Genomic DNA, 86,570 nt, shown 5'->3' with positions numbered 1-86,570 from the left:
CAGCAAACCGTCCCGCCTGTCCCAGTGGTATCCTGACCACAGGCGATGCGGCCTGCCCGCAGACAGCCGGTACCCACACATCCCGTGACGCCGCATCTCCGGCGTCCACCGCATCCCGCCCCGCAATCGTGACGATCGCGATCGCCCCTCTCGATGGGGCAGGACGATGGGGAAAATAATCAAGATGGGGATGTTGTCAATACGAATAGGAAAAAATGTTTGACATCTTCCAGACCCACACGCGTCATTCCGGGGCGGCGTATCGCGAACCCGGAATGACGAGCTTGCCAAGCGAAGTGGCTGGGAATGACAGCGGGCGTGACGCGGGTAGGCGCCCTATTCCACGCCCGCTTCCTGCGGTGTGAACTCGTAGACCGACGAACAGAATTCGCAGGTCACGACGACCTTGTCGTCCTTGACCATGTCGGCGCGGTCCTGCGGCTCGAAGCTCTTGAGCATGCCGGACACGGCATCGCGCGAGCAGGAACACTCCGCGCGCAGCGGCGAGGGCGCGAACACGCGAACTCCGCGCTCGTGAAACAGGCGATACAGCAGCCGTTCGCCGGACAGATCGGGATCGATCAGTTCCACATCCTCGACCGTCCCGATCAGCGACTGACCTTCGACCCAGGCGTCATCTTCCGGCACGGCATCGGCGCTCACGCCGTCCGGCACGTCGCCGGCATGGAGATCGCGCTGCACGCGCTCCGGCGCCTTGGGCAGGAACTGCAGCAGCATGCCGCCGGCGCGCCAGCGATGTTTCGGGCCACCCTCCTCACCGCTGCGCCACTCCTCGCCCACGGCGAGACGCACCTTGGTGGGGATCTGCTCGGAACGCAGGAAGTATTCATGCGCGGCATCTTCCAGCGTACCGCCGTCCAGCGCGACCATACCCTGATAACGGCTCATGTCAGGGCCCTGATCGACGGTCATCGCCAGATGGCCCTTGCCGAGCAGTGCCGCGGTGCCGAGACCGGGCAGCAGGCGCTCGGCATCGAACCGCGCATAGGCGCGCATTTTATCCGGGGCGCGGAAGTCGACGATCATCAGCGACACCGGACCGTCGGTCTGGGTCTGCAGGATGAAACGGCCGTCGAATTTCAGCGCCGAGCCAAGCAGTGTCGTGAGCACGATCGCCTCGCCGAGCAGCTTGGCCACCGGCGCGGGATAATCATGCTTGGCGAGCAGCTCATCGAGCGCGGGGCCAAGCCGGGTCAGCCGCCCGCGCAGATCGAGCGGCGCGACCTCGAAAGGCAGCACTGCGTCATCGACCGGAACGGAAGACGGCGCGCGAATGGGGGCGTCGGGCTCAAGATTTGGATCTGATGGGGTCATGGCGCTCTATTTGGGGTCGGAGGGCCGCAAGTGAAAGGTGCAGGGAACCGGGAAATAGCTGCTCGTCTTGGCCGGGCCTGTCCCGGCCATCCACGCCTTTGCAAGGTACCAAGACGGGGATGCCCGGCACAGGGCCGGGCATGACGGAGGTATTGGGCGATAAATTCGATACGCCTCACGCCACCGCGCGCAGGCACCAGGCCAGAATTCCCTTCTGCGCATGCAGACGGTTTTCGGCCTCGTCGAACACCACCGATTGCGGTCCGTCGATCACCTCGTCGGTGACTTCGTCGCCGCGATGGGCGGGCAGGCAATGCATGAACAGTGCATCGGGTTTGGCCAGCGACATCAGGCGCGCATTGACCTGATAGGGTTTCAGCAGGTTGTGGCGGGTCTCGCCGTCCTTGTCGCCCATCGACACCCAGGTGTCGGTGACGACGCAATCGACACCCTTCACCATCGCATCGGGATCGTCGCTGAACGTGATCGGCGCATTGGTCGCCTTGACCCAGTCCTTGAACGGCTTCTTCGGCGACAGTTGCGGCGGCGTCGCGATGTTGAGCTTGAACTGGAAGCGCTCGGCCGCATGGGCCCACGACATCAGCACATTGTTGTCATCGCCGGTCCAGGCCACGGTGCGCCCCTTGATCGGGCCGCGATGCTCCTCATAGGTCATCACATCCGCCATCACCTGGCAGGGATGCGAGAAGCGCGTCAGGCCGTTGATGACCGGCACCGTCGCATTTTCCGCGAGTTCCATCAGCGAGTCATGATTGAGAATGCGGATCATGATGATGTCGACGAAGCGCGACAGCACGCGCGCGGTATCGGCAATGGTCTCGCCGCGACCGAGCTGCATTTCGGCGCCGGTGAGCATCACGACCTCGCCGCCGAGCTGACGCATGCCCACTTCGAACGATACGCGGGTGCGCGTCGAGGGCTTCTCGAAGATCATCGCCAGCGTCTTGTTCTTGAGCGGACGATCGGGCTCGGCATTGGAGCCGTCCCGGCCCTTCAGCCTCGCCTTCATGGCGGCTGCTGCATTCATGATGTTGCGCAACTCGGCGGCCGGTACGGCCGTGAGATCGAGGAAATGCCGCGGTGACGTGCTCATCACACGGCTCCCTGCGTCTTTGCAGATGTCCTGGCGGATGAGCCGAGGGCCACGCAGGCCTGCTCCAGCCGCTGCACGGCCTGCTCGATCTCGGACTCGCTGACGATCAGCGGCGGCAGGAAGCGCACGACATTGTCGCCGGCGCCGACGGTCAGCAGCTTCGCATCGCGCAATGCGGCCACGAGATCGCCCGCCGGCACCACCGCCTTGAGGCCGATCAGCAGACCTTCGCCGCGCACTTCGCTGAGCACGTCCGGATGGCTGTCGACCACGCCCGCGAGTTTCTGTTTCAGCAGCAACGACATCTTCTTCACATGGTCGAAGAAGCCGGGCTTCAGCATGATATCGAGCACGGAATTCGCCGCGGCCACCGCCAGCGGATTGCCGCCAAAGGTCGAACCATGGGAGCCGGGCGCCATGCCTTCAGCCGCTTCCGCCGTGACGAGGCACGCGCCGATCGGGAAACCGCCGCCGAGCGCTTTTGCGAGCGACATGACATCCGGCGTCACACCGATACGCTGATAGGCGAACAGTTCGCCGGTGCGGCCCATGCCGGTCTGCACTTCGTCGAAGATCAGCAGGATGCCGTTCTTGTCGCAGAGTTCGCGCAGCGCGCCGAAGAACGCGTTGCTCGGCGCACGCACGCCGCCCTCGCCCTGCAGCGGCTCGATAAGAATGCCGGCGGTGTTCGGACCGATCGCCTTCTTCACCGCTTCGATATCGCCAAGCGGCACCTGGTCGAAACCGTCGAGCGGCGCACCATAGCCTTCGAGATATTTGGCGGCGCCAGTCGCAGCCAGCGTGCCAAGCGTCCGGCCATGGAACGCGCCTTCAAAGGTGATGATGCGGGTGCGCTCGGGATGGCCCTTGGAGAAATGATAGTGCCGGGTCACCTTGATCGCGCATTCCATCGCTTCCGCGCCCGAATTGGCGAAGAACACGAAGTCGGCAAAGCTTTGTTCGCACAGCCTGGCGGCGAGGCGTTCACCGTCCGGGCTCTTGAACAGGTTCGACATGTGCCAGAGCTTGGTGGCCTGCTCCTGCAACGCGGCAACCATATGCGGATGGGCATGACCGAGAGCGTTGACAGCAACGCCGCTGGTAAAATCGAGATAGCGCTCGCCATCGGTTCCAATCAGCCAGGCGCCTTCACCGCGCTCGAAAGCGACATCCGCACGCGCGAAAACAGGCAGCAAGTGAGCCTGAGAGAGGGGCGAGGACGTTGCGTTGTTGGTCATAACCGATCCGATCGAAAAGACTGCGTCCGCGTCGATGACAACTGTGCGAAATCGAACAACGGACCCTAGAAACGAAACGTGCCGCCCTTCTCGGGCGGCACGTGGGCATTATTCTAGGTGTGCTGCGAGGACTGTCAACCGCGCACTGCGGCTTTCGAGTCACACGGAGTCGCAGAAAAAGCCGATTTTGCTGCTTTGTTTGCAGAAGCATGTGGACGCGGCATGCCCGACTCTTGCGCGTGAGTCACGGCATATTGTAGCTTTTGCCTCGTCGGATACGACATCTCGTGCGGCGGTAGATCCTTTTGACACATCCAGTGCGGCGTAAAAGCCGGACGCGAAATTCGCGCCCGGTGAGCGCTAAAGGATTCTGACCGCAGGGATTTTTGAAGTCTCAACTCGCAGCGCTGCCCGGTCAGGCTGGCGCTCACGAAGGGAAAATGGCGATGACGGTAATGACATGGACCGACGATCGCGTCGAACAGTTGAAGAAACTCTGGGAAGGCGGCCTCTCCGCCAGCCAGATTGCTGCGGAACTCGGTAACGTGACCCGCAACGCTGTCATCGGCAAGGTTCACCGCCTCGGCCTGTCCGGCCGCGCCAAGAGCCCCTCCTCGGCAGCTCCGCGGCAGCGCAAGGCGCGCCCGGCACAGCAGATGGTGCGTGTCGCCCGCCCGATGGCCCGCGGCAACACGGCATTGGCCCATAATTACGAAGTCGAGGCCGAGCCCGACCCGATCGCCTATGACAATATCGTGCCGATCAGCCAGCGCCTGTCGCTGGTCGAACTCAACGAAGCCACCTGCCATTGGCCGATCGGCGATCCGTCGAGCCCCGAATTCTACTTCTGCGGCGGCAAGGCGCTGGCCGGCGCTCCCTATTGCGCACATCACTCGCGCATCGCCTATCAGCCGGCCAGTGACCGCCGTCGCGCCGTGCCGAAGCCGACGCGCTGAACCGGACGTATCAAGCCAAATGAAAATGCCCGGCAGCGATGCCGGGCATTTTTCGTTGGCACTTGCTTGCCTCACCCCGCCTAGCGAAGCCTCGCTTCGCCGGGCGGGGAGAAGGAAGAGAGACCTACTCCGCCGCCTTGTCGAAGCGGTCATCCAGTGCGTAGCCGGCACCGCGCACGGTTCGGATCGGATCCGGCTCACCGGCGGGATTGAGCAGCTTGCGCAGGCGACCGATATGCACGTCGACAGTGCGCTCATCGATATAGATGTCACGGCCCCAGACGCTGTCGAGCAACTGCTCTCGGCTGAATACGCGACCCGGATGTTCCAGGAAGAACTCCAGCAGGCGATATTCGGTCGGACCGAGATCGATCGGACGGCTGGACCGCACGACGCGGCGCTTGTCGCGGTCGAGTTCGATATCGCCGAAAGCGAGCACGGTGGCGAGACGCTCCGGCGCGGCACGCCGCAGCAGACCCTTCACACGCGCCAGGAGTTCCGGCACCGAGAATGGCTTGACGATGTAGTCGTCGGCACCGGTGGCAAGACCGCGAACACGCTCGCTCTCCTCGCCACGCGCCGTCAGCATGATGATCGGCAGTGCCTTGGTTTCGGGCCGCGCACGCAAGCGGCGGCACAGTTCGATGCCGGACAGACCCGGCAGCATCCAGTCGAGCACCACGAGATCCGGTACACGCTCCTTCAAGCGGGTGTCGGCATCGTCGCCGCGAGCTACGGTTTCAACGTCGTAGCCCTCGGCATCGAGGTTGTAGCGCAGGAGCGTCGTGAGTGCTTCCTCGTCTTCAACCACTAAAATGCGCGCGTTCATTGCCATATTGATCAATACCCTCAGTGACGTCCGACAAGCCTCAGATCATGAACCCGGCGGAAGACCGGCTTCCCCTTTTCCGGATCATGCGTCAGGCCGTCGGCGTATTCGCGAAGTTGGTCATGTCGCCCTTCGGGCGCTTGTCGACCATCTGCTGACCCTCGATCATGTAGAACACGGTTTCCGCGATATTGGTGGCGTGGTCACCGATCCGCTCGATGTTCTTGGCGCAGAACATCAGGTGGATACAGAACGAGATGTTGCGCGGATCTTCCATCATGTAAGTGAGGAGTTCGCGGAACAGCGAGGTGCAGATGGCGTCGATTTCCTCGTCGCCCTTCCACACCGTCATGGCTGCCGGCAGATCGTGCGCGGCATAGGCGTCGAGCACCGACTTGACCTGGGTGGTCACGAGGTCGGTCATGTGCTCGAGACCGCGGATCAGCTTCAGCGGGTGGAAGTCGCTGTCGAGTGCATTGACGCGCTTGCCGATGTTCTTGGAGAGATCGCCGATCCGCTCCAGATCGGTGGCGACGCGCAGCGCGCCGACGATCTCGCGCAGGTCGACAGCCATGGGCTGGCGCTTGGCGATGGTCAGCACGGCACGTTCCTCGATCGTGCGCTGCAACTGGTCGATCTCGGCATCGGCGGCGACGACGCGGGCGCCGAGTGCGACGTCCCGGCGGATCAGCGCATCGACGGATTCGACGATCTGCCGTTCAGCGAGGCCGCCCATCTCGGCAACGAGACGGGTCAGCTCCTGCAGATCGTCGTCGAATGCCTTGGTGGTGTGTTCAAAAGCCATCTCTAAATCCTCCCGCGAACATGTCGCGTCAGCCGAAGCGGCCGGTGATGTAATCCTGGGTACGGCGATCGGTCGGCGACGTGAAGATCTTGTTGGTCTGATCGAACTCGATCAGTTCGCCGAGATACATGAAGGCCGTGGTATCGGAGACGCGGGCGGCTTGCTGCATGTTATGGGTCACGATCGCGATCGTGTACTGATCCTTCAACTCGTCGATCAGCTCCTCGATCTTCGCGGTCGAGATGGGATCCAGCGCCGAGCACGGCTCGTCGAACAGGATCACTTCCGGCCGAACCGCGATGGTGCGCGCGATGCACAGACGCTGTTGCTGACCACCCGACAGGCTGAGGCCCGACGCGTTGAGCTTGTCCTTGACTTCGTTCCAGAGCGCACCGCCACGAAGCGCCTTCTCGACGCGGATGTCCATCTCCGACTTGGAGATCTTTTCATAGAGGCGGATACCGAAGGCGATGTTTTCGTAAATCGTCATCGGGAACGGGGTCGGCTTCTGAAATACCATGCCGACGCGGGCACGCAGCAGGTTGAGGTCGAGCTTCGGATCCAGAATGTTCTGGTTATCGAGCATGAGCTGACCTTCGGCGCGCTGGCCGGGATACAGATCATACATGCGGTTGAAAATGCGCAGCAGCGTGGACTTGCCGCAGCCCGACGGGCCGATGAACGCGGTCACGCGGTTCGCCATCAGCGTCAGGTTGATCTTCTTCAGGGCATGGTGTTCGCCGTAATAGAAGTTCAGGTCGCGCACGGTGACCTTGGGACGGGTCTCGCCCTGCAGGACCGGCGGCGGCATCGAGACGGAGGGAACGCCAGACGACACAGAAAGCTCACTCATTTTGCTGTCCTCTCGGCGCCGAGAATGCGTGCGCCAATGTTAAGGGCAAGTACGGTCAAGGTGATGATCAGGGCACCGCTCCAGGCGAGCTGCTTCCAATATTCGTAGGGGCTCTGCACGAAGTTGTTGATGGTCACCGGCAGGTTGGCCATCGTCTTGGTGAGATCGAGGCTGAAGAACTGGTTGCTCAGCGCGGTGAACAGCAGCGGCGCCGTTTCACCGGCGACCCGCGCCGTCGCCAGCAGCACGCCGGTGATCAGACCGGCCCGGGCTGCACGATAGGCGATCCGCTTGATGACCAGGGAGCGCGGCAGGCCGAGCGCCGATGCCGCTTCACGCAGCGGGTTGGGTACGAGGCCGAGCATGTCTTCGGTGGTACGGACCACGACAGGGATGACGATCACGGCGAGGGCCAGCGAACCGGCGAGAGCCGAGAAGCCACCCATCGGAACCACCACCGCGCCATAGACGAAAAGGCCGATGATGATGGACGGGGCCGACAACAACACGTCGTTGATGAAGCGGATCACCGAGGTCAGCTTGTCGTGCTTGCCATATTCAGCGAGGTAGGTGCCAGCAAACAGGCCGAGCGGCGCTCCGATGCCGACGCCGATCACAGTCATGATGACCGAACCGACGATGGCATTGAGCAGGCCGCCTTCCATGGAGCCGGGCGGCGGCGTGTTCTGGGTGAAGATCTGCAGGCTGATGCCGGCGAGACCGTTATAGAACAGCGTGAACAGGATCAGCGCGAGCCAGGTGACGCCGAACAGGGCGGCACCCATGCAGAGGCCGCGGACAATCGTGTCGTTGCGACGGCGGGATGCGTAAATCGGGTTCATGACTTAGTTCCCCGCCTTCTTTTCAAGCCGCATCAGCATCAGACGCGCGGCCGAAAGCACCATGAAGGTGAGCACGAACAGCAGCAGGCCGAGCAGGATGAGGCCGGACTGATGCAACCCGTCGCTCTCCGCGAATTCCGAGGCGATCGCCGCCGAGATCGTGGTGCCTGGACCGAACAGTGAACCGGTGATGCGGAACGAGTTGCCGATGATGAAGGTCACCGCCATCGTCTCACCGAGTGCGCGGCCGAGCGCCAGCATGATGCCGCCGATCACACCAACGCGGGTGTAGGGGATGACGACGTTCCGAACGACTTCCCAGGTGGTGCAGCCGACGCCGTAGGCCGCTTCCTTGAGCACCGGTGGCACCGTCTTGAACACATCGACCGAGATCGAGGTGATGAAGGGCAGCACCATGATGGCGAGGATCAGCGCGGCGTTGAACAGCGAGAGATAGGACGGCGGACCGGCGAAAATGGTGCCGAGCACAGGCACGCCTTCGAAGGTCGAGATCAGGAACGGCTGGAAATGGTTGGCCAGGAACGGGCCGAGCACGAAGAAGCCCCACATGCCGTAGATGATCGACGGAATGCCCGCGAGCAGTTCGACCGCCATGCCGATGGGACGACGCAGCCATTGCGGGCACAGTTCGGTGAGGAAGATCGCGATGCCGAGACCGACCGGAATCGCGATCGCCATGGCAATTACCGACGTGATCAGGGTGCCGTAGATCGGGCCCAGCGCACCAAGGACCGGCGGATCAGCCGACGGAGCCCAGCGCTGCGTGGTCAGGAACGAGAAGCCGAATTCGTGGAGCGCTGGCCATGCGCCGGCGATGAGCGAGAGGATGATGCCGCCGAGAATGAACAGAACGGACAGCGCCGAGATGCGCGTGATCCAATAGAACGCCTGATCTCCGGCCTTGAAGGCGCTCAGCGCCTTTGCGCGGTCATAAGGTCCAGTGGCGTCCATCGGTGAGCTCTGTACGGCCATGTCTGCCACGCCAGTCCCCTGTATTGTTATATTACCCAAAACGCACTGCCCTGGATGGGCCTGTCAGGGCGCGAAGTCCGAACAGCGAAGAGAAATCCAGCTCGGTAAAAAAATAGGCGGAGGAGAGATGCCCCTCTCCTCCGCCCGTACCAGATCAGCTCTTGATGTCAGCCGACCAGGTCTTTTCGATCAGCTTGACGACGGGTTCCGGCATCGGAATGTAGTCGAGCTCTTCAGCCATCTTGGCGCCCTTTTCGAACGACCACTTGAAGAACTTCACGGCTTCAGCCGATGCAGCCTTATCGACCGGGGTCTTGTGCATCAGGATGAAGGTCGCGGCAGTGATCGGCCAGGAAGCGTCGCCCGGCTGGTCGGTGAGGATCACGTAGTAGCCGGGAGCCTTGGCCCAATCGGCGTTCGACGCAGCGGCCTGGAAGGCTGCAACGGTCGGCTGCACGGTCTTGCCGGCCTTATTGATCATGCCGGTATAGGTCAGCTTGTTCTGCTTGGCGTAAGCATATTCCACGTAACCGATGGCATTCTTGGTCTGGCCGACGTTGCCAGCAACGCCTTCGTTGCCCTTGGCGCCAACGCCAACCGGCCACTCGACGGCGGTACCGGTGCCGACCTTGGTCTTCCACTCAGCCGAAGCCTTCGACAGATAGTCGGTGAAGTTGAAGGTGGTGCCCGAACCGTCCGAACGACGAACAACGGTGATGGCGGCCGACGGCAGCTTCAGCTTCGGGTTCAGCTTGGCGATGGCAGCGTCGTCCCACTTGGTGACTTTGCCGAGATAGATGTCGCCGAGCACTTCGCCGGAGAGAACCAGCTCGCCCGATGCGATGCCTTCGAGATTCACGACAGGAACGATCGCGCCCATCACCATCGGCCACTGAACCAGGCCGTCTTTCTCGAGCTGCTCAGCCTTGAGCGGCGCGTCGGTGGCGCCGAAGGTCACGGTCTTGGCCTGGATCTGCTTGATGCCAGCGCCCGAACCGATGGACTGGTAGTTGAGACCATTGCCGGTCTCTTTCTTGTAGGCGTCGGCCCACTTCGAATAGACCGGGAACGGGAAGGTCGCTCCAGCGCCCGTGATGTCGGCGGCAAATGCCGAGGTCGAGGCGGCCACCAGGCCGGCGACGACGATCGTTTTCAGGAATTTCATGGTTATCTCCATCTGGTGAGCGATAACGCCGAATGCGCCAAGTGGTGCTCACGCCGCCCGTTTAGGGGTGGTCGATTGTGCTTTTATGATAGTTCCGTGACACTTGGATGACGGCGATAAGCATTTGTAAATGCTCGGTTTTTATGTCCTTGCCGATAGTTTTACCGTGCAAATGACACCAAAAATGCCGTGCCTTATGGGCCATGCGATACCGTCAAAAATCGACCGTCACAGGGGTTAACAATATGTTTCAGCAGGCGGAATTCGGTCCCGCCAGCATGCGCGCATCTGACAGTCGCGGGCACGGTATCGAGGTTGGATCGGACGCTATGACGCACCGCGTGCCAGGGCTTTTTTGACGGTCCGGGCAAAGCGCAGCCATACGAAACCGCTCGAGGGCGGCTCGTAACGGGGGACACAGCAACCAGGACGACGGGAGCTTGAGCGTCAGGACGCGGCGGAGGGGGGAGGCGCCGGCGGCGTCTTCACCTGCGGAAAGGCGGCGGTGAAGGTCGCGCCGTTCTTCGGCACGCTTTCGATCAGCAGCCGGCCGCGGTGCCGGTTCAGGATGTGCTTCACCAGCGAGAGGCCGAGGCCCGTACCGCCCTGCGCGCGGCTGTCGCCCACGTCGACCCGGTAGAAACGTTCGGTGAGGCGCGGCAGATGCTCGGGAGCGATGCCCGGGCCATAGTCCCGCACGGCAACGCGGATTTCCGGCACGCCTTCCGCCGTCGATGCCGTGACCAGCGACACGTCGACCTTGCCGCCGGACGCGCCGTATTTCAGCGCGTTCTCGATCAGGTTCTCGAACAGCCTCAGCAATTCCTCGCGATCGCCGGCGATGGACACCGGCGTCTCCGGCAGCTCCATCTCGATCTTGACGTTGCGCTCATTGGCGAGCGGCTCCAGGCCGTCGCCGACCTGGCGGATGATGGGGAGAATATCGACCAGCGTATCCGGCCGCACATGCGCTGACAGTTCGACGCGCGACAGCGACAGCAGATCGTCGATCAGCCGTGCCATGCGGGTCGCCTGCGCATGCATGATGCCGAGAAAGCGCTCGCGCGCCTTGGCGTCGTCCTTGGCCGGTCCCTGCAGCGTGTCAATGAAGCCGGACAGCGCCGCCAGCGGCGTGCGCAGCTCGTGGCTGGCATTGGCGACGAAATCGGCACGCATTTCCTCGACACGGCGCAGCGGCGTCTGGTCGTGGAAGGTCATCAGCATGCAGGTGTCAGTGCCGCCAAAGGCCGTCGGGACCGGCACCGGCGTGATCATCAACTCCATCCAGCGATCGACAGGCACGTGATCGAGATAGGTCGCGCGGCGCGGCTCGGTGGTGGCGATGGCCTCGCGCAGGGCGGTGATGATCTCCGGCGAGCGCAGCGCGAATTGCGCGAGTTCGTTCTTGCGCAAGGCGGGCGCGAGCTGCGCGGCAGCGGCATTGAGATGGATGACGCGACCGGCGCGGTCGAGCAGCACGGCGGGATCGGGAATGCCGGCAATGATAGCCCGCACCGCGGGCGCCTCGACAGGATTGGCCGCCAAAGCCTCGTCGCGCGCCGTCACCACGTCGTGCAGCCGCCACGGCACCAGCGCCGCGCCGGCGATGCAGACGAACACGATACCTGCGCGCAGCGGCGACAATTCGCCGAAAAACACCAGTGCGGCCAGCGCCAGGCCAGCGGCCAGCAGAATGATCGCCGAATGCCGCAGCCGATCAGGCCACGGCGAGAACATGGTCGATGGGGAAGCTTCAATGGCCATCTGAACCGGATCTTCCTGCTGCGAATGCGAATGTGTGTCAGGCGCCGGAGCGACCGTGTTCCTTCAGCGGATGGCCGACATCGGGCTTGGCCTCCGCTGCGACCGCCTGCAGCTTTTTCGATCGCGAACCAACAATAAGCTCGCGAAGCGTCAGTAACATGACTGATATAAAGAATGGCGCGAGGTAATAAAGCACCCTGAACAGCAACATGCCAGCCAGCAGCTTTTCCTGATCCATCATTTCGAGGCCGACCAGCATCGCGGCGTCGAACACCCCAAGTCCGCCCGGCGAATGGCTGGCGAACCCCAGCAAGGTAGCCGAGACGAACACCACCGCGACCACGACGAAGCCGACATCGGGCTCGGCGGGCACCAGCATATACATCGCCAGCGCACAGAAGCTGAGATCGATGATACCGATGGTGATCTGCAGCAAGGTCAGCGGGCCGCCGGGCAGCACCACCGACCATGGGCCACGGCCAACGCTGCGCGGCTTCATCCAGACCCAAACCACATAGCCGACGAGGCCGGCGAGGATGACAAAGGCCAGGATGCGGTTCAGCCAGGGCGGCACCTGGTTGATCGCGCTGGCGGCTTCCGGATGATAGGCGATGCCCATGCCGAGCACCGCGAGATTGCCGAGCCAGAAAGTCAGTCCGGCCAGAAACACGATCTTGGCGACATCGACCGCGCTGAGGTCCCAGGCCGAATAGATCCGGTACCGCACCGCACCACCGGTGAAGACGCTGGCGCCGACATTGTGGCCGATGGAATAGCTGGTGAAAGCCGCCAGCGCATTGATCCGGTACGGCACGTCGCGGCGGCCGATCGTGCGCACCGCGAACCAGTCATAGAATGTCAGCGTGAAATAGCCGGCCGCGACCGACAGCGCGGACAGCATGATCAGCCGGGGCTCGGTCTCCGTCATCGCCCGGAAGACGGCGGCGGCGTCGATGTTGCGAAGCTTGTGATACAGCATGTAGCAAGCGACGCCGATCACCGCGACGCTAATCAAGACACCGAGTTTGTGCAGGATTTGCTTCTCGCGCAGAAACGAAATCGCCCTGCGTATTGCTTCCAGCATCTCAACCTCGAATGCGATCCTTTGACCAGGGAGATCTGGACCAGGGAAGTCTGACTAACCTTGGCGGAACCGCCACATCACGTTGTCTTCGGCACAACCGTCGTAGCGCGTTTTTCGGCAAAGTGAAATTCGCCGGCTGTGAATAAAAACAAGCCACATCAGTATATTAGGTCACCCCGAACAAACCACCAGCGTCACGGGCACATTCGCTGCGGCAAAATGCCGACATCCTGACGCGTCTCACGTCACAATGAGGCTTTCGTGACCCCATGCCGCCGATTTGGCGGCGAGACGTTGATAAAACAGACGGCGGCGGCATGCACCACCGACCTCACGTCGAGCGGGCCTGCTGCCTGACCACCACAATATCGCGCAGCCACGAGCCGATGGCGCAGCCGACGAGATAGAACGCCAACAATGCGAGGCCGAGATCGAGCCAGTAGCCGAAGCGGCCGGGCACGACTTTGGCAATCGCGATGCCGACGACGACCACGGCGATCACCGACAGGCGCTGGATCCATGCGCGCGACACCGGACGCCCGCGATAGACCACGGCGATCCAGCCCGTGCAGAAGCCGATCAGGAACGCCCCAAGCAGCCAGCCCCAGTGAAACATGGCAAGATAGGTCATGGCGCTTGCCTCACGATGAACTCGATCCGGCGATTCTGCAGCTTGCCTTCGTCGGTCTCGTTGGTGGCGATCGGCTGTGTGCTGCCGTAGCCGACGGTCGAGAAACGGTCCGCCGGCAGGCCGGCCTTCACCAGATAATCCTCGACCGCAGCCGCGCGCTTCTCCGACAGCGACTGGTTAAACGCCGCGTCGCCATCGCCGTCGGTGTGACCGGCGATCTCGACCTTCACATTGGGGCAGCGCATGGCGATTTCCACGAGGCGGTCGAGCAACCCCGCGGAATCCACATTGATGCTGGCGCTGGACGTCTCGAACCGGATGCGGCCCTTGGTCAGATTCTGCGCGAACAGCTGCTGGCACACGCTGGCATCGACCGGTGCCGCGGCGGGCTTCACCGAGACTTCGGCCTTGGCCTGCCAGCCCTGCGGAAGCTCCCGCGCCAGACTTGCGCGGATCTGGTCGGCGGCGACCTCATAGAGTGCGTCGCCCGACAGTTTCACCTCGCGGTCAGACACCACCAGCGCGCCGGTCGACAGCCGCGACAACGCGCCGAGCGCCGTTGTCACCGCCGCGGCAAAACCACCGGGCGCGCCGATGCTGGCCTTCAGGTTGTCGACGATCTTCTCATTGCCGAACTTGCGTCCGGCAGCCGACGCAAGCGCGGCGTGGATGTTGTTGTCCGGGACATAGCCGCTCAGCGTCAGCGTGTTCGTCACCGGATCCTTGTTGGCCTGGAACACATAGGGCGGCGCCTTGATGTCGTTGGCCGCCACGGTGAAGCCTTCCGGCAGGTTCTTCAGCGCCGCCGCGACGGCTTCGCGACCGCCGAGATCGCGCGCCATGCCGGAGAGGCTGACATTGGTATCCGAAATGACCGCCTTGCCTTCCTTCAACTTGGCGACCTGATCAAGCAACAGCACAGCTGCGGCATCAAACCGCGGCGGCGCGCCGCGCTTCAGGCCCATGCGGTCGGAGACCTCGGTTCCGCTGAGTGCGGCGCGGGCCGCTTCCACAATTCGCGCCTTGCTGGCGGGCAATGGCGCGGTTCCCCACAGCGTGACACGGACATTGTCGCGCTCCGCGACCCAGACGAACGGCTTGGCCTCGGCGACGAGACGGGTTTCGTCATTGACCAGGCGCACGCCCGGCGACGCCTCGACCGACGAGACCGCGCTGCGCCGGCCCTCTTCGGAGAAGGCTTCCGCGGAAAAGGTGACGTCACGGCCGGCAACCGTGATCTGGCTTTTGTCGAGGATGGTGTTTTTCAGCGCCGCAGTGCTGCGCGCCGTTAAATCCGTTTCAAGCGGAATCGTGCTAACCCAGGCAGCAACCGCCCAAAGGATGGCAAGCGGGATGAGCCCCGGCCACCATTTGGCACTCCACCTGTAAAATCCGTGCATTCGACGTCCTGCGGGTCTGGAAACAGAGAGAAAACAAACCCTTGCGGGACTGTCAAACTGAAATCAAGGCAAACCTCTGGCGCCGCCGCGGGTATTCGAATAACGCTTTGTTCAATCGTTTCTGATCATTTCCGTGGGTAGCATCAATTGCTGGGTCATACGATGAAGCAGATTCGCAACACGATTATTCGTGCTGGCCTGGATGCGCTGTATTTCAGCGGGGCCCACCGGGTGTTGCGACCGATCTTCGGCGGCGTGGGCACCATTTTCATGCTGCACCATGTGCGTCCTGCCCATGCCGGCCCGTTCCAGCCCAACCGCCACCTCGAGATCACGCCCGATTTCCTGCGCGCCACCCTCGCTTATCTGCGCGCAACCGACGTGGATATCGTGACCCCCGATGAAGTGCGGCGGCGGCTGACCGAGCAGGATTTCTCGCGCCGCTTCGCCTGTTTCACCTGCGATGACGGCTATCGCGACAACCGCGACCATGCCCTGCCCGCGATGCAGGATTTCGACGCGCCCTTCACGGTCTATGTCACCAGCGACTTCGCCTCCGGTACCGGCCGGCTGTGGTGGGTGACGCTGGAGCGCATCGTCGCCAAAGCCGATGTGATCGAGGCCCCGATCGACGGACAGATGGTGCGCCTGGATACATCGACCCTCGCCGGCAAGGATATGGCGTTCGACCGCCTGCATGGCTGGCTGCGCGGCTTGCCGGAAGAAGCGGATATCCGCCGCGAGGTCAGCGCGCTCTGCGCCGCGCATGGCATCGACGAAGACGCGGTCAGCCGTGAGCTGTGCATGTCGTGGGACGAACTCAAACCTTTCGCAGCCGATCCGCTGGTGACGATCGGCGCGCATACCGTGAGCCACTGCAATCTCGCCAAACAGACCGAGGCGATGGCCGCGCATGAGCTGTCAGCCAGCCGCACCGATATCGAAAACGTTCTGCAGCGCCGGGCCGTGCATCTGGCCTATCCCTATGGCGACCGCTGTTCCGCCGGCACACGGGAATTCGCACTGGCGAAAAGCGCCGGCTTCGAGACAGCCGTGACAACCCGCCCCGGCGTGATCGCCTCGGACAACTTCTCGCAGCTCACAGCGCTGCCGAGGGTCTCCCTGAACGGCAACTATCAGGACACCCGCTATCTGCCGGTGCTGACCTCCGGCGCAGCCACCGCGATGTGGAACGGCTTCCAGCGCCGCGGCGTCGGCTAGTCTGATCGTGTGCTGCAGGCGAACTGCAGCCTCGCGTCCCACACCGGATCAGACCGCCCTTCGCGGCAGATCGGTGTCCGGCGGAAAATACACGCCCGACATCGGATCGACCCAGCACAGATGCTCGTTGACGCGGGTTACGCCAGCCACATTTTCAGCGGCCACAACGATCGCCCGACGGACATTCTCGTCCGTGATGACGCCGTCGATGTCCACGACGCCATCCTTCACCCGGACGCCGAGGCCGACGGGTGTCCATTCGTTATGCCTGAGCACAGCGACGATGCGGCGGCGGATCAACGCATCACTCGACCCGACATCGGAGACGTCGTGCAGGACATCGGCGATGGCCTCGACGAAATTCTGCCGGCTGACGATGCCGACGAGCGCCCCACCCTGCAGCACCGGGACACGCTTGACGTGATACTTCTCCATCACCTCAACGATATCCGACAGCTCCATGTCCGGGGTGACCGTGCATACATCACGCGTCATGATCTCGTGCACCTTGCGGCCGGCTTCGCGGACATAGTCGACGGCCTGCCGGCTGGGGCCACGTACGAATTCCAGCCAGCGCGGACGTTTGCGCTGCGTGCCGACCTCATGCCGACGCAGGAAATCCCGCTCGGTCACAATGCCGACCAGCTTGCCGGCCGCATCCACCACGGGCAATCCGCTGACGTGGTAGTCGATCATCAACCTCGCAGCTTCGCTGATCGACGCGTCTGGCGAGACGGTGACGAGCTTGCGGGTCATAATTTGATGAGCTCTCATGGCTCTCTCCCGTTGGGTTGAGGTCCGCTTGCTGGACGAACCAATGCGAGAAGCCTACGCCGGCCGCCGGTTCCGGCCTTGATCTCGCTCAACTGCGGCAGCGCTTGTTGACTCGCCTTGTTGACTCCCCTTGCCCGCCGCCGCACACAATCGCCCCAACGACAAAACAAACGGGAGGCATCATGTTCACCAATCTGTTTTCGCTCGATGGCCGCATTGCACTCGTCACCGGCGGCTCGCGCGGCATCGGCAAGATGATCGCAGCGGGATTTCTCAGCCAGGGCGCAGCCAAGGTCTACATCACCGCGCGCAAGGCCGGGCCGTGCGAAGCCACCGCGAAAGAACTCTCCGCGCAATATGCCGGTGAATGCATCGCACTGCCGATCGACATCTCGACCATGGCCGGCATCGAGATGCTGGCTGCCGAAATCAAGAAGCGCGAACCCAAGCTCGACATTCTCGTCAACAATGCGGGCGCCGCCTGGGGCGCGGACTTCGACGAATTTCCGGAGAGCGGCTGGGACAAGGTGATGACGCTGAACGTCAAGACGCCGTTCTTTCTGACCAAGGCGCTGGCCGGACCGCTGCGTGCAGCAGCCAGCGCGGACAAGCCCGCCAAGGTGATCAATATCGCGTCCATCGACGGCATCTTCGTCAATCCGATGGAGACCTATTCCTATGCGGCGAGCAAATCCGGCCTGATCCACCTGACACGCCGCATGGCCGTGAGACTGATCCAGGATCACGTCGTCGTCACAGCCATCGCGCCGGGTCCGTTCCAGTCGGACATGAACAAGGCCGCGCGCGACAATGCCGATGAAGTGGCGACCCGCGTGCCCGCCGGCCGTATCGGCACTGACGAGGACATGGCAGGCACCGCGATCTATCTCGCCTCGCGCGCCGGCGACTATGTGGTCGGCGCAACTATCGCGGTCGATGGCGGCATCGTTTATGCGAATCCGGGCATCAAGGGCGACGGCTGGGATTGAAGACATTCGCGCGGCGCGTCATTGCGGGCCTTCATGGGCTGCAATGACGCGCTGCCGATCTATCAGCCTCGGCTATGAATTAGGCAATTAACCAGTTCGTGGCCCGAGGACGAAATTTAAGCCGCAAAGCTATTTTTAAATAACTATCTGATTCCTATAAATATAATTTCCGACACGGTCCGCCCGTTGTCGTTGTACACAATGGCACGCCGCTTGCTTCGTTAACTTCCGAGACATCCATGCCTCGGGGAGTAAACGGCGATGGCGGACTCACTGCATACAACGATGGTCCTTGCCGAACCCGGCCCGATCGCGGTCGACTGGGGCACGACAGCACTCGTCATCATCGACATGCAACGCGACTTCATGGAGCCCGGCGGCTTCGGTGAGACGCTCGGCAACGACGTGTCGCAACTCGCCCGCGCCGTCGCTCCCATCGCTGCGGTACTGAAAGCCGCGCGCGAGACGGGGATGATGGTGGTGCACACCCGCGAGGGACACCTGCCCGATCTGTCCGACGCGCCGCCCGCCAAGATCGAACGGGGCGCGCCCTCCTTGCGGATCGGCGATCCCGGCCCGATGGGACGTATCCTCATTCGCGGCGAGGCCGGCCACGACATCATTCCCGCGCTCTATCCGGTCGAAGGCGAGATCGTCATCGACAAGCCCGGCAAGGGCGCGTTCTACGCCACGACGCTCGGTGCCGACCTCAAGGCGCGCGACATCGACACGCTGCTGGTCTGCGGCGTCACCACGGAAGTCTGCGTCAACACCACCGTGCGCGAAGCCAACGACCGCGGTTATCGCTGCATCGTCATCGCGGATGGATGCGCGTCGTACTTCCCCGAATTTCACGAGATGGGCCTGAAGATGATCAAGGCCCAGGGCGGCATCTTCGGCTGGGTCGCCGACTCCGCCGCCATTCTCGATGCCATCGCACGTTCTGAAACGACACTTTCTGAGAACACACCGGAGACTTCCAACAAACTTGCAGCAGGAGCATCACGATGAGCACGACCGCAGGGACGTTTTCTAAAGATTCTGCCGGCAAATCCGACTTCAAGCCCGCTCTATGGACGCCGGGCGACTGGAACGCATTTTTCGGCTTCGGCACCAACATCCTCGTCAACATGCTGGTGCTGACCGGCCTGCTGCGTTTCGTCCTGAAAATGCCTGACAACATCGTGTTCGGCCGCATCCTGCCGGCGATGGGCCTGATGATGTGCCTGTCGACGATGTATTACGCCTGGCTCGCCTACAAACTGGCGCAGAAGACCGGCCGCACGGATGTCTGCGCGCTGCCCTCGGGCATCAGCGTGCCGCATATGTTCATCGTTACTTTCGTGATCATGCTGCCGATCTCGATCACGACAGGCGATCCCATCAAGGGCTGGGAGGCGGGCCTCGTCTGGGTGTTCTTCCAGAGCTTCATCCTGATGATCGGCGGCTTCATCGCCCCCTGGATCCGCAAGGTGACGCCGCGCGCCGCGCTGCTCGGTACGCTGGCCGGTGTCTCCATCGCCTTCATCGCGATGCGCCCGGCGCTGGAAATGTTCATGACGCCGGTGATCGGCCTCACATGTTTTGCCATCATCATGCTGAGCTGGTTCGGCGGCTATAAATATCCCAAGGGCGTCCCGGCAGGCCTTGTCGCAATTGGTGTCGGCATGGTGATCGCCTGGGGTTCGAACCTGCTCGGCATCGGCATCGGCGGCGTCAGCGTCGCCGGTGTCACCGCGGCCTTCAGCAATTTCGGTTTCTCGGTGCCGATCCCCGCGTTCGATCACGTGTTCTCCGGCTTCCAGTTCCTCGGCGTCATCCTGGTCACCGCCATTCCCTATGGCATCTACGACCTGGTGGAAGCGATGGACAATGTGGAGTCCGCGGAAGCAGCCGGCGACGAATATCCGACCACGCGCGTACTGACCGCGGACGGCGTCGTCTCGCTGATCGGCTGCCTGATGGGCAACCCTTTCATCAATGCGGTCTATATCGGCCACCCCGGCTGGAAAGCGATGGGCGGCCGGATCGGCTATTCGGCAGCGACCGGACTGATGGTGATCGTGCTGTCGTGGTTCGGCGTCATTGCCCTGATGCTGGCGATCATTCCTGTGGTCGCGATCTCGCCGATCCTGCTCTATATCGGCATGCTGATCTGCGCGCAGGCCTTCGAGACCACACCACGCGAACACGCCCCCGCTATCGCCCTCGCACTGACGCCGCATCTTGCGGCCTGGGCCACGGTGCTGCTGTCAGGCGCACTCGGCGCCGCGGGGATGAATTTCGGCGCGATCCATTCGCCCGAATTCATCGCCAAGATGGGGCAGAACGGCGTGCTGTTCCACGGCCTCGAAGTCATGGGCGGCGGCTCGATCCTGGTCGGCCTCGTGCTCGGCGCCATTGCGGTGTTCGTCATCGAGCGCAAATTCATCAACGCATCAGCCTTCGCTCTGGCCGGTGCCGTGCTGACCTATTTCGGCTTCATGCACGGCGAGGCCATCGGCATCGGCGGCGGATTGGGGGTGACGCCCGGCGTCGCTCTCGCTTATGCTCTTGTTGCAGCCGGGCTCTTTGCCGCGGACAAGTTCGGTGCAACCAGCCTGTCTTCTGTCCCGCAATCGGAGCCGCCACTTGCCGTGCCTGCTGAATAATATCGTCTCAACCTGCGGGTGGCACACCCGTGCCATCCGCAGCAGGTCCGCATCGTGCAGTCTTGCATCGTGAGTGAGTCCGTTCCCGAAACCATTGCCGCCATCGTTGCCGCGCATCGCGCCGGCACCTTGACGCCCGCACAGACCGTTGCGCGCAGCTATCAGCGCATCCGCGAGCGCGGCGATCCTGCCATCTTCATCACGCTGCGCGTTGAGGCCGAGGCCATCGCCGAGGCCGAGGCGCTCGCTGCGAAGGATCCCGCCACGCTGCCGCTCTATGGCGTGCCGGTGGGCGTGAAAGACAATATCGACGTGGCCGGCCTGCCGACCACCGCGGCCTGTCCCGCATTCGCCTATAACGCCACGCGCGATGCCAGTGCCGTGGCGCGGCTGCGCGCAGCGGGCGCGATCATCATCGGCAAGACTAATCTCGACCAGTTCGCGACTGGCCTCGTCGGCGTGCGCTCGCCCTATGGCATTCCGAAGAATGCGATCCGCGACGATCTCGTGCCGGGCGGATCGAGCTCAGGTTCTGCCGTTGCGGTCTCCGCAGGCCTCGTGCCACTGACGCTGGGGACAGACACTGCGGGCTCCGGCCGCGTGCCGGCGATGCTCAATAACATTGTGGGCCTCAAGCCGAGCCTCGGCCTGATCCCGACCGCTGGCGTGGTGCCGGCCTGCCGCACGCTGGACTGCGTCTCGATCTTCACGCTCACGGTGGACGATGCGATGGCTGCGCTCGATGTGATGGGCGGCTATGACGCGCATGACCCCTATTCGCGCAAGCGGGTGCCGGGTTCGCTCACCGCCTTTCCGAAGGGTCTCAAGCTCGGCGTACCGCGCAACGGCCAGCTGATCTTCTTCGGCGACAAGGCCTCGGAGAAAGCCTATGAGGACGCGCTGAAGCGCTGGACCTCGCTCGGCGCGACGCTGGTCGAGTTCGACCTCGAGCCGTTCTATGAGACCGCGCGGCTGCTTTACGATGGCCCGTGGGTGGCCGAGCGCCTGCTGGTGATCCGCGATCTGCTGGCATCGGCACCGGATGCGATCCATCCCGTGACGCGCGAGATCACCATCGCCGGTGCACGCCAGAGCGCGACCGATACGTTTGCGGCCCTCTACAAGCTGCAGGATCTCAAGCGTGTCGCAGAACAGGCTTTCACGGCTCTCGACGCGCTGGTGCTGCCGACGGCGCCGACCGCCTATACGACGGCGCAGGTGCTGGCCAATCCCATCGAGCTCAATTCCCGGCTCGGCACCTATACCAACTTCGTCAATCTGCTCGACCTCTGCGGCCTCGCCATTCCCGCCGCCATGCGCGCAGACGGAATCCCGTTCGGCATCACGCTATTGGCGCCGGGCGGCGATGACGCGCTGCTGGCCAGTATCGGCCGGGTGTTTCACGCCGACACCAAACTGCCCGTCGGCGCCAGGGCCCTGCCGCAGCCGGCGCTCGCGCCGCTCTCGGACAAGCTCGCTGATGGCGAGATCGGCCTCGCGGTGGTCGGCGCGCATCTGTCGGGGATGGCGCTGAATGGCGAATTGCAGGCGCTGAATGCGCGCCTGCTGAAAGCCACGACGACGGCGCCCGACTACAGGTTCTATGCGCTGAACGGCACCACGCCGCCGAAGCCCGGCCTGCTGCGCGTCGCGCCCGGCTCGGGCACGGAAATCGCCGTCGAAGTCTGGGCGCTGTCGGCAGAGGCCTTCGGCAAATTCGTTGCATCGCTTCCGCAGCCGATGTCGATCGGCACGCTGACACTGTCCGACGGATCGAGCGTCAAGGGCTTCCTGGTGGAAGCCAAGGCAACGGAAGATGCGCGCGATATTTCGTCGTTTGGCGGATGGCGGGCCTATATGGCGCAAGCCAAATAACGCACGGCGCGTGCGCTCCCTCGCCCCGCGCTTTTGCTGGGAGAGGGCTGGAGTGAGGGGCTCTCGCTCCACTTGCTGACGCGCATGCGGCGGCTGCCCCTCAGCCGACCGGCTTCGCCGGTCGGGTCTCCCCGCGAGCCGGGAGAGGCAAGAGAACTAGGCCGCCCGGATATTGCCCATGAAGCGATCGAGTTCGGCGCGCAGGCGCGCGCTTTCGCTCGACAGGGTCTGCGCCGAATTCAGCACCTGAGCTGACGCCGCGCCGGTTTCGGTCGCGCCGCGATTGACGTCGACGATGTCGCCGGCAACCTGCTGGGTACCATGCGCAACACGCTGGACGTTCTGCGCGATCTCGCGCGTGGCTGCGCCTTGCTGCTCGACGGCGCTGGCGATCTCCGAGGCGATGCCCGAAATTTCGCCGATGGTGCTGCCGATCTGCTTGATCGCCGCCACCGACTCCTGCGTCGCGTTCTGCATGCCCGCAATCTGGGTCGAGATTTCCTCGGTCGCCTTTGCGGTCTGGCTGGCCAGCGACTTCACTTCGGACGCGACAACCGCGAAGCCGCGGCCGGCATCTCCTGCACGCGCAGCCTCGATGGTCGCATTGAGGGCCAGAAGATTGGTCTGTTCCGCGATCGCGGTGATGAGATCGACGACGTCGCCGATGCGCTGCGCGGCGCGCGACAATTCGCCGATGCGTGCATCGGTCTGCTGTGCCTGCACCACGGCGCTGTCAGCGATCTTGCTGGAGGTCTGGACCTGGCGGCCGATTTCATTGACCGAGAGGGAAAGCTCCTCTGTCGCGGTCGCCACCGACTGCATGTTGGACGAGGCTTCATCCGAAGCGCCGGCGACACGGCTCGACAATCCTTCGGTGGTCTCGGCGGTGCGCGTCAGCGTGCCCGCTGCGACTTCCAGTTGACCTGCCGATGCCGACACGTTCGAAACGATCGCCCCCACGGCGGACTCGAAATCGTCGGCAAAGCGAATGAGTTCGGCACGGCGCGCCGCACCGGCCTCGCGGCTTTGCTCTTCCTGTGCGGCGGCATCCCGCTCGGCCTTCGCGATGGCCTGTACCTTGAACTCTTCCACGGCGGACGCCATGTCGCCGAGTTCGTCGCGGCGGCCGAGACCCGGCAGCACGACTTCGAAATCACCGGCCGCAAGCTTGCGCATCGCCGCGCACATGGCGATCATCGGGCCGGCAATGCTGCGCCCCAAGAGCAGCGCAAGGATGGCACCGACGATGAAGCCGCCAACACCCAGCACCATCACCTGACGTTCGGTGTCGTGGATCGTGGCGTCGGACTCGTTTTCAAGTCGCTGCTGATCGGACAGCAGGTCCGCCTTCATTCCTGACGACAGCTTGGTGATCGCTGCCGCTGTCTCCGACATTTCCTGAACGAGACCGTCGACCTTCTTGGTGTTCTCAACGAACTTGACGAAGGCCTCGGCGTAGAGCTTCGTGTCCGCGGTGATTTCCTTCACCTTGTTGTTGATCTTGTCGTCATTGGCATAGATCGTCGCGAACGAGTTCTGCAGGAACTTGATGCGGGCCGTCGCGGCATTCGAGGTCTTGTCCTCGGCCTTGCCGATATAGGTATTCACGAGCGAGGTCGCAGTGATGAACTGGGTCGTGATCTCCTTGACCTGATCCTGCACGGAAGCAAGGCCGGCCATGGTCGCGGTGTCGCCGAGATCGTCGATCTTGTTGCGCAGCATCAGGCTGGTACGCGACAACTGGGTCGATGCGATCGTGTCGTTCTGCCCCTTCAAGGCGAGGATGTCCGCGAATACCTTGGTGAAGGTGGTGAATTCGCGGGACAGTTTGGTGATCTTGTCGAGCCGCGCAGAATCCCTGGTCGCCTTCATCGACTGATCGATGGCGTCTTTCAGGCTCGCTTCCGCAGCCTTCGCAGCCTTCGCGTCCTCTTCACGGCTGGTGAGCACGTAATAGCGCGTCAGCGCCTGATAGGAGGTCAGTTCGCGGTCGATATTGCGGGCCAGACCGGACTCCGCAACGCTGGTGCGATACGACACCACGCCGGACGAGATGCGCTCGAAGCCGACATAAGCCAGCACCATGCTGAGCGCGGAGATGGCGAGCACGGCCGCAAAGCCCAGCGTCACCTTGGCGCGAAACCTGAGGGCAGGAAACTTAAAAGAAGCCGGCTTCTTCCGGACAAGCGTCGTCGTTGCCACCTGGGGCCCCCGTTCATCACTCCCAACATCCCGGTCATCGCGCGCAAGCGCGCGCAAAGCCGATGCCCAAACCTACGGCACATTGGCTAAGGACGAGTAAACGGATACCGGAACTTCTGGAGGTTGCGCGGCAGGCGAACGAGATCGCCGTCATTCCGGGGCGGGGCCGACGCCGTAGGCGGCGGGACCGAACCTGGAATCCCGACATGGGAATCTTCGGAGAGCCAAGCCACCCCGAGAATCCCCGCCACTCCAGTTGGAGTGGCTGAGGTCCGTGCGGCTTCGCCGCGCGCCCCGGAATGACCGCGTTTGGACTACGCCGCCATCGCCGGCGGGGTCAGCGACTGCCAGTTGTTGGCGAGCTGCAGCTTCGGCTCGGTGAGCGCCTGCAACTGCTCCAGCGTCATGCCCTCGACCATCTCGCGCACGAACAGGCCCTGCTCCGTAACGTCGATGACCGCCAGATTGGTGTAGATGCGCTTGACGCAGCCCGGTGCCGTCAACGGCAGGCTACACGTCTTGAGGATGCGCGGTTTCCCCTTCTTGTCGGTGTGATCCATGATGACCCGGATCTCCTTGGCGCCGACTGCCAGATCCATCGCGCCGCCGACGCCGGGCGGGAAGCTTGGGTCTTCCGTGGTCCAGTTGGCGAGATCGCCGGCTTCCGAGACTTCGAAGGCGCCGAGCAGGCTGACATCGAGATGCTTGCCGCGGATCATCAGGAAGGCGTCGGCATGGTGCATGAACACACCGCCCTTGATCAGCGTCGTGTAGCTCTTGCCGGCGTCGATCAGGTTCTCGTCTTCCATGCCGGGCTCCGGCTTCGGCCCGAGGCCGAGAATGCCGTTCTCGCTGTGGAAGATCACCTCGCGACCACCCGGCACATAGCTCGCCGCCAGCGTCGGCATGCCGATACCGAGATTGACATAGGCACCTTCCTGCAGGTCCTGCGCGGCGCGCCAGGCCATCTGGTCACGATTCAGCGGCTTGTAAGTCGACGTCATGCCTTTGCTCCTACGACCACGATACGATCGATGAAAATGCTCGGCGTCACCACCGCTTCGGGATCCATGCTGCCGAGTTCGACCATCTCGTCCACCTGCACGACGCTGAGATCGGCGGCCATGGCCATGATCGGATTAAAATTTCGGGCCGACTGGTTGTAGACGAGATTGCCCCAGCGATCCGCCTTCCTGGCGCGCAGCAGCGCGACATCGCCCTTCAGCGGTTGTTCGAGCACGTGCAGCACGCCGTTGATCTCGCGGGTTTCCTTGCCCTCGGCGAGCTTCGTGTGCGCGGTGACCGGCGAGAAGAAACCGCCGAGCCCCGCCGCATGGCAATGCATGCGCTCGCTGATGATGCCCTGCGGCACCAGTTCCAGTTCGAGCGTCTTGTTGCGATAGGCATTGAGAAACGCGCTGTAATCGCCCGAGCGCGGATAGGAGCAGATCACCTTGCTGACGCGGCCGGAATTGATCAGGCGGGCCAGGCCGGTATCGCCATTGCCGGCATTGTTATGGACGATGGTGAGATTGGTCGCGCCCTGTTCGTGCAGCGCCTCCAGGAGATCATCGGCAATGCCGACAGTACCGAACCCTGCCACCAGGACGACTGCCCCGTCCTTCACCCCAGCCACGGCCTCGGCCGGGCTGGCTACACGCTTATCGATCACTCCCCAAAACTCCTCGTCGCGGAATTGCTATTGGCCGCAATCGCTTGCGGCATTTATTGCGCGGCGACTAGAGCATTGCGGGCATGGAAGTTGAAGGCCCAAATTTGCAGGAGGGATACGCGCCTACCCTCGCCTGAAGGGGAGGGTGAAGCACCCCACCAAAATGCTAGTTGCAAACTCCCCGGCCCGCGCTTCTAATTAGACCAATTAAAAAATATCGGGAGGTCTGCGTGTCCACAGTGAAACTGACGGTCAATGGCAAATCGGTCTCTGCCACGGTCGAAGACAGAACCCTTCTCGTCCATTTGCTCCGCGAAAATCTCAATCTGACCGGAACCCATGTAGGCTGCGATACCAGCCAGTGCGGCGCCTGCATCGTGCATATCGACGGCAAGGCCGTGAAGTCCTGCACCACTTTGGTCGGCCAGATCGACGGTGCCAATGTCACCACCATCGAGGGTATCGCCAAAGGCGACCAGCTACATCCCATGCAGGCGGCGTTCCGCGACAATCACGGCCTGCAATGCGGCTACTGCACGCCGGGTATGATCATGTCGGCGATCGATATCGTGAACCGGCATGCGGGCGATCTCGACGAGGAGACGGTCCGCCAGGAGCTCGAAGGCAATATCTGCCGCTGCACCGGCTACCACAATATCGTCAAATCGGTGCTCGACGCCGCCGGACGCATGAAGGTTGCGCAAGCGGCTGAATGAGCCGCAGCGCATTGATCTGAGCTGAGCCAACCGCGCCTTTCGATGGAAAGCGCGGACAATCAAAAACTCCGGCAGGGAGACCCATGAGATGGGCGTTGAAGGCATCGGCGCACGCGTTGCGCGCAAGGAAGACAAGCGTTTCATCACCGGCCGCGGCCGCTATGTCGACGACGTCAAGATCGTCGGCCTCACCCACGCGCATTTCATCCGCAGTCCGCATGCCCATGCGAAAGTGAAGGGCATCGACGCTTCCGCGGCGAAGGATATGCCGGGCGTGGTGGACGTGCTCACCGCGCAGCAACTGGTGGACGACAAGATCGGCAACCTGATCTGCGGCTGGGCGGTGTCCTCGAAAGACGGCACGCCGATGAAGATGGGCGCATGGCCGGCGATGGCGCCGGACACGGTGCGCTTCGTCGGTCAGGCAGTCGCCGTGGTGATCGCCGAGACCAAGAACCAGGCGAAAGATGCGGCCGAAGCCGTCGTCGTCGAGTACGAAGAGTTGCCCGCCGTCAGCAGCATGACCGCAGCACTCGCCTCGGGCGCGCCGCAACTGCATCCGGAAGCGCCGGGCAATGTGGTCTATGACTGGGCGATCGGCGACGAGAAGGCGACCAATGACGCCTTCAGCAAGGCCGCGAATGTGGTCTCGCTGGACCTGACCAACAACCGGCTGGTGCCGAATGCGATGGAGCCTCGCGCGGCCGTCGCGGAATATGACGAGGCGGAAGAGCACTTCACGCTGCATACGACCTCGCAGAATCCGCATGTGGCGCGGCTCGTGCTGTCGGCGTTCTACAATGTGGCACAAGAACACAAGCTGCGCGTCATCGCCCCCGACGTCGGCGGCGGCTTCGGCTCCAAGATCTTCATCTATCCCGAGGAAATGGTCGCACTCTGGGCCTCGAAGAAAGTGCGCCGCCCGGTGAAATGGACCGGTGACCGCACCGAGGCCTTCCTCACCGACGCCCATGGCCGCGATCACATGTCGCATGCGGAGATGGCGTTCGACGCCAACAACAGGATCCTGGGCCTGCGGGTGAAGACCCACGCCAATTTCGGCGCCTATATGTCGCTGTTCTCGTCCTCGGTGCCGACCTATCTCTACGCCACCCTGCTGTCGGGCCAGTACAACATCCCGACCATCTATGCGGAGGTGATGGGCGTCTATACCAACACCACGCCGGTCGATGCTTACAGAGGCGCCGGACGCCCGGAAGCGAGCTATCTGGTGGAGCGGCTGATGGAGACATCGGCGCGGCAGCTCAAGGTCGATCCGGCCGAATTGCGCCGCATCAACTTCGTGACGCAGTTTCCGCATCAGACGCCCGTCATCATGGCCTATGATATCGGCGACTTCGGCGCCTCGCTCGATGCCGCGCTGAAGGCCATCGACTATGCCGGCTTCCCCGCGCGCAAGGCGAAGGCCAAAGCCGCCGGCAAACTCCGCGGCCTCGGCTTCTCCTGCTACATCGAGGCCTGCGGTATCGCGCCGTCCAAGGCGGTGGGCTCGCTCGGCGCCGGCGTCGGCCTCTGGGAATCCGCCGAAGTCCGCGTCAATCCGGTCGGCACCATCGAAGTGCTGACGGGATCGCACAGCCACGGCCAGGGCCACGAGACGACCTTCGCGCAATTGGTCGCCGGGCGGCTCGGCATTTCCGTCGATCAGGTTCAGATCGTGCACGGCGACACTGATAAAGTGCAGTTCGGCATGGGCACCTATGGCTCCCGCTCGGCGGCGGTCGGCATGTCCGCGATCTTCAAGGCGATGGAGAAGGTGGAAGCCAAGGCGAAGAAGATCGCCGCGCATCTGCTGGAGGCCTCCGAGGGCGACATCGTCATCGAGAATGGGGAGTTCAAGGTGGCGGGCACCGACAAGGCGATCGCGCTGCCGATGGTCGCGCTCGCGGCCTACACTGCGCACAACCTGCCGGACGGCATGGAGCCCGGCCTGAAGGAAGGCGCGTTCTACGACCCCACCAACTTCACCTTCCCGGCCGGCGCCTATATCTGCGAGGTCGAGATCGATCCCGGCACCGGCAAGATCGACATCGTCGACTTCGTGGCCGTCGATGACTTCGGCCGGCTGATCAATCCGATGATTGTCGAAGGTCAGGTCCATGGCGGCCTCGCCCAGGGCATCGGGCAGGCGATGCTGGAAAGCGCGGTCTATGACGACAACGGCCAGCCGGTAACGGCGTCGTTCATGGATTATGCCATGCCGCGCGCTGACGACGTGCCATCGTTCCGGGTGTCGCACACCACGACGCTCTGCCCGGGCAATCCACTTGGCGTGAAAGGTTGCGGCGAGGCCGGCGCGATCGGTTCGTCACCCGCCGTCATCAACGCCATCACCGATGCACTTGGCCACAACAAGATCGAGATGCCGGCAACGCCCGGCCGTGTCTGGGAAGCGCTGCAATTGCAGCAGGCCGCGGAATAAGGGAGAGCGATCATGTATGAGACCACTTATCACCGCCCCGCCAGCATCGATGAAGCCGCAGCGCTGTTCGCCAAACATCCGGAGGCGAAGTATCTCGCCGGCGGCCATACGCTGATCCCTGTGATGAAGCAGCGTCTTGCAGCACCATCCGATGTGATCGACCTCGCCCGGATCAAGGACATGATCGGCATCGAGGCAACGGCCGACGCACTGATCATCAGGGCGGCGACGACCTATTACGACATCACGCAGAGCGCCGCGGCCAAGCAGGCAATCCCGGCCATCGTGCATCTGACCTCCGTGCTCGGCGACCCCGCCGTGCGCTATCGCGGCACCATCGGCGGCTCCATCGCGAACAACGACCCCGCCGCCGATTATCCCGCCGCCGTGCTGGCGCTGGGCGCCACGATCAAGACCAACAAACGCGAGATCAAGAGCGACGACTTCTTCCAGGGCCTGTTCTCGACCGCTCTGGAAGAGGACGAGATCATCACATCCGTGTCGTTCCCGATTCCCGCCAAGGCCGGCTACGCCAAGATGCGCCATCCGGCGTCGCGTTTCGCACTCACCGGCGTATTCGTCGCACAGACGAAGTCCGGCGAGGTCCGCGTCGCCGCCACCGGCGCGTCACAGAGCGGCGTGATGCGCGTGCCGGCCATCGAGGCGGCGCTGAAAGCGAACTGGTCGGCCGGCGCGCTGGATGGCGTGAAGATTTCCGCCGACGGATTGATGGGCGACATCCACGGCTCCGCGGAATATCGCGCCAATCTCATCAAGGTGATGGCACAGCGCGCGGTGGAAGCAGCGAGGTAGGCTCGGAGCCGCAGGATGGGTAGAGCGTAGCGAAACCCATCCTGCTCCCGGTACAGCATTGTGCACCGCCCGCGCATAGCCGCATGCATTGCTGCGGCCACAAGGCGCTTGCCCTGACGGCATGGCCCGGTAACAGTTTTCCGTAATGAACCGGCGCAGCGCCGGACAACAACACGGGAAACGCACGTGCAGGATAACAAACTCTCGGGCCCACTGAAGGGCACACGCATCGTCGAATTCGCAGGCATCGGCCCGGGCCCGTTCGCCTGCATGCTGCTGGCCGATATGGGCGCCGAGGTAATCACGCTGGTGCGCCCGAAGCAGATGCCGAAGGGCGCTGCGTCACGCGGCCGCAAGGTCATTGAGGTCGACCTCAAGGACAAGACTGCCATCGCACAGGTGCTGTCGTTGCTGGATGGCGCCGATGCGCTGGTGGAAGGCTATCGCCCCGGCGTGATGGAACGCCTCGGCCTCGGCCCCGATGTCGTGCTCGGCCGCAACAGGAAGCTGGTCTATGGCCGCATGACCGGCTGGGGCCAGTACGGTCCGCTGGCACAGGCCGCCGGTCATGACATCAACTACATCTCCATCACCGGCGCATTGGCGGCCATCGGCGGCGCCGACAAGCCCGTGCCCCCGCTCAATCTGGTCGGCGATTTCGGCGGCGGCTCGATGTATCTGGTGATGGGCATGCTGGCCGCCCTGCTGGAAGCCAGCCACTCCGGCCAGGGCCAGGTGGTGGACGCCGCCATGTGCGACGGCGCGGCATCCCTGATCACCATGTTCTTCGACATGACGGCGGCGGGCCGCTGGAAGGAAGCCCGCGAGAGCAACATGCTGGACGGCGGCGCGCATTTCTACGGCGTCTATGAATGCAGCTGCGGCAATTTCATCTCGATCGGGTCCATCGAGCCGCAATTCTATGCCGAACTGCGTGAACTCGCCGGGCTGTCGGAGGCCTGCTACGACAATCACATGGACCCGACAAACTGGGCCGCAGTGAAGGAGAAGCTGACCGCAGTGTTCAAGACCAAAAGTCGCAACGAGTGGTCGAGGATCATGGAAGGCACCGATGTGTGCTTCGCGCCGGTGCTGACCATGTCGGAGGCGACAAAGCATCCGCATATGGTGGCACGCGAAGTGTTCATCCAGCATGAGGGCGCGACACAGCCCGCACCCGCACCGCGGTTCTCGCGCACGCCGTCGGCGGCAAGGCCGGCTGTGAAGGTGGAACTGGGGGATGCGGTGAAGGAATGGCAGGGCGCGTAATCGCAGCCACTCATGATTACCCTCTGATCTCTCGAGGTCATGCCCGGCACGAGGCCGGGCATGACGGTTGAGAGGTCGGAGACTACGCCGCGGTCTTGTCCGCCACGTGTAGCACGCCGCGCCGAATCTGGTCTTCCTCGATCGACTCGAACAGCGCCTTGAAGTTGCCCTCGCCGAAGCCATCATCGCCCTTGCGCTGGATGAATTCGAAGAAGATCGGCCCGATCGCATTGGCCGAGAAGATCTGCAGCAGCACCTTGGTCTCGCCGCCTTCGACCACGCCCTCGCCGTCGATCAGGATGCCGTTCTTCTGCAGGCGCGGCACATCTTCGCCATGCTTGGGCAGCCGCGCGTCGATCTTCTCGAAATAGGTGTCCGGCGGCGCCGGCATGAAGGGCAGCCCGTCGGCGCGCAGCTTCTCGATGGTCGTGTAGATATCCGTCACGCCGCAGGCGATGTGCTGGATGCCCTCGCCGTGATACGTATTGAGATATTCCTCGATTTGGCCGGCGTCGCCGGCATCCTCGTTGATCGGAATCCGGATCTTGCCGTCGGGGCTGGTCAGCGCGCGCGAGAACAGGCCGGAGGCGCGACCTTCGATGTCGAAGAAGCGGATCTGGCGGAAGTTGAACAGCTTCTCGTAGAAGCCGGTCCAGACATCCATGCGGCCGCGATGAACGTTGTGGGTGAGGTGATCGAGATAGAACAGGCCGGCGCCTTCGGGCCGCGGATTCCTGGCACCCAACCATTCGAATTCCTGGTCATAGGCCGAGCCCTTGGCGCCGTAGCGATCGACGAAATACAGCAGGCTGCCGCCGATGCCCTTGATGGCGGGCACGTCGAGCGTCTTCTGCGCCGATGTAGCATCGGCCGGTTCGGCGCCGAGCAAAATCGCGCGGTCAAAGGCCGCCTGCGCATCGACGACGCGGAACGCCATCGACGGCGCGCAGGGACCGTGCGCGGCGACGAAATTGAAGCCATGGGTGCCGGGCTCCTCATTGACGAGATAGTTGATGTCACCCTGGCGATAGACGGTGATCTTCTTGGTCTTGTGCTTCGCGACGGGCGCGTAACCCATCAGCTTGAACAGGGCGTGGAGTTCTTCGGGCCTCGGATGCGCGTATTCGACGAATTCAAAGCCGTCGGTACCCATCGGATTATGTGCCGAGATGGTCGCGGCCGGCGCATCATGCGGAAACGGACCCATGGTGATCTCCCGAAGCTGGTTTGCTGTTATCGCTTGCCTGGAGTGTCGGTCGTTTACGGCGCAAGGTGCATGCAAATTGGAATGGAATATGCGACATTCATGCACGGTTCACGCATGAATGAGGCTTTTGACGCATGATCCCGGTGGATGCTTTCGATCTCAAGATGCTGGCCGCACTCCAGAATGACGGCCGGCTGACCAACCAGCAGCTCGCCGATGCCGTCGGACTGTCCGCCTCGCAATGCTCGCGGCGGCGGATGCGGCTCGAGGAGGAGAAGGTGATTTCCGGCTATCACGCCGACCTCTCATCCGAAGCGCTCGGCTTCAACGTCATCGCCTTCATCCAGGTGCAACTGGCCACCCACTCGCCGGACAATGCCAAGAAGTTCCGCACGCTGGTGCAGCGGGTCGACGAGGTGCAGGAGGCCTATTCACTGACCGGCGATGCCGACTACGTCCTCAAGGCCGTGCTGCGCGATCTCAAGGGATTGTCCGATCTCGTCAACAATGTGCTGATGCCGCATCAGAGCGTAGCGCATGTGCGCTCGTCGATCGTGCTGGATCGGTTGAAGGAAACATCGAAACTGCCGCTGAAAAGCTGACAGCGCTGCACAATCGACGTTCTCACCGGCTTCACGATCTGCGAAGATCGCGGAAATCAATCGGTAGGATAACATCAATGGCACTGGCGCTGCGGCCGAACTGCGAATATTGCGACAAGGACCTGCCACCCGCGGCACGCGATGCGCGCATCTGCACCTTTGAATGCACCTTCTGCGCGGATTGCGTGGAGACCAGGCTCCACAATGTCTGCCCGAACTGCGGAGGCGGGTTTGCGCCACGCCCGATCCGGCCGGCCACCGAATGGCGCCCAGGCCTGTCAGTCGCCAAGCGACCGCCGTCGGACAAGCGCGTGCATCTGTCCTACAGCCTCGAGGATATCGCGGCGCATTCGGCCCGCATCAAGGATATTCCGCCGGAGGAGCGGTGAGGCACGTCAACTTGATGGCGTCGTAGGATGGGTAGAGCGTCTTCGCGAAACCCATCATTGTCAGAGCTTGCAGTCGATGGGTTTCGCTGCGCTCTACCCATCCTACGGCCGGCGTGTCACCGCTTGTTCGGATCGAACCGCTTCTCCAAACCTTTCCAGCAATCCGCGTAATCGCTCTGCAGCGTCGCCGAGGTTGCCGCATGTTCGGTGACGCGCTGCGGGTAGCGGGTCTCGAACATGAAGGCCATGGTGCCGGTGAGCTTGACCGGCTTCAGTTCGCCATTGCTGGCGTGATCGAAGGCTTCGCGATCCGGCCCGTGCGGCAGCATCATGTTGTGCAGGCTGATGCCGCCCGGTGTGAAGCCCTGCGGCTTGGCATCATAGACGCCGTAGATCAGGCCCATGAATTCCGACATGATGTTCATGTGATACCACGGCGGCCGGAAGGTGTTTTCCGCCACCGCCCAGCGCTCGGGGAAGATCACGAAATCGATATTGGCCGTGCCTGCGGTTTCCGAGGGCGAGGTCAGCACCGTGAAGATCGACGGATCCGGATGATCGAAGCCGATGGCACCCACCGGCGAGAAGGTGCGCAGGTCGTATTTATACGGCGCGTAGTTGCCGTGCCAGGCGACGACGTCGATGGGCGAATGCGGCAGCGTGGTGACAAACAGCGCACCGCCCCATTTCACATAGAGCTCGGTCGGCGTGTCCTTGTCCTCATAGGCGGCCACCGGCGTCAGGAAGTCACGCGCATTGGCGAGGCAATTGGCCCCGATGGGACCGCGCTCCGGCAGCGTGAAGGCACCGCCATAGTTCTCGCAGAGATAGCCGCGCGCCGCACCACCCGTGAGTTCGACGCGGAACTTGACGCCGCGCGGGATCACAACGATCTCGCCCGGCGCGGCATCGATGCGGCCGAATTCGGTGACGAACAGCAGGTTACCCTGCTGCAGCACGAACATCATCTCGCCGTCGGCATTGTAGAAGTGCTGATCGACCATGGATTTCGTAATCAGATAGACATGCGCCGCCATGCCGGCCTGGGTGCCGGCATCGCCGGCCGTGGTCATGGTCTGCACGCCCTGCAGGAAGGTCATGTCCTCTTTCGGGATCGGCGCCGGGTCCCAGCGCAATTGCGCGATGGGCAGATCGTTTTCGTGGCACGGCGCGGTGCGCCACAATTTTGCGTCTGCCTTCTCGAAGCGGCCGGAATGCTTCACTGACGGGCGAATGCGATACAGCCAGGACCGTTCATTGCTGCCGCGCGGCGCCGTGAAAGGCGAGCCGGAGAGCTGCTCCGCATAGAGCCCGTAAGCGCAGCGCTGCGGCGAATTGCGGCCGATGGGCAACGCGCCGGGCAGCGCTTCGGTCTCGAATGAATTGCCGAAGCCGGACATGTAGCCCGGCGTGACGTTGGACGTCGCACGGCTGATCAGATCGGGTGAAGTGTTGATGTTCATCTCATCCTCCGCTTTGTCTTGCGCATGATCTCGGCCGAAAACCGGCATCCACTTTTCGGGATCATGCGCCTTGAAGAGCCGCCCACATTTCGCGGTCGCGCTTGTCGGTCCAGATCACGGGGTCGTCGATTCCCGAGGCTTCATCAAAGGCGCGCGACACGTTGAACGGCAGGCAGTGCTCGTAAATCGCGAAGCTCGAAAATTTCTTGTCCATGACCTCGCGGGTTGCCCCCATGGTCTCCTTCAGGCTGCGCCCCTTGGCGACCGACATCTCGGCTGCGCCGTAGAGCGACATCACGAAGTCACGCGTCATCGCGATCGCCTCGCGTGTCGTCTCCAGCCCCTTCAGCGCATCACCGCGGCCCGGCGCAATGGCCTTCGGATTGAACGCACGGATCTCGTTGAGCGTCGACGGCCATTCGCGCAGCAGCGCATCGCCGCAATAGCAGGCCGAATGATATTCGATGAGATCGCCGGAGAACATCACTTCGGCATCAGGCACCCAGGCAACGATATCGCCGGACGTATGACCGGCGCCGAGCTGCATCAGACGCACTTCGCGCTTGCCGAGGAAGATCGACATCTCGCCCTCGAAGGTGAGCGTCGGCCAGGTCAGGCCGGGAATGCTCCCGGCATCCTGGAACAGGCGCGGGAAACGCCCGAATTCGGAATCCCAGTCCTGCTGGCCGCGCTCTTCCACCAGCCGATAGGTCTCCTGCGACGCGACCACGCCCTGCGCCTTGTAGGCGGACGCGCCGAGCACGCGCACCGCGTGGTAATGCGACAGCACGACATATTTGATCGGCTTGTCGGTGACGGTGCGGACGCGCTCGATCACCTTGTTGGCCATCGCCGGCGTTGCCTGCGCGTCAAACACGATACAACCGTCATCGCCGACAATGACCGCCGAATTCGGATCGCCCTCGGCCGTGAAGGCGTAGAGATCGGGACCGATCTCCGAGAAGGTGACCTTCTTCTCGGTCATGTCGGTGGTGGATGCGAAACCCTTGGTCATTTCAAAGTCCTTTATAAATTTAGAGCTCGTCGTCATTCCGGGGCGCGAGCGGCGTCAGCCGCACGCGAACCCGGAATCTTGATGTGTTCATCACTCCGGGATTCCGGGTCTGCACTGCAGTCGCTGCGCGACTTGCGTGCATCCCGGAATGACGAGTTCTGTCATTTCCCATCCCTCACATCCGGCAGCCGTCGCTTCGCCAGCGCAATCGCATCACCGAGCACAGCGGCATCGCCGATATGATTGGCGAGGATCAGCACCAGCGCCGTGTCGAGTGCCGCGCTTTGGTCATCGGTCAATCCGCGATGCGCCTCGACGATCGCGCGATAGGCGTCGTCGGGACTGGCGAAATTGGACGCCGTCGACAGGGCCGTCATGACGGCCTCCCGCAGGCACGCGCCACCGCAGCCTTGATCGCCTGCGATGTCGGATACCGGAAGCGCGCGGCGACATAACCATCGGGGCGCAGCAGATAGGCGGCACCCGGCTCGGCGCCATAACGCGCCTTGAACAGCCCGGCCTCGTCGCGCAGCGCCGCATCGTCGCCGATGACCAGACGGGCCACGCCCTCGGGCAGTTCGATCGCCTGACCACCCGACTGCAATACGGTGAAACCGCGACCCGCCCCCGCAAAACATTCCGAAAGAAACACATGCGCGCCGTCGTCAGTGGCGAGCGGTGCATCCGGCATATGCGCGCCCGGCTGAGGACCGACGGACCAGTCGTCGCTATCGGCCGTCGAGAGCGGCGTCTGGTAGACCGACGGCACGGACAATCGCCCGCCATTGATCATGCGCTTGGCGAAATCGGCCTCCTTGGCAAGCGACAGCACGGCCTGCCGCATGCGCTGCTCCTGCTTCGAATGCGGCGCGATGAAATCCGTCGCATGGGTCGAGGCACGGATGTTCTCGTCCGCCGCCGGCCCACGTTCGGCGTCATAGCTCGCCAGCAGCGACGCCGGCGCGTCGCCGGCCAGCACCATCGCCAGCTTCCATGCGAGGTTCTCGGCATCTTCAAGACCGGAATTGGCGCCCCGCGCGCCGAAGGGCGACACCTGATGCGCGGCGTCGCCGGCAAAGATCACGCGCTCATGCAGGAAGCGCTGCATGCGGCGGCACTGGAATTTGTAGACGGAGATCCACTCGAACTCGAAATCGTCGTGACCGAGCATGCGCGCAATCCGCGGGCGCACCTTCTCCGGCTGCCGCTCCGCTACGGGATCGGCATCGGGACCGAGCTGCAGATCGATGCGCCAGACATCATCGGGCTGGCGATGCAGCAGCGCGGACTGGCCGGAATGGAACGGCGGATCGAACCAGAACCAGCGCTCGGTCGGGAATTCCGCGGTCATCTTCACGTCAGCGATCAGGAACTGATCCTCGAACACCTCGCCGGAGAAATCCGCGCCAACCATGCTGCGCAGCCCGGAGCGCGCGCCGTCGCAAGCCACGACATAGTCGGCGCGCAGCGTGTAAGGCCCATCGGGCGTATCGATGGTGAGCTCGGCATGATCATTGTGCTGGGCCAGCGCGATCACCTTGTTGCGCCAGCGTAGATCGATCTCAGGCAGTTGATGCACGCGATCGACGAGAAAGGACTCGGCGTAATATTGCTGCAGGTTGATGAAGGCCGGCATCTTGTGGCCGGTCTCGGGCAGCAGGTCGAACTGGTACAGCATGTCCGGCCCGAGAAAGATCTTGCCGACCTTCCACACCACGCCCTTGTCGATCATGCGATGGGCGACGCCAAGGCGATCCCACAATTCGAGCGAGCGCTTGGAGAAACAGATCGCACGCGAGCCGTCGCCGATCCGGTCGGCATCGTCGAGCAGCACCACGCGCTGGCCGCGCTGCGCCAGATCGATGGCCAGCGACAGACCCACCGGGCCGGCGCCGACGATCACCACCGGATGATGCGCCGCGTCAACAGCAGGCCGTGCCTGATCGGCATGGCGGCGATAGGCAAACTGGCGGACATGCTGCGCCATGGCTCAGCCCCTGTCCTGCAACCGGATGCATTTTCGGATCAACGCTGGTCTGGCCAACGGATCGCACTCCCTCTAAGATAGTCTCATTTGCAACCATCTAAACGCCGGACCCGTGGCGGCGTCAACAGCAGAATTGGTGGCTCCGTGGCGAAATTCGACCTGTTTCAGTTCGTTCCATTCCGGCTCAACCGGCTGGCGGCGGAGGTCAGCGCCGCGCTCTCGGACGAATATCAGGCGCGCTACGGGCTCGACATTCCGGAATGGCGCGTCATCGCCACCCTGGGCTTTCGCGACGACGCCTGCAGCGCGCAGTTCATTTCGCAATGCACACGCACGCATAAATCCACCATCAGCCGCGCGGTCACCGCCCTGCTGGAACGCGAACTGATCGAACGGGTCGAGAATGAAGACGACCGCCGCGCCTTCGAACTGCGCCTTTCCGCAAAAGGACACGCGCTTTACGAGGAACTGATCCCGCGCCTGCTGCACAAGGAACGCGACATTCTGTCGTGTTTAACGGCGCAGGAACGCAAGGATTTTGGCGCGGCACTCGGCAAGATCGAGCGCAGCCTCAACCTCGTGCAGACCCGGCACGGTCACAAGGCCGGCGCCTATTGAGCGACTAGTCGCGCACGAAGGAGCGCGATGGCGGCAGATGCACCGCATAGGCATCGGCCTTGGTGCCCTCGACGCGCGGATAAAGCTCGCGCACCAGCGGATCATGGCCGGGAATGATACGATCGGGATGGCCGGCAAGGCGCTCGCAGGTGATCCAGCCGTCACACATGTCGCCGATATTGTAGACGATCGGAAACGGGCTGCGGCGCTGCATGTTGCCGTAGTAATGCGAGGCGTCCGACGCCAGCACCACGGGGCCGCGCGCGGTCTGCACGCGCACGATCTGCAAGCCATCGGAGTGACCGCCGACACGGTGCAGCGTGACGCCGGGGGCAACCTCGCCATCGCCATTGTGGAACGTGACCCGCTCGTTGAATACGTGACGCACCATCAGCGTGACGTCCTCCGCCGAGAACGGATGCCGCAGCAACCCGTTGCACATACAGCGGCCCGTTGCGTAGCTCATCTCGCGATCCTGCAAATGGAACCGGGCGTTGGGAAGACGATCGAGATTGCCGGCATGGTCGTAATGCAGATGCGTCACAATGACGTCGCGGATATCCGCGGCCTGAACGCCGAAATCGGCCAGCGCGTCGATGGGATTGATGGTGAGCTTGCGGCTGCGCTCCCTGGAGGCGACTTCGTTGAAGCCGGTATCGACGAGGATATCGCGGCCACCGCCACGGATCAGCCAGACGAAATAATCGAGATCGGCCGCCGCGGTCTCATGGGGATCGGGTGCGAGATAGTTCATCTGCGGCGTCCGCGGCGTCATCGTGGCATAGCGGATCGCATAGATTTCGTAAGTCGCGCTCATTCGTTTCGCCCCATTCCCGATCGTCGTTATGCGCAACAAGCCATTGCCACCGGGAAAGGTCAAACCGTTCCAACCACCAGAATGACGGGAACCGGGGCCGTAGAAACAACGCCGGACGCGGTGAGGTGAATGGACGCGATAGCACCGCACGTTGACAGCCGCGATCGCCCCGGTTTGATAATGCGAATGGCGTCGATTAGTGTCGCCGCGGCGCAAGCCGAATGGGGATCAGCGACCTCGAGTCTGGACCGGTTTCGTTATGAAAATGCGTATTGCTCTGCTCGCTCTCCTGACGCTCGCCGCCACGCCCATCTGGCAGGCATCGGCGGCGGAGGATCGCCCCCACCGGATCGCGCTGGTGATCGGCAATGCGAAATACCCGGACGCCGAGGCGCCGCTTAAAGAACCGATCAATGACGCCCGCGATATCGCTGCCGAATTGAAACGTGACGGTTTCGAGGTGGATACCGGCGAGAATCTCGGCGGCGACGGCATGCGCCGGGCACTGGAGAAATTCTACGGCAAGGTGACGCCCGGCTCCGTGGCGCTGGTGTTCTTCAGCGGCTTCGGCATCCAGTCCGCGCGGCAGAGCTACATGATCCCGGTCGATGCCCAGATCTGGACTGAGCCCGACGTGCGCCGCGATGGCTTCAGCCTCGAGACCGTGCTCAACGAAATCAACAGCCGTGGCGCCGGCGTCAAGATTGCGCTTCTGGATGCATCCCGCCGCAATCCGTTCGAGCGCCGGTTCCGCAGCTTTTCCGCCGGACTCGCTCCGGTAATCGCACCAAGCGGCACGCTGGTGATGTATTCGGCGGCGCTGAGCTCGGTCGTCAGCGAAAGCGGCGGCGATCGCGGGTTGTTTGTCAGCGAACTGCTGAAGGAAATCCGGGTCCCCGATCTCACCGCCGAGCAGACCTTGAACCGGACCCGCGTCAACGTCACCCGCGCATCGCGCAGCGAACAGGTGCCATGGATTTCCTCGTCGCTGGCGGAGGATTTCGCGTTCATTCCAGGCGCGAGTTCGGCAACGCCTGCCGTGGTAGCTGCGAAGCCGGCGGATCCCGCGCCGGCTGCCACACCGCGCCCTGGTCCCGTCGCCATACCGCAAGCCGCTGCAGCGCCGCCGGTCGCTCCCGCCGCACCTGCTGCGACACCCGCGCCGGCGCCCGCTGTTGCGCCTGCCCCGATGGCCCCCGTCACCGCCGAAGTTGCCCGCGACGAGAACAAGATCCTGCTGGCGCTGGCCGAGGATCCGACCGTCAAATCGCTGAACGTCAAGCTGACCGATAATCCGGAAGACGCCGGCGCGCTGTATCGCCGTGGGCAGGTCTATGCCAGCAAGGGCGCCTATTCCGCCGCGATCAAGGATTTCGACGCCACGATCAAACTGAACTCCAAGGATGTCGAAGCCTTCAACAATCGTTGCTGGGCCCGCACCGTGATCGGCGACCTTGCCGCTGCGCTCAAGGACTGCAACGAAGCCCTGCGGCTGCGGCCGAATTTCGTCGATGCGCTGGACAGCCGCGGCCTCGTCAATCTCAAGAACGGCCAGAGCAAGAATGCGATTGCGGATTTCGACGCTGCGCTGAAGATCAATCCACAACTGACCTCGTCGCTTTATGGGCGCGGCCTGGCGAAACATCGCCTTGGCCAGACCGCGGAAGGCGATCTCGACATCACCAATGCCAAGGCCATGGACCCGGACATCGTCAAGGAATTTGCCGGCTACGGCATCCGGTAATTCCCGATGTCACCGGAATTTCGCAGGAAAGTCGCAAGAAAATCGCAGGCGCGATTTGAACCCGCGCCACGCCAGAGGACACTATTGAGGGCAAGCCGGAAGCCATCCTGACGCGATCCGGCACCAGATCCGGTTGGAATTGATCCAAGCGCGTTTCGCGCGACTAGCTGAAGGGGTGAACCCATGTCGACCACATCCGCACGCTCCGGCTTCAACATCATTCGCACGATCGCCATGATGGGCTGTGCCCTGTCGCTGACGGCCGGCATCGCTGCCGCAGCCGAGGAAGTGACCTCCGACCAGATCCTGCGTGCGCTGGCGCCGAAGAAGCCGCTGACCCGCGGCCTGTCGATGTCGCCGCCGGCCGAGCCGGCCGTCAATGCGGCGGAAGGCAAGTTCGTCGACTCCCTTCGCAATCGCAGCACACGGTCGCTATCGGTCGGCGAGCGCGAGCAGATCGCGACCGTCGCCCAGACCAAGCCGGCGATCGATCTGGAAATCACCTTCGACTACAATTCGGCGAATATCAGCAAGAAGTCGCAATCCGCGGTGCAGGCCCTCGGCAAGGCGCTGAGCAGCGACGATCTCAAGGGCTCGACCTTCGTGGTGGCCGGCCATACCGACGCGGTTGGTGGCGAAGAATATAACCAGGACCTGTCAGAACGCCGCGCCGATGCCATCAAGCGCTATCTGATGGACAAATACGGCATTGCCGGCGCCGATCTCGTCACCGTCGGCTATGGCAAGGGTAAGCCGAAGGCCGGCGTTGCGCCGACCGATCCGTCCAACCGCCGCGTCCAGGTGGTGAATATGGCGAACAAGACCACCGCATCCCAATAGATTCTGGTGGCACTTCCGAGCTTGCTGCGGATTGCCGCACCACTGCGTTCCGCGCCATGCGGGACGCTGTTTGCTGTGGTGATCGCCGATATGCTGTATAGATTGCCCCGACCTGCCGCCGCACCGATCGAACGCCCCTGGTGCTCCGCAATGCCAAGTGGATCGATCTCGCAATGAAGGCTCTTGCCTGCTCAGCCTCGCCTCTCGCAATTCTGTCGCTGGCGGCCACGATGGTCGCGACCACCTCGGCCGGTTTTGCCGCTGACCCCACACCCGCCGCCGGCTCCGCCCCGCCCCATGGCGCCATGGTGATTGTCGCCAAGGCCACCAATGCCTGCTTCTCCGATCTCGTCCGGGTGACCGGATTCGTGGTGCCGCGCCGCGAGGCCGTGGTCGGCGTCGAGACCGAGGGTTCAAAGGTATCCGAAGTGCTGGTCCGCGAGGGCGACATCGTCACCGAGAACCAGGAACTCGCCCGCCTGACACCGCCGCCGACACCCAACAATGCGCGCCCGAATCCTGTGACCCTGCGTGCGCCCGCAGCAGGGCTCATCACCTCGGTCAACACCATCGCCGGCGCGCCGGCCTCGCCGCAGGCCGGGCCGATGTTCAGGATCGCCATCAACAACGAACTCGAGCTCGATGCGGAAGTGCCGAGCATCCACATCCTCAAGCTCAACCCCGGCGTCACGGCGCGGATCAGCCGCGACGATCAACCCGATATTTTCGGCAAGGTGCGGCTGGTGTCGCCACAGATCGACCGCGTGACTCAGCTCGGCCATGTCCGGCTGTCATTGACGAGCAATCCGTCGCTCAAGGTCGGCGTCTTCGCCCGCGCCAGCATCGATGCCAAGCGCAGCTGCGGCGTCGCGATCCCGCGCTCGGCGATCGAACACTTCACCGTGCAGGTCGTGAAAGGCAACACCATCGAGACCCGCCGGGTGAAGGTGGGGCTGGTGTCCGACACGTCGACGGAAATTCTTGAAGGCGTCGATGTGGGCGAAATCGTCGTCGCCGATGCCGGCACGTCACTTCATGACGGCGACAAGGTCCAGACCATGTTCGCCGATGATCTCGACCGATCGCGGGTGCGCTGAATGGCAATGAATATCTCGGCATGGTCGATCCGCCATCCGCTTCCATCCATCGTCTTTTCGATCATTCTCCTGGTGCTCGGCTGGATCAGCTTCACCAAGCTGGCGATCACGCGGCTGCCGAGCGCGGATATTCCGGTGATCTCGGTCGCCGTGTCGCAATTCGGCGCTGCGCCTGCAGAACTTGAAGCGCAGGTTACCAAGACCATCGAAGACGGCGTCTCCGGCGTCGAAGGCGTCCGGCACATTTCGTCGTCGATCACCGACGGCCTGTCGGTCACCACCGTGCAATTCGCGCTGGAAACCAATACCGATCGCGCGCTGAACGACGTCAAGGACGCCGTGACGCGCGTCCGCGCCAATCTCCCCCAGAATGTCAACGAACCGCTGATCCAGCGCGTCGACGTCATCGGCTTGCCCATCGTCACCTATGCTGCGATCTCGCCCGGCAAGACGCCGGAGCAACTGTCGTGGTTCGTCGACGACGTGGTGAAGCGTGCATTGCAGGGCGTGCGCAACGTCGCCCAGGTCGAGCGCATCGGCGGTGTCGAGCGCGAAATCCTCGTCTCGCTTGATCCTGACCGTTTGCAGGCCGCAGGCCTTACCGCCGTCGATGTCTCCAGGCGCCTGCGCGGCACCAATGTGGACCTCGCCGGCGGCCGCGCCGAAATCGGCAAGAACGATCAGGCCATTCGCACGCTGGCCGGCGCCAAAACGCTGAATGAACTTGCCGGCACCATGATCAGCCTGCCGTCCGGCGGCGAGGTGCGGCTCGAAGACCTCGGCACCGTCACCGACACCATCGCCGACCGACGCACTTTTGCGCGCTTCAACGGCGAGCCCGTGGTGGCGCTGGGTATCAAACGCTCCAAGGGCGCCAGCGATGTGGTTGTCGCCGCCGCCGTGCAGAAACGTATCGATGCGCTGAAGGCGTCCTATCCCGACGTGGACCTGAAACTGATCGATACCTCGGTGGACTTTACCAAGGGCAACTACGAAGCCGCGATCTCGACCCTGTTCGAGGGCGCCGCGCTCGCCGTCATCGTTGTGTTCTTCTTCCTGCGCGATCTGCGCGCCACCGTCATCGCGGCGATCTCGCTGCCACTGTCGATCTTCCCGGCCTTCTGGGCGATGGACCTGCTCGGCTTCTCGCTCAATCTCGTGAGCTTCCTCGCCATCACACTCTCGACAGGCATTCTCGTCGATGACGCCATCGTCGAGATCGAGAACATCGTGCGGCATATGCGGATGGGCAAGTCGCCCTATCGCGCAGCACTGGAAGCCGCCGACGAAATCGGCCTCGCCGTGATCGCCATCAGCCTCACCATCATCGCGATCTTCGCCCCGGCCAGCTTCATGTCGGGTATCGCCGGGCAGTTCTTCAAGCAGTTCGGCATTACGGTATCGGTGCAGGTGTTCTTCTCACTCCTGGCAGCACGCTTCGTCACGCCTGTGCTGGCTGCCTACTTCCTGAAGGATCACAAGCACGACGATCCACCGCCGGGACGCCTGCTGCGAGCCTACAACAAGCTCGTGAACCTGTCGGTGAAGCGATACTACGTGACGGTTCTTTTCGGTCTCGCCATCTTCGCACTGTCGATCTGGAGCATCCAGCTGCTGCCGCAGGGCTTCCTGCCGGCCCAGGACACGGCGCGTTCGCTCATGGCGATGGAATTGCTGCCGGGATCGCAGCTCGCTTACACCGAGAAAGTCACAGAGGACATCGTTGCACGGCTGCGCAAGCGACCTGAAGTGAAGAGCGTATTCGTCGACGGCGGGCACGTCCCGCCCGGCACCTATGAAGTGCGACGCGCAGCTCTGATCATCAACTACACCCCGAAGAGCGAACGCGACAGCGCACATACACAGCGCCTGCTCGAACTCGATATCAGCAAGGAACTCGAAAGCGTTCCGGATATTCGCTACTGGTTCCTCGACGAGAACGGGCTGCGCGCCATCTCGCTGGTGGTGACCGGCACCGACAGCAATGTCGTCGCCAATGTCGCCAGCGAACTCGCGACGCAGATGAAGCGCATTCCGCTGATCTCCAACGTGATCTCGGAAACCTCGCTGGATCGTCCTGAGCTGCGCGTGCAGCCACGTGCCGATCTCGCCGCGCGGCTCGGCGTCTCCACCGAGAGCCTGTCGGAAACCATCCGCGTCGCCACCATCGGCGACGTCGGCCCGGCTCTGGCGAAGTTCGACGCCGGCGACCGCCTGGTGCCGATCCGCGTGCAGCTAGAAGATACGGCGCGCGCGGATTTCCAGATCCTCGAACAGTTGCGGGTGCCGCTGGGCGGCGGGCGCGGCGGCGTGCCGCTCTCGGTGGTCGCCGACATCAAGCTCGATCAGGGACCGACCAGCATCAACCGCTACGACAGAGAGCGTCAGGCCACTGTGGCCGCGGATCTCGTCGGCACCGCCGCGCTCGGCGATGCCCTGAAGAAAATCTACGAACTACCGGTCATGAAGAGCCTGCCGAAGAATGTGAGCGTCAAGCAGTCCGGCGACGCCGAAAGCCTGAACGAACTGGCGGATGGCTTTGCCACCGCGATCTCGGCAGGCCTGATGATGGTCTATGCGGTGCTGGTGCTGCTGTTCGGCACATTCCTGCAACCCATCACTATCCTGTTCTCGCTGCCGCTGTCGATCGGGGGCGCGATCCTGGCGCTGCTTCTGACCGGCAAGCAGCTGACGACGCCGGTGTGGATCGGCATCCTGATGCTGATGGGCATCGTCACCAAGAACGCCATCATGCTGGTGGAATTTGCGGTGGAAGCCATTCGCGAAGGCAAGCCGCGAGAGGTCGCGATCATCGATGCCGGCATGAAGCGGGCAAGGCCGATCGTGATGACCACCGTCGCCATGGCGGCCGGCATGATGCCGTCCGCGCTAGCCTTCGGTGCCGGTGGCGAATTCCGCTCACCCATGGCACTTGCCATCATTGGCGGGCTGATCTTCTCGACAGCGCTGTCGCTGCTGTTCGTGCCGGCAATGTTCCTGATGATCGATGATGTCGGGCAATTGGCCTGGCGCTTCGGGCGCAAGCTGCTGGTGTCGAGCGGTGAGGAAGACCGCCAGACCGGCGACCAGCCGCCAGCTGTCCCGCACAAATAGGCCCATGCAATGACCCTGTCCGTCGCCTCTCCGAAGCGAACCACATCATGGGCCAGATTGCTGGTCGCATTGTCGCTATGCGTGTTCACGCAGCCGGCTCTGGCCGCCGACGATCCTGCCGACGCGCCGAAGGGTGCCGCAGTGACGGTGCTGACTGCCGCAAAGTCCTGCTTCGCCGCCACCGTCGAGGTTTCCGGCATCCTCGTTCCGCGCGAGGAAGTCTCGATCCGTCCGGACCGCCCGGGCCTCAAGGTTGCTGAGGTCATGGTCGACGCCGGCGAGAACGTCACCGCAGGCCAGATCCTCGCGCGCCTGACGCCGCCGGAAGGCGGCTCATTGCAAGTGCAGGCGACCGTCGCAGGACTGGTGAGCGCTTCATCCGCCGTGGTCGGATCGCTTGCATCGGCCAAGGGCGAAGCGCTTTTCAGCATCATCGCGCGCAGCGAGTTCGAATTCATTGGCCAGGTGCCGACCCGCGATCTGCCGAAGCTCAAGATAGATCAACCGGTGAAGGTCAAGGTGATCGGTGCCGGAGAGCTGGACGGTAAAGTGAAACGCGTGGCCTCCACCGTGGAGCCCAACAGCCAGCTTGGCCAGGTCGTGATCTCGATCACCTCGGCCCGGCGGCTGATGAGCAATTCCTATGCGCGCTCCATCATCAAGACCGGCGAAAGCTGCGGCATTGCGGTGCCGTTGACCGCCGTTCTCTATAGTGCCGGCGGCACCGTCGTGCAGGTGGTGCGACGGCAGCGCATCGAAACGCGGCGCGTCGAGATCGGGCTGATGTCGGGCGGTCGCGTCGAAGTCCGCGAAGGTTTGAATGATGGCGATGTGATCGTCGCGCGGGCCGGCGCCTTGTTGCGCGAAGGCGACCCGGTTCGACCAGTGATGGCTAACGCAGACGCTGCAAAGTAATCGTAACGGGAAAGATCAGTTGCCGGGGCTTAGCTGCCGGCCTTGGCCGTTGCGCTGTCACCGAGCAGGATGTCTTCAACCAGCGACGAGGACACCACCGGGACCTGCTCGCCCGACGTCGCACGGGTGACGGCAGCGCGGGTGTTGGTGAAGACGGACTCGGCACTCGCCGGCTTGGCCTTCATGTTCTTCAAGAGTTCGGTGGCAAGCAGGCTGTTCTGGCCATCGACATCGTCGGCGACCTTGCCCGGCGTCGCCGAGGTCAGGATCAGCGCATTCTCAGGAACATCGATCGGCGCGAGACCACGGGAGTAACCGCGGAAGCGGCGCTCATAGGGATTGCGGCGGGACGCATCCAGCACGACCAGTTTGGCCTGGGCGCCACGCTCTTTCATGACGTCGAGCACGGCCTCGACGCTCATGCCGTCGCGGCGAATGTCACGCTCTTTCCAGATCGCAGCATCGACCGGGATCATATAGCTCTGCCGGCCGACCTGAACGCCATAGCCACCGAAATACAGCATCACGACCGAGTCCGGCCTGATCTTGGCCTTGAGACGTTCGACCGCACGGGTCATGTCATCGCGGGTCGCATCTTCCACCACATCCACATCGAAACCGTCGCGGCGGAGTGCGCTCGTCATGGCGCGGGCATCGTTGATCGGCTGGGCGAGCGGCGCGCCGGCATCGGGGTAATGACCGTTGCCTATCACCAGCGCGATGCGCGATGCCGTCGTCACAGGATTGATGCTGCCGGTCACCGTCGCGGCCTGCGCAGCTTCCAGAGAACGCTTGTTCAGCGCGGCATTGGCGCCAAGCGCCAGCGAGACCAGACCGACAAAAGCTGCGGCCACAGTGATCGAGCGACGGGATACGCGAAACTGCCGTACGTTCATTACGTCATTCCTGCTCATCGTTCACGCACAACCCGTGGGTCGCGCGAACGTCGAAATAGGTTTGAAGGGATGCCAAACCAATGAGTATTAAATACGCTCAATTTGCGGCATCGCAGCAAACCGGTTGTTAACCCGTCGGGGCCACCCGGGCAACCGGTAAAGGCCGGGGTTTAAGACAGGGTTACTGCCCGACCTGGCTAAGGTCTTGAATGAGCTTGCGCTTCACGCAATTGTAATCCCTGCCGATTCGTGCAACTTTTCAAGGGGTTGCAGGTATCGGGAGGCGATTGCGCCGCGGCGACGGCGGACGGTTTTCGAAACGTGCGCAGGAAGCCGCACTGAAAGAAACCTCATGAGTGTGTCTTATTTTGCCGGCGCCGCATACCGCGCGCTGACATCCAGCAAGGACGGCCCGTCGCTCTACGACCTCTGCGATCCCCTCTTCCATAAGCACACCGGCGGCGACGCCCATATCATCAAGTTCTACAAAACCGCGCTGGGCAATCCCGCGCTTCGTCCGTTGCTCTGCCGCGCCGGCCTGTCCGAGCTGCGCGACCCCGTCCGCTTCAAAGCCGTGCAGCATGCCCTGATTTCGGCACGCGATGACGAAAGCCCCGATTGGGAAGCCATCGGCCACCCGATCGCCGAGCTTCTCGATACGGTCACATTGCGCCATCCGGCGCCGAAGCCCGCCGCGGCTTCAGCGCAGGCGCCGTCGCTGGGCGAGATCGACGATGTCATCAAGGCCTGCGGCACGCATCTGCTGCGCTCGTTCGAATGCAACGGTTTCATCCCGACCTATGCGGCGTTCAACCTGATCGGCGATCCCGACATGCATGGCCGCGAATTCCTGATGGCCCTGACCGGCCTGAATTCGCGCGGCTACAAGAATTCGACGCTGCTGTTCACACTTGCGCGCATCTTCATCGCGCGTTCGCCGGCCGGTAAACTCATCAATCCGCCGTGGACCGGAATTGCCGAGCCCATGTGGGAGCCGGTGCAGATCCGGCATCGCTCGGCCTATTACGACGCCTTCTACACCGAGGCGCTACTCAGCTTCGGCGAAACCGGACTGCCATCGCCGGACCAGACGACATCCTCGCGCCGCGCCATCGATGCGATGGTTGAATTCTGTCTGGTCACCAGCCGCGAGGAAGTCCACTCGCATGACGGGACGAGCGTAAACGTCATCACCGCGCTGGCGCCGCCACCGCATCCGCGCTTCAGCCGGCTGTTTGCGCAAATCAAGCAGGATCTCGGCTTCGGCATCTATGTTCCGGACTGCGACACCACAGCCTGCTCATTCTCCGCCGCCACGCAGGCCGGCTCGACCGATCCGATCCTCGATCAGCCCCTGCTCGACTTCTATGCCGGTTATCAGGTCGGCAACGGCAGCAATGAGCCGATGGTCACCGTACCGATCAATGACCACATCGACTATGACGGCGCGATCGTCACCTGGATCGACAATCTCGCGGGCGAGCGACCCTATGGCAACGATCTCGATCCGACGCTTAATCTCGACGTGCTCGAAGTATCGTTCCGCAATCTGACCCGCTGGAAGGTCATGGAGACGCCGAAACGACTGGAAACGATGCGGCGGATCATCGGATTCCAGCGCCGCCTCGTGGCATCCGGCGCCTTCGCCGATCCGAGATCGCACATCTATTATCTGCCAGAGCTCTACAGCGCCTATTTCGGCCGCTGCTATGCGGCTTTCCGTGAACTGCCGGACGCAACACAACAGGCCATCGATACCGACGGCACATTCGAATTCATTCGCCTGCATGTTCTCGCCTATGTGCAGCACGAGTTGATTGCGCGTGAGATGAACGCGTTCGATGCGGCACTCGCACTGATCGCGCTCGGACACCTCGGCGGCGAGCTCGCGCATTTCGCACCTGCGCTGCGCTGCATCATCAAAGCAACAGGCGAAGGCGGCCGCAAGGGTCCGTTCAAGGCCTATGAATGGAACAAGATGAAAACGCCGACACGAATTCTGGTTGGCGGCCCCGAAGTGACCTCAGCCTTCGTGCTGATGGGTCTCGCGCTGACGCGGCGGAAGATGATGAACGGCCATGCCGCCTAGTTCATCGCGCGAAGTTGAAGGTATGAAGGAGCGACCGTGCTGGCATGCGCGGCGAAATGCCCGCACTGTCTCCGGATTGTCGTCATGATTTTGCAATCAAACGGTTCGATGCGCATGTTCCGCACCCTTTCCCTTTTTATCGCGATGCTTTGCATTCCCGCACTGGCACAGGCCGCCGATGTGACGGGGGTACCGAAGATCCGCGACGGCGACCAGATGTCCATCGGCGCGATCCGCATCCGGCTCGCCGGCATAGACGCGCCGGGCCTCGACCAGTTGTGCCTGAATGCCAATGGCGAGCGCTGGACCTGCGGTGTCGCCGCACATGAAGCGCTCATGGAGCATGTCGGCGACAAAAGCTGGACCTGCCACGTGCTACGTACCGATCGCTTCGGCCGCTCGGTCGCCAAATGCGAGGTGGATGGCGAGGACATCGGTCAGTGGATGGTGAAGAGCGGCTGGGCACTCTCCTATGTGCGCTTCTCGCATACCTATGATGCCGACGAGAAAGCCGCACGGGAAGCCAAGGCCGGACTTTGGGCGGGTGCGTTCTTTGCGCCCTGGGACTGGCGCGTGCGCAACAAGAAGACCACCATTCTTGGCTCGATCAAGCCTCCGGAGGACGCCTTGCCGATCCTGCTGGCCTCGGCATCCGGCCATGTGGCGCCGTCTCCGACCTGCCGGATCAAGGGCAACGTCAACCGGGCCGGCGTCTGCATCTATCACACGCCCGAAAGCCGCTGGTATGCCAAGATCAGCATGCGGATCAGCAAGGGAACACGCTGGTTTTGCTCTAAAGAAGAGGCCGAAGCCGCCGGCTGCCGCGAGACCCGACGATGACACGGCGGCGCTGACGTGGCACGTTCCCCGCTCAGATTCGATCGAGCGGAACCTTGGCTGACCTGCAGACGGATGTCATTGCGCAGAAACAACGCCGCGGCCGGACATTCCGGGCAGCGCGACTGACGCTGCTTGCCTTGGTCATCTATGGCGGCATCGCCTATCTCTTGCTCCCCGAACTCTGGACCCATTACGAGCACCAGAAGAGCCTTGCCGGCTTGCCGATGACGACGATGACCGCGCAAGGTATTCCCGGCGATCCCATCAATGTCGGCCTGATCGGTGACACGAAGGACGTGCTGTGCGCGATGCATGCTGCCGGCTGGTATCCCGCCGATCCCGTAACGTTACGCTCGTCCCTGGAGATTGTCGGCAGCGTCTTGCTCGACCGCCCCTATCGCGATGCACCGGTGAGCCCGTTGGTCTATCTCGGCCGCCGCGAGGATCTCGCTTTCGAGAAGCCTGTCGGCAACAGCGCTGATCATCGCCACCATATCCGGCTCTGGAAGGTTCTCGACAAGGGGCAGGAAGATCGCCCGGTCTGGCTTGGCGATGCGACTTTCGATCGCAGCGTCGGGATCAGCAAATACACCGGCGCGATCACGCATCACATCGCTGCCGATATCGATGCGGAGCGCGCAGCGCTCGCGGGCGACCTCGAAAAGGCCGGCATGGTCGAGGCCAAATATCAGGTCACCGGAATCGGCCCGACCGTCGCCGGTCACAATGGGGGCGGCGACCTGTACTACACTGATGGCGAAGTCTGGATCCTGCGGCTGGTGGTGGCCTGCGCCAAACACGACGGCCCTTCCGAGACGATCCCGAGCCCGGCGGCGACCGAGATCAAGGACCAGATCTTCCAGGCCATCGCGAATGTGATCGGGCGTGATGCGCTGACTCACTAGGCAGTCAAATTCAGACCATCTCACACGCGCTTTGATTTCGCGCTGCGCCATGGCACCATGGCCGAAAATACCAACAAGGATTGAAAATGGTCGTTCGTGCAGGTCGTGAATTTCTCGCCATCCCCGGCCCCACCACGATGCCAGATGAAGTATTGCGGGCGATGCATCGTCCGCCGCTGGATATCTACTCCAAGGAAATGGTGCAGCTCACATTCGGGCTGCTGCGCGATATCGGCACGTTGTTCGCCACCAAGGGCAACACCTATATGTATATCGCCAACGGGCATGGTGCGTGGGAAGCGACGCTCACCAATGTGCTGTCGCGCGGCGACAAGATCCTGGTGCTGGAAAGCGGGCGTTTCGCGGCCGGCTGGGGCCACGCTGCGGGCGCCATGGGCGTCGCCGTGCAGAGCCTGAAGGGCGACTGGAATCGCGCCATTCGTCCTGCCGAGGTTGAAGTAGCGTTGCGACAGGACACCAGGCACGAGATCAAGGCTGTGCTCGCGGTGCAGATCGATACGGCATCGGGCGCGTTCAACGACATTGAAGCCATCGGCAAGGCGATCAAGGCGGCCGGCCATCCCGCATTATTCATGGTCGACACCGTCGCATCGCTCGGCTGCATGCCGTTCGAGATGGATGCATGGGGCATCGATGTCGCCATGTCCGGCTCGCAGAAAGGCCTGATGACACCCCCTGGCCTCGGCTATGTCGCCGCGAATGATCGCGCGCGCGAGGTTCACAAGACGGCGAATCTGCGCACGCCCTATTGGGACTGGACCGAGCGCGACGGCGACGAGCACTACCGGAAACATTCGGGCACCGCGCCGGTGCATCTGATGTTCGCGCAGCGTCAGGCCATCGACATGCTGTTCGACGAGAAGCTGGTCAACGTGTTCCAGCGCCATCGATTGCTGGCGGAAGCCGTTCGCCGGGCTGTTGCCGTATGGGCCGATGGCGGCGTGCTGAGCTTCAACATCATCGAGCCGAAAGAACGCGGCAACACGGTCACGACGGTGCGGATGGACAACCCGACGCCGCTGCTGGATTATTGCCGCGACAAATGCGGCGTCATTCTCGGCGTCGGCATCGGCGACCTGCACGGCAAGGCATTCCGCATCGCCCATATGGGCCATGTCAACGCGCCCATGATTCTCGGAACGCTCGGCGTGATCGAGATGGGACTGCAGGCGCTCGGCATTCCGCACGGCAAGGGCGGTGTCACGGCGGCGGTCAACTTTCTCGGCGAGAACGTCGCGCCCTGACGCTAGCTCTCGACCTCGCTGTGCTCGCGGCGGGTTTCCGGCATCACCAGCCAGATCAGCAAGAGGCCCAGCCCGGCGACGCAGGCCAGCCCGATAAAGGCGACCGGTGCGCCGAGCTTGTCGGCCACATAGCCGGCGGTCACCGTGCTGAGCGACGCGCCGATGCCGGTGGCTGTGCCGACGATGCCCTGTGCAAGGCTGAAGCGCCCGCTACCGAAGGCGATGTCGGCAACGATCAGCGGAATCATCACGCTGAACACGGCAGCAGTGACGCCGTCGAAAACCTGCACAGCGACCAGTGCAAACGGGTCGGTAACCACGGCAAACAGCAATCCGCGGATCGCCAGTGACGCAAAGGCGATCAGCAAGAGAGGCCGTCGACCCCACTGCTGCGCCTTGCGGCCGACCGTCGGCGAGGTCGCCGCGACGATGGCCTGCGGGACCACGATGCAGAAGGCGATCAGCGCCGGCGCCCAATCGGCCGACCGCGTGGTAACGACACCAGCCATCAACGGCAGCATCGCGGCATTGGCAAACTGCAGCAGCAGCACAGCGCAGCCGAAAATCAAAAGCGGCTTCTGTCGCATCAGATCGCGAAAACGGATCGGCCTGTTGCTCTCGGCCTCTTTGGTGCTGGCACCATGGGCCTGCGCAGAATTGATCTCCTGAGGTCGAATCCGCGACAGCGCGTAAAGTACCGGCAGCGCCAGCAGGAACGTGACGATGAACACCGAGCGGCTTGACAGCAGATAGCCGCAAGTGCCCATGACGGCAGCGGCGACGCCATTGCCGAGCGAGGCGAAGCGCGCATTACGGCCAAGGCGCTCACCGATCCGCATCGGACCGACCAGCCCGAGGCTGATAGCGGCGATGGCAGGGCCGAGCACACAGCTCGCCATCGCATGCAGCGTCGCCGCGGTGACGACGATGGGGAAGATCGGCAGCACCGCATAGGCCAGCGCACAGCAGGCGATGGTCGCAACGGCTGCCCCGGCCACCAGCCGTGTCGAGCGCGCGGCATCGATGATGGCGCCGCCCGGGATCTGGCCGAGCAGCGCGACGATGCCCCCGATCGACAACACAAAGCCGATCTCCACCTGCGTCCATTTCTGGGTCGTGAGATAGACCGCAACAAATGGACCAAAGCCGGTCTGCACGTCGGCAAGGAAGAAGATGAACCAGTCGAGCCCGCGCAGGCTCTGCTTCGACGGCTCCGGACTGCGCCGTGGCTCCTGCGGATACGACTCGGACTCCGGTGCAATCCCCGGTGCGCAAGCGACCTCGGTCACCGCCGCGACATCATCGCGGCGGGAGAGATCAGCTGCGCGTGTGGTTGCGTGAACCGCCAATTAACGCTCCTGCATGGTGAGAGGCGGAAACCTCAACGGCGTGAGCGTGCCGGATGCGCCGAGCACAACAATAGGCTGATCGTCCTTGTATTCCGGCGCCGCACGCACCTGCTCGCGCGTGAGATCGAGCGTGATGCTGGCGGTCTTGTCGGCCACGTTCCAGAAATGTAACGCCCCCCAATCGACCACGATCTTGCGCGAGCCAACCCCGAGGAAGCCGCCGAAGTCGATGACCGCGCCGCGCACCTGTCCCGCACGATCGACGATGACGTCGGCGATGCGTCCCATATTCTCGCTTGCAGGACTGCGCACATCACGGCCGAGAATGCCTTTGGCATCGAAGGCATCGATTACCGTCACCGACGGTGGCTTGGCGACAGTCGCGGGAGGCGCAGGCGCGGCTACATCAGGTTTTGACGCCGTCTGCGGGGATACCGGCGATGGCTGTTTCTCGGGCGCGGATACGACCGGCGGCGTTGCCGGCTGCACGGCAGCCGCATCAGGTGCGGACGACGGCACTGACGATTGCGCTTCAGGAGTGGATTTCTCCGATGCCGCGGGTGGAAGCGCAGGGGCATCCGCCGCCCGGCACACGGCGCCAACGTTCAACGCCAACGACATAGCCAATCCGGCAATGATCCGATTTGCAGGCATGGAAAGTCCCTTACTCACATGTATCGCCGATGATGCGAACCCCTGCGCCAGGAGACGCGTCAATGCGTCAGCACGATCGACACCTGGATCTGACCGCGGGTCCGCAGCACTTCCAGCGACACATCGTTATCGTGTTTGCGCAGGCAAAGATCGACGCTGGATTCGCCGAGCCGGAGATCACGCAGAATGACGTACTGCAGAAAAGCGGGCAGCCGCGGATTGCGGAAGCGAATCTCGCCGCGCGCGACGTCGAATTCGATTCCAAGCGCCGCTTCGAGCAGTGTGAACGGCGTCGCACTGGCCCAGGCCTGCGGCGCGCACGCCACCGGATACAAGGTCGGCCCACGGCGTTTTTCGCGCTGGAAGCCGCAGAACAATTCCGGCAGTCGTCGCAGGTCCATATAGGCCGCGGTGTCGAACAGGCCCTTGAAGACGGTCTCCACCGAATGCTTCAGGCCATAGCGCGCCAGACCGAGTGCGATCAGCGCGTTGTCGTGCGGCCAGATCGAGCCATCATGATAGGACATCGGATTGTAGCGCGCCTCGCCGCGCGCAATGGTGCGAATGCCCCAGCCGGTGAAGAAATGCGGACCCATTATGTCGGCAGCGACCATGCGCGCGCGATCCTCACGGACGATGCCTGTGAACAGCAACTGGCCCGCATTCGAAGCACGAACTGCGCAAGGCATCTTCGCGCCGTCGAGCGCAAGCGCATAGGTGCCGAGTTCCTCGCACCAGAAGGCCTCCTCGAACCGCGCAGCAAGTTGCCCGGCTTCTGCTTCGAGCTGCCGAGCCTTGTCGGGCAGGTTCATGCGCAATGCGAGACGGGACGCCAGATGCTTGGCGGCGAAGACATAACCCTGCACCTCCGCCAGCGCGATATTGCCCTCGGCCAGCCTTCCATCGGAATGGAAGATCGCGTCATACGAATCCTTCCAGCCCTGGTTCTGAAGTCCCTGCTCGGTAGCCCGCTGATATTCGACGAAGCCATCCTTGTCGGGGTCACCGGGACCATCGATCCATGCGAGGGCCGCCTCGACGGACGGCCATAGTTCGCGCAGGGTCTCATCATCGCCGGTGCGCTCGACATACATCCCTGCGAGCATCACAAAGAGCGGCGTTGAGTCGACGCTGCCGTAATATTGCGCGAACGGAACTTCACGCAAGGCGGCCATTTCACCGCCGCGCATTTCATGGAGGATCTTGCCGGGCTGGGCATCCGCCAGCGGATCGATCGACTTCGCCTGAAACGCCGCGAGCCGTTTCAGCACGCCGCGCGCCACGCGCGGGTCGATCCACAGCAACTGCAGCGCCGTAATCAGGCCATCGCGGCCGAATGTGGTCGAATACCAGGGAATGCCGGCATAGGGATATCGGCCCTGCGGGGTATTCGTCATCAGGATATTGAGATCCGCCATCGCCTGGCAGATCACCTCGTTGAAAATATCATTCGAGGTCTCGATCGTCGCCGCACCTTTGCTGAAATTGCGCATTTCGCGACGATGGGCGAGCAGTCCGCGGAAAAACGGCACAGGCTTGTGGCCGACTTCGGCATTGCAGCTGACTGCCACGAACAGTGACGTCGTTTTCTGCGGCTTCAGCTCGAAGTGATAGGTCGCGGTATTGGCGGCCAGCCGCGTCGGACGCGGATCAAAGTGAACCATCGTGCTGAGAGGCTTACCGTCGAGTCCGGTATATTCCAGCGCCACGTCGCTCGGACCGACCAGGCGACTGGTAGCAATGCCGCGATGCTTGCGCCTTTCGCCGCGCACCTCGAACAGGTCGGCGAAGTCATTGTCGAACGACAGTGTCAAATCGAAGCTGGCGCTGTGTTCGCCGTGATTCTGCAGGCCGATGCGCTGGTAGGCGGCGCCACGCCACAAGAAGAAGGTGCGTACAATGTGCAGCATATCCTTCTGCAACACGATGCGGCCATTGCGATAGATGTCGGGATTGGTGAGATCGACGGTGAGCGATGAATTGTCGTCGCGCAGATTGGAGCCGAGCAACAGTGGCTGAACGTCGTTCAGTGCCAGTTCAAGCCGCGCGAGATAACGCGTATCGGCGTTGAACAGACCATCCGGCCCGCCCGCGGACGCGCCGATATCGCCATGGCTGTCGAGCACCACGAACGTATCGTCATGCTTGAGCGCGCGCCTCGGGCGCGACGCAGGGCCCGTCATCGGGATATAGAACGGTGACTCGACCGCCTTTTGATCGGCGATAGCGTTCAACTTGGTCGCGGCGGCTTCGATGGACATGGACGACCTCGGCCGGTTGTAAGGTAAAGACAGGCACGAAGATAAACGCAGCGCCTGGAGAGGATAACTGAGTCGTCAGGCTGCGTGCTGCGCGAGACGGCTCATTTCCTGTGTGACGAGTTCCCGATACGGCCCCTCGCCCTGCATCAGATGATCAGGTTTGCCATCTTCGATGATCTTGCCGCTCTGCAGCATGACCACGCGATCGAAATTACGCAGCGTCGCGAGGCGATGCGCAATCGCGATCACCGTGCGACCGCGCATCAGACGCGCCAGTGCTTCACGGATCGCCTCCTCCGATTCGCTGTCGAGGGCAGCCGTCGCCTCATCCAGCAGCAGAATGGGTGCATCCTTCAGGAAGGCGCGTGCAATGGCGATGCGCTGGCGCTGCCCGCCCGACAGTTTGACGCCGCGATCCCCTACCATGGTGTGAAGACCTTCCGGCAACGTCTCGACAAAATCGCAACGCGCCGAAATGGCGGCACGCAGTACCTCCTCATCCGTGGCCTCGGGGCGTCCATACCGGATGTTCTCCATGATGGAGCGATGGAACAGTGAGATGTCCTGCGGCACCACGGAGATCGCATGACGCAGGCTGTGCTGGGTCACGCGTGAAATATCCTGGCCATCGATGGTGATGCTGCCCTCCTGCACGTCGTAGAAACGCTGCAACAGCACGAACAGGCTGGACTTTCCCCCGCCAGACTGCCCGACGAGGCCGACGCGCTGCCCGGCATTGAGCCGCAAGGTGAACTTGTCGAACACCTGCAAGCCACCGGGATACCGGAACGAGATATTGTTGAAGGCGATCGCTGCACCTGATTTGACCAGGGGCTCGGCCTCTGGATGATCACTGAGCTCGTGGGGCACCAGCAATGTGGACAGCGCTTCGGACAAACGCGCAACATGTTGGGTGACGTCCACCAGAGCCACCGCAAGATCTCGCGTCGCGTGCAGGATCGAGAGACCGAGGGTGCAGATCAGAACGACATCGCCGGTGCTGGCGGCGCCGCGTTGCCAGAGCATGATCGCCCAGGCGAGCAGCCCGATCGTCAGCGCGACCGTGATGGCCGCATGCGTCAGACGCAGACGCTCAAGATAGCGCAGGCTGCGACCACGCGCATTCAGCTCGCGATCAACCGTTTCATCGAAGCGGTCATGTTCGAAGCTCAATCCGCAGAAAGCGCGGACGAGCGGCATGTTGTTTATCACATCGACCATCTCGCCATCGACCGCCGCGGCCTTGTCGGCAAAATCGTCATGCAGCGCCTTTCCGGCGGCAGCCATCTTGAACATCATGACAACCACCGCGCCGGCCACGACGGTCAAGCCCGCTGCCATCGGCAGACTAACAGTGCCGATCAGCATGATCGCGGCGAATGTCGCGGCACAGGGCGGCAAGACGTTCCAGACAAACATGTTTTCAACCGTGAAGACGGCGTTGGATGTCGCCGTGATACGGCTGGTCAGCATCCCCGGCAGCCGATCCGAGAAGTAGCTCGGTGCGTGTCCGGTCAGATGGCGAAACATATCGCGCCTGAGATCACCGGTGACGCCAACGAATGTGTAGCTCGCCGTCCAGCTCGCCACGCGCCACAGGAACATATCGGCTGTGATCAGCGCGATGAGCACGGCGAACGCGGCCCAGACGCTTTTACCGCTGCCCGACGGCCCCGCTGACAGGCCATCGACTAAAAATTTAATCCCGTATTGCGTGCCTACCGAGCAGGCGACCGCTGCAAGCACGGAGAGCAGGATGACCGTGTGTGATGCAGAACGCATCCTGATGTAGCGCATCACAAAGGCGAAAGGGCGATACGCATATCCCGAAAGACTGTCCATGTATTTTTAAAACCCGTTGAACGAGAACAAGAATCGTGACGGACAGCGTCCCCGCCTACTGATGAAGATGATGCCGTCCCGAATTTCCCACGCTCTCGCCATCTCTGCGCAACATTCCGGCAGCATCAACATTCCCGAAAGCGTGGTTGAACGTGATGGCATCAGCAAGACCACAGTGTGGACGAACTACGCAGATCACACAGGAACTTCGCAGATGCGAGAACGTTCCAGCTTCAGGCATATCGCTACCGACACGTCATCGTTGAAGTTGTTCATCACTTCCAACATAGGAGATATGTAAATGCGCATCGCGCAAGTTGCTCCGCTGACAGAAGCCGTTCCACCGAAACTCTATGGCGGCACGGAACGGGTCGTGCATTGGTTGACCGAAGAGCTGGTGGCGCAGGGGCATGATGTTACGCTGTTCGCCAGCGGCGACTCTCAAACGTCAGGCAAGCTCGATGCGGGCTGGCCGAGGGCGTTGCGGCTCGATGGCTCTGTCCGCGACCCCAACGCACTCCATATGGAAATGCTCGAGCGCGTAAGGCGAAAATGTGACGACGACGAATTCGACGTTCTGCATTTCCATCTCGACTACTATCCGTTCTCCCTGTTCTCCCGCCAACCCACGCCGTTTCTCACGACGCTGCATGGCCGTCTGGATTTGCCGGAACATCAGCCTACCTTCACGACCTTCTCCAAGATTCCCGTAATTTCGATTTCGAATGCGCAGCGGCGCCCGGTGCCGCAGGCGAATTTCGTGCGCACGATCTATCACGGTCTTCCGGAGAAACTGCTGACACCGCAGCCGATCACCCCTGGCTACCTCGCCGTGCTCGGGCGTATCGCGCCGGAGAAGGGCGTCGACCGCGCCATCAAGATCGCCATCCGCGCGGGCATCCCCTTAAAAATCGCAGCCAAGATCGACCGCGCGGATGAGGACTATTACGAACAGGTTGTCCGCCCGCTGATGGATCATCCGCTGGTCGAATATATCGGCGAGATCAGCGACCGGGAGAAGCCGGAATTCCTCAGCGGCGCCTATGGCCTGTTGCTGCCGATCGACTGGCCCGAGCCGTTTGGCCTGGTGATGATCGAAGCGATGGCCTGCGGCACGCCGGTCATCGCCTATAACCGCGGCTCGGTGCCGGAGATCATCGACGAGGCTCTCACCGGCTTTATCGTCGAGGACGAGACCAGCGCAGTTGCTGCGGTGGGTCGTCTCGCCGGCATGGACCGTACGGCGATCCGGAAGCAGTTCGAAACCCGCTTCACCGCCCGGCGCATGGCCCTCGATTATGTAGCCACCTATCGCAGCATGGTGGAGCATAAGGCACCGCTGCGCCTGGTCAGCAGTGCTGAGTAATCTGAAGCGTATATGAAGGCATCAAGGGGTGGCCCGCCGGGCCACCCCTTTCCATTGTGGCCTGCTGCGAGATCACTGACCCGCTGTACAGCCCGCGTGGCATTTGCGAGATAGATAGTGGTAATCCGGTCACGGCAGGTGCCGGGATCGATCATCCGCACATGTTCTCGCATTCCGACAGGGCATCATGACCGCCGTTTCCCGCTTTGAAATCATCCTGCTGCTGATGGCCGTCATCGTGTTGCTCGACATGCTCGCGCGGCGGTTTCAGCTTCCGCGCGCCGCTGCCCTGATCCTTGGCGGGATCGGCTTCGCGATGATCCCTGGCACCCCCGATGTCGAAATTGACCCTGAACTGGTGCTGGTGCTGTTTCTGCCGCCGCTACTGATGTCGAGCGCCTGGTTCACCTCCTGGCGCGATTTCCGCGCCGATTTGCGCATTATCCTGCAGCTCGCCGTCGGCGCCGTCTTCTTCACCACCCTCGTGGTCGGCGTGGTCGCACATTGGGTGATGCCATCCCTGCCCTGGGCCGCCTGTTTTGCGCTCGGCGCCATCGTCTCGCCACCGGATTCGGTGGCGGCCAAGGCCGTGCTGCAGAGCGTACCGCTCCCGCCGCGCATTATCGTGCTGCTGGAGGGCGAGAGCCTGGTCAACGATGCATCGGGCCTGGTGCTGCTGCGCTTCGCTATCGCGGCGGCGCTAACCGGCTCGTTCAGCGCCGCCGCGGCCACCGTGAGCTTCTTCTCGGTCGCGATCGGCGGCCTGCTCGTCGGCATCGTATTCGCTTTCGCCGCGATTCTGGTGATCAGGCGCATCAAGGAAATCGACCTGACCATCGCCTGGACTTTCCTGGTCGCCTGGATCTCCTATATCGCCGCGGAAAAGCTCCACGTCTCCGGAGTCCTGTCCACCGTCGCCTGCGGCATGATCCTCGGATGGAAGCAGCACGAGTTCTTCGGCGCTGCGACGCGCACCCGCGCCACCGCTGCATGGAGCGTCGTCGTTTTCGTCCTGGAATCTCTGGTGTTCATCCTGATTGGCCTGTCGCTGCGCGGCGTGCTGTATCGGCTCGGCGGCTATGACGCGCTGGTGGCGCTGTTGCCGGCGACAGGGGCAATCATCGCCGCGGTAATCCTGGCCCGCTTCGCCTGGATGTTTCCCGGCACCTATCTGCCGCGCATGCTGATGCCGAAGCTGCGCGCCCGCGATCCCTCTCCACCATGGTCGGTGCCGTTCATCATGAGCTGGGCCGGACTGCGCGGCGTGGTCAGTCTCGCCGCCGCGCTGTCACTGCCGGAAGGATTTCCGGGGCGTGACGTCATCCTGGCGATCACCTTCGCGGTGATTCTGGTGACGGTCCTTGTCCAGGGCTCGACGCTGGCACCGATCGTGCGCCGCCTCGTGAAAACTGGCGGCACCCATACTCCGCATCACTCCAAACTCAGCGAGGCGCAGGCGCGCGCGCGAGTTGCAACCGCGCAATTTTCTGCCGTCGAGAAGGCGTCACGCAATGATGACGGCACACATCGCCATCCGCGCCTGTTCGAGCAATATACCTATCGCAAGGGCGCCGCGGCGCGCTATGCCGAAGAGGCTGAAACGCTCTCGTCGCAGCGCATCGATCACTTCAAGACGGTGCTGGCCGCCATCGAAGCCGGCCGTGCAGAGCTCCTGAAGATGCATCGCGCCGGCGAAATCCACGACAGCGTGCTGCATTCTATCGAGGAAGGCCTCGATCTCGAAGAAGTCAACGCAAGACGTTTCCTCTAAAGCCACGTTTCCTCCAAAGCCATTCGCTGTCGAGACTTCCCAGCGGCCATCACAGGCTCTAACCTTCATGGTCAAGCGCCGAACAAGGCGCGGCATCCGGGAGAAAACATCATGAGACTTCAAGGCCTGTCTACCATCGTCACCGGCGGCGCATCGGGCTTCGGCGCCGAGATCGCGCGCTCTTACGCCCGCGAAGGCGCCAAGGTTGTCATTCTCGATTTGAATGCCGAAGGCGCGAAGAAGGTCGCAGCCGAAATCGGCGACAGCGCGATCGCCTTCGGCGGCAGCGTCACCCGCAAGGCCGATGTCGATGCCTCGGTGAAACTCGCGGTCGAGAAGTTCGGCAAGCTGGACGTCGTCGTCAACAATGCCGGGTGGACCTTCCGCAACAAGCCCTTGCTCGAAGTCACCGAAGAGGAATTCGACAAGGCGTTCGACATCAATGTGAAGTCGATCTTCCTGATGACCAATGCCTGTGTGCCGGTGATGAAGAAGCAGAAGAGCGGTCGCATCATCAATATCGGCTCGACAGCCGGTGTCCGGCCACGCCCGGGCCTGACCTGGTACAACGCCACCAAAGGCGCGGTGAACCTGATGTCGAAATCGATGGCCGTGGAACTCGCGCCCGATGGCATCCGCGTCAATTGCATCGCGCCAGTGATGGGCGAGACCGGCCTGCTGGAATCCTTCATGGGCGTGCCGGATACGCCGGAGAACCGGGCCAAATTTATCGGCACGATTCCGCTCGGCCGCATGTCGCGCCCCTCGGATATCGCCAATGCCTGCGTGTATCTGGCGGGCGAGGAATCCGAGTTCCTCACCGGCGTGATCCTGCCGGTCGATGGCGGGCGAACAATCTAGAACGAGAAAATTCGTAAACCATCGAATCCAGTCAGATTCGATTTACCACGCGCGTTAAGCAGTTCACCGGCCATTCATGCGATGGTCGCGCCATGATCGGGGGATGAACCTCGGCAGGGAAGGCGTCAGGGTCAGGCCGGTCAACGGTCTGGCCCTCCTCTTCGGGGAAATCATGGCACAAAAGAAGAAACCGGCTCCGCGCAAGAAAACTGCTGCGCCCGATGTGGCTCACCCCGCTTCTGCAGTCGTGACAATGGCAGCCCGTAATCTGATCAATATGGCGATTGTGTCCGCATCCTGCGCAACCACTTTGCTGACGCTGATGGCCGTGCTCAAGTTCCAGACCGCCTGAGCGGCGATCACTTCATTTCGTTGAGCAGCGTCGGGATCAGTTCCGACACGGTCGGATGGATCGGCACCGCCCATTGCAACTGGGTGTAATCGGCGCCGGCATTCATCATGTCGAGAATCCCATGGATCGCCTCGTCGCCTCCGGTGCCGAGGATCGCAGCTCCCAGAATCTTCTTCGTCTCAGCATCGACCACAACCTGCATCATGCCCGCCGTCTCGCCCTTCTCGACGGCGCGGCCCACATGGGTCATCGGCCGGTTGCCGATCAGCAATTTCTTTCCTGTGGCCTTTGCCTGCGTCAGCGTCATGCCGACGCGGCCAAGTGGCGGATCGATAAACAGCGCATAGCCGGGAAGGCGATCGCTGACGCGGCGGCTTGCGCCATCGAGCAGGTTGGCGGCAATGATCTCAAAGTCGTTGTAAGCCGTATGCGTGAAGGCCCCGCGGCCGTTGCAATCGCCCATCGCAAAAATGCCGGGTACATTGGTGGCGAGACTGTCATCGACGTTAATATAGCCGCGGGCATCCACGGCGACGCCGGCCTTGTCGAGACCGAGATCGTCCGTATTCGGACGACGTCCCACCGCGAGCAGAACATCACTGCCGATGATCTCCGGCGCGCCTTCGATGCAGTCGACACCGACAGCCACGCCGTCCGGATGCGGCTTGAAGGTGATGCATTCGGCGCTGGTTCGGATATGGATGCCTTCGGCGAGCAGAATATCGCGGACCGCTTCCGAGATTTCCGCGTCCTCGCGCGAAACCAGATACTTTCCCTTCTCCACCACCGTCACTTCGGCGCCAAAGCGCCGGTGCATCTGCGCGAATTCCAGGCCGATATAACTGCCGCCGATCACCACCAGATGTTTCGGTACCCGATCGAGCTGCAGGATGCCTGTATTGGTCAAGTAGGTGACGTCGTTGATCCCCGGCATGTCAGGCACAATGGCGCGTCCGCCGACATTCAGAAAAATCTTCGGCGCGGTCAGCAATTCGTCGCCCACGCGGATCGTATCCGCGGACTCGAAGCGTGCATGGCCGTAGATGACCGTGCATTTATCCATGCCGCGCAGCCAGCTTTCGACACCATTGCGCGAGTCATGGATCACCTTGTCGGCGCGCGCCTTCACGCGGGCCATATCGATCCGAACAGGCGAATCGATCATGACGCCATACTCGGCACCGCGACGCGCGAGATGCGCTGCATAGGCGCTGGCCACCAGCGTCTTGGTCGGCTTGCAGCCTGTATTGACGCAGGTGCCGCCAAACAGATGGCGCTCGATGATCGCGACCGACATGCCGGCAGATGTGAGCCGACCGGCGAGAGAAGGCCCGGCCTGCCCCGCCCCGATGATGATGGCGTCGAAGCGCATGATTTCAGCTCCCAACCGGCACAGCCAATGCTGCGCCGTGACGAGAGACTATCGTTGGAAACGGCATCGGCCAACGGATGGCCGATGCTTCAACGACGAAAATTCCCGAACCGCTTAGGGCTTGCCCGCAACCGCAGGGGCGCGCCAACGCGCCCAGAGCCGCTCGAACAAGGGCAGAAGCCCCCGCGGGGTGACCAGAATGACGGAGATCACGACGATACCGTAAATGAAGTAATGCAGGCCGGGCAGCGTGCTGCCGAGCTTGCCGCGCAGGATTTCGCCGAGTGGCACCAGCAGCAGCGCGCCCAGCGCCGGGCCATAGGCACGGCCGAGGCCGCCGACCGTGGCGAACAGCACGATCTCGATGGTGATGACGGGCGAGATCAAGAGGTAAGGATCGGCAAAAGTGAGATAGCGCACATATGCAGTGCCGACGACGGAGGCGAGCATCGCCGAGATCACCATGGCGGTGATCTTGTAGCGCAGGATGTTGACGCCGATGGCCTGCGCCGCCTTCTCGTTGTCGCGGATGGTGCGCAGATAATAGCCGAGTGGGGAATTGAGGATCGCGACATTGACCAGCACGCAGATAGCCGCCAGCCCCAGCATCATCCAGAACGCGCCATGACCGCCGCCGAACTGAAACGCCAGGAAATTACCGGTGTCCTTCGGCAACAACAGCCCGGACGCGCCGCCGAGGAAGTCCCAGCCCTCGACCACGATGCTGCCCATTTCGGCGAAGGCCAGCGTGATCAGCACGAAAGAGAGATGACCCAGCTGGAAGCGGAAATCGATCCAGGCGATCACCGCACCGAGCACACCCGAGATCAACGCCGAGATCACGAGACCCAGCCACATATTGATGCCGAGCTTGAGCAGGAGTGCGGCCGAGAACATCGAGCCAATGCCGATGAACAGGCTGTGGGCCAAAGAAATCTGCCCGGCCATGCCGCCGACGATATTCCATGACGAGGCCAGCGCCACATAGACCAGCGCCAGCGTGAGAATGTGGACGTAATAGCTCGACAGCACGAAGGGCATGATGGCGGCGATGGCCAATGCGCCCCACCAGATCGGCGACGCCAATGTCTTGTAGAATTCCTCTCTCATCGCGCCGAGCTCCAGGTCAGGCCCTTCGGGAGAAACAGCATGATCGCCACGAAGATAATGTACGGCAGCAACAACCCGATCGGGCCGTCGAGATAGATCGTGCCGAAGGCCTCGGCGATGCCGATGATCAGGCCGCCGAGCATGATGCCGACAAAATTGGTCATTCCGCCGAGCACCACGACCAAGAGTGTGATCACCGTGTAGCGCAGGCCCTGGGTCGGCTGGATCGGCGTACCGGGCAGCAGCAGGGCCGCGGCCAGTGCGAGAATGCCGATGCCAAGCGCGAAAGTCAGCACCTGGACGCGGCCGACATTGATGCCCATCAGTGCCGCGGCGTGGGCATTCTGATGCACGGCGCGGATAGAGCGGCCGAAATCGGTCGAGCGCAGCATGATGTAGAGGCCGATGGCCAGCGCGAAGGACACGACGAAGGCGACGATATGCGGCACCCGCAGCACCACGTCGCCGAGAATGATCAGCTTGGATTCGACGAAGGACGGCGTGCGGGCGGGCTCGCCGCCGAACACCATCAGGATGCCGTTCTGCAGCACAAGGCTGAGACCCAGCGTAAGCTGCACCACCATCAGGAACTGATGCCCGACCATCGGCCTGATCAGGAAAATATAGACCAGCGCGCCGATAGCAGTCATCAGCGGCACGGTGATGATGATGGACACATAGGGATCCATGGCGAAGGCGGAATACAGCGCAAGGCACATGAACATGCCGAGCGAGATGAAATCGCCATGCGAGAAGTTGACGACGCCCGAGACGCCGTAGACGAGCCCCATGCCCAGCGCCAGCAAGCCATAGGTGGCGCCGATCAGAAGGCCTTGGGCGAGAGCCTGATAAAGTTCGGTCACATCACTCTCCGATTACAGACCAAGATAGGCGCTGCGGGTGCGCGGATCGTTCTTCACGGTCTCCGCATCACCCTCGACCGCCACCTGCCCGCGCTCCAGCACGTAGCAGCGCCTGGCGTGGCGCAGCGTCAAATTCAGATTCTGCTCAACCAGCAGGATCGTCAGCCCGTCCGCATGCAATTTGTCGACAATTTCGAAAATGTACTGCACGAACAGCGGCGACAGACCGAGCGAGGGTTCATCGAGCATCAACAACTTGGCTTCCGCCATCAGCCCGCGGCCGATCGCCAGCATCTGCTGTTCACCGCCCGACAGTGACCCGGCGTTCTGGGTCAGCCGCTCGCCGAGTCGCGGGAACAGCGCAATGACTTTCTCCATCTGCTGCGGACGATGCTTGCGCGCATGCGCGTTGATGCCGCCCAGCAAAAGGTTCTCGCGAATGCTCATTTCCGGAAATACCAGGCGGCCTTCCGGCACCTGCACGATCCCCAGCTCGACACGCGCCTGCGGCGTCAGCTTGCTGATGTCCTCGCCGAGAAACAAAATGCGGCCCGATATCGGCTTGACCATGCCTGACAGCGCATTGATCAGCGTGGTCTTGCCGGCATTGTTGGCGCCAAGCAGGCCGACGATCTCACCAGCAGTGATTTTGGCATTGATGTCGCGCAGCACCGGCACGCCGCCATAGCCTGCGACCAGATTATCGATCTCAAGCATCGAGATGATCTCCGAAATAGGCATCGACGACGCGCTGATCCTTGAGTATCTCGGCAGGCGTGCCTTGCGCGATCTTCTCGCCGAAATTGATCACCACCATGCGCTGCGCGAGCCGCATGATCACCGGCATCACATGCTCGACCATCACAACGGTGACGCCCTGCTTGTTGAGCTCCTCGATGATCGCGATCGGCGCCGCGGTCTCGGCCATGGTCAGGCCGGCCATCACTTCGTCGAGCAGAATGCAGCGCGGATCGGTGGCGATGCACTTCGCCAGCTCCAGCAGCTTCTTGTCCTGCAGCGATAGTGTCGCCGGTGTCTTGTGCTCCTTGCCGCCGAGGCCGACGCGCAGCAGCGCCTGCGCCGCATAATCGATGGCCTCACGCATCGGCCGGCGCGTCAGTGCAGCGGTCGTGACGACGTCGAGCGCCGTCATGTCGGCAAAGGACTGAACGATCTGGAAGGAGCGCATCAATCCGCGGCGCACCAGCCGATCCGGCGACACCCCGATAATGCTTTCGCCGTCATAGACCACGTCGCCCGCGCTCGGTGGAATGAAGCCGGAGATCACACCGAACAGCGTGGTCTTGCCAGCGCCGTTCGGGCCAATGATGCCGAGAATTTCGCCCTTCTCGACGTCGAAGCTCACCGCGTTCAGCGCAACCAGGCCGCCGAACCGCCTGGTGATGTTGGAGACTTCCAGAAATGCCACAGCCGTTTACTCTTTATGTTGCGCTCAGCCTCGATATCGAGCCGATCAAGCTTTCGGCCGCGGCGGAACCTGGGCGAATTCCTTCGGGAATACGACCTGCTGATCCTGCTCCGGGGTCCACTGGATGAACATCGCTGAACCGTCCTTGAGCAGGCGATCTTCCGCGAATTGCAGGCCCTTCGGCTTGGCAATGTAGAGATTCGGATCGCCCGCCGGAATGTTGACGTTCTTCAGCGCGTCGAGCAGCGCATCGCTCTGCAGCGACTTGGCATTTTCAAGCACCTGCTGCAGCACGCGCGCGGCTTGCGCATATTGCACGGCGCCCTGACCGATTTTTTCGAGCTTGGCCACATCGCGCAATTCCGTGACGATCTTCTGCATCGACTCGATCTTGGCGCCGGCACTGAATCCAGTCATGCCGAACAGGTTCTTCGTCAGCACGGCCTTGCCGATCTCGGGGCCGAGATCCTTCCAGAGCGACAGATCCGAATAGCCGCCGGTGCCGCCGCAGAAGATGCTGCCATGATAATTCAGATTGTAGCGCGCCTGATGCAGCAGGATGCCGTCACGCGGCGTCACCAGGCCGACAACGACATCGGGTTTGAGCGAGCGAATGCGAACCATCGCTGCGGTCTGATCCTGCGCACGAATATCGAGCGCGGCTTCGCCGATGATCTGGATGCCGCTGGCCTTCAGCTTCTCGACCAGGAACTTGTTGGACTGCTGACCGGCCTCGTAATTCGAATAGGCCATGACGGCAGTCTTGATCGGAAACTTGAAATCGTCGCGCAGCGAGATCACGAAATCATGCATCGTCTGCGCGTAGCCGCGGTCATAGGGGTATCCCAGCGTGAACATGTAGTTCGACTGCGAGCCGCCGGCCCAGACCGACAGCGTCGGAATCTTGGCTTCGTCGACCACCGGCGTCAGCGCCAACATCTGCGCGCTGAGGATGGTGCCGGTCAGAAGGTGCACCTTTTCCTCGGTGATCAGGCGCCGCGCCTCGGCGGCGGTGCGCGCGGGCTGGCTGGTATCATCCGCCAGCACCAGTTCGATCCTGGCCCCACCCTTGCTCTTGATGCCGCCTTCGGCATTGATCTTCTTGATGATGTATTCGAACGCCGGCTGACCTTCCTGAGCATAGGCGGCAAGACCGCCACTCATCGAATTGACCATGCCGATGCGGATCGCCGGCTCGGCAGCGCCGGCACTGCGAATGAACGGCGCAGCGATCGGCCCTGCCAGAACGGCAGAGGCACCAAGTCCAAACGTGCGGCGGGTCATGGTCATGGTCATATCCTCCGATGCGCAACGTCGCTGAAACGGCGTGCTTTCTTGTTCTGTTACTGTGCGCTGAAGTGTTGAACACTGCGTTGCAAATTGGGAGTCTGCATATCGCAGTCAGACAGCATTTTTCGGACTTAGCCGCGTTTACGCAGCTGCGTCAAATTGCGGCGCACGGAAATCGCGAATGAGGGCCATGCGTGCGTGACAGGGCTTTCATATTCGAGCAATCGCAAAGCCTGCACGCGGAAAATGCACAACCGTTGTACCGACATCGTGATCGTCACGACGCAGAGCGACGCTTTCATGATCCGCAGAAACAAATGCACCGATGACGGGATCAAAGCCCCAATCGGTCGGCGTGACGGACAGCATCATGCCTTCCGTAAAAAGCTGCCCCTGATCGGCGGCAATATCATTGTGAGCTGGATGAGGTGTCATCACAGGCTGACAGAGCCGCGCGGTCTCCAGCGCCTGTTCGGGCAACAGCTCCTCAACCGTTCCGTGCCCAACTGAGGCTACCCGGTCCATCCAAGCAAGGACGCGCGGATACCCGGCAAGGCCTTCGCTCTCACCAAGATTGCCGCGTGCATACCAGAGCGGGTGATAGACGGCGAGATCGGCCAGTGATGGCGCGCTGCCGAGCAGGAATGCGTCGCCATGCGTGAGCCAATCGCTGAGCGAGAGAAGATGAATGCGAAACTGGTCACGCAGATCGGGAAGCTGCGCGCGCATCTTCACGCTGTCCCAGCCATCGAACTTGCCCGACGTGAAACTCGCGCGATCGGCATGCAGCTCCGGCGGGAAATGGTCGCCGTTGATGCCGAACACGAGACCGAGCGCAGTGGCGAAGAGCGCGCTATCGGCCCAGGCCGCAATGATATCGGCCTGACCGCGCGTGTCCGCCGGATAAAGCGTCGGCTCGGGAAAACGCCGCTCAAGCTCCGCGAGAATGCGGCGCGTATCGCAATAGATGTCGGCGCCGATTTGCAGCACCGGAATACGGCGATAGCCTCCGGTGAGCGGCACAAGCTGTGGCTTCGGCGCGATCCGCGGCTGGATCACCGAATGCCAATGCAGGCCCTTCAATCCGAAGGCGATGCGCACCTTCTCGGCAAACGGCGAACGCGGATAGTGATGCAGAACAAGATCGGTCGCCGTCACTGCATCCCTTGCCTGTCAGCTATGTCGCATGTATTGCCGTCGCCGCACTGGCGGGATACATCGCCTCGAATTCGGCGATCGGATGCGGAAGCCCATCCGGACCTATGATTTCAACATCCCAGCTGCCGTCATGGAGCAGCTCTCTGGCCTTCTTGACAGCTCCGGCAGCGTTGTCGCGGCGGAGTGAAACAGTCCCTGACGTATCGGTTCCCTTAACGAAAAACGGCAAGTCACGTCCTCCCTGTGTGAGGCGCCCCGAGATGCGAGGCCGTGCGCGACGTCTCGATCGCGCCACTCCGCACATCAGACCACAGGAGTCGTGACAATTCCAGCGACTTGCCGAGGCAGTGACGCCTATACCGCTATACAGACGCGCGCTGCGCTGCGGGACGGGTCAGCACGAAGAAGACGAGGGTGCCGACAGTCAGGAATACCGCCATTGAGATTAAAACTGCGGGCAATCCCCAGGCGGCTGCGATCGGACTGGTCACCGACTGCATCACAGCAGTGCCGAGGAAGAACGACAGGTTGGCCGCAGAGAGCGCCTTGCCAATATTCTCGGCAGCGACGACCTGGCGGATCATTGCGTAGACGAGCGGCTGCATCGCAACGAGAAGGCCGATGACCACAAGGAGGCCGGTATCGACTGCCACGGGCATCACGGGCAGGCCGAAAAGCGTGGCCAACGGATAGCCCGGAGCACCGAGCGCCATCACGAGCAGCAGCGCCGCGGCACATAGGTTGACCGTAAAGAGCAACGCGCGGCGATGACCAAGCTTGCGATCAAGCAAGCCCGACAGCGCCGGCCCGATCACCAGCGCCACTGTGAACAGCGCCAGCACATTGCCCGCCTCTATCCGCGACAGTCCCTTGATGTTCATCAGCCAGGGCCCGGCCCAGAGCCCACGCAGCACAAGCTGAACTGCAAGCGACACGAAAGCGAGGATCACGATGCCGCGCACCGCACGCGACACACCGAGTTGCAGAACCGAAACCATCTCGCCGAGAAGCGCCCGAGGCTGGCCTTCGGAACGTGCTGCCGGCACCATGACCGCGATCAGCATCGCCACGACAATCGCCGCTGCGGCGGCAATCCAGAAGCCGGCGCGCCAGCCCCAATGCTCGACGACGTAAGCCAGCGGACTGGCCGACAACAGCAACCCGGCGTTACCAAATGACAGGATGATGCCGGACCACAGGCCGAACTGCGTCGGCGTCAGCCGCTTTGCCGCGAGCGTCATCGGGCACATCAACATGCCCGACGTCGCCATGCCGATCGTTGCCTGCGACACGAAGAACGATAGCGGCCCGGTCGATAGCGCCGCGATCGCCGCGCCGCAGACCGTGCCGGCGAACAGCACGAGCGACACCGTGCGGATGCTGTAGCGATCCAGCGCGACGCCGACCGGGATCTGCAGCAGCGCGAAGAAAAAATGATAGGCCGAGGTCAGCGCGGCCAGTGTCTGCGGCGTGACGCCGAGATCGACCGACATCAGATCGATTGCGACCGCAGGCGTGGTACGCAGCATGTTGGACAGCACGTGCCCGCATGTCAGAATGAGCATGGCGGCCACGAGGGCCACGCTCACGGGCGGGTCGATAGCAACGGGCCTAAAGGCGGAGGAATCGGCAGCACTGGTCATGGCGCTCGCCTACGCGGAAACACGGCGCGCAGCAACCACCACGAACGCCGTGGCGGTTATGCTCTCCTGATGTTGCGGTGCAGCTTATGCGGCCGATGCCTCGATCCGGATGGGGATCGATTTATAGGCCGGCGTTCCCGACTTCGCGTCATGCTGATCGAGCGACACCAGCACATTGGCTTCAGGGTAATAGGTCGCCACCGATCCCTGGGGGATGTTGTAGGCCACTGCCGTCACCCGCCGCATGGCGCGCGACACACTGCCCGGCCGATCCAGCACGACATCGATAAGATCGCCATGGCTCAGCCCGCGGCTGGCGAGATCCTGCTCGTTGACGAACACGATATCACGCCGCCCGGTGATGCCCCGATAGCGGTCGTTCATGCCGTAGATCGTGGTGTTGTACTGGTCGTGGCTGCGCAGCGTCGTCAACGTCAACGCGTTCTCCGTCGGACCATCCTCATAGAGGCCGGAGAAGACCAGGAACTGCGCCTTCTTGCTCGGCGTCAGCCATTCTCGCTCGGAAGCCGCGTTACGCAGGCGGAAGCCGCCGGGTTTCTCGATCCGTGCATTGTAATCCTCGAAAGCCGGAAAGACCGACTCGATCGCGTCGCGGATCTTGCCGTAGTCAGCGACGAAATCGAGCCACTTCACCTTGGTATTCGGCAGCGTGGCGACGGCCATATCGGCAACGATGGCCGTCTCCGACTTCAGATGCTCGGACGCCGGCTTCAAGCCGCCGCGCGAGGCATGCACCATCGACATTGAATCTTCCACCGTCACCAGTTGCGGCCCCGTCGCCTGCACGTCGATCTCGGTACGGCCGAGGCATGGCAGGATGATCGACTCCTTCGCAATCAGAAGATGCGAGCGATTGAGCTTGGTGGCGATATGCACCACGAGATCGAGGCTACGCATCGCCGGATAGGTCTCCTCGGGATCTGACATCGCGACCGCGAGATTGCCGCCAAGACAGATTAACGCCTTCGAACGTCCATCACGGATCGCCTTCACCGACGCGACAGCGTCGTGGCCGTGTGCGGTTGGTGGCTCGAAGCCGAACGTGCGCCTGATACCATCAAGCAACGCGGCGTTCGGGACTTCGGTGATCCCGACTGTACGATCACCCTGCACGTTCGAATGGCCGCGCAGCGGCGAGATACCTGCGCCGGGGCGGCCGATATTTCCGCGCAGCATCAGCAGATTGGCGATCTGCTGCACATTGCCGGTGCCGTGGCGATGCTGGGTGATGCCCATGCCGTAATTGATGATGACGTTCTTCGCCTTGGCGTAGATGCTGCCGAGATTCTCGATATCCGCCCGCGGAAGGCCCGAGGATCGCTCGATCGCATCCCATGACGTCGCGTCGAGATCGGCAAGCAGTGCATCAATGCCTTCGGTATGTTCCGCAATGAAGGCGCGGTCGAGTATACCGGGGCCACCTTGCGCAAGGCTCGCGGCATCGAGCGCCACGACAGCCTTCATCATACCCTTCAGCACAGCAACGTCGCCACCAACCTTGATCTGATAATAGGTCGACGAGATTTGCGTCGAGCTGAGCGTCAGCATTTCCGCCGGATGTTGCGGCGACGTGAACCGCTCCAACCCGCGCTCGCGCAGAGGATTGATCGACACGATCGCCGCACCGCGCTTGGCGCATTCGCGCAGCGTCGTCAGCATGCGCGGATGATTGGTGCCGGGATTGTGCCCGATGCAGAACACAGCGTCCGCATGGTCGAAATCCTCCAGCGTCACCGTGCCCTTGCCGACGCCGATGGATTCCGGAAGGCCGACGCTGGTGGCCTCGTGGCACATGTTGGAGCAATCGGGGAAATTGTTGGTGCCGTATTCGCGCACGAATAACTGATACATGAACGCTGCTTCGTTGGAGCAGCGGCCTGACGTGTAGAACTCCGCCATGTTCGGATCGGGCAAAGCGCGCAAGCCGGCACCTATCCGTGCCATCGCGTCCTCCCACGAGATCGGAAGATACTTGTCGCTAGCCCGGTCATAGGCCATCGGATGGGTGAGACGCCCCTCGTTTTCGAGGTCGTGATCATGCCACTCCCAGAGCTCGCTCACCGTGTGCGCCCCGAAGAACTCCGGCGTCGTACGCTTGGCCGTCGCCTCCCAAGACACGGCCTTGGCACCGTTCTCGCAGAATTCGAATGACGACGTATGTTTCGGATCGGGCCACGCGCAGCCCGGGCAATCGAAGCCGTACGGCTGGTTCATCGTCAGCAGGCCGTGCGTTTCGTTGACCACCGCCATCTGTCCGCGCACCGCGTCGGCAACGGCTTTCAATGCACCCCAACCTGCCGCAGCGCCTTTGTAATCCTCGACGCCCTGAACCTGCTTCTTCGCCATCGCGATCTGTCCTTCGTCGTCAGGGCCCATATGGCCGATCTAATTCCGTCTCGTAGCATTAATGGCTGCAATACAGCGAATAGATGCCATCAACTTTGATTGACCGACGCCTGCGCTGTATTGAACGATACGAATGCAGTGACACCTGTTCACCAAGACTATCGCCCGATTGATATTTTGAATGGAGCGCCGATGACCTCTTCTTCCTTGTTCAGGCCGCTGAAAGTCGGCCCGTATCAATTGAATCACCGGGTGGCGATGGCGCCGCTGACGCGCATGCGTGCGGAGAAGCAGAGCCTCGCGGCCTGGGCCCTCAACGCCGAATATTACGCGCAGCGCGCGACCGAAGGCGGATTGATCATCGCCGAGGCGTCGCAGGTCATGCAGGAAGGGCAAGGCAGCCCGAACACACCGGGTATCTATACGAAGGAACAGATCGCCGGCTGGCGTCAGGTCACCGATGCGGTACACGCCAAAGGCGGCATCATCTTCCTGCAACTGTGGCATGTGGGCCGTGCGTCACATTCATCGTTCCAGCCCGGCGGCGGGCTTCCGGTCGCGCCGTCAGCCATTGCGATCGACGCTACCACGCGGACGGCTGCAGGCGAGACGGTATCTTACGAAACACCTCGCGCCCTGAAGACCAGCGAGATTCCCGGCATTATCGACGCCTACCGACAGGCCACGCGCAACGCCAGGGAAGCCGGCTTCGACGGCGTCGAGGTGCACGGCGCCAACGGCTATCTGCTCGAACAATTTCTGCAGACCCGGAGCAATCAGCGCACCGACCAATATGGAGGCTCAATCGAGAACCGCGCCCGCCTGCTGCTCGAAGTGACCAATGCGGTCATCGGTGCATGGAGTGCAGATCGTGTCGCCGTCCGCCTGTCGCCCTATGGTGTCTCGAATGACTCCGGCGAAACCGATCCGATGCCGCTCTACAGCTATGTGGTCCGTGAACTCGACAAACTCGGCCTTGCCTACCTCCATTTCGTCGAGCCCCGCACCAGCGGCGTCGGCCGCGCGGAAGTGTTTCATAACAATGTACCCAAGGCCTATGAGCTGTTCCGGCCGATGTGGAAAGGCGTGCTGGTTACTGCCGGCGGTTTCGACGGCGCCTCCGCCGAGGAGGCCGTCGCTTCCGGGAATGTCGACATCATCGCCTTCGGCCGCCCGTTCATCGCCAATCCGGACCTGCCGGAGCGTATCAAGCGGAAGGCACCGTTCACGCCGTATAACCGCGCCACCTTCTACGGTGGCGGCGTGGCGGGTTACACCGATTATCCGGTGCTTGGCGCAGGTTAGTGCTGCTGATTATTCAATAGAAAGCAGTTCTGGCGCGCTATAGGCTGTGTACGGCCCGCAGCGGGCCAGGAGTATCGCCCATGGATTCCACCCTCTCAGCCGCCGAGCTCGACGATCGCATCGCCATTCTCCGCGACAATATCCGGCAGTTGATCGAGCAGGCCGCGGCGGCCTCCGGCGAGAACAATGAGGAGCGCGTCGCGGATCGGCTGGCTCAGCAGAATGAGGAGCTGGACCGGCTGATCGCCCAGCGCGACGCTCTCGGCAAATAGCGAGGTCGCCTGGGCTGCTGGTCGGGCCTGCCCCGTTGTCGGGCGGGATGCGTAAAACCACGGCTTTTCCTGTGGTAAACTTGCGGCTAGTTTGGACGCATGAACGTTCAAGCCAAAATCGACATCAAGCACTCCACCTGCCCGCATGATTGCCCCTCCGCCTGTGCCCTTGATATCGAGGTGATCGGCGGAAATACGATCGGCCGGGTCCGCGGCTCCAAGGAGCAAAGTTATACCGCTGGCGTCGTCTGCGCGAAGGTGGCGCGCTACGCCGAGCGCATCCATCACCCTGAACGGCTGATGTATCCGATGCGCCGCACGGGGCCGAAGGGCACCGGGCACTTTACGCGCATCACATGGGACGAGGCGCTCGACGAAATCGCGACGAAATTCAACGAGGCCGAACGCGACTTCGGCGCGGAATCGGTTTTCCCTTACTACTATGCCGGCACAATGGGCCTAGTGATGCGCGACGGCATCAACCGCCTCGCCAATGTGAAGAAATATTCGCGCTTTTACTCGACGATCTGCTCGACCATCGCCTGGGCCGGTTTTTCTGCCGGCACCGGCAAAGTCGCCGGCGTGGATCCGCGCGAAATGGCGAAGTCGGACCTGATCGTAATCTGGGGCACCAACCCCGTCTCGACGCAGGTCAATGTGATGACCCACGTCTCGCGCGCCCGCAAGGAACGCGGTACCAAACTGGCGGTCGTCGACATCTACGACAACGACACCATGAAGCAGGCCGACATCAAGATCCTGCTGCGGCCGGGTACTGATGGCGCCTTCGCCGCCGCCATCATGCATGTGCTGTTCCGCGACGGCCTGGCTGATCGCGACTATCTGGCCACATACACCGATGCCTCGCCGGAATTCGAGGCGCATCTCGCAACACGGACGCCGGAATGGGCGTCGAACATCTGCGGCGTGCCGGCGGCCGAGATCGAAGCCTTCGCGCGCCTGGTCGGCGAGACCAAACGCAGCTATTTCCGCCTCGGCTATGGCTTCACCCGCAGCCGCAACGGAGCCGCGCAGATGCATGCAGCGCTTTGCGTGCCCACCGTGACCGGCGCCTGGCAATATGAAGGCGGCGGCGCTTTCTTCAACAATGCCGCGATCTGGAAATTCGACAAAACGCTGATCGAAGGCCTCGACGTGCTCGACGAGAGCGTTCGGCGTCTTGATCAGTCGAAGATCGGCCGAATCCTGACCGGCGATCCCACGGCCCTGCACAACGGCCCGCCGGTCAAGGCGATGCTGATCCAGAACACCAATCCGATGACAGTGGCGCCGGAACAGGCCTTGGTACGGCAGGGCTTTGCGCGCGAGGACCTGTTCGTCGCGGTGCATGAGCAGTTCATGACCGAGACCGCCATGATGGCCGACATCGTGCTGCCCGCGACCATGTTCATGGAACATGACGATCTCTATTACGCCGGCGGCAACCAGCATATTTCGGTGGGCGCCAAGCTGATCGATGCGCCGGAGGAATGCCGCTCGAACCATCAGGTGCTGCAGGGTATCGCCGAACGCCTGGGCGCGAAACATCGCGCCTTCGACATGCACCCGCGCGAGATCATTGACGAGACGCTGCGGGCCAGCGGTCGCGGCGGCATCGAAGGGCTGGAAGCGGACAAATGGCGCGATATCCAGCCGGATTTCCGCACCTCGCACTATCTCGACGGCTTCGCGCATGCCGACGGCAAATTCCATTTCAAGGCTGACTGGTCGAAAGTGCCTATGCCCAATGCCGGGCTGATGGGCGCATGGGACGAGATGCCATCCTTCCCCGACCACTGGGCCGTGATCGAACACGTCGACGATGCACACCCGTTCCGGCTCGCGACCAGCCCGTCGCGCTCGTTCCTCAACACCTCATTCAACGAGACACCGTCATCGCAGGCCCGCGAAGGCGCACCAAGCGTGATGATGCATCCGGTCGATGCGGCCAAGCTGGGAATCGCCGACGGCGACGCCGTGACGCTCGGTAACATGCGCGGCGAGACGACATTGATCGTCCGCATCTTCGACGGCCTGCGCCGCGGCGTGCTGATTGCGGAATCCGTGCATCCCAACAAGGCGCATATCGGCGGCCATGGCATCAATATGCTGACAGGCGGCGAAGCCGTCGCGCCCTATGGCGGCGCAGCGTTTCACGACAACAAGGTGTGGGTGAAGAAGGCTCCTTGAGCCAAGAAGCGCCGGCCGCGCGCTCCTTCTCCCCGCTCTGCGCCGGGAGACGTTAAGATTAGCGCGCATCCTCCAGAATCATATCCGATGCCTTCTCCGCGATCATGATGACCGGCGCGTTGGTGTTGCCCGACATCAGGTCCGGCATGATCGAGGCGTCGATGACGCGCAGGCCTTCCAGCCCACGCACGCGCAGCCGCTGATCGACGACCGCTTTCGCATCATTGCCCATGCGGCAGGTCGAGGTCGGATGATAGACCGTGCTGCCGCGCTGGCGGCAGTAGGCGAGCCACTGCTCGTCGGTTACCGTGCCGGGGCCGGGCTCGACTTCCTTGGTCACGAAGGGCTTCATCGCCGGCGCATTCAGCATCTTGCGCAGGATTTTCAGACCTTCGACATTGGCGGTGCGATCGGTCTCCGTCGCCAGATAATTGATCCGGATCGCCGGCGGCACCGAGGGATCCGCACTCTTGATGCGCAGCGAACCACGGCTTTCCGGGCGCAACTGACAGACCGAGGCCGAGAAGCCGGAAAACGGATGCAGCTTCTCTCCCATCTTGTCGGTGGAGAACGGCAGGAAGTGGATCTGGATATCCGGCGACGCCATGCGCGGATCGGTCTTGAAGAAGGCACCCGTGGTGCCGGCGGCATAGGTCAGCGGTCCCGTGCGAAACGCCGCGTATTGCAGACCCATCATCGCCCTGCGCACGGGGTGATTGACGAAGTCGTTGAGCGTGATCTTTTGCGGGCATTCCATCACCATGCGGACCTGCATGTGATCCTGCAGATCACTGCCGACGCCGGGGGCATCGAGAAGGACCTCGATGCCGTGCTCCTTGAGCAGATCGGCGGGACCGACGCCGGAGAGCTGCAGCAGCTGCGGTGAATTATAGGCCCCGCTCGACACCAGCACTTCCTTGCGGGCGCGCGCCTTGCGCACCACGCCGTGCTGCTTGAACTCGACACCCACCGCACGCCTGCCTTCGAACAGGATGCGCTGTGCCAGCGCTTCGGTCTCGACGCGGACATTGCCCTGCTTCAATGCCGGGCGCAGATAGGCCCGCGCGGTGGAGGCGCGGCGGCCACCTTTGGTCGTGGTCTGAAACCAGCCAGCGCCTTCCTGCGTGGCGCCGTTGAAATCGTTGTTCACGGGAATGCCGGTCTCGGCAGCAGCGGCGATGAAGGCCTCCGACAGCGGATCGGGGCAGCGCGAATCCGACACCGGCAGCGGGCCGCCGACGCCGTGATACTCGCTCGGCCCACGGGTCTGATTTTCCGCTTTCTTGAAATAGGGCAGCACATCGTCGTAGCCCCAGCCGGTATTGCCGAGCTGACGCCAGCGATCGTAATCCTCGTGCTGGCCGCGCACATACAACAGTCCGTTGATCGAGCTGGAGCCGCCGAGCACCTTACCACGCGGCTGAAACACCGAGCGCCCGTCGAGACCCGGTTCGGGCTCGGTCTGGTACATCCAGTTGACGGATTTTTCCTTAAAGAGCTTGCCATAGCCAAGCGGCACGTGGATCCAGATATTGCGATCCTTCGGGCCAGCTTCGAGCAGTAGCACCGAATGTTTGCCGGAGGCCGAGAGGCGATTGGCCAGCACGCACCCGGCCGAACCGGCACCGACAATGATATAATCCGCCTCAATCGCATCAGGCGACGCGTGACGCGCCGACGCAGTTTGACCGCTCATGTTTCCCCCGACTGTTTTCAGCAACTGAAAACGGAAATGGCGGGGAAGTAAATGGGCGCGGCCGGAAGCATGGCACGCATGCGGCCAGAACCGTCGCAACGCGAAGAGCCGGAGACTGCTGACATAAGCTCCCTCTCCCTGCAGTGCGGGGAGAGGTTAAGAAAGAACGAGGCCTCAGCTATAACGACTGATCGCAAGATCCTTTACATCCAGATCCGGCGCCCTGCCGGAGATCTGGTCGGCGAGCACGCGCGCGGTGCCGCAGGCCATAGTCCAGCCGAGCGTGCCGTGGCCAGTGTTGAGGTGCAGATTTCCGAGATGCGTCGGGCCAACGATGGGCGGGCCATCCGGCGTCATCGGCCGCAAGCCGCTCCAGAATGTGGAGCGCGACAGATTGCCGGCGGTCGGGAACAGGTCGGTCACCGACTTGTCGAGCGGCATGCGGCGCGGTGCAAACGGCACAGGGTGATAGTCGCCGACTTCGGCAGTGCCGCCGACGCGGATGCGGTCGCCGAGGCGCGTGATTGCCACTTTATAGCTTTCGTCCATGATGGTCGATTGTGGCGCGACACTCTCATCGGTGATCGGCACAGTGATGGAATAGCCCTTCACCGGATAGACCGGCGCATCGATGCCGAGCGGACGCAGCAATAGCGGCGAGAAGCTCCCAAGCGCCATCACATAGGTATCTGCCGTGAAGACACCCTTGTCGGTCGCGACCTGCGCGACACGGCCGCCGGTGACATCCACCGACTTGATGGTCGTTTCATAGACAAACTTCACGCCGAGTCCCGCTGCGATCTTTTCCAGCCGCTGCGTGAACAGATGGCAGTCGCCGGTCTCGTCCTGGGGCAGACGCAAGCCGCCGACGAACAGATCCTGCACGCCGGCGAGGCCCGGTTCGTATTTCACGCAGCCGGCGCGATCGAGCACTTCATAAGGCACGCCATATTGCTTGAGCACATCGATATCGCCGCCGGTTGCATCGAGCTGCGACTGCTTGCGGAACAGCTGCAGCGTACCCTGGCTGCGATCGTCATAGGTGATGCCGGTCTCGGCGCGCAGCGCGCGCAGGCAATCGCGGCTGTATTCGGCGATGCCGACCATGCGCGACTTGTTCAGCGCATAGCGCGCGCTGGTACAATTCCGCAGCATCTGCAGCATCCAGCGCCACTGGTGCGGATCGGCCTGGGGCCGCACCACCAGCGGACCATATTTGTCCATGATCCAGCCAAGCGCCTTCTTCGGCACGCCGGGACCGGCCCAGGGCGAGGCATAGCCGGGCGAGACTTCGCCGGCATTGCCGAACGAGGTTTCCAGCGCCGGGCCGGGCTGACGGTCGATCACCGTCACCTCATGGCCGGCCTTGGCCAGATAATAGGACGTGGTAACGCCGATCACGCCCGCGCCGAGAACCAGAACCTTCATCGCACCGTGCCTCCAGACCGGGCGGTCCACCGCACATCGATCTCATCCGAGTAAATTCGTTCATAGCGCTGACCGAGCGAGGTCAGCATTTCATAGCCAATGGTGCCCGCTGTTGCGGCCAGCGCATCGAGCGACTGGTGCTCGCCGATGATTTGCACTTGCGATCCCCGTGCCAACATGCCGGCGGGCAGATCGCCAAGATCGACAGTCAGCGAGTCCATCGAGACGCGTCCCGCAACTGCCAGCCGGCGCCCGCGAAAATAGACCGCGCCGCCATTGCCGAAAGCGCGCTGCAATCCGTCGGCATAACCGATCGCCAATGTCGCGAGGCGGGTCGGCTGCGGCGCGCGGAAAGTCCAGCCATAGCCGACATGGGCATCGGCCTCGATCTCGCGGGTCTGGATCACCTGCGCGGTGAGACGCACCACCGGCAGCATCGGATTGCTTTGCGCGGGATTGGGATTGAGACCATAGAGCGCGGCACCGGGACGGACGAGATCGTGATGATAGTTGCGGCCGAGGAAAATGCCGGACGAATTGGCGAGAGATTTTCGCGCAGCAGGGAAGCGTTTGGCGAGTGTCTGAAACGCCGCAAGCTGATGCGCATTGGCCGGATGCGCCGGCGTATCGGCACAAGCGAGGTGGCTCATCACCAGCTGGACATCTAGAACCGACGTATCCCTGCCGGCGAGATCGGCGACTTCGCGCGGCGACATGCCCAGCCGCGACATGCCGCTATCGACCTGAATGACCGCCGGGAGAACACGACCGCGGTGCCGCGCCTGATCCGACCAGGCATCAAGCTGTTCGCGCGAATTGAGCACCGGGACGATGCCGGCATTGGCACAATCGGGCTCGCCGCCCGCCGGCAAACCATTCAAGACATAGATCGTAACGTCGTCTGGCAGATGCGTCTGGATATCCAGGGCTTCGTCGAGATGCGCCGTGAAGAAGGCGCGGCAGCCGGCCCGATAGAGCGCCGGTGCGACACGGTCGGCGCCCAGCCCATAGGCATCGGCCTTGACCACGCCGGCACAGGTGACGCCGGGTCCGACGCGTTCGGCCAGCAGCCGGTAATTGCGTGAGATCGCAGCGAGATCGATGGTCAGCACCGCGCTCGCGTGCCGCGTCCCCGTCCCGCCTGTCCAAGGTGCCAGCATCACATCCCCCGCCACGAATGATCGCAAAGACATTGTCGCATGTCGGGGGCGACGCTTTACGCCGATTTTGGCCGCTGCTAGGCTACGCGGCGCCGATATTCAGCGGATTAGGCGCGAATATTGGTGAATTACTGCAAAATGGAACGCCCATGCCCGCCGCACCGGAACTCGATTCGATTGACCGCAAGATCCTCCGCGAGGTCGTCCAGGATGCCCGTATCAGCCAGCTCGTGCTCGCCGAACGCGTCGGACTGTCGCCGACGGCCTGCACGAGGCGGCTGCACGCGCTGGAAAAGAAGGGTGTCATCAAGGGCTATGCCGCCGAGATCGACGCGTCCGAGCTCGGCTACATGATGACGGTGCATGTCCACATCACGCTCGACAAGCAGAGCGAAGGCGCGCTGTCGGCCTTCGAGCGCGAGATCGCGAAATGCCCCGATGTCGTGTCCTGCTATCTGATGTCGGGCAATGACGACTATCTCGTCCATGTGCAGGCGCGCGACATGGAAGACTATGAACGCATCCACAAGCAGCAACTGTCGCGGATGCCCGGCGTGGCGCGGCTGCATTCGAGCTTCGCGATGCGCAGCGTGGTGAAACGCGGCGTCTCGCTATCGGCGCTGACAGGGTAGGCCTTACGGATGCAAGCCCGGCGCTTCCTGGCCGGTACGCTCGACATATTCGGTATACCCGCCGCCATATTGCTGGATGCCGTCCGGTGTCAGCTCCAGCACGCGGTTCGACAGTGCCGCCAGGAAGTGGCGGTCATGCGAGACGAACAGCATGGTGCCTTCGTAGTCCGCCAGCGCCTTGATCAGCATTTCCTTGGTGGCCATGTCCAGATGGTTGGTCGGCTCGTCGAGCACCAGGAAATTCGGCGGATCAAACAGCATCTTGGCCATCACCAGACGCGCCTTCTCGCCGCCCGACAGCACGCGGCAGCGCTTCTCGACATCATCGCCGGAGAAGCCGAAGCAGCCTGCCAATGCGCGCAGCGTGCCCTGGCCCGCCTGCGGGAATGAGTCTTCGAGATTCTGGAAGATCGTGCGTTCGCCATCGAGCAGATCCATCGCGTGCTGCGCGAAGTAGCCGAGTTTGACGCTGCCACCGATGGTGACATTGCCGTTGTCGGGTTCTGCCGCGCCGGTGACGAGCTTCAGCAGCGTCGACTTGCCGGCGCCATTGATGCCCATCACGGCCCAGCGTTCCTTGCGACGCACCGAGAAATCCAGCCCTTCATAGATGGTGCGGCTGCCATAGGCCTTGTGGATGTTCTTGAGGCTGACGACGTCTTCGCCGGAGCGCGGCGCCGGCAGGAAGTCGAACGACACGACCTCGCGGCGCTTCGGCGGCTCGACGCGCTCAATCTTGTCGAGCTTCTTGACGCGGCTCTGCACCTGAGCGGCATGCGAGGCGCGCGCCTTGAAGCGCTCGATGAACTTGATTTCCTTGGCCAGCATCGCCTGCTGACGCTCGAACTGCGCCTGCTGCTGCTTCTCGTTCATGGCGCGCTGCGCCTCGTAGAACTCGTAGTCGCCGGAATAGGATGTCAGCGATCCCGCATCGATCTCCATGATCTTGGTGACGATGCGGTTCATGAATTCGCGGTCATGCGAGGTCATGAGCAGCGCCCCCTCGTAACCCTTCAGGAACCCTTCGAGCCAGATCAGGCTCTCGAGATCCAGATGGTTCGACGGTTCGTCGAGCAGCATCACATCGGGGCGCATCAACAGAATGCGCGCCAGCGCGACGCGCATCTTCCACCCGCCGGACAGCTTGCCGACATCGCCCTCCATCATTTCCTGCGTAAAGGACAGACCAGCAAGCACTTCACGGGCACGGCCTTCCAGCGCGTAGCCATCGAGTTCCTCGAAGCGGGCCTGCACCTCACCGTAGCGCTCGATGATCTTGTCCATATTGTCGGCCTGGTCCGGATCGGCCATGGCCGTTTCCAGTTCCTTCAGCTCGGTGGCGACCACGCTGACGGGACCGGCGCCCTCAATCACCTCGGCGACCGCGCTATGGCCGGACATTTCGCCGACATCCTGGCTGAAATAGCCGATGGTGACGCCGCGCTCGACCACCACCTGGCCCTCGTCGGGCAATTCGCGGCCGGTGATCATGCGGAACAGGGTCGTCTTGCCGGAACCGTTAGGACCGACCAGGCCGATCTTCTCGCCCTTGAGCAGCGCGCCGGCGGCTTCGATGAAGACGATCTGATGACCGTTCTGCTTGCTGATATTATCGAGGCGGATCATTGGCGTATGGGCTCACGGGACAGGGATTAAGGCCTGCCAATAAGGCATCCGGCCTTCGTACGGAAGGATATTTTGCGCTGCAAAAGCCGATCCAGCCGGTATGGTATGCGGGCAATACTCGGAATCAGGGGCCATCGATGACGCAGACCATTCAACCGACACCATCAACGGTCCATTGGGGCTATTTCGACGCCACAGTGAAGCCGATCGCCACGATTGAGCCCGGCGAGATCATCGTGATGAACAGCGTCAGCGGCGCCAACGACCATTTGCCGACAGATACCGGAATGACGATCCGCCCGGAGTTGCTGGCCATTGGGGATGCCCTCACACCGGAACTCGGACCACACATCATGACCGGCCCTGTCGCCATCAGCGGCGCCATGCCGGGGGACGCGCTTCGTGTCGAGATCCTCGATGTTCAGCTCGCGGACGACTGGGGCTATATGCTGTTCAAGCCGGGCATGGGGACGCTGCCCGACGACTTCGATTCGTTCCGTCGCATCCATATCGGCCTCGACCGCGCCACCGGTGCAGTGAAAACGCCGTGGGGCATGACCCTGCAGGCTGCGCCGTTCTTCGGCGTGATGGGCGTCGCGCCGAAGCCCGCAGCGGGCCGCCTCAGTTCGACGATGCCCTCCCATTTCGGGGGCAATATGGACAACAAGGAACTGGGCGCCGGCAGTACATTGTATCTGCCGGTCTGGACCGAGGGCGGGCTGTTCTCGTGCGGCGACGGCCACGCCGTACAGGGCGACGGCGAAGTCTGCGTTACCGCCGTGGAGACCGGCCTCACCGGCACATTCAGGATCGACCTCGTCAAGAATGCGCAGCTCGAAGCACCCTATGCCGAGACCCGGGATCACCTGATCACCATGGCGTTCGATCCCGATCTCGACGAAGCCGCACGCGTCGCGCTGCGCCGGATGATCGCCATGATCGTCGCGCGCACCACGCTGACATCCGAAGAGGCCTATTTCCTCTGCAGCCTTTCCGCAGATGTCCGCGTCACCCAGCTGGTCAATCTCGACAAGGGCATCCATGTGATGATGCCGCTTGCGATCCTGAACCAGGCAAAACGCTAGGGCCGATCGACATTCATTGGTTCCAGATCATTGCTGCGGCGAGGTGGATGA

The 86,570-nt window shown here is 62.6% G+C and carries 72 protein-coding genes; 31 read left to right on the top strand and 41 right to left on the bottom strand.

The window, feature by feature from the left end; all coding sequences use genetic code 11:
• Positions 1-336: 336 nt before the first annotated feature.
• From ACEK02_RS13975 to ACEK02_RS13965, 3 genes are all read right to left on the bottom strand, one after another.
• The gene (locus ACEK02_RS13975; RefSeq protein ID WP_371422279.1) at positions 337-1,335 is read right to left on the bottom strand and encodes an Hsp33 family molecular chaperone; all 999 of its coding nucleotides are present in this window, start codon (positions 1,333-1,335) and stop codon (positions 337-339) included.
• Positions 1,336-1,510: 175 nt separating this feature from the next.
• Positions 1,511-2,449, bottom strand: coding sequence for an ornithine carbamoyltransferase (gene argF, locus ACEK02_RS13970; protein ID WP_371422278.1), 939 nt, complete (start codon positions 2,447-2,449; stop codon positions 1,511-1,513).
• Positions 2,449-3,687 (bottom strand): aspartate aminotransferase family protein, encoded by a 1,239-nt coding sequence (locus ACEK02_RS13965; RefSeq protein ID WP_371422277.1) that lies wholly within the window; start codon positions 3,685-3,687, stop codon positions 2,449-2,451. Before ACEK02_RS13965 ends, argF begins: the two co-directional genes overlap by 1 nt.
• A 446-nt stretch (positions 3,688-4,133) precedes the next feature.
• Between ACEK02_RS13965 and ACEK02_RS13960 the strand changes: the two genes are divergently transcribed.
• The gene (locus ACEK02_RS13960) at positions 4,134-4,643 is read left to right on the top strand and encodes a GcrA family cell cycle regulator (RefSeq protein ID WP_371422276.1); all 510 of its coding nucleotides are present in this window, start codon (positions 4,134-4,136) and stop codon (positions 4,641-4,643) included.
• A gap of 124 nt (positions 4,644-4,767) precedes the next feature.
• Here the strand turns inward: ACEK02_RS13960 and phoB are convergent, their stop codons facing one another.
• The 10 genes from phoB to ACEK02_RS13910 form a co-directional block, all read right to left on the bottom strand.
• Positions 4,768-5,472, bottom strand: coding sequence for a phosphate regulon transcriptional regulator PhoB (gene phoB / locus ACEK02_RS13955; RefSeq protein ID WP_068737970.1), 705 nt, complete (start codon positions 5,470-5,472; stop codon positions 4,768-4,770).
• 91 nt (positions 5,473-5,563) lie between these two features.
• Positions 5,564-6,277, bottom strand: a complete 714-nt coding sequence (gene phoU, locus ACEK02_RS13950; RefSeq protein ID WP_371422275.1) for a phosphate signaling complex protein PhoU — start codon at positions 6,275-6,277, stop codon at positions 5,564-5,566.
• 28 nt (positions 6,278-6,305) lie between these two features.
• A complete protein-coding gene (gene pstB / locus ACEK02_RS13945) occupies positions 6,306-7,130 on the bottom strand; it encodes a phosphate ABC transporter ATP-binding protein PstB (protein ID WP_371422274.1) in 825 nt (274 codons plus the stop codon).
• Positions 7,127-7,972, bottom strand: coding sequence for a phosphate ABC transporter permease PstA (pstA, locus tag ACEK02_RS13940; RefSeq protein WP_149529330.1), 846 nt, complete (start codon positions 7,970-7,972; stop codon positions 7,127-7,129). Before pstA ends, pstB begins: the two co-directional genes overlap by 4 nt.
• Positions 7,973-7,975: 3 nt before the next feature.
• A complete protein-coding gene (gene pstC, locus ACEK02_RS13935; protein ID WP_371422273.1) occupies positions 7,976-8,974 on the bottom strand; it encodes a phosphate ABC transporter permease subunit PstC in 999 nt (332 codons plus the stop codon).
• 145 nt (positions 8,975-9,119) lie between these two features.
• On the bottom strand, positions 9,120-10,130 hold the full coding sequence (gene pstS / locus ACEK02_RS13930; protein ID WP_371422272.1) for a phosphate ABC transporter substrate-binding protein PstS: 1,011 nt from the start codon (positions 10,128-10,130) through the stop codon (positions 9,120-9,122).
• A gap of 447 nt (positions 10,131-10,577) precedes the next feature.
• Complete coding sequence (locus ACEK02_RS13925; RefSeq protein ID WP_371422271.1) at positions 10,578-11,894, bottom strand: ATP-binding protein; 1,317 nt, start codon at positions 11,892-11,894, stop codon at positions 10,578-10,580.
• A gap of 37 nt (positions 11,895-11,931) precedes the next feature.
• Positions 11,932-12,978 carry a lysylphosphatidylglycerol synthase domain-containing protein gene (locus tag ACEK02_RS13920; RefSeq protein WP_371422270.1) on the bottom strand — a complete coding sequence of 349 codons (1,047 nt, stop codon included), beginning with the start codon at positions 12,976-12,978 and terminating at the stop codon, positions 11,932-11,934.
• Positions 12,979-13,309: 331 nt separating this feature from the next.
• Positions 13,310-13,609, bottom strand: a complete 300-nt coding sequence (locus ACEK02_RS13915; RefSeq protein WP_371422269.1) for a hypothetical protein — start codon at positions 13,607-13,609, stop codon at positions 13,310-13,312.
• On the bottom strand, positions 13,606-15,009 hold the full coding sequence (locus tag ACEK02_RS13910; protein ID WP_371422268.1) for an OmpA family protein: 1,404 nt from the start codon (positions 15,007-15,009) through the stop codon (positions 13,606-13,608). The genes ACEK02_RS13915 and ACEK02_RS13910 overlap by 4 nt, the downstream gene beginning before the upstream one ends.
• A 162-nt stretch (positions 15,010-15,171) precedes the next feature.
• Between ACEK02_RS13910 and ACEK02_RS13905 the strand changes: the two genes are divergently transcribed.
• A complete protein-coding gene (locus tag ACEK02_RS13905; protein WP_371422267.1) occupies positions 15,172-16,230 on the top strand; it encodes a polysaccharide deacetylase family protein in 1,059 nt (352 codons plus the stop codon).
• A gap of 48 nt (positions 16,231-16,278) precedes the next feature.
• Here ACEK02_RS13905 and ACEK02_RS13900 read toward each other — a convergent pair whose 3' ends face one another.
• Entirely contained in the window at positions 16,279-17,004 is a 726-nt protein-coding gene (locus ACEK02_RS13900; RefSeq protein WP_371422266.1) for a CBS domain-containing protein, read from the bottom strand.
• A 182-nt stretch (positions 17,005-17,186) separates the two neighbouring features.
• On the opposite strand from ACEK02_RS13900, the gene ACEK02_RS13895 reads away from it, so the two are divergent.
• From ACEK02_RS13895 to atzF, 4 genes are all read left to right on the top strand, one after another.
• Complete coding sequence (locus ACEK02_RS13895) at positions 17,187-17,993, top strand: SDR family oxidoreductase (RefSeq protein WP_371422265.1); 807 nt, start codon at positions 17,187-17,189, stop codon at positions 17,991-17,993.
• Positions 17,994-18,254: 261 nt separating this feature from the next.
• Positions 18,255-19,004: a cysteine hydrolase family protein gene (locus ACEK02_RS13890; RefSeq protein ID WP_371422264.1), complete on the top strand. Its 750-nt coding sequence runs from the start codon at positions 18,255-18,257 to the stop codon at positions 19,002-19,004.
• Entirely contained in the window at positions 19,001-20,644 is a 1,644-nt protein-coding gene (locus tag ACEK02_RS13885; RefSeq protein ID WP_371422263.1) for a regulator, read from the top strand. The genes ACEK02_RS13890 and ACEK02_RS13885 overlap by 4 nt, the downstream gene beginning before the upstream one ends.
• 69 nt (positions 20,645-20,713) lie before the next feature.
• Entirely contained in the window at positions 20,714-22,519 is a 1,806-nt protein-coding gene (gene atzF / locus ACEK02_RS13880; protein ID WP_371422262.1) for an allophanate hydrolase, read from the top strand.
• 156 nt (positions 22,520-22,675) lie between these two features.
• Here atzF and ACEK02_RS13875 read toward each other — a convergent pair whose 3' ends face one another.
• From ACEK02_RS13875 to ACEK02_RS13865, 3 genes are all read right to left on the bottom strand, one after another.
• A complete protein-coding gene (locus ACEK02_RS13875; protein ID WP_371422261.1) occupies positions 22,676-24,721 on the bottom strand; it encodes a methyl-accepting chemotaxis protein in 2,046 nt (681 codons plus the stop codon).
• Between the two features lie 314 nt (positions 24,722-25,035).
• On the bottom strand, positions 25,036-25,725 hold the full coding sequence (locus tag ACEK02_RS13870; protein ID WP_371422260.1) for a 3-oxoacid CoA-transferase subunit B: 690 nt from the start codon (positions 25,723-25,725) through the stop codon (positions 25,036-25,038).
• Positions 25,722-26,393 carry a 3-oxoacid CoA-transferase subunit A gene (locus tag ACEK02_RS13865; RefSeq protein ID WP_371422259.1) on the bottom strand — a complete coding sequence of 224 codons (672 nt, stop codon included), beginning with the start codon at positions 26,391-26,393 and terminating at the stop codon, positions 25,722-25,724. Before ACEK02_RS13865 ends, ACEK02_RS13870 begins: the two co-directional genes overlap by 4 nt.
• Positions 26,394-26,623: 230 nt before the next feature.
• Here ACEK02_RS13865 and ACEK02_RS13860 point away from each other — a divergent pair, with 230 nt between their 5' ends.
• The 4 genes from ACEK02_RS13860 (at position 26,624) to ACEK02_RS13845 (ending at position 31,634) form a co-directional block, all read left to right on the top strand.
• On the top strand, positions 26,624-27,109 hold the full coding sequence (locus ACEK02_RS13860; protein WP_089266751.1) for a (2Fe-2S)-binding protein: 486 nt from the start codon (positions 26,624-26,626) through the stop codon (positions 27,107-27,109).
• Between the two features lie 88 nt (positions 27,110-27,197).
• Positions 27,198-29,552, top strand: coding sequence for a xanthine dehydrogenase family protein molybdopterin-binding subunit (locus tag ACEK02_RS13855; RefSeq protein ID WP_371422258.1), 2,355 nt, complete (start codon positions 27,198-27,200; stop codon positions 29,550-29,552).
• 12 nt (positions 29,553-29,564) lie between these two features.
• Positions 29,565-30,365 carry a xanthine dehydrogenase family protein subunit M gene (locus ACEK02_RS13850; protein ID WP_371422257.1) on the top strand — a complete coding sequence of 267 codons (801 nt, stop codon included), beginning with the start codon at positions 29,565-29,567 and terminating at the stop codon, positions 30,363-30,365.
• A gap of 186 nt (positions 30,366-30,551) precedes the next feature.
• Positions 30,552-31,634 carry a CaiB/BaiF CoA transferase family protein gene (locus ACEK02_RS13845; RefSeq protein WP_371422256.1) on the top strand — a complete coding sequence of 361 codons (1,083 nt, stop codon included), beginning with the start codon at positions 30,552-30,554 and terminating at the stop codon, positions 31,632-31,634.
• Between the two features lie 82 nt (positions 31,635-31,716).
• Here the strand turns inward: ACEK02_RS13845 and hppD are convergent, their stop codons facing one another.
• The gene (hppD, locus tag ACEK02_RS13840) at positions 31,717-32,841 is read right to left on the bottom strand and encodes a 4-hydroxyphenylpyruvate dioxygenase (RefSeq protein WP_371422255.1); all 1,125 of its coding nucleotides are present in this window, start codon (positions 32,839-32,841) and stop codon (positions 31,717-31,719) included.
• Positions 32,842-32,975: 134 nt separating this feature from the next.
• Between hppD and ACEK02_RS13835 the strand changes: the two genes are divergently transcribed.
• Entirely contained in the window at positions 32,976-33,443 is a 468-nt protein-coding gene (locus ACEK02_RS13835; protein ID WP_371422254.1) for an Lrp/AsnC family transcriptional regulator, read from the top strand.
• Between the two features lie 77 nt (positions 33,444-33,520).
• On the top strand, positions 33,521-33,832 hold the full coding sequence (locus ACEK02_RS13830; RefSeq protein ID WP_371422253.1) for a DUF1272 domain-containing protein: 312 nt from the start codon (positions 33,521-33,523) through the stop codon (positions 33,830-33,832).
• 116 nt (positions 33,833-33,948) lie between these two features.
• Here ACEK02_RS13830 and hmgA read toward each other — a convergent pair whose 3' ends face one another.
• The 4 genes from hmgA to ACEK02_RS13810 form a co-directional block, all read right to left on the bottom strand.
• On the bottom strand, positions 33,949-35,295 hold the full coding sequence (gene hmgA, locus ACEK02_RS13825; protein ID WP_371422252.1) for a homogentisate 1,2-dioxygenase: 1,347 nt from the start codon (positions 35,293-35,295) through the stop codon (positions 33,949-33,951).
• A gap of 61 nt (positions 35,296-35,356) precedes the next feature.
• Complete coding sequence (locus ACEK02_RS13820; protein WP_371422251.1) at positions 35,357-36,310, bottom strand: MBL fold metallo-hydrolase; 954 nt, start codon at positions 36,308-36,310, stop codon at positions 35,357-35,359.
• Between the two features lie 161 nt (positions 36,311-36,471).
• On the bottom strand, positions 36,472-36,687 hold the full coding sequence (locus tag ACEK02_RS13815) for a DUF2783 domain-containing protein (RefSeq protein WP_371422250.1): 216 nt from the start codon (positions 36,685-36,687) through the stop codon (positions 36,472-36,474).
• Entirely contained in the window at positions 36,684-38,297 is a 1,614-nt protein-coding gene (locus ACEK02_RS13810) for an FAD-dependent oxidoreductase (RefSeq protein WP_371422249.1), read from the bottom strand. The genes ACEK02_RS13815 and ACEK02_RS13810 overlap by 4 nt, the downstream gene beginning before the upstream one ends.
• A 144-nt stretch (positions 38,298-38,441) precedes the next feature.
• Between ACEK02_RS13810 and ACEK02_RS13805 the strand changes: the two genes are divergently transcribed.
• Entirely contained in the window at positions 38,442-38,915 is a 474-nt protein-coding gene (locus tag ACEK02_RS13805) for a MarR family winged helix-turn-helix transcriptional regulator (RefSeq protein WP_371422248.1), read from the top strand.
• 4 nt (positions 38,916-38,919) lie between these two features.
• Here ACEK02_RS13805 and ACEK02_RS13800 read toward each other — a convergent pair whose 3' ends face one another.
• Entirely contained in the window at positions 38,920-39,732 is an 813-nt protein-coding gene (locus tag ACEK02_RS13800) for an N-acyl homoserine lactonase family protein (RefSeq protein ID WP_371422247.1), read from the bottom strand.
• 259 nt (positions 39,733-39,991) lie between these two features.
• Here ACEK02_RS13800 and ACEK02_RS13795 point away from each other — a divergent pair, with 259 nt between their 5' ends.
• The 5 genes from ACEK02_RS13795 (at position 39,992) to ACEK02_RS13775 (ending at position 47,442) form a co-directional block, all read left to right on the top strand.
• Positions 39,992-41,476, top strand: coding sequence for a caspase family protein (locus tag ACEK02_RS13795; RefSeq protein WP_371422246.1), 1,485 nt, complete (start codon positions 39,992-39,994; stop codon positions 41,474-41,476).
• A 183-nt stretch (positions 41,477-41,659) separates the two neighbouring features.
• Positions 41,660-42,316 (top strand): OmpA family protein, encoded by a 657-nt coding sequence (locus ACEK02_RS13790; protein ID WP_371422245.1) that lies wholly within the window; start codon positions 41,660-41,662, stop codon positions 42,314-42,316.
• A 230-nt stretch (positions 42,317-42,546) separates the two neighbouring features.
• Positions 42,547-43,413, top strand: coding sequence for an efflux RND transporter periplasmic adaptor subunit (locus ACEK02_RS13785; RefSeq protein ID WP_371422283.1), 867 nt, complete (start codon positions 42,547-42,549; stop codon positions 43,411-43,413).
• Complete coding sequence (locus tag ACEK02_RS13780; RefSeq protein ID WP_371422244.1) at positions 43,414-46,527, top strand: efflux RND transporter permease subunit; 3,114 nt, start codon at positions 43,414-43,416, stop codon at positions 46,525-46,527.
• Between the two features lie 9 nt (positions 46,528-46,536).
• A complete protein-coding gene (locus ACEK02_RS13775; protein ID WP_371422243.1) occupies positions 46,537-47,442 on the top strand; it encodes an efflux RND transporter periplasmic adaptor subunit in 906 nt (301 codons plus the stop codon).
• A 29-nt stretch (positions 47,443-47,471) separates the two neighbouring features.
• Here ACEK02_RS13775 and ACEK02_RS13770 read toward each other — a convergent pair whose 3' ends face one another.
• Positions 47,472-48,338 (bottom strand): caspase domain-containing protein, encoded by an 867-nt coding sequence (locus ACEK02_RS13770; RefSeq protein WP_371422242.1) that lies wholly within the window; start codon positions 48,336-48,338, stop codon positions 47,472-47,474.
• 352 nt (positions 48,339-48,690) lie between these two features.
• Here ACEK02_RS13770 and ACEK02_RS13765 point away from each other — a divergent pair, with 352 nt between their 5' ends.
• The 4 genes from ACEK02_RS13765 to ACEK02_RS13750 all read left to right on the top strand — a co-directional run bounded on the left by ACEK02_RS13765 (position 48,691) and on the right by ACEK02_RS13750 (position 53,437).
• The gene (locus ACEK02_RS13765; RefSeq protein WP_371422241.1) at positions 48,691-50,427 is read left to right on the top strand and encodes a hypothetical protein; all 1,737 of its coding nucleotides are present in this window, start codon (positions 48,691-48,693) and stop codon (positions 50,425-50,427) included.
• A 114-nt stretch (positions 50,428-50,541) separates the two neighbouring features.
• Positions 50,542-51,267: a thermonuclease family protein gene (locus tag ACEK02_RS13760; protein WP_371422282.1), complete on the top strand. Its 726-nt coding sequence runs from the start codon at positions 50,542-50,544 to the stop codon at positions 51,265-51,267.
• A gap of 62 nt (positions 51,268-51,329) precedes the next feature.
• Positions 51,330-52,172, top strand: coding sequence for an LssY C-terminal domain-containing protein (locus ACEK02_RS13755; protein ID WP_371422281.1), 843 nt, complete (start codon positions 51,330-51,332; stop codon positions 52,170-52,172).
• A gap of 86 nt (positions 52,173-52,258) precedes the next feature.
• Positions 52,259-53,437: an alanine--glyoxylate aminotransferase family protein gene (locus tag ACEK02_RS13750; RefSeq protein WP_371422240.1), complete on the top strand. Its 1,179-nt coding sequence runs from the start codon at positions 52,259-52,261 to the stop codon at positions 53,435-53,437.
• 2 nt (positions 53,438-53,439) lie between these two features.
• On the opposite strand, the gene ACEK02_RS13745 is transcribed toward ACEK02_RS13750, so the two are convergent.
• The 4 genes from ACEK02_RS13745 to ACEK02_RS13730 all read right to left on the bottom strand — a co-directional run bounded on the left by ACEK02_RS13745 (position 53,440) and on the right by ACEK02_RS13730 (position 59,543).
• Positions 53,440-54,699 carry an MFS transporter gene (locus tag ACEK02_RS13745; protein WP_371422280.1) on the bottom strand — a complete coding sequence of 420 codons (1,260 nt, stop codon included), beginning with the start codon at positions 54,697-54,699 and terminating at the stop codon, positions 53,440-53,442.
• A gap of 87 nt (positions 54,700-54,786) precedes the next feature.
• Positions 54,787-55,407 (bottom strand): PRC-barrel domain-containing protein, encoded by a 621-nt coding sequence (locus ACEK02_RS13740; protein WP_371422239.1) that lies wholly within the window; start codon positions 55,405-55,407, stop codon positions 54,787-54,789.
• A gap of 92 nt (positions 55,408-55,499) precedes the next feature.
• Entirely contained in the window at positions 55,500-57,701 is a 2,202-nt protein-coding gene (locus tag ACEK02_RS13735) for a glycogen debranching N-terminal domain-containing protein (RefSeq protein ID WP_371422238.1), read from the bottom strand.
• A 75-nt stretch (positions 57,702-57,776) separates the two neighbouring features.
• Positions 57,777-59,543: an ABC transporter ATP-binding protein gene (locus tag ACEK02_RS13730; protein WP_371422237.1), complete on the bottom strand. Its 1,767-nt coding sequence runs from the start codon at positions 59,541-59,543 to the stop codon at positions 57,777-57,779.
• A gap of 301 nt (positions 59,544-59,844) precedes the next feature.
• On the opposite strand from ACEK02_RS13730, the gene ACEK02_RS13725 reads away from it, so the two are divergent.
• The 4 genes from ACEK02_RS13725 to ACEK02_RS13710 all read left to right on the top strand — a co-directional run bounded on the left by ACEK02_RS13725 (position 59,845) and on the right by ACEK02_RS13710 (position 63,893).
• Positions 59,845-60,909, top strand: coding sequence for a glycosyltransferase family 4 protein (locus ACEK02_RS13725; protein WP_371422236.1), 1,065 nt, complete (start codon positions 59,845-59,847; stop codon positions 60,907-60,909).
• Between the two features lie 187 nt (positions 60,910-61,096).
• Positions 61,097-62,680 carry a Na+/H+ antiporter gene (locus tag ACEK02_RS13720; protein WP_371422235.1) on the top strand — a complete coding sequence of 528 codons (1,584 nt, stop codon included), beginning with the start codon at positions 61,097-61,099 and terminating at the stop codon, positions 62,678-62,680.
• Between the two features lie 111 nt (positions 62,681-62,791).
• Positions 62,792-63,541 carry a glucose 1-dehydrogenase gene (locus ACEK02_RS13715; RefSeq protein WP_371422234.1) on the top strand — a complete coding sequence of 250 codons (750 nt, stop codon included), beginning with the start codon at positions 62,792-62,794 and terminating at the stop codon, positions 63,539-63,541.
• Positions 63,542-63,644: 103 nt separating this feature from the next.
• Positions 63,645-63,893 (top strand): hypothetical protein, encoded by a 249-nt coding sequence (locus ACEK02_RS13710; RefSeq protein ID WP_371422233.1) that lies wholly within the window; start codon positions 63,645-63,647, stop codon positions 63,891-63,893.
• Between the two features lie 7 nt (positions 63,894-63,900).
• On the opposite strand, the gene ACEK02_RS13705 is transcribed toward ACEK02_RS13710, so the two are convergent.
• The 9 genes from ACEK02_RS13705 to ACEK02_RS13665 all read right to left on the bottom strand — a co-directional run bounded on the left by ACEK02_RS13705 (position 63,901) and on the right by ACEK02_RS13665 (position 75,125).
• Positions 63,901-65,265, bottom strand: a complete 1,365-nt coding sequence (locus ACEK02_RS13705; RefSeq protein ID WP_371422232.1) for an FAD-containing oxidoreductase — start codon at positions 65,263-65,265, stop codon at positions 63,901-63,903.
• Between the two features lie 114 nt (positions 65,266-65,379).
• Complete coding sequence (locus ACEK02_RS13700) at positions 65,380-66,375, bottom strand: branched-chain amino acid ABC transporter permease (protein WP_371422231.1); 996 nt, start codon at positions 66,373-66,375, stop codon at positions 65,380-65,382.
• Positions 66,372-67,238, bottom strand: a complete 867-nt coding sequence (locus ACEK02_RS13695) for a branched-chain amino acid ABC transporter permease (protein WP_068737690.1) — start codon at positions 67,236-67,238, stop codon at positions 66,372-66,374. The genes ACEK02_RS13700 and ACEK02_RS13695 overlap by 4 nt, the downstream gene beginning before the upstream one ends.
• Positions 67,239-67,250: 12 nt before the next feature.
• A complete protein-coding gene (locus ACEK02_RS13690; protein ID WP_371422230.1) occupies positions 67,251-67,955 on the bottom strand; it encodes an ABC transporter ATP-binding protein in 705 nt (234 codons plus the stop codon).
• Positions 67,948-68,667 carry an ABC transporter ATP-binding protein gene (locus ACEK02_RS13685; protein WP_371422229.1) on the bottom strand — a complete coding sequence of 240 codons (720 nt, stop codon included), beginning with the start codon at positions 68,665-68,667 and terminating at the stop codon, positions 67,948-67,950. Before ACEK02_RS13685 ends, ACEK02_RS13690 begins: the two co-directional genes overlap by 8 nt.
• Positions 68,668-68,712: 45 nt before the next feature.
• Positions 68,713-69,957: an ABC transporter substrate-binding protein gene (locus ACEK02_RS13680; protein WP_371422228.1), complete on the bottom strand. Its 1,245-nt coding sequence runs from the start codon at positions 69,955-69,957 to the stop codon at positions 68,713-68,715.
• A gap of 210 nt (positions 69,958-70,167) precedes the next feature.
• Complete coding sequence (locus tag ACEK02_RS13675; protein WP_371422227.1) at positions 70,168-71,115, bottom strand: glutathione S-transferase family protein; 948 nt, start codon at positions 71,113-71,115, stop codon at positions 70,168-70,170.
• A gap of 362 nt (positions 71,116-71,477) precedes the next feature.
• Positions 71,478-72,758 (bottom strand): MFS transporter, encoded by a 1,281-nt coding sequence (locus tag ACEK02_RS13670; protein ID WP_371422226.1) that lies wholly within the window; start codon positions 72,756-72,758, stop codon positions 71,478-71,480.
• Between the two features lie 84 nt (positions 72,759-72,842).
• Complete coding sequence (locus ACEK02_RS13665) at positions 72,843-75,125, bottom strand: FdhF/YdeP family oxidoreductase (RefSeq protein WP_371422225.1); 2,283 nt, start codon at positions 75,123-75,125, stop codon at positions 72,843-72,845.
• Between the two features lie 192 nt (positions 75,126-75,317).
• Between ACEK02_RS13665 and ACEK02_RS13660 the strand changes: the two genes are divergently transcribed.
• From ACEK02_RS13660 to ACEK02_RS13650, 3 genes are all read left to right on the top strand, one after another.
• Positions 75,318-76,430 (top strand): alkene reductase, encoded by a 1,113-nt coding sequence (locus ACEK02_RS13660; RefSeq protein ID WP_371422224.1) that lies wholly within the window; start codon positions 75,318-75,320, stop codon positions 76,428-76,430.
• An 80-nt stretch (positions 76,431-76,510) separates the two neighbouring features.
• On the top strand, positions 76,511-76,702 hold the full coding sequence (locus ACEK02_RS13655; protein WP_371422223.1) for a hypothetical protein: 192 nt from the start codon (positions 76,511-76,513) through the stop codon (positions 76,700-76,702).
• Between the two features lie 99 nt (positions 76,703-76,801).
• Positions 76,802-78,892: a molybdopterin-dependent oxidoreductase gene (locus tag ACEK02_RS13650; protein WP_371422222.1), complete on the top strand. Its 2,091-nt coding sequence runs from the start codon at positions 76,802-76,804 to the stop codon at positions 78,890-78,892.
• Positions 78,893-78,950: 58 nt separating this feature from the next.
• Here the strand turns inward: ACEK02_RS13650 and ACEK02_RS13645 are convergent, their stop codons facing one another.
• The 3 genes from ACEK02_RS13645 to alr form a co-directional block, all read right to left on the bottom strand.
• Positions 78,951-80,588, bottom strand: coding sequence for a GMC family oxidoreductase (locus ACEK02_RS13645; protein ID WP_371422221.1), 1,638 nt, complete (start codon positions 80,586-80,588; stop codon positions 78,951-78,953).
• Positions 80,589-80,762: 174 nt separating this feature from the next.
• Positions 80,763-82,016: a D-amino acid dehydrogenase gene (locus ACEK02_RS13640; RefSeq protein ID WP_371422220.1), complete on the bottom strand. Its 1,254-nt coding sequence runs from the start codon at positions 82,014-82,016 to the stop codon at positions 80,763-80,765.
• Positions 82,013-83,176: an alanine racemase gene (alr, locus tag ACEK02_RS13635; protein ID WP_371422219.1), complete on the bottom strand. Its 1,164-nt coding sequence runs from the start codon at positions 83,174-83,176 to the stop codon at positions 82,013-82,015. Before alr ends, ACEK02_RS13640 begins: the two co-directional genes overlap by 4 nt.
• Before the next feature lie 149 nt (positions 83,177-83,325).
• Here alr and ACEK02_RS13630 point away from each other — a divergent pair, with 149 nt between their 5' ends.
• Positions 83,326-83,808 carry an Lrp/AsnC family transcriptional regulator gene (locus ACEK02_RS13630; protein ID WP_371422218.1) on the top strand — a complete coding sequence of 161 codons (483 nt, stop codon included), beginning with the start codon at positions 83,326-83,328 and terminating at the stop codon, positions 83,806-83,808.
• A gap of 3 nt (positions 83,809-83,811) precedes the next feature.
• Here ACEK02_RS13630 and ACEK02_RS13625 read toward each other — a convergent pair whose 3' ends face one another.
• Positions 83,812-85,434: an ABC-F family ATP-binding cassette domain-containing protein gene (locus ACEK02_RS13625; RefSeq protein WP_371422217.1), complete on the bottom strand. Its 1,623-nt coding sequence runs from the start codon at positions 85,432-85,434 to the stop codon at positions 83,812-83,814.
• A gap of 137 nt (positions 85,435-85,571) precedes the next feature.
• Between ACEK02_RS13625 and ACEK02_RS13620 the strand changes: the two genes are divergently transcribed.
• Positions 85,572-86,519 (top strand): acetamidase/formamidase family protein, encoded by a 948-nt coding sequence (locus ACEK02_RS13620; protein ID WP_371422216.1) that lies wholly within the window; start codon positions 85,572-85,574, stop codon positions 86,517-86,519.
• The last annotated feature ends 51 nt before the right edge of the window (positions 86,520-86,570 follow it).

This window comes from Tardiphaga sp. (assembly GCF_041424195.1).
Lineage (GTDB): Bacteria > Pseudomonadota > Alphaproteobacteria > Rhizobiales > Xanthobacteraceae > Tardiphaga.
This window is presented reverse-complemented; position numbering and strand designations above follow the sequence as displayed.

Coding starts and splice junctions, on each gene's coding strand:
- ACEK02_RS13975 (WP_371422279.1), bottom strand. CDS start 1,335: ATGACCCCATCAGATCCAAATCTTGAGCCCGACGCCCCCATTCGCGCG.
- argF (WP_371422278.1), bottom strand. CDS start 2,449: ATGAGCACGTCACCGCGGCATTTCCTCGATCTCACGGCCGTACCGGCC.
- ACEK02_RS13965 (WP_371422277.1), bottom strand. CDS start 3,687: ATGACCAACAACGCAACGTCCTCGCCCCTCTCTCAGGCTCACTTGCTG.
- ACEK02_RS13960 (WP_371422276.1), top strand. CDS start 4,134: ATGACGGTAATGACATGGACCGACGATCGCGTCGAACAGTTGAAGAAA.
- phoB (WP_068737970.1), bottom strand. CDS start 5,472: ATGAACGCGCGCATTTTAGTGGTTGAAGACGAGGAAGCACTCACGACG.
- phoU (WP_371422275.1), bottom strand. CDS start 6,277: ATGGCTTTTGAACACACCACCAAGGCATTCGACGACGATCTGCAGGAG.
- pstB (WP_371422274.1), bottom strand. CDS start 7,130: ATGAGTGAGCTTTCTGTGTCGTCTGGCGTTCCCTCCGTCTCGATGCCG.
- pstA (WP_149529330.1), bottom strand. CDS start 7,972: ATGAACCCGATTTACGCATCCCGCCGTCGCAACGACACGATTGTCCGC.
- pstS (WP_371422272.1), bottom strand. CDS start 10,130: ATGAAATTCCTGAAAACGATCGTCGTCGCCGGCCTGGTGGCCGCCTCG.
- ACEK02_RS13925 (WP_371422271.1), bottom strand. CDS start 11,894: ATGGCCATTGAAGCTTCCCCATCGACCATGTTCTCGCCGTGGCCTGAT.
- ACEK02_RS13920 (WP_371422270.1), bottom strand. CDS start 12,978: ATGCTGGAAGCAATACGCAGGGCGATTTCGTTTCTGCGCGAGAAGCAA.
- ACEK02_RS13915 (WP_371422269.1), bottom strand. CDS start 13,609: ATGACCTATCTTGCCATGTTTCACTGGGGCTGGCTGCTTGGGGCGTTC.
- ACEK02_RS13910 (WP_371422268.1), bottom strand. CDS start 15,009: ATGCACGGATTTTACAGGTGGAGTGCCAAATGGTGGCCGGGGCTCATC.
- ACEK02_RS13905 (WP_371422267.1), top strand. CDS start 15,172: ATGAAGCAGATTCGCAACACGATTATTCGTGCTGGCCTGGATGCGCTG.
- ACEK02_RS13900 (WP_371422266.1), bottom strand. CDS start 17,004: ATGAGAGCTCATCAAATTATGACCCGCAAGCTCGTCACCGTCTCGCCA.
- ACEK02_RS13895 (WP_371422265.1), top strand. CDS start 17,187: ATGTTCACCAATCTGTTTTCGCTCGATGGCCGCATTGCACTCGTCACC.
- ACEK02_RS13890 (WP_371422264.1), top strand. CDS start 18,255: ATGGCGGACTCACTGCATACAACGATGGTCCTTGCCGAACCCGGCCCG.
- ACEK02_RS13885 (WP_371422263.1), top strand. CDS start 19,001: ATGAGCACGACCGCAGGGACGTTTTCTAAAGATTCTGCCGGCAAATCC.
- ACEK02_RS13870 (WP_371422260.1), bottom strand. CDS start 25,725: ATGACGTCGACTTACAAGCCGCTGAATCGTGACCAGATGGCCTGGCGC.
- ACEK02_RS13855 (WP_371422258.1), top strand. CDS start 27,198: ATGGGCGTTGAAGGCATCGGCGCACGCGTTGCGCGCAAGGAAGACAAG.
- ACEK02_RS13850 (WP_371422257.1), top strand. CDS start 29,565: ATGTATGAGACCACTTATCACCGCCCCGCCAGCATCGATGAAGCCGCA.
- hppD (WP_371422255.1), bottom strand. CDS start 32,841: ATGGGTCCGTTTCCGCATGATGCGCCGGCCGCGACCATCTCGGCACAT.
- ACEK02_RS13835 (WP_371422254.1), top strand. CDS start 32,976: ATGATCCCGGTGGATGCTTTCGATCTCAAGATGCTGGCCGCACTCCAG.
- ACEK02_RS13830 (WP_371422253.1), top strand. CDS start 33,521: ATGGCACTGGCGCTGCGGCCGAACTGCGAATATTGCGACAAGGACCTG.
- hmgA (WP_371422252.1), bottom strand. CDS start 35,295: ATGAACATCAACACTTCACCCGATCTGATCAGCCGTGCGACGTCCAAC.
- ACEK02_RS13820 (WP_371422251.1), bottom strand. CDS start 36,310: ATGACCAAGGGTTTCGCATCCACCACCGACATGACCGAGAAGAAGGTC.
- ACEK02_RS13815 (WP_371422250.1), bottom strand. CDS start 36,687: ATGACGGCCCTGTCGACGGCGTCCAATTTCGCCAGTCCCGACGACGCC.
- ACEK02_RS13810 (WP_371422249.1), bottom strand. CDS start 38,297: ATGGCGCAGCATGTCCGCCAGTTTGCCTATCGCCGCCATGCCGATCAG.
- ACEK02_RS13800 (WP_371422247.1), bottom strand. CDS start 39,732: ATGAGCGCGACTTACGAAATCTATGCGATCCGCTATGCCACGATGACG.
- ACEK02_RS13795 (WP_371422246.1), top strand. CDS start 39,992: ATGAAAATGCGTATTGCTCTGCTCGCTCTCCTGACGCTCGCCGCCACG.
- ACEK02_RS13790 (WP_371422245.1), top strand. CDS start 41,660: ATGTCGACCACATCCGCACGCTCCGGCTTCAACATCATTCGCACGATC.
- ACEK02_RS13785 (WP_371422283.1), top strand. CDS start 42,547: ATGGTCGCGACCACCTCGGCCGGTTTTGCCGCTGACCCCACACCCGCC.
- ACEK02_RS13780 (WP_371422244.1), top strand. CDS start 43,414: ATGGCAATGAATATCTCGGCATGGTCGATCCGCCATCCGCTTCCATCC.
- ACEK02_RS13775 (WP_371422243.1), top strand. CDS start 46,537: ATGACCCTGTCCGTCGCCTCTCCGAAGCGAACCACATCATGGGCCAGA.
- ACEK02_RS13770 (WP_371422242.1), bottom strand. CDS start 48,338: ATGAACGTACGGCAGTTTCGCGTATCCCGTCGCTCGATCACTGTGGCC.
- ACEK02_RS13765 (WP_371422241.1), top strand. CDS start 48,691: ATGAGTGTGTCTTATTTTGCCGGCGCCGCATACCGCGCGCTGACATCC.
- ACEK02_RS13760 (WP_371422282.1), top strand. CDS start 50,542: ATGTTCCGCACCCTTTCCCTTTTTATCGCGATGCTTTGCATTCCCGCA.
- ACEK02_RS13750 (WP_371422240.1), top strand. CDS start 52,259: ATGGTCGTTCGTGCAGGTCGTGAATTTCTCGCCATCCCCGGCCCCACC.
- ACEK02_RS13740 (WP_371422239.1), bottom strand. CDS start 55,407: ATGTCGTTGGCGTTGAACGTTGGCGCCGTGTGCCGGGCGGCGGATGCC.
- ACEK02_RS13735 (WP_371422238.1), bottom strand. CDS start 57,701: ATGTCCATCGAAGCCGCCGCGACCAAGTTGAACGCTATCGCCGATCAA.
- ACEK02_RS13730 (WP_371422237.1), bottom strand. CDS start 59,543: ATGGACAGTCTTTCGGGATATGCGTATCGCCCTTTCGCCTTTGTGATG.
- ACEK02_RS13725 (WP_371422236.1), top strand. CDS start 59,845: ATGCGCATCGCGCAAGTTGCTCCGCTGACAGAAGCCGTTCCACCGAAA.
- ACEK02_RS13720 (WP_371422235.1), top strand. CDS start 61,097: ATGACCGCCGTTTCCCGCTTTGAAATCATCCTGCTGCTGATGGCCGTC.
- ACEK02_RS13715 (WP_371422234.1), top strand. CDS start 62,792: ATGAGACTTCAAGGCCTGTCTACCATCGTCACCGGCGGCGCATCGGGC.
- ACEK02_RS13710 (WP_371422233.1), top strand. CDS start 63,645: ATGAACCTCGGCAGGGAAGGCGTCAGGGTCAGGCCGGTCAACGGTCTG.
- ACEK02_RS13705 (WP_371422232.1), bottom strand. CDS start 65,265: ATGCGCTTCGACGCCATCATCATCGGGGCGGGGCAGGCCGGGCCTTCT.
- ACEK02_RS13700 (WP_371422231.1), bottom strand. CDS start 66,375: ATGAGAGAGGAATTCTACAAGACATTGGCGTCGCCGATCTGGTGGGGC.
- ACEK02_RS13690 (WP_371422230.1), bottom strand. CDS start 67,955: ATGCTTGAGATCGATAATCTGGTCGCAGGCTATGGCGGCGTGCCGGTG.
- ACEK02_RS13680 (WP_371422228.1), bottom strand. CDS start 69,957: ATGACCATGACCCGCCGCACGTTTGGACTTGGTGCCTCTGCCGTTCTG.
- ACEK02_RS13670 (WP_371422226.1), bottom strand. CDS start 72,758: ATGACCAGTGCTGCCGATTCCTCCGCCTTTAGGCCCGTTGCTATCGAC.
- ACEK02_RS13665 (WP_371422225.1), bottom strand. CDS start 75,125: ATGGCGAAGAAGCAGGTTCAGGGCGTCGAGGATTACAAAGGCGCTGCG.
- ACEK02_RS13660 (WP_371422224.1), top strand. CDS start 75,318: ATGACCTCTTCTTCCTTGTTCAGGCCGCTGAAAGTCGGCCCGTATCAA.
- ACEK02_RS13655 (WP_371422223.1), top strand. CDS start 76,511: ATGGATTCCACCCTCTCAGCCGCCGAGCTCGACGATCGCATCGCCATT.
- ACEK02_RS13650 (WP_371422222.1), top strand. CDS start 76,802: ATGAACGTTCAAGCCAAAATCGACATCAAGCACTCCACCTGCCCGCAT.
- ACEK02_RS13645 (WP_371422221.1), bottom strand. CDS start 80,588: ATGAGCGGTCAAACTGCGTCGGCGCGTCACGCGTCGCCTGATGCGATT.
- ACEK02_RS13640 (WP_371422220.1), bottom strand. CDS start 82,016: ATGAAGGTTCTGGTTCTCGGCGCGGGCGTGATCGGCGTTACCACGTCC.
- alr (WP_371422219.1), bottom strand. CDS start 83,176: ATGCTGGCACCTTGGACAGGCGGGACGGGGACGCGGCACGCGAGCGCG.
- ACEK02_RS13630 (WP_371422218.1), top strand. CDS start 83,326: ATGCCCGCCGCACCGGAACTCGATTCGATTGACCGCAAGATCCTCCGC.
- ACEK02_RS13625 (WP_371422217.1), bottom strand. CDS start 85,434: ATGATCCGCCTCGATAATATCAGCAAGCAGAACGGTCATCAGATCGTC.
- ACEK02_RS13620 (WP_371422216.1), top strand. CDS start 85,572: ATGACGCAGACCATTCAACCGACACCATCAACGGTCCATTGGGGCTAT.